The following is a 101,271-nucleotide window of genomic DNA, read 5'->3' as shown; positions in this document are numbered from 1 at the left end:
AACAGAGCCCAACACGGAGCGCGGCATCAAGCTGCATGCTGCAGATGGTGCGGTGAAGGTGCAAAGCCAGCAAGGCCCCAGCCAGATGGCAGCGCAGCAAAGCGTCACGCTTGCCAGCACAACGCAGGGAGCGAATGTGCTGGCGGCAAAGCATCTGCTGCTCACGGCAGGCGGAGGCTATATCCGGCTCGAAGGGGGCAACATCCAGATTCATGCGCCGGGTGCAGTCACCTTCAAAGCCGGGTCACACAACTTCGTGGGGCCGGGCAGCAGCAGTGTGTCCGCGCAATTGCCAAGCTCCTCAATACAAGCATGTCCATCGCAGTTGGCGAAAGCAGCAGCAACTGGCGAAAGTGCGATCTGAGTCCGATGGCAAACATGAAGCAGATTGACGTATTGAAGGCTAACTTGCGCGCTGGTGAGGCAATTTTTTTATTGATTGACCCAATCATGGGTGAGCCTATCGTTTCTCATGGCATGGACATGCAAGGTGATTTCTCCGACATCCAAGTGCAGCGCGAAAGTAGTTGGGGACGCCCTATCCATGCCATAAAGCTTGATGAAAACATCATGCTTCCGGCTGCGTTGCAGCCTTATCTGGTGGAACTTAACAATAAAGAAGACCACTGGCTTGAAGCAAGTCTAAAACTGGCTCAGGAGGAGTCCTGCACTGCTTCTTTGCTTGATAGTTCGGCTTTGACGTATGTGGGCGGAAAGCACTGTATTGGTGGCTGGCTGCAATCGGCGCATTGGCCTGAAAAAGTGACGATGGCATTGGCATCTGTAATGACTTTGCATGCACAGCAAAGCAGCGCTGGTGCTAAGAAACACTATTTGCGTCTTGCTGATAGGCGAGTTTTCTCCTGGGTGGGGCACACCTTGGGCGAACAGCGATTGCAAGCAGCGCTGTATCCAATAACCCGGTGGCTGTATTTAAATGTGACCGCTCAGGTGAACAGTGTTGCAGTGCACGGTCAGCGCACGGATTTGACAGCCTTGTACTTTGCTGCAGACGAGTGGAAGAGGATGGAGTCTGCTTCTGCACATCATGCAGTGCTTACCTGCTGGCTTCATAGCTTTGTAAAACGTTCTGCTGACATGTTTGATCCATGGCAGCAGCACCAGAGCCGCTGCATGGAAAAAGTATCCATGGCCTTGGAGCAGGCTAAACACAACGCACAGCAATGGCCGCAAGCACTTCAGGCTGAAAAAGACTTGGTGGTATATGCAAGCCTGAGTCTTTTGTATAGCGAGCATGCTTTACAGCAGAGTTTGCGACTCTTGATGTCGGATGACCTTGGACAGCAAGGCTTGGGCTTGCACGCCATGCGCGAAGCCATAAGCGAAAAAATCAAGGAGGCCGAAAAATGAGCGGCAATGAAAAACAAACGCAAAGTGGTTGTGACCAGTGCAATCGCAGTGGACTGTCGCTGTTATTGCTGCGCCCCAGTCCAATTTCCCAGGACAATCGCGTAGCGCCTGCTGGTGCCGGACTGGTCAAGGTGGATGAAAATACTTTGCTGGCAGGGCTGATACCCACGGGCACCAAGGATGTACGTTATGGGCTGCGTTTGCTGAGGCCTGGGTATGTGCACATGTATATACCAAAGCCACCCGAAGGCGTGGCGCATTGGCACGTATACCGCATCTCGAATAATGCGGACCTCATTGCTCAGTCGGACCCTGTCTTTTCTCAGATGCCTAGGCCCGCGCCTTGCCAGCGGACTGGACACAATGCACTGGGTATGCGCCTGCTGCCAATACCCCAGGCACATCTCATCGATACAGTCTGGATTGCCTATAGTGCCAACCTGTGGAACGACAACCTTAAGGCGCAGAATCAGGCTAACCCCGAGGTTATGCAGGAAATCCATGTAAAGCAGGGTGTGGCCAATCCAGGCTCTTTCGTGCCCTCTGCTAATGCGTTGAAGGCACAAGTGCTTGAGTGTGCATTGCCAGTCCTGACCATCAACGGAAACCAACAACATGATTTTCCATTCTGCAGCCTGATGTCTCAGACAGAGCAGTTGGCACAGGAGATGGAGGAAGTCGCTGCGCTGCATCCACAAACTGCAGGCAAGCAATTGGCAATTGTGTTGCGTGATCCGGTTGGCATTGCTGCTGAGTTCAATGCCATGCGCTTACGGATGTCGGATTTATCGACCACACATTTGCTCAGGCCTGAGGTGCGCCAGCCACTTGAGGTGAACAAGCTTATTCAGACACTGAAACAAAGCGTGTTGCCTGATGTTGGTGCAGAGGAGGCGCTGACTGCAGTCTGCCCACTTAGAAAAAAATCAGCCTTTGATAGAAGTGCCAGCACGATGCCTACGGGCACAGAGTGGGAGGCGTTAACGCAAGATGAGTTGGCTGTGCTGAACGATAGGGCCAGCTCCGACTCACCCATTGCGCACGCGTTGTTGGCTCCCTATCGGAGTGCATTCACCCAAGAGCCACTGGGCCGTGTCATTTATCCAGACCATGAAGAGCGTGTCAGAAAATGGGCGCAAGAACAAGCAGATCAGGCATGGGAGCGTTTTGCGCAATATTACGACGATGAGCAACGCCGTAACTGGCTGCAAGGTCTGCAGCAAACTTTGCAAGCGCAATACCTCAATACCCTGAAGGTTTACGAAGATAACTGGAATCGTGCTTTGCGCAGCAATGCACTCGGAGACTACTTCGCGCAACATTTTGACGAGCAGGATACCAACCTCCAAGAGATGCACGCACGTACTGGGTGCAGTGCCGGCAGCATTTACATGGAGGAGGCAGCCCTGAGTTTTACGCCAGAACCATTCTGCGTTGATGGGGAGGCACAGAGATTTTTCGATTCTCAGCTTGATGCCGATATCGCCATGCCCAACGCCATCATGCTGCGGGCCATGGTAGGAAATCAGAAATCGCTGATTGACATATTGCTTGCAGACCCTGGAAATGGGCAGCGCGACAAAATCTACGATTTCATCAAAGGCCTGATTGGTGAATACACAGGAGCCAAGGCGCATCTTGGGCAGCCGCTCACACCTGCAATGGGCAAAGCTGTGTCTTGGTTGACCAACATTAATATGGGCTTTTCATTGGGAATGCTCGGAGCATTGGGGGCTGCTGCCACCAATTCGATGGCGAGCACGTTCGAAAGAATAATTGGTGCAGGTGGAGGTGTGCCAGCCGCTCCGGCGAGCATTAGCCCACAGATGCTTGCACGCCTGAATAAAGTTCAGGCCATGACATTGGTGCATCAGGCTAGTGAGGAGACCCTCAAGGCCGTTTTGAATCAAAAAGCAGTTGCGGTACCCGTGGTGGTGATGGCCAATCTGAGTCCCGGGCAACTGCGCCAGTTGATGATTGACCGTGGGGCTCCGATGTCACGACGACGCATACGCGCCTTAGGCAAGCATCAGGTGCGGGTTGCCATGGTCATCAACAGCAATACGCTTGCAGAATTGATGGAAGCTCCACCCAGCAATCTGCGAGGGAGCGTTGGCAGGAACGCAGATGAGGTGGTTTTTTCGGCGCATGCCTATCGTTACCAGAACATAGCGGCAGGTACCAATGGCCAAGTATTGACACTGCCAATAAGCAAACTCAGCGAGATTTACCTGGAGCACCAAGCCAAGCTCAGTCAGGCCCCTGCCCAGGTACGCCGATGGATGGCGGAGGTACAAAACGGCCCAAGTATTCAGGCCGGGCGTAAAACACTGCTGTCTCTGGACGGCCGCTTGGCCATTGGTGGTGTCATTTTGCAAATCACTGCATTGATGCATGGCCTGAAGGACTACCAAAGCGAAGCCGGCAAGTCTGCACCTGACGCGCGTAAATTGAATGACGCTTGGATAGGCATGACCAGCGCCATGGTGGGGGCCATGGGCGGTATGGCGGAGCTGTCTGCAACATATTGGGTATTCCGCACCGAGCGTGTGCAAGCCGTCTCTTCCAGTGTTGCAAACCGAAGCACTTCTGTTTTGCTGCTCCGAGGCACAGGCGCGCTACTTGGGACTGTGGGCAGCTTTATGACGGCCTGGAGTACTTTGCGTGCAGCGGATGACTTAGGAAGAAGTGGCCGAATGGATTTGGTATGGCCTATGCGAATAAGTGCTTTTCTTTTTGGGATTTCAGGAGTGCCGTTAGCGATTGTTTCTGTTGATTATTTTTTGCAAGCGGCAATAAGAGCCGGATTGATTAGATCTGGCAATGTAGCTGCCCGCCAAGCATCTAGAGTGGCAGGGGCGCGCGTAGGAGCAGGCATTGCTGCTCGTCTGGGCGTAGCGGCTGCAGGGCTTAGCGTTCCGGGTGTGGGCTGGGCCTTGACGGCAGTGGCGCTTGGTGAGCTGGTTTATGTTCTGATCAATACCCATGACCCATTGCAGACCTGGTTTGCCAGCTCTTATTTTGGCAAAACAAGCTGGTATCAGAGTAGCTTAGCAAAGCGCGGGAGCTGGGAGGAAGAGCTGAATGCCTTCAATCGGATTGACTGGGGTACATCCAATTAGAAACCTGCTTCAGAAAGCAAGCTAAATCAATGAGCCAAGATAAAGAAAATAATCCACCCATTAGCGATATTCCCCCAATTGATCCGCAAATAGATCCGGATCTGATTGATCTGCCCACCGGTGGTATTGTTACGCAGGGAAGCTGCATTTTTTTGAATGTGGTCGATACCTCTACCATGGAGCCCAACCCTGATACCCTGAATGGGTTGGCAGACCGCTTTTCCAAGCGCAGGCGGGCGCATGATAAAACCAGTACTTTTGATAATTTGAGTGCGGTTTATCAAGAAGCAATAGCAGTAGGGCGCGTTGGAGCTGATGCTCGAGTGCGTGGTGCAGGATTATTATTTCCGATTATTGGTTTGGCTCCATTTTTTGTATTTGGAGGCGAGTATATAAAATGGACAGTTGAAGCTTTTCAAGAGTTGTATTGGCATGCAATAATAATGTTAAGTATCGGTTGGGGTGTATTTTTATGGTTTTTGCCGATATTATGGTCTTATATGCAAACGGACCTGTGTGGTATGGAAGATACGCCCATTGTTTTTGACCGTAAGCGGCGGCGTGTTTATCGGCTGGTTCCATTGCTTGATGGCAGTACCGAACGTGGCTGGCGGCGCCTGTTCGGGCCGGTCAGGCTGCAGGCACTGGAATATCACTGGGACAATATCTCGGTTGATCATTGGGTGCAGGTGAGTGGCACACGGCATTCGGTTTCCCGCATTCACCAGTTGCTGATGACGGTGCGTGGCCCGCTCAAGCTGGGAGAGGCGCAAATGCGGCTGCTGGTGCAAAAGGGGCTGGATGTGAATCACCAGATTCTGGATCAGTTCACGGTGGGCAGCCCTGCGGCTATGGGGGTGGCCACCATTCCCATGTGGTGGGAATATCTGCGCCGCTATATGGATGGAACAGGCCCGGCATTGCCCCAGGGCGAACAACTAGAGGGCATTCCCCGCCCGCGCAGTCTGTGGCAAAGCATGGGGGCCGTTGGGCCGTTTGGTCCACGATTCATGTGGTGGTGGCGCAGCTCCGGGGCGACACGCTTTGTTCTGATATTTTTTATTGTGCTGTTTCCCATCATGCTGCCATTCAATATCGCATGGGGTATTTGCAACCGTATCAGCTATCTGACCATGCGCAAAGTGATCTGGCCCGAAGAACTGCGGGCACAACTCGGAGAGCCACTGCATAAATTACCGGATTGATGAGTCCTGAAGGCAAGGGGGAGATATATTTTATTTGGTCGAGGTGGGCGGGTATCCGTTCGGCTTAGCAACGCGGGGGAGCTGGGAGGAAGAGCTGAATACGTTCAATCGGATTGACTGGGGTGCATCCAATTAGAAACCTGCTTCAGAAAGCAAGCTAAATCAATGAGCCAAGATAAAGAAAGTAATCCACCCATTAGCGATATTCCCCCAATTGATCCGCAAATAGATCCGGATCTGATTGATCTGCCCACCGGTGGTATTGTCACGCAGGGAAGCTGCATTTTTTTGAATGTGGTCGATACCTCTAACATGGAGCCCCACCCTGATACCCTGAATGGTTTGGCAGACCGCTTTTCCAAGCGCAGGCGGGCGCATGAAAAGACCAGTACTTTTGATAATTTGAGTGCGGTTTATCAAGATGCAATTGCTGTGGGTAGACCTGGCGCTGCTGCAAATGTGCGAGGTGCAGGCCTTTTATTTCCATTAATATGGATGATTCCAGCTATATTAACATTTCCTTACTGGGGAGGTTTTTTTGGGGAAGTAATTCAAGATGGAGAATGGTTTGGGATTATTAAAGTATTTCTATCTGTTATCTTGATAATTTGGTTCCTAAAGCTTTCTTGGGGGTATATGCAAACAGACCTATGTGGTATGGAAGATACGCCAATTGTTTTTGATCGCAAACGGCGCCGTGTTTATCGGCTGGTTCCATTGCTTGATGGCAGTACCGAACGTGGATGGCAGCGCCTGTTCGGGCCAGTCAGGCTGCAGGCACTGGAATATCACTGGGACAATATCTCGGTTGATCATTGGGTGCAGGTGAGTGGCACACAGCATTCGGTTTCCCGCATTCACCAGTTGCTGATGACGGTGCGTGGCCCGCTCAAGCTGGGAGAGGCGCAAATGCGGCTGCTGGTGCAAAAGGGGCTGGATGTGAATCACCAGATTCTGGATCAGTTCACGGTGGGCAGCCCTGCGGCCATGGGGGTGGCCACCATTCCCATGTGGTGGGAATATCTGCGCCGCTATATGGATGGAACAGGCCCGGCATTGCCCCAGGGCGAACAACTAGAGGGCATTCCCCGCCCGCGCAGTCTGTGGCAAAGCATGGGGGCCGTTGGGCCGTTTGGTCCACGATTCATGTGGTGGTGGCGCAGCTCCGGGGCGACACGCTTTGTTCTGATATTTTTTATTGTGCTGTTTCCCATCATGCTGCCATTCAATATCGCATGGGGTATTTGCAACCGTATCAGCTATCTGACCATGCGCAAAGTGATCTGGCCCGAAGAACTGCGGGCACAACTCGGAGAGCCACTGCATAAATTACCGGATTGATGAGTCCTGAAGGCAAGGGGGAGATATATTTTATTTGGTCGAGGTGGGCGGGTATCCGTTCGGCTTAGCAACGCGGGGGAGCTGGGAGGAAGAGCTGAATGCCTTCAATCGGTGTGAAAGAAAATATTCTGCCTGCTTGATAAAAAGAGAGATTTTATGTTTACCAGAGAGAATGATTATGTGCGGGCCAAAAGAAAATCTATAGAAAGTGCTCGTAGCCTGCTAAAACTGGAAGCGCAAAAGCAGTGGCCTGTCAATCGCTCTGGTGCGCGGGGTGTCTGGCTCCCGGAGGCAGGGATTTACGCCCAAAACGAAAATTATCTTGAACTAAGCAATGCAGGTTGGGACAAGCAGTGGGTGGCAGGATTAATGGTTTTGTTTGGAATTTTGCCATTTCTGATGGTTATTTGGGCTTGGTATTGTTTTGCTGTTCACCCATTGTTTTTTGAAGAGGTACTGTTTTTGTGGCCAACAGCGACAATTCCGTATGCAGAGGAAGAAGAGATTTTTGTATGGTTTGGTTGGCTGCTGCTTTTTCCACTGGCCTTGGCTAGTGTCGCAATGATTTATGGCATGCTTTACCCCATGGGGTGGCATACCTGTTTTTTTACCTATCTCAGAGGGCGCGTTCGCTTTAATCGCGTGACCCGCAAGGTCTATGTGCTCAGGCCAGCTAATTGTGGCGGCAATCAAGTCTATGAATGGGATCGTCTGCTGGCCTTGCATGAAAGCGATGGCGATAACCCGAGTTTGGAAGTCAAACCCCTGGCCTTATATCACCCGCCTTTTGATCCTGATGATCCGCAGGCAAAGGGTGAAGACTGCATTTATGTGGGTTCGGCCAATGGCACAGAAGAAGCTGCACACTTATGGGAATATATCCGCCAATATATGGAAGTGGGCCCCAGCGTAGATCGCATTCCCAAAGACGCACCCGCCCATTACAAAGGCATTGCCCGCTATCTGCATCCCGATTATTTCACCTACTGCGGCAAACCCAGCGCGGCGCAACTGCGCTTGGAGCTGGGCCTGGATCTGGTGAATACCTTTTTTCACATGCTGAGTCAGATGACTTGCTCGTGGCCTCGCTTTCCCAAGGAGTGGGAGAGTGACAGCGGCCTGGGCGAGCCTGAAGACCGCCCGGTGCAAACCGGCGCAGTGATGACTGCCCTGGTCTACCGGGCTGAAGGCAAGTTGAGCAAGGCCGATGAGATCGAGTTTTTAACGCACTGGGGCACCGAAGAAGCGCTGGCAGAAGCCAAAGCGCGTTGAGGGGTGGGAGAAGAAGCTACATCACTCTCATATGGCCTAACTCCAAAGAATAATCATTATTATGTTTTCAAGAGAAAATGAATATTCTTACACCAAAAAGAAATCCATTGAAGAATCAAGAGTGTTGATTCGGCTGAATGAGCAAAAGCAATGGCCCACTCATCGATCTGGGGCTCGGTGCGTTTGGCTACCAGATTATGAGATTTTTGCGCAGAATGATAATTATCTGGATCTAAGCAACGCGGGCTGGAATAAGCAGTGGATGGCAGGGGCTACAATTTTTTTTGGATTTATACCTGCTCTTTTTATTATTTGGGTATGGTATTGTTTTGGTGTACATCCATTATTTTTTGATGAATTTATATTATTCATTCCAACAATGAGAGGTGATTATGTTGAAAAGGCATGGCCAGTACTTCTTGTTTCTTGGATAATTGTTTTTCCTCTATCTCTAGCTAGTGTAGCCTTGATTTATGGCATGCTTTATCCGATGGGGTGGCGCACCTGTTATTTCACCTACCTCAGAGGGCGTGTTCGCTTTAACCGCTTGACCCGCAAGGTCTATGTGCTCAGGCCTGGCTATTGTGGTGGTAATAAAGTCTATGAATGGGAGCGCCTGCTGGCCTTGTATGACAGTGGCGGGCCAAACCCTGTTGGAGAAATCAAGCCGCTTGCCTTATATCACCCGCCTTTTGATCCTGATGATCCGCAGGCAAAGGGCGAAGACTGCATTTATGTTGGCTCAGCCAATGGCTCGCAAGAGGCCGCGCATCTATGGGAATATATCCGCCAATATATGGAAGTGGGCCCCAGCGTAGATCGCATTCCCAAAGACGCGCCAGCCCATTACAAAGGCATTGCCCGCTATCTGCATCCCGATTATTTCACCTACTGTGGCAAACCCAGCGCGGCGCAACTGCGCTTGGAGTTGGGCCTGGATCTGGTGAATACCTCTTTTCACATGCTGAGCCAGATGACCTGTTCATGGTCTCGCTTTCCCAAAGAGTGGGAGAGTGACAGCGGCCTGGGCGAGCCTGAAGACCGGCCGGTGCAAACCGGTGCAGTGATGACCGCCCTGGTCTACCGGGCCGAAGGCAAGCTGAGCAAGGCCGATGAGATTGAGTTTTTAACGCACTGGGGCACCGAAGAAGCGCTGGCAGAAGCCAAAGCGCGTTGAGGGGTGGGAGAAGAAGTTACATCACTCCCATATGGCCTAACTCCAAAGAATAATCATTATTATGTTTTCAAGAGAAAATGAATATTCTTACACCAAAAATAAATCTATCGAAGAATCGAGAGTATTGATTCGGCTGAATGAGCAAAAACAATGGCCCACTCATCGATCAGGGTCTCGGCGTGTTTGGCTGCCAGATTATGAGATTTTTGCTCAAAATGATAATTATCTGGAGCTTAGTAATGCGGGTTGGGATAAGCAGTGGATGGCGGGAGCTACGATTTTTTTTGGTTTTATCCCATTTTTGATTGTAATGTGGGCCTGGTATGGTACTGCAATACATCCTTTAATTACGGACCAAATAATGCTTTTCTGGGTTATTGATGATTATAGACCGTCTGACTCATTATTTGTTTGGGCTGGTTGGATAATTGCATTTCCGTTGGCTATAGCTAGTGTAGCCTTGATTTATGGCATTCTTTACCCCTTGGGGTGGCGCACCTGTTATTTCACTTACCTCAGAGGGCGCATTCGCTTTAACCGTCAGACCCGCAAGGTCTATGTGCTCAGGCCTGGTTATTGTGGTGGTAATCAAGTTTATGAATGGGATCGTCTGCTGGCCTTGCATGACAGTGGTGGGCCAAACCCTGTTGGAGAAATCCAGCCGCTTGCCTTATATCACCCGCCTTTTGATCCTGATGATCCACAGGCTAAGGGCGAAGACTGTATCTATGTGGGCTCTGCCAATGGCTCGCAAGAAGCTGCGCACTTGTGGGAATATATCCGCCAATATATGGAGGTGGGCCCCTGCGTAGATCGCATTCCCAAGGATGCGCCCGCCCATTACAAAGGCATTGCCCGCTATCTGCATCCCGATTATTTCACCTATTGTGGCAAGCCCAGCGCGGCGCAACTGCGCTTGGAGTTGGGCCTGGATCTGGTGAATACCTCTTTTCACATGCTGAGCCAGATGACCTGTTCATGGCCTCGCTTTCCCAAGGAGTGGGAGAGTGACAGCGGCCTGGGCGAGCCTGAAGACCGCCCCGTGCAAACCGGCGCAGTGATGACCGCCCTAGTCTACCGGGCCGAAGGCAAGCTGAGCAAGGCCGATGAGATCGAGTTTTTAACGCACTGGGGCACCGAAGAAGCGCTGGCAGAAGCCAAAGCGCGATGAGGGGTGGTGGCAAAAAACTTCTTAACCAAAGAGCCTGATCAAAATATTTATTAATATGTTTACCCGAGAAAATGATTATGTGCGGGCCAAAAGAAAATCTGTAGAAAGTGCTCGTAGCCTGCTAAAGCTGGAAGCGCAAAAGCAATGGCCCTTCAATCGTTCTGGTGCACGAGGTGTCTGGCTGCCTGAGAGAGAGGTTTTTGCCAAAAATGAAAATTATTTGGAGTTAAGTAATCCTGGTTGGAATAAGCAGTGGGTTGCTGGTATTACAGTTTCTTTTGGAGTTATACCATTTTTGCTTGTTATTTGGTGTTGGTATTGCTTTGGTGTACATCCACTATTGTTTAATGAGTTTATATTGTTTATACCAACAATGAGAGGTAATTATGTGCCAGATGCATGGCCAGTGTTACTTGTCGGTTGGTTGATTATTTTTCCGTTAGCTTTAGCAAGTGCTGCTATGATTTATGGCATGCTTTACCCCATGGGGTGGCATACTTGTTTTTTTACCTATCTCAGAGGGCGCATTCGTTTTAATAGGCAGACCCGTAAGGTCTATGTGCTCAGGCCAGCTAATTGTGGCGGCAATCAAGTCTATAAATGGGAGCGCCTGCTGGCCTTGCATGACAGTGATGGCGATAACCCGAGTTTGGAAGTCAAACCCCTGGCCTTATATCACCCGCCTTTTGATCCTGATGATCCGCAGGCTAAGGGCGAAGACTGTATCTATGTGGGCTCAGCCAATGGCTCGCAAGAGGCCGCGCACTTGTGGGAATATATCCGCCAATATATGGAAGTGGGCCCCAGCGTAGATCGTATTCCCAAAGACGCGCCTGCCCATTACAAAGGCATTGCCCGCTATCTGCATCCCGATTATTTCACCTATTGTGGCAAGCCCAGCGCGGCGCAACTGCGCTTGGAGTTGGGCCTGGATCTGGTGAATACCTTTTTTCATTTGATCAGCCAGATGACCTGTTCGTGGCCTCGCTTTCCCAAGGAGTGGGAGAGTGACAGCGGCCTGGGCGAGCCTGAAGACCGCCCGGTGCAAACCGGCGCAGTGATGACTGCCCTGGTCTACCGGGCTGAAGGCAAACTGAGCAAGGCCGATGAGATCGAGTTTTTAACGCACTGGGGCACCGAAGAAGCGCTGGCAGAAGCCAAAGCGCGATGAGGGGTGGGAGAAGAAGTTACATCACTCTCATATGACCTAACTCCAAAGAATAATCATTATTATGTTTTCAAGAGAAAATGAATACTCCTATACAAAAAAGAAATCCATTGAAGAATCAAGAGTATTGATTCGGCTAAATGAGCAAAAGCAATGGCCCACTCATCGATCTGGGGCTCGACGTGTTTGGCTGCCAGATTATGCGATTTTTGCCCAGAATGAGAGTTATCTGGAGCTAAGCAATGCGGGGTGGGATAAACAGTGGATGGCAGGGGCTACAATTTTTTTTGGCTTTATACCAGCTTTTTTTATTATTTGGGCTTGGTATTGTTTTGCTGTTCACCCATTGATTTTTGAAGAGATAATGTTTTTCTTGCCAAATTTAATAGATGAACTTACAGAGGAAAGAGAAATTTATATATGGTTTGGTTGGCTGTTGATTTTCCCGTTGGCTTTGGCTAGTGCAGCCTTGATTTATGGCATTCTTTACCCCTTGGGGTGGCGCACCTGTTATTTCACTTACCTCAGAGGGCGGGTTCGCTTTAATCGCATGACCCGCAAGGTCTATGTGCTCAGGCCTGGCTATTGTGGTGGTAATCAAGTCTATGAATGGGAACGCCTGCTGGCCTTGTATGACAGTGGCGGGCCAAACCCTGTAGGAGAAATCAAGCCGCTTGCCTTATATCACCCGCCTTTTGATTCTGATGATCCGCAGGCTCAGGGCGAAGACTGCATTTATGTGGGCTCAGCCAATGGCTCGCAAGAGGCCGCACACTTGTGGGAATATATCCGCCAATATATGGAAGTGGGCCCCAGCGTAGATCGTATTCCCAAAGACGCGCCCGCCCATTACAAAGGCATTGCCCGCTATCTGCATCCAGACTATTTCACCTACTGTGGCAAACCCAGCGCGGCGCAACTGCGCTTGGAGCTGGGCCTGGATCTGGTGAATACCTTTTTTCACATGCTGAGCCAGATGACTTGCTCGTGGCCTCGCTTTCCCAAGGAGTGGGAGAGTGACAGCGGCCTGGGCGAGCCTGAAGACCGCCCGGTGCAAACCGGCGCAGTGATGACCGCCCTGGTCTACCGGGCCGAAGGCAAACTGAGCAAGGTCGATGAGATCGAGTTTTTAACGCACTGGGGCACCGAAGAAGCGCTGGCAGAAGCCAAAGCGCGTTGAGGGGTGGGAGAGGGCGCTGCTGCATAAATTGCTGCGCAGCCAGTTGTAGGCTTGCTGCATGAGTTTGCGCTGTAAGCCCCTCTTCCGCAGGAGCAGCTTTAAGCACTGCAACGCCGTGCTTAAAGCTCGTGGGGCGTTACTCATTTGCTTGGGCAAGCCCATGTCTTTGTTTACCGCTTGCAGCGCCAAAGTCGGGCACGAACCTGTGCAGCCAAATTGTTCACGTGGCTCGTGCTTTGTGTGATGCCTTGCACTGCTCTCAGCTTGTTGTCTGGTATAGGACTTTGCTGGACTGGCTCATACCGCCAGCCTATAGACAAGAAGACGTTCGTTCGTGCAACAACGTCGCTCCAGCAATGCCTGAGGCACCGACCTCAGCCACAACTGCAAATATTCGATTTGCTGGCTGTGCTGGTGGCTCCAAGTCTCAACAGCCCCTAGTCTCAATAGACGATGGTTGCTCCCGGATTTGTTTTTACGCTTGTCTCCAAAGATCAATCAACTACAGGAGATAGCTGTGCGTTTAAATGGAAAGATTGCGGTAGTGACGGGGGCAGGCCAAGGAATGGGACGCGCAATTGCTCGTCAATTTGCCAGCGAAGGAGCCACCGTGGTGGCGGTGGATTTGAATGAAGCTGCGGCAAAGGAAACCCTGGAGGGGGCTGCTACTGGACGTCATGTGGCACGTTCCGTCAATGTGGCGGACAGCGCGGCTGTAGCGCAACTGTTTGCCGATATTCAGCGTGATCTGGGTGCTGTGGATGTGCTGGTGAACAACGCGGGTGTGGGCTCGGTAGATCAGTTTGCAGACATTCCGGACGAGACCTGGAACCGCGTGATTGGCGTGAACCTGAATGGCGCGTTTTTCTGTGCCCGTGAAGCCGTTAAATCCATGCAGGCCAGTGGCAAGGGCGGGGCGATTGTGAACATTTCCAGCACTTCTGCAGTCAGCGGTGATGGCCCTGCGCACTACTGCGCATCCAAGGCTGCACTGATGGGGCTGACCCGTGGCATGGCCAAGGAGCTGGCTCCCAAAGGGATTCGCGTGAACACCCTGGTACCTGGCCCTACCAACACGCCCATGATGCAGGGCATTCCCAAAGAGTGGTCAGACGCCATCATTGCCGGCGTGCCCATGGGGCGCATGGCAGAGCCTGAAGACATTGCCAAGGTGGCTGTGTTCCTGGCCAGTGACGACAGCGGTTTTGTCACCGGCCAGAACGTGGCTGTCAACGGTGGCAGTGCATTCCTGTAAACGCCAAGGCGTTTCCCATTCCCATTGAGAACAAAGAAAGAGACATCATGACCCAGCGTTTGGAAGGCAAAGTGGCATTTGTGACGGGGGGCGGCTCAGGCATTGGCGCAGCCACAGCAGAGCGGTTGGCACAGGAAGGTGCCACGGTGGTGATTTGTGGCCGCCGCCAGGGCCCTTTGGATGAGGTGGTGGCGAAGATCAAGTCGGCAGGCGGCAAGGCTTCGGCCGTGGTGGCAGACGTGAGCAACGAATCCCAGATTGTGGGCGCTTTGGAGCAGGCTGCCAAGGAGCACGGAGGGCTGGATATTGTGGTGAACAACGCCATGGCATTCACCTGGGGCAGCATTGACAGCATGTCCACCAGCGACTGGCACGCCAACTTTGGCACCTCGGTGGATGGCACCTTCTGGGGAACACGTACCGCGCTGCGCTTGATGAAAGAGCGCGGGGGCTCGATTGTGAATATCAGCTCCATCTGCGGCACGCTGGGCACACCTTATATGTCGGGCTATTCGGCAGCCAAGGCCGCGGTGATCAACTTCTCGCGTGCCGCTGCGGCAGAGGGTGCGGCAGCCGGTATTCGTGTGAACGTGGTGGTGCCCGCTGTGGTGGAAACACCAGCCACAGCAGGCATGCTGGCAGACGAAGCATCGCGCCAAAATACCGAAAAGCTGATCCCGATGGGTCGTGTGGGGCAGCCGCATGAACTGGCCAATGCGGTGCTGTTTCTGGCAAGCGATGAGTCCAGCTACATCACGGGTGCAACCTTGCCCGTGGATGGCGGTCGCTCCGCGGTTCTGGTCACTGCGCTGTAAGGAGTGGCAATGAGCCAATGGCCACAGACCCTGGAAGAGCGCATTGACCGTCTGGAATCGCTGGACAGCATTCGTCAGCTGGTGGGCAAGTACTCCCTGTCGCTGGATATGCGTGACATGGATGCGCATGTGAATCTGTTTGCGCCAGACATTCGTGTGGGGCGCGACAAGGTGGGCCGCGCGCATTTCAAAGCGTGGCAGGATTCCACGCTGCGTGATCAGTTCACAGGCACATCCCACCACGTAGGCCAGCACATCATCGAGTTTGTGGATGCCGATCACGCCACGGGCGTGGTCTATTCCAAGAATGAGCATGAGTGCGGAGCCGAGTGGGTCATCATGCAGATGCTGTATTGGGACGACTATGAGCGCATTGACGGGCAGTGGCTGTTCCGCCGTCGCCTGCCTTGCTACTGGTATGCCACAGACTTGAACAAGCCACCGATTGGCGACATGAAGATGCGTTGGCCGGGCCGTGAGCCTTACCACGGCGCTTTTCATGATTTGTTCCCAAGCTGGAAGGCTTTCTGGGCTGAGCGCCCAGGCAAGGACGCATTGCCCCAGGTGGCTGCGCCTGCGCCGCTGGAGCAGTTTTTGACAACCATGCGTGCGGGTGCGCCCGATCCACGTATTCGCGTGCGCTAAGGAGCTGTGATGGATTCGCTGTTGTTTACACCGATCAAGCTGGGGGCGCTGGAGTTGCGCAACCGCGTGGTCATGGCTCCGATGACGCGCAACCGTGCGACCAATGACGGTGTGCCCACGCCCAGCATGGCGCAACACTATGCCCAACGTGCTTCTGCAGGCTTGATTGTGGCCGAAGGTGCCTGGCCGACCGCAGAAGGCCAAGCCTATAACCGCCAGCCGGGGATTGCCACGGCGGCGCAGGTGAAGGGTTGGCAGCAGGTGACGGATGCGGTGCATGCCAACGGTGGCCGCATTGTGTTGCAGATCATGCATGCAGGGCGTATTGGCAGCCGCTGGATCAAGCCTGAAGGTGTGCGCAGCGTGTCTGCATCCCACCTGCAGGCCAAGGGGCAGATCTGGACTGACAGCCAGGGCATGCAGGACTTTGATGTGCCCCATGCGCTGACTACCGAGGAGGTGCGCCAGGCGGTCAAAGACCATGCCGATGCGGCCAAACGCGCCATGGATGCAGGTTTTGACGGGGTGGAATTGCACGGCACCAGCGGGTATCTGTGCCTGCAGTTTTTGCACTCCAGCACCAACCAGCGCAGCGATGCGTATGGCGGTGATGTGGAGCAGCGTGCCCGCTTTGCGACGGAATGCCTGCAAGCCATGGCGCAAGCGATTGGTGCGCAGCGGGTGGGTTTGCGTCTGAATCCAGGCAACACCTTCAATGACACGTCGGACGAAGACTCTGCTGCAGCGCACGCTGCCTTGATGCGTCAGGCCTCCAGGGTTGGCATTGCCTATCTGCACATCATGCGTGCGGTATTTGATCCGCGCATTGATGCCTTTGCACTGGCGCGCGAGCACTTCGGGCGCAACCTGATCCTCAACGATGGCTTTGATGCACTGAGCGCAGAACAGGCCTTGCAAGCCGGACAAGGTGAGGCGGTGTCTTTTGCACGGCATTACATTGCCAACCCTGATCTGGTGGAGCGTATGCGTCATGGCTTGCCTCTTGCCAAATTTGACCGCAATACCTTGTACACACCGGGTGACGAGGGCTACACAGACTATCCCGCTGCTGCGTTGCAAACGGCGTAGAGCACACCTTTTGCAACGTTGACCGCCTTGCCCAGCAAGGCGGTTTTTTTATGCCTGCCATGCGAGGGAATCAGCGCTTCGGGTTTGCCGCAATGGAACATGGTGCAAATGAGTTAGCACCTTTGAATGTCTTTCCATATCAACAGGTGGCGCTCACTTTTTTGATTTATTAAATACGTTTTTGTTAGTCTCAACGGACGATGTTTGGAACGTCTTGCATGCCCAGAATCACTGCATCACGACAACCCTTGGGTAGGAGACCCCGACATCATGATGAAGATTGCTGGACTGTCATACGTGGTTGCCGAGAGCACCGATGTGGGGCGCTGGGAGCAATACGCCCACGATGTGCTTGGCATGATGAGCACGCGCACTCCGGATGGCAATGTGCTGATCAAGATGGATGAGCGCCAGTACCGCTTTCAGGTGCAGCCTGGCGGCCAGGACCGCTATCTGGCATCTGGTTGGGAGGTGCAGAACCAGCAAGCGTTTGAAGAGGCGCTGCAAGTCATGCAGCAGGCCGGTGTGACCTATGAGATGGGAAGCCCCGAGCTGTGCAAGCAACGCGGTGTCCAGCAGCTGGCCGTGGTGCTTGATCCTTCTGGCAACCGCCATGAGATTGGCTGGGGTTTCAAGTCGGACTTCGGACACTTTGCCTCGCCTCAGGGGGTTTCGCGCTTTGTGACGGGCAACCAGGGCATGGGCCATACCGTGTTGCCGGCCCCCGATTTTGACAAGACGGTGAGCTTTGTGCGCGAGGTGCTGGGTTTTGAACTCTCAGACATCTACAACATGCGCCCCGCCGGTGATGACGGCCCGCTGATTCGCATTCATTTCTTCCACTGCCAGAACGGGCGCCATCACAGCCTGGCGCTGGCGGAGTTCCCTTCGCCTACGGGCTGTGTGCACGTGATGGTGGAAGTGGAGAACATGCCCGAAGTCGGGCGTGCCATGGATCGCATGCAGGCCAACAACGTGAAGCTGTCGGCCACGCTCGGTCAGCACACCAATGACCGAATGATTTCTTTCTATATGAAAACGCCATCCAACTTCGATATCGAGTTTGGCTATGGCGGGGCAGTTATCGACTGGGAAGAGCACATTACCCACGAATTCACCAAGGTCAGCCTCTGGGGTCACGACTTCAGCGTAGGCCGTCCTGCCGAGTAACAAGAGGAGTTTGAAGCAATGGCCAATAAATTGATGAGTGCTGCCGACGTCATCGCCAATCTGAAAGATGGCATGACCATTGGTATTGGTGGCTGGGGGCCTCGCCGCAAGCCTATGGCACTGGTGCGCGAGCTGCTGCGCAGCCCTGTGAAAGATCTGACCGTGGTTGCCTATGGCGGCGCGGATGTAGGCATGCTGTGCGCTGCAGGCAAGGTCAAGAAGCTGGTGTTTGCCTTTGTCTCTCTGGACTTCATTCCACTGGAGCCTTATTTCCGCAAGGCTCGCCAGAGCGGTGCGCTGGAGGTGATGGAGATTGATGAAGGCCATATGGTGCTGGGCCTGAAGGCTGCGGCGATGCGTGTGCCCTACATTCCCACGCGCATTGGTCTGGGCACGGATGTGCTCAAGCACAACCCCAGCATTCAGCAGGTGATCTCACCCTATGACGGCAAAGCCTGGGTGGCCATGCCAGCGCTGCCTCTGGATGCAGCCCTGCTGCACGTTGACCGTGCCGATGCACGAGGCGTGTGCCAGATCAGTGGCCCCGATGTTTACATGGATGACTTGTTCGCCCGTGCCGCCAAGCAGACCTTTGTGAGCTGCGATGAGCTGGTGGACAGCAGCCACTTCGCCAGCGAGCAGGATGCGCGCCTGGTGTTCTGGGAGCGCTCGGAAACCACCGGTGTCGTGCATCTGCCCGGTGGTGCGCACCCCACTTCTTGCGCGCCGCTGTATGGCTTTGATGTCAAACACTTCAAGGAGTACACCGCCAGCGCCAAGGAAGAGGGTGGCTGGAGCCAGTACGCCGAGAAGTACCTGCAATGCAGCGAGCAGGAATACCAGGAAAAAGTGGGTGGCATGCAGGCCATCCAGCGTTTGCCCTTGCCTGTTTTCTAAGGAGAAGCACCATGACAGATCAAGCCGTAATGGAGCGCAGCAAGGCTGCAGCCAACACCGAAATTGCATTGGTGGACCGTGTCATCTGCGCCGCTGCCCGCGCCTGGGAGCACGATGGAGAGGTGCTGGCTACCGGCATTGGACTGGTTCCGCGCCTGGCTGCCTCCTTGTGCATGAAGTCGATCAATACCGACTTGATGATGACCGATTCCGAGGCCTGGCTTCTTAGCGAGCCCGCGCCGGTAGGCCCTCGTGGGGATTACCAGATACAGCGCGAAACCTGGATGGGTTTTTCCCGGATTTTTGACAATGTCTGGGGTGGCAAGCGCCATGCCATGGTGGGGCCGGTCCAGGTGGATCGCTTTGGTCAGGGCAATATCTCCATGGTGGGCAGCGATTACGCCAAGCCCAAGTCCATGATGCTGGGTGTGCGCGGCTTTCCGGGCAACTCCATCAATCACGCCAACTCTTTCTTTGTGCCCAACCACAGCCGCAAGGTGTTTGTGGAAGGTGAGGTGGACATGGTGGGCTCGGTGGGTTACAACCCCGCGCGTCTGGCGCAAGGCTGGACGCTGGAAGAGACCACGGACATTCGCTACATCTTCACCAATCTGTGTGTGATGGATTTCGGGGGGCCGAATCATCAGGCGCGCTTGCTGGCACTGATGCCTGGCGTCACCGTCGAGCAGGTGCAGGAGGCAACGGGCTTCCCGGTGCACATTCCAGCCGAAGTAGGCGTGGTGCCCGATCCAACGCCTGAGCAGCTGGCCCTGTTGCAGCAGCTGGACCCCCACGGCCTGCGTGCCACAGCGATGGGAGCTTGAGCATGGATGCAACTGTTGCAAGCACCGAATTCGTGGTTCGTGAAGACAAGGCGGTGTACGAGACGGACACCCCCGTGCTCTACAGCGTGGACAGCGGCATTGCCACGGTGACCATGAACCGTCCTGCACTGAACAATGTGCAGAACTCGCAGATGACCTATGCGCTGGATGCGGCATTCCGCTGCGCGGTGGACGATGACAGCGTGAAGGTCATTGTGCTTCGCGGCAGCGGCAAGCACTTCAGCGCAGGCCATGACATTGGCTCCCCTGGGCGTGATATCAACAAGCCTTTCGAGCGCGTGCACCTGTGGTGGGACCATACCAACAAGCCCGGTGGGGAGCAGTTGTTCGCGCGTGAACAAGAGGTCTATCTGGGCATGTGCCGCCGCTGGCGTGACATTCCCAAGCCCATGATTGCCATGGTGCAAGGCGCCTGCGTGGCTGGTGGTCTGATGCTGGCCTGGGTGTGCGATCTGATCATTGCCAGCGATGATGCCTTCTTCCAGGACCCGGTGGTACGCATGGGCATTCCAGGTGTGGAGTATTTCGCCCATGCCCATGAACTCAATCCGCGCATTGCCAAAGAGTTCCTGTTGCTGGGTGAGCGCATGGGCGCTGAGCGTGCCTACCAGATGGGCATGGTCAACCGCATCTTCAGCCGTGAGGAGCTGGAAGCCAAGACCTACGAAATTGCCAACCGCCTGGCGGCCCAGCCGCGCATGGGCATGGCGCTGACGAAGATGGTGGTCAACAAGGCGCAGGACATGCAAGGCCTGCGCGACACCATGGACCTGGCGTTTGGCTATCACCATTTTGCGCACGCTCACAGCCAGACCTTGGGCATGGGGCAACTGGGCGGGCAGGACGCCAAGTCCATGGTACAGGCCAACAAAAAGGAGGCCGCGCAATGAGCACGGCAGCTTTGCGTACGCCTTTGTGCGATTTGCTCGGGTGTGAATACCCCATCATCCAGACTGCCATGGGCTGGGTGGCGGGCGCTGATCTGGTGGCTGGCACCACCAATGCCGGAGGGTTTGGTTTTCTGGCAGGCGCCACCATCGCTGCTGACAAGATCGAGGCTGAAATCCTCAAGGTCAAGCGGCTGACGGATGACCGTCCTTTTGGACTGAACTTCCACATGTTCCAGCCCAATGCCCAGCAGTTGCTGGATCTGGCCGTGAAATACCGCTTGCGTGCCGTCAGCTATGGCCGTGGCCCTGACAAGGCCGTGATTGGCCGACTGCGTGATGCAGGCATTGTTTGCATGCCGACCGTAGGTGCGCTCAAACATGCGCAAAAAGCCATCGAGATGGGGGCCAATGTCATCACCGTGCAAGGCGGTGAGGGCGGTGGGCACACGGGCAGCGTGCCGACCACCGTGCTGCTGCCCCAAGTGGTGGATGCGGTCAACGTGCCTGTGGTGGCCGCTGGCGGCTTCTACGACGGGCGTGGACTGTTGGCAGCGCTGGCCTACGGTGCGCAAGGCATTGCCATGGGGACGCGATTTCTGATGACCAGCGACTCCAAAGTGCCGGAAGCCACCTTGCAGCGCTATGTGCAGACCAGAGATGCGGAAAAGATCGCCATCTCTTATCTCGTGGACGGCATGCCCCAGCGCATGATTCCCAACGAATACATGCAGATGCTGGAAAAAGCCAGTCCCTTCAAGCGCTTGCGCATCGCACTGAGTCTGGCCATGCAGTGGAAATCCATGACGGGCATGACCACCGGGCAGGCAGCCAGCACTTTCCTGAAGGCGTTGCGCGAGGACTCATCCTCGGTGGCGCAGACCGTGATGGCGGCCAATGCCCCCATGCTGCTGCAGCGCTCCATGGTGGAAGGCAAGCCTGCAGAAGGCGTGATGTCAGCTGGCCAGGTGGCTGCGCTGATCGGCAGGCTCGACAGCTGCGAAGACGTGATTCAGGGCATGGTGCGCCAAGCCATGGAACGCAGCCATGCCCTGAGTGCCATGACGCAGCAATGTGAGCCCGTACCCGCTTAACCCTTTGAAGATCGCTTATGTCGAATTCGCAATTTTTCTCTCAGGTGCATGACAACGGAGTAGCCGAACTGGTGATTGACCGTGCGCCTGTCAATGCCCTGAACGCCGAAGGCTGGAATACCCTGGCCCGGGAAATCCAGCATTTGGGTGAGCGTGATGACGTGCGTGTCATCGTGATTCGCGCTGAAAACCGTGGTTTCTGCGCGGGTGTGGATATCAAGGAACTGGCTGCCAACGACAAGCTGATCGTCAGCGTGAATGCGGGCAACTACGCCACGTTCAAGGCGGTACACCTGAACAGGGTGCCGGTCATCGCAGCTGTGCATGGCTTTGTGCTGGGCGGTGGTATCGGTATCTGCGGTGCATCGGACATCGTGATTGCCGCGGAAGACGCCACGTTTGGTTTGCCTGAAGTGGATCGCGGCGCCATGGGCGGTGCGGCCCATTTGCAGCGCATGTTTGGCGTGCAGAAAACCCGTTATCTGTTCTTTACGGGCGAAATGATTGGCGCGCAGGAAGCGTTTCGTCTGGGCGCCGTAGAGCGTGTGGTGCCGCGCGATCAGCTGCGTGCCACCGCGATGGAGATCGCCGCAAAGATTGCAGCCAAGAGCCCCGCCATGATCCGCATCGCCAAAGAAGCGTTGACAGGCATTGAGGACGGCAACCTGGAAGACAAATACCGCTGGGAGCAGGGCTTCACCTTGCAAGCCTATATGAGCCCGGATTCCGCTGAAACCCGCAGTGCGTTCGTTGAAAAGCGCGACGCAAAATTCTAAGTACCTGCTGCGCGACCCAAGGAGACAACAGCATGGATTTGACCTATACCCCTGCGCAACAGGCCTTTCGCGCACAAGTGCGCGCCTGGCTGAAAGACAACGTGCCCAAGCATCGCTTGAAGAGCTACGACACCCGCGAAGGCTTCGAGCAGCATCGTGAGTGGGAGGCCAAGCTGGCCGAAGCAGGCTACAGCGCCGTGATGTGGCCCAAAGAGCTGGGCGGCTGTGGCTGCGACCTGACCGAATGGCTGATTTTCGAGGAAGAATACTGGGCTGCCGACGCGCCTCAGCGTGTCAACCAGAACGGAATTTTGCTGCTGGGCTCCACCTTGATGGAGTTTGGCACGCCGGAGCAAAAAGCACGCTTTCTGCCGCGCATGGCGCGTTGCGATGACATGTGGGCCCAGGGATGGTCCGAGCCCAATGCAGGCTCTGACATGGCGGCCATCAGCAGCCGTGCCACGCGCAAGGGCGATACCTATGTGCTTAACGGCCAGAAAATCTGGTCCACACGCGCCATTTTTGCCGACTGGCTGTTTGGCTTGTTCCGCAGCGACCCTGCCTCCAGCCGTCACCATGGTCTGAGCTACATCCTGGTGCCGCTGAATACCCCGGGCATCACGGTGCGCCCGATCAAGGCGCTCAACGGCCAGGATGCATTTGCGGAAATCTTCTTTGACGATGCCGTGGTGCCTGCCGAGAACCTGATCGGTGCTGAAGGCAAGGGCTGGAATGTGGCCATGGCCACAGCTGGCTTTGAGCGTGGCCTGGTGCTGCGCTCTCCTGCACGTTATCAGCGAACTGCCCAGAAATTGCTGGATCTGTACCTGCGCAACCAGGCGCAGGCAGACCGTGATCCCTCAATTCGCGATGCGGTGCTGCGTGCGTGGATGGGGGCTGAAGCCTATACCCAGTCTTCCTACCATACCGTTGGCCGTCTGAGCAAAGGTGCGCATATTGGCGCGGAAGCCAGTACCAACAAGATTGTCTGGTCTGAGCTGGATATTGACATGCACCAGACCGCCATGCGCATCCTGGGCAATCGCGCGGAGCTGTGTGACGACGATGAAGCCACTGAGTGGAGAGAGGGTTTCCTGTTCTCTCAGGCCGGGCCGATTTACGCCGGCAGCAATGAGATTCAGCGCAACATCATTGCTCAGCGCATGCTGGGCTTGCCCAAGTCTTGAAACGGGGAGTACCAATCATGGATTTCACTTTTTCTGAAGACCAGATCGCCTTTCGTGACACCGTGAGCCGCTTCCTGATGACAGAAGCAGCCCCTGAGTTGCTGCGCGAAATCTGGGAAACCGAAACAGGCCGCAGCACAGATCTGTGGAACAAGATTGCCGAGCAGGGCTTGATGGGGCTTTCCGTGCCTGAGGCTGAAGGCGGCATGGGCCTGCGAGATGTCGACTGGGCCTTGTTGCTGCAGGAAATTGGTTACTACGGCTTGTCCGATGTGGTGGCAGATACGGCTTATGTGGCTGTCGGTATGCTGGCTGCATTGCCAGAGGGCCATCCGGCGCGCAGCACTTGGCTGCCACGCATTGCGGAGGGGAAAGCTCGTGTGGCGGTGGGCCATCCGCTGAACCTCTATGTGGCAGATGCAGCGCAGGCGGACGTGCTGTTGCTGCCTCACGCCAGCGAAGACGGACTGGAGCTGCATCTGGTGTTGCCTGGCCAGTGCCAGATTGAAGCCAAACCCAGTTACGACACTTCACGCCGCCTCAGTCATGTGGTGTGGACACCCGCTGAGAGCACGCGCATTGCAGATGCCCAGCAAGGGAAGGCCATCTGGGCACAAGCAGGAGAGCGTGGTGCACTGGCTGCTGCGGCGCAAATGCTGGGGCTGTCTCAGCGGATGCTCGACCTGTCAGTGGACTATGTGGCGCAACGCAGGCAGTTTGACAAGGTGATTGGCAGCTTCCAGGCAGTGCAGCACCATCTGGCAGACATTGTGACCAAGATCGAGTTTGCCAAGCCTGTGCTCTATCGCTCTTTTTACGCGCTGCAAGAAGGTGATGCAGATCTGGCTGTGCGTGTCTCGCACGCCAAGTTGCAATGCAGCGAGGCCAGCGCATTGGCTGCTCGCAACAGCCTGCAGGTGCATGGTGCCATGGGCTATACGTGGGAAGTGGATTTGCAGATGTTCATGAAGCACGCCTGGGTGCTCGAGGCTGCATGGGGTGATGAGTCTTTTCACAAAGACCGGCTGACCACGGGCTTGCTGCGTAGCTGCAATCCACCCGCTGGACCGGGTGCAACTTTCGACCGCCCTTCAGTGCTGATCCAGACTGGCAATGCCCAGATAGTTGCAAAAAATGAAGTTGTTGAAGAGGTGGCTGCATGAGTGCGCAAGCTTATATCGTGGATGCCTTGCGCTCGCCCACCGGCAAGCGCAAGGGCTCATTGGCCAGCGTTCATGGTGCAGACCTGGGCGCACATGTGATCAAGGCCATTGTGGAGCGCAATGCCATCCCGGCGGATGAGTATGACGACGTCATCTTCGGCTGTGTGGACACGATTGGTGCGCTGGCCGGAGACATCGCCCGTACTTCCTGGTTGGCCGCAGGCCAGCCTTTGTGTGTGCCTGGCACGACGGTGGATCGCCAGTGCGGCTCTTCCCAGCAAGCCATCCACTTTGCTGCCCAGGCGGTAATGAGTGGTACGCAAGATGTGGTGCTTGCCGGTGGTGTGCAAACCATGAGCGCCATTCCGATCTCTTCGGCCATGTTGGCGGGACAGGCCCTGGGCTTCACCACACCGTTCGCAGAGAGCAAGGGCTGGCAGGCGCGCTTTGGTGATGCGCCTGTCAACCAGTTCTACGCGGCGCAGCGCATAGCGGAACACTGGGGTGTCAGCAGAGCGGACATGGAGGTGTTTGCCAAGGAAAGTCACGACCGCGCTCTGCGGGCGATAGCAGAGGGCCGTTTTGATCGCGAAATTGTCCCCTTCGGCGATTTCAAGATGGATGAGACCGCTCGCCAGTCCACGCTGGAGAAGATGGCCACGCTGGAGCCTGTGGATCCCACATACCCAGCCATCACGGCTGCTGTGTCCAGCTCCACCTGTGACGCTTCGGCCGCCGTGCTGGTGGTTTCGGAAGCTGCGCTCAAACGCTACAACCTGACGCCACGTGCACGCATCCATCACATCAGCGTGCGCGCCGATGACCCGATCTGGCACCTGACCGCACCGATTCCCGCAACGGAATATGCGCTCAAGAAAGCCGGGATGAAGATGAGCGATATCGATCTGGTCGAAATCAACGAAGCCTTTGCCTCGGTGGTCATGGCCTGGCTCAAGGAAACCGGCTATGACCACGCGAAGACCAATGTCAACGGCGGAGCGATTGCACTGGGCCACCCGCTGGGGGCATCGGGTGCCAAGCTGATGACCACATTGCTGCATGAGTTGGAGCGCACGGGCGGTCGTTACGGCCTGCAAACCATGTGTGAAGGTGGCGGTCAGGCCAATGTGACCATCATCGAGCGCCTCTGAGCGCTTGCCAGTTGCCCCCACCCCGAAGCAACCGACACGCAACCGAGGAGAGATAGCGGTGCATTCCGAATATGACCAAGAGCGTCGAGTTTTTCTGAAAACTGCTGCTGCAGCCACTGCGGTAGCGGCAGCTCCAGCCGTTGCGAAGCCGGGAATACCCGCAAGGGGGGAACCTGACTGGGATGGCATGGCCTGGGCCGAGCACATTCGCAAAGGTGATGTGACGCCCAAAGAGGCTCTGGAAGCCGCCATTTCCCGTACTGAAGCGCTGCCCAAGCTCAATGCGGTGGTGATTCAAGACTATGAAATGGCACGTGCCAAGGCCAAGGCCATGTCGGCTTTGGGGCGTGAGGCACGCGCCCAGGCGACAGCCCAGGCTCCCATGTGGGGAGTCCCGTTTCTGATCAAAGACCTTAACCAGTACGTCAAGGGATCGGTGACGACCAATGGATGCCGCTTTTATGCGGGTGCAGTGGCCGACTATGACAGCACACTGGTGGAGCGCTACAAGGCAGCGGGGCTGAATATTTTTGGCAAAACGGCTTCCCCCGAGTTCGGTCAGACAGCCACCACGGAGTCGACCTTGTTTGGGGCAACCCCCAATCCTTGGAATCCCAGGCACTCGGCCGGAGGCTCTTCTGGTGGTGCGGGCGCAGTGGTGGCTGCTGGCATCTTGCCAGTAGCGCATGGCAGCGATGGTGGGGGCTCCATCCGCATTCCTGCTGCGCATTGCGGGCTGGTCGGCCTCAAGCCCAGCCGTGGCCGAGTCCCGACGGGCCCGGTAAATATGGAGGGCTGGATGGGCTTGTCGCTCAACCACGTGGTGTGCCGTACCGTGCGTGACTCTGCCCATTTGCTGGATTTGACCGCTGGTCCCGAAGCCGGCAGCCGTGTGATGCCCCCCAAGGATGTCAGTGGCACCTATTTGCAAGCATTGCAGCAGCCTGAGCGCAAGCTGCGGATAGCGGTATGGCGCCAAAACTATTTCGGCATTCCGGTGCACCCCGATTGCGTTGCAGCGCAAGACCATGCAGCCAAGACTTGTGCCGCACTGGGCCATATCGTGGAAGAAGTGGCGTTGCCTGGGCTGGATGTGCTTGCACTGTTTACCAGCCTGGGGGTGATGACCTCTGTGGGCATGCGATACACCATTGCGCAACGGGAAAAGCTCTTGGGGCGCAAAGTGCGTGAAGACGAGCTGGAGCCGTTGAACTGGCGCTATATGCAGGTGTCTGAGGGCTATACCGCAGAGCAGCTCTATGCCGCGCGGGCACAGTTTGATCAGGCAGGCCGTGTCATCGACCAGTACTTGCATGACTATGACCTGATCCTGACGCCCACCACTGGTGAGCCTGCTCCGCTGCTGGGCAAGCTGGCGCTGACGCAGTCGTATGAAGACTTTGCGCGGCAGGCGATGAAAACGTCAGTCTATACAGCCTTGTTCAACATGAGCGGTCACCCCGCTATTTCGCTGCCCATGCACTGGACCGCGGACAACGTGCCGGTAGGCGCGCAGTTTGTCGCCCCCTTTGGCGGGGAGGGGCGTTTGCTGCGCCTGGCGGCACAACTGGAGCAGGCGGTGCCATGGGCGCAGCGCCGCCCCGATTTATCCGTATTTCAAGCGTAAGACTGGTGATTGCCGACTTACGTAGAACTTAGCCATTGAAGACACAAGAACAGGAGACAGCATGGGTGTTTGCAATCAACGTACCGTAGTGATTACCGGAGCCGGTGGCGGCTTGGGCCGCGCTTACGCACTGGCGTTTGCTCAGGAGGGCGCGAATGTCGTGGTCAACGATATTCGTGCTGAAGCGGCGCAGGCGGTGGTGGATGAAGTCAAGCAGGCAGGTGGACAGGCCTTGGCCAACAGCGGAGACATCACCACCATGGCGGGCGCACAGTCGATTCTGGATGCTGCAGTGGCTGCCTTTGGCGATGTGCATGTGCTGGTGAACAACGCTGGCGTGCTGCGCGACCGCATGTTCCTGAGCCTGAGCGAGGAAGACTGGGACACTGTCATGCGCGTGCATTTGCGTGGTCACTTCTGCATGGGCAGCACCTTCGGGCGTTATTGGCGCGACCAGAAAAAGGCGGGCAAGGCTGTGGATGCGCGCATCATCAACACCAGCTCTGGGGCAGGTCTGCAGGGTTCGATTGGCCAGAGCAACTATGTGGCGGCCAAAGGTGGCATTGCATCGCTGACTCTGGTGCAGGCGGCCGAGCTGGCGCGTTATGGCATCACTGTCAACAGTCTGGCCCCGGCAGCGCGCACTTCCATGACCGAAGGTGCCATGCCCGAGATGGTCAAAAAACCGGAGTCCGGTTTTGACGTCTGGGATCCGATGAACGTGGCTTCCATCGTGGTGTGGCTGGGCAGCCCGCTGTCGCAACATGTCACGGGTCGCTGCTTTGAAGCCAAGGGCGGTGAGATTTCAGTAGCCGATGGCTGGTTCACTGGAAAGATCAAGGACAAGCAGGCACGCTGGGAGCCCAGCGAGCTGACCGAGGTGGTGAATGCGCTGGTGGCCGAAGGGCGCACGCCGCAAAAGGTGTACGGCACCTGAAGAAAAAGATGCGGGCCGGGCGACGCCGAAACGGCGGCCACCTTCACGGTGGCTGTGTTGGAGCAGCCCCTCACCGCTCTGGATGAAACACAGACCTAGGCGAGGCTTCATGGATTTACGTTTGAATGATGAGCAAAAGATGATTGCCGAGAGTGCAGACGTCTTTTTGCAGGAAAAAAGTACTTCGGCGCAGGTACGCAAAGTGTCGGAGGAAGGCGGTGGCATCGACCGTGCGCTGTGGCAGGAAGCTGCAGACATGGGCTGGTTGGGCGTGGCTTTGCCTGAGCGTGCTGGTGGTATGGGGCTGGGCTGGATGGAACTGGTGCTGCTGCAGGAAAAAATGGGTTACTACCTGGCATGCATTCCATTTTTTGATGCAGCTGTTGCCCTGACTCCTTTGTGGCAACAGCTGCCGGCCAGCGATGCCGGGCTTGAGACCGTGGAGCGCCTGGCGCAGTCCGGGCAGGTGTGTGTGCTGGGCATGACGGTGCACGGGGGATTGCAGGCCGATGCCAAGGCAGTGCAGGACGGCGATGCGTTGCTGCTGAGCGGGCAGTGGCAGCAGGTGGGTTCTGGCAGCCATGCGGATGTCTTCATTTTGCCGGCCAAGCTGCCCTGCGGCAGTGTGGCATTGCTGGAAGTACCAGGCACCAGCGCCGGTCTGCAGGTACAGCCTTTGCAAACCGTGGACGCCACGCGCAGCAGCGCCAATGTGCACGCCCAGGCGGTGCGCTTGTCACCAGCGAATGTGTTGATCCAGGGCGATGCCTTGCAGTCGCTGTGGCCCCGTTTGCGCAGTCTGGCTGCAATAGGGCTGGCAGCGGAGCAAGTGGGGGTGGCAGAGCGTGCGCTTGACCTGACGGTCAACTACACCAAGGAACGCCATCAGTTTGGCAAGGCCGTGGCAACGTTTCAGGGCCTCAAGCATCGTGTGGCTCAGATGCTGGTCAAAGTGGAAACAGCACGTTCCGCCGTGTATGGCGCAGCTTTCATGGCAGATACAGGGGTTGACGACAACGAGTTGCTGATGTTTGCGGCACAGGCGCGCACGGAAGCAACAGAAGCAGCACTGTTCGCCACCCGTGAAAGCATTCAGCTGCATGGTGGAGTGGGCTTTACCTGGGAATTTGATCCGCATCTGTATTTCCGCCGTGCACAGGCCAGCAGCCAGCGTCTGGGACCAGTGTCTCAGTGGCGGGAGGCTGTGGCCCAGCAGTTGCTCGATGCACCGCAGGAGGAGCTTGTATGAATATGCACGACGCAGATGTCAAAGAGGCATTCCGGGCCGAAGTCCGGACATGGATGGCAGAACACCTGAGCGGTGCATTCACACCGCTCAAACATGCCACAGGGCTGGGTTCACCGGGTTATGACGCTGAACTTGCGAAGGCCTGGGAACAGGAGCTGGCACGCGGTGGCTGGACAGGGCTGGGCTGGCCTGCGGAGCTGGGTGGGCGCAACCTGCCGCTGGAGCTGCAGGTCATTTTCCATGAGGAGTATGTGCGCTGTGGCGGGCCTGGCCGTATCGGCCATATTGGTGAGACGCTGCTGGCTCCCACACTGATGGCCTATGGAACGCCAGAACAGAAAGAACGCTTTTTGCCAGGGATTCTTGCCGGGCGTGATTATTGGGCACAAGGCTACTCGGAACCAGGTGCTGGTTCTGACCTTGCAGCCATCCGAACCAAGGCACGCCAGGATGCGCAAACCGGTGAATGGGTGATTGATGGTCAGAAAGTCTGGACCTCCTGGGCCCATGAATCGGAGTGGATTTTTGTGCTGGCACGCACCGAGGATGTGCCCGCCGGTGGTGCACGCCATGCAGGTATGACCTTGTTGCTGGTGCCGCTGCGCCAGCCTGGCGTGGAGGTGCGTCCGATTCGTCAGATCACGGGCAGTTGTGAATTCAACGAGGTGTTCTTCGACGGCGCTCGCACCGAGGCCAGCCTGCACCTGGGGCCTGTGGGCGATGGCTGGAAGGTGGCGATGTATCTGCTCGGTTGCGAGCGCGGTGCGTCCACGCTTGGGCAGCAGGCGCATTTCCGCTACGAGCTGGACCTGCTGATTGCGCTGGCCAAACGCAATGGCGCCTCCAGAGACCCATTGATTCGCCAGCGTATCGCGCAAGCTGCACTGGGTTTGCAGACGCTGCGCAGCCATGCCTTGCGTGCCTCTGCAGACGACACACCACAGCGTGTGGCCTCGGTCTCCAAATACGCATGGTCCAACTGGCACCGTGACCTGGGTGAGCTGGCCATGGATGTGCTGGGTGCCGAGGGTGAGCTGCAATTGAGCGACGACGATACCGCCAAGCTCCAGCAGCTATGGCTGGTCAGCCGTGCCGACACGATTTATGCGGGCACCAATGAGATACAGATGAATCTCATGGCCGAGCGCAGCCTCGGCATGCCACGCTAGCTTGTAAAAATATGAAAAAGGAAGCATTCAGCGCTGTATGCAAGCATGTTCATGGACATGGCAGTTGGATCATGACTTGCATGCGGCACCAAGCATTCCTATCCATCTAGCTTCTGGCAGAGGCTTTGTTTGTGGAGGCTGTGACCTGTTGAGCAGGGCACAGCCTTTTTTCTTTCAAGGGCTCAGATGTTTGCTAGGGAAGTCGCAATCAGGGTTGACCTAGGGATAGCGTGATCGTCCGGGTGGACGATGCCTGGGGGGGTATTGCTGGGGAAGATACGGTACGCATTGTTATTACCTTTTGGTTTCCCCTTATGACTCAGGTTCCCGCATACGTAGCCCCGCATGGGCTGCTCAAAGATAAAACCGTTTTGGTCACTGCTGCCGCTGGTGCCGGCATTGGTTTTGCTGTGGCCAAGCGCTGTGCTGAAGAAGGCTGCAAGGCTTTATATATCTCGGATGTGCATGAGCGTCGCTTGCAAGAAGCGGTGTCTGCCATCAAGGAAGCTACGGGCCTGCAGGCGGTTTACGGTCAGCTGTGTGACGTCAGCCAGGAGGCGCAGGTTCAGGCGCTTGTATCTGATGCACACGCCAAGCTCGGCGGCATAGATGTTCTGATCAATAACGCGGGTTTGGGCACCAGTTGCAAAGTGGTGGATATGAGCGATGAGGAGTGGGCCAGGGTCATCGACATCACGCTGACTGGCACCTTCCGCATGACACGCGCAGCCTTGCGTGTCATGCAGCCACGCGGTCAGGGTGTGATTGTCAACAATGCCTCTGTGCTTGGCTGGCGTGCCCAGACCGAGCAGGCCCATTACGCAGCGGCCAAAGCCGGAGTGATGGCATTCACCCGCTGCAGCGCGCTGGAGGCCGCAGAGCATGGCATTCGTATCAATGCCGTGGCTCCATCCATTGCCATCCATGCCTTCCTCAAAAAATCTGCTTCCGAAGAGCTGCTGAACAAGCTGTCAGAGAAAGAAGCCTTTGGACGTGGCGCAGAACCTTGGGAGGTTGCCAATGTGATGGTGTTCCTGGCCAGTGACTATTCCTCGTACATGACGGGTGAAGTTGTATCTGTCAGCTCGCAAAGGGCATGAGCACCATGAGTGAGACAGCAAACATCACTGTATTTGACTCGGTGGAGTCGGTGCTGGCAGCCGTTGGCACACAGTTGGGTGAAACCCCTTGGGAGCCGATTTCACAGTCACGCATCCAGCAGTTTGCCGATGCCACAGGGGATCACCAGTGGATTCATGTGGATCCGGAGCGAGCAAAGAATGGGCCGTTTGGCGCCTGCGTGGCGCATGGCTACCTGACGTTGGCATTGGCCAATCTGTTCCTGCCCCAGCTGGTGCGCTATGAGAACTTGCAGATGGGCATCAACTACGGCTGCGAGAAGGTGCGCTTTCCGGCTCCCGTGCTGGTGGATGCGCTGGTGCGTGGACAAGGTGAGGTGGTTGCTGCAACGCCGCTGCCCAACGAAGGAGTGCAGGTGCATGTGCGTATCACGGTGCAGGTACAAGGTCAGGATAAACCCGGGTGTGTGGTGGAAACCATAAGCCGCCTGTACTTCTCAGCGGAAAAATGATCGATTAAATTGTCGTGCTTTTTGACAAAAGTTGACATTTTTGAGAAGTGCCTTCAATGGCACCTCATAAGAAAAAGGGGTGTTCTCACCCCAGAGATTGTGGAGACAACAAAATGAAAAATGCAGTCATCGTATCGACCGCGCGTACCCCAATTGGCAAAGCCTACCGTGGAGCCTTCAATGACACCGAGGCCCCTGTTCTGGGTGGGCACGTTATTCGTGCGGCCATCGACAAGGCTGGCGTTGCAGGGGCAGATGTCGATGACGTCATTTTGGGCATCGCGGCGCAGCAAGGCACGCAGGGCTACAACCTGGGCCGCTTGTGTGCCTATACCGCAGGCTTGCCCACCGAAGTGGGTGGGATGGTGATTGATCGCATGTGCGCCTCAGGTCTCATGAGCATTGCGACTGCTGCCAAGGGCATCATGACTGGCGAGATGCAGGTGGCGGTTGCTGGAGGGCTGGAGTCCATCACTCTGGTGCAAAACAAGCACAAGAACAGCTATCGGGCACAGTCCAAGGCTGTGCTGGCGGCAGAGCCTACGGCCTACATACAGATGATTGAAACTGCGGAGATCGTCAGCCAGCGCTATGGCATCAGCCGTGCTGCTCAGGACGAATACGCCTTGCGCAGCCAAGAGCGTGTTGCTGCAGCGCAGGCAGCAGGTCTGTTTGATGAGGAAATCGTACCTTTGACCACCAGCAAGCAGCTCTTTGACAAAGAGGGCAATGTCATTGGCAACGAGACGGTGACATTGGCGCGTGACGAAGGCAACCGTGCTGACACGACACTGGAGAGCCTGTCCAAGCTCAAGCCAGTGTGGAAGAACGGTCAGTGGGTGCCAGAGGGGCAGTTCATTACGGCGGGCAATGCTTCGCAGCTGTCGGATGGCGCCAGCGCCTGCGTGGTCATGAGTGAGGAACAGGCACGGGAGCGCGGCTTGAGCCCGCTGGGCATTTACCGTGGTGTGGCAGTTGCGGGCTGCCGGGCCGATGAAATGGGTATTGGACCGGTGTTTGCCATCCCGAAGCTGCTCCAGCAGCATGGGTTGACGGTCAAAGACATTGATCTGTGGGAGATCAATGAAGCATTTGCCTGCCAGGTGCTGCATTGCCGTGACACGCTGGGAATTCCCGATGAGCGATTGAATGTGAACGGTGGTGCGATTGCCATTGGGCATCCCTTTGGCATGTCGGGTTCACGCCTGGTGGGGCATGCCTTGCTGGAAGGGCGTCGACGCGGCGCACGCTACGCGGTGGTGAGCATGTGTATCGGTGGAGGCATGGGAGCGGCTGGCTTATTTGAGTTGAACTGAGTTTGCCTGCATCAAACGCTTCTCTAGCAAGGGGTTCATCATGATGGAAAGTGCATTCGCCCATATGGGATTTTCGGGCTACACGCCAAGCAAAATGGCCTGTGTTCTGAAGGATATTCCTGTATTAAATACGAAGGCTGCCACCCGAGCCGCCAGTCCGACTCAGATTTCCGTTGAGAAATTTAGCGAGATCACTCATCTGCTGTATGACGCGGCCTCCGAGCCCGAAGCCTGGACACCGTGTCTCGAAGCCATCCGGCAGCAGATGAAAGCCAACTTTGCCTCGTTGATCATTCGCCACAACAGCAGTAACAGCGAGGGGCTGATTCTGTCCGCAAGCGACGACATCCGCGGCTTGGCACATTACGACTCTTTCTGTCACGAAAGTCCATTCCACGGAATCCCCACGGACCATTTCGTGACGATCACGGACATGATGACGGAGTCGGATTGGCGTGCCAACAAGTACTACAACCAGTGGTGCAAGATCTACGATGTCTATCACGTGCTGGCCGTGGATATTGTCACCAAGGACGGCAGTGTGTATGGCCTGCGGATCACCCGACCTGAAACTGCCGCAGCTTTTGGGCAGGCAGAAAAAGAGCTGGGCCGCATGTTGCTCCCGCATTTGAAGCGGGCGCTGAATATGCATCTGGAGCTCAATCGTGATCGGCAGGTCATCTCCACCTATAGCAAGGCGACGGCGCAGCTCATGGTGGGAGTGGTGATCCTGGATCAAAATGGTGTGGTCATTGAGATCAATCCAGCTGCCGCAGCCATCTTGGATATGGGGGATGGCATCAAGGTAAGCAATCACTATCTGGAGGCTACCTATGCCAATGACAACCGGAAGCTGCAGCGCCTGATCAAGGATGCCTTGGCGCACTCTCAAACCTTAGGCATGTGCATGACCGAAGCCATGTCTGTCAATCGTCCATCGGGTCAGCTGAACTGGGGTGTGGTGGTTCAGAGCATTTCTGCGGATGAGTGGACAGAAGGCAAGCAGCGCCCGAGTGCTGCGGTGTTCATGCGAGACACGGATGGCAAAGCCGATCCTTCGGTGCGCCTTGCCCAGCAGCTGTTCCAGCTGACACCGGCTGAAACCTCGCTGGCTATCCGGCTGGCCAATGGTCTGTCGCTGGAAGAAGCGGCGGAGGTGCTCAACATCCGCCGCAACACGGCGCGTGCGCACCTGCGCTCCATCTTCTCAAAGACAGGGGTGCGCCGCCAAACCGAGCTGGTGCGCATTTTCCTCAACAGTGTGGCGTGGCTGGGTAGCAAATAGACGCGCGCACAGACCTCCTGTAAAGGGCTCCCCATCACGGAGCCCTTTTTTGTTGCCTTGGCGGCCACGGCTGCGCGTTTGTCCCTAGTCTGACTTGGGGAGGCTGGTTTGCATCGGCGCTGGCAGGCTGGCAAGCCTTGTAACTTCAGGGCAACCACCTCAAGGCGAATATGCAGGAATCATTTGATTACATCGTGATTGGTGCCGGCTCCGCAGGCGGTGTTCTTGCTGCGCGCTTATCGGAAGACAAGAGCCAGCAGGTACTGCTTCTGGAAGGAGGAGGCACGCACAAGGATTTGCTGGTGGAGATGCCCGCAGGTTGGGGGCAGATGGTGCACAGCCCCAAATACTCCTGGGGGCACAAGACCGAGCCCGAGCGCTATGCCGGGGGCCGATGCATAGATTTACCCAGAGGCAAGCGTCTGGGAGGCTCCTCATCCATCAACGGCATGATGTATGTGCGCGGAGACAAAGAGGATTTTGACAGTTGGTCCCGTCTGGGCGCAAAAGGCTGGAGTTATGACGAGCTCTTGCCTTATTTCGTGCGCACGGAAAACCAGCAAAGTGATGCGGCGGTGTTCAAGCAGCCCTGGCACGGGCGTTCAGGGGTTTTGACGGCCAGCGATCTGCCCAATGCGCACCCCATTTCACGCTGCATGGTTGAGGCAGCGTTGCAAGCGGGCCTGCCAGCCTGCACAGATTTCAACAACGGCCATCCCTGTGGTGCAGGGCTGTTTCAGGTGAATGTGAAGAATGGCAAGCGATCATCGATTGCCGTCAATGCGCTGGAGCCAGCCATGCACCGCAAGAATCTGCTGGTACGCACGCAGATGCAGGTCACACGCATTGAGCTGCAAGCAGGCCGGGCGCACAAGGTGCATTGGCAGGACGCACGCGGTGGGCAGCATTGTGCCTTGGTGAACAAGGAAGTGCTGCTGTGTGCAGGGGCGCTGCAGTCCCCGCAGTTGCTGATGCTCTCGGGTATGGGGCCTGCTGCGCATTTGCAGGAGATGGGCATTCCCGTGCAACTTGATTTGCCGGGGGTGGGGGCCAACTTGCAAGATCATGCCATTGTGCCGATGTCCTGGCGCATGAAGGCAGGAACACCAAGTTTGAACAAGTCTTTGCGAGGCTGGGGAATGCTGGCATCGGTGATGCAATATTGGCTGACCCGCAAGGGTCCCATGGTCATGCCGGCTTCGGAGTTTGCCGCGTGGCTGAGCAGTGATTCCTGCTTGCCCTATCAGGACATCCAGATTCACGGACTGCCTGTGACAGGTGATATTGAGGCCTATATGCGCGATGGCAAGACCTACCGCACCGAAGCCTGGCCCGGCATGACCATGGCGCCGTACCAGACGCGCCCTTTTTCACGCGGAAAGCTCACATTGCGCAGTGCCCACCCGATGGAGCTGGCGCGTGTCCAGATGAACTACCTGCATGACGAGCGGGATCGTAAAGCCTTGCTGTTTGGAATTCGCAAGACTCTGGAGATTGCGCGGCAGCCCGCATTGGCTGCGTGGATCCAGCAGCAAACGCGTCCACCTGCGGATGTACGCACCGATGACCAATTGCTGGACTGGCTGTCCATGTACCTGGGCTCTGGACACCATGCTTGCGGCAGCTGTCGCATGGGGGCGAGCGAGGATCCCATGGCCGTGGTGACGCCTGACTTGCGCGTGCGTGGCGTACAAGGCTTGCGGGTCGTGGATGCATCGGTCATGCCCCATGTTGTTTGTGGCAACACCAATGCTGCCTCTGTTGTCATAGGAGACAAAGGGGCCGATCTGGTGCTGGGCAAAGCGCCGCTGCCTGTACATACGCCGATCACGCACAGACAGGCGCAGGCCGCAGGATAAGCACAGAGGTGCAACTACATGTGCACATGGTCTGTTGGGACGATGTTGGCGCAGCCGCTTGCGATCACGATGTGCTGACTCTCATCGCATGCAGCGGGCATGCAGGAGGGCTCAACAATAGAAATACCAATGACCCACACCTCTGACGCGCAGGCATCACGCCGCTATGTGCTGATCGTGCTGACGGCCTTGTCTGCCATCACTTTCATGGATAGGCAGGTTTTGGCCGTATTGCTGGAACCCATCAAGCATGAGTTCGGGTTTTCAGATCTGCAAATCGGTCTCATCACAGGGCTGGGTTTTGCACTCACGTTCGGTATTTTGGGCTTGCCCATGGGGCGGCTGGCAGATCGTTACGAACGACGCCGCCTGATCGCCTGGTCCAGGGGCATTGGTGGGTGCATCGCCATCTCGGGAGCATGGGCTACAGGCAGCCTGGGTCTGATGGTTTCCCGCGCGGGCGCGGCTTTGTCGGATGCAGGTGGAGGCGCTGCCTCTATGTCGATCCTGGCGGACCTGTATGCACCGTCTGAGCGCTCGCGTGTGATGAGCGTGTTTGGCGTGGGCGCAACCATGGGGGCGCTTTTGGCTTTGGTGCTGGCGCCACTGTTTGCCAGTTGGTGGGGATGGCGGGCAACCTTGGCCATCATCGGAGGCACTTTGCTGCTGCTATCGCTGGTGCTGCGCTTTTCTATCCAGGAGCCTGTGCGGACAATGGCGCCAGCCAGTGCGCACAAAGACAGTCCGGCCAGTGCTGCTGCCTCGCAATCTGCAGCGGCTTTGATCTGGGCAGCGCCGGTAACGCGCTGGCTGATTGTGGGGGCGGCCTGCGCATTGCTCGCAGGGCTGTCGATTGGTGCCTGGAATGTGGCGCTGCTGGTGCGACGCTTTGATCTGGGGCTCAAAGAGGCGGGTGGCCTGTCGGCGCTGGCAGCGTTGCTGTCGGTTCTTGGCAGCCTTTTTTCCGGCTGGTTGACGGACCGCTGCGCGCAGCGGGATGTGCGCTGGCAAATTCGCATTCCATTGATTGGTGTGGGCGTGGCGCTGGTTGCTGGTCTGGCGTATCTGTGTCTGAGCAATGACTGGATATGGGCAGCTCTTGCCTGCATGCTGGTGTATGCATTTTTCACGGCTTGGTGGGCACCTGCGACGTATGCCGCGCTAAGTCTGGTGGTACCCGCGCAGCGCAGGGCGACAGCCAGTGCCATGGTGCTGATGGCGGGAGCGCTGCTGGGCAATGGAGTAGGGCCGATTGCGGCAGGCTGGTTGAGCGATGTTCTGAACCCATTGACGCAGGGCCAGGGGCTGCGAGGCGCCTTGGTGCTCATGATGTGCATGATGCTGCCCAGCTTTTTGGCCTTCGGCCGCGCCTTGGCGCATTACCCCGAGGCACATAGGCAGATCCATGGCACCCCGCCAGCAGCGGCAGCCCTTTGAGGATGGAATGTATGCAGCACAACCCTGTCTGGAAAATGATCTACTTGGCGCGTCGCAACCCGAAGTTGGCGGCACAGGAGTTTGCGCAGGCTTGGCGTGAGCACTCGGCACTGGGCCGGCAATGCCGCAATGTAGGTCAGAGGGTGCATGCAGTTGCGCAGTGTTCGCGTGTATTGCATGCCAAGGCGCCGCTGCTGTCTGAGAGCCACGATGGCGTGAATCTGATGGTGCTGGCCGATCAGGCATCTGGCACGCTGATCTGGGATGACCCGGAGACATTGCGCATCATGCGGCCCGATGAACCCCGGGTGTTTGCAGACTATGTACGCAACTGTGCCTTGGTATGCCAGGAGCATGTATTACACACAGAGCGGATGGGCGGGGTTCGACCACAGAATGGGCAAGTGATTCTGCTGGGGTTTCTCCAGCGCAGCAGCGCTTGGACTGCTGCGGCGCAGGCTCCGCAGTCATTGCCTCAAGCCTGGAGTGCAGATGCTTTAGCGCACGCTTGTCGTGTGGTCTGCAATACCGTGCAGGAACCAGGTCCGGCAGAGCATGGTTTTCTCTTTGTGGTGGAGTGGTGGTTCGAAGGCCTGAAGCAGGCCCGGGCTGCGGCCCAGTGCCTGGCTGCAATCCCTTTGGATGGTGAACATGGCCGCGGTGATGCGATTTTTGTTTTGACACAGGTAACACACAGCCGTTCATGACATAGCTGATTCAGAGGCGCTGCCCCAATAAAAAAGGCTCGTTCAACGAGCCTTTTTTATTGTCGCCAAGATGGCATCGGATCATCAAGCCGTTGCTGGCTCCTGGTCGTCGGCAGTGTAGGGCACCATACCGCGAGGCACGTATTTGCCTTCGCACTGATCCAGATAGTCCTGCGTCTTGGCACGAGGGTTGTAGAACTGCTTGTACCAGATGCGGGCTTTCAGGAAAGCACCATCACTGGGGATGAACAAGGGGTTGAGGCAGGGCGCTTTTTGCGACCAGACTTCAAAGTCCTGCTCAAATGCCAAACGGCTGGCTTCCTGGAACTGTTTGGCCGCGATCTCGTCGGCCTTGGTCGGTTTGCCGCGGTGTGAGGTTTGTACCAGCAGGTTGTGCCATACCTTGATCTTGCCGTCATCCACAGGGGTGTGCATGATCATCATGAACGCATTGAACATGCCGGTGGTCTTGGCCACCAGAATGGCAGGGCCGTGATACCAGGTGTCGGTGTGCAGCTCGCTGCTGGCACCGCCTTCGCCCACCAGCGTACGGTGACCACCGCATTGGCGCTGGATGGCATTGTGGCCCTGGAATACGTTTTCAAAGCGCATCACGGTCGAGCCATGAATGGGGCTGAGGTGACCGTAGTCGGCAATATTGTCGACCACCTCCTGCGGATGCTGGTTGAGCTCGCCCAGGTAATCCCAGCTGCCGTTGACAAAGGTCTCGTCGTCCCAGTCTGCAAAGTGCGGCAGTTCATAGTCGGGTTCACCGCCTTCAGGGTCATACCAGACCCAGACAGCACCGTAGCGTTCTTGAACTTTCCAGCTCTTGACGGCCGCCGCAGCGGGAATGGGGCCATCATGGTAGGGAATGTCGTTGCATTTGCCATCTGCACCAAAGCGCCAGCCATGGTAGGGGCAGCGAATTCCGTCGCCATCCACATTGCTGCCACCGCCGTCAATCACCACATAGCTGGTGCTGTTGGGGGCGCCGAGATGGGTCTTCATGTGGGGGCAGTAGGCATCAAGCAACACAACCTTGCCGCTTTCACGGCCACGGTAGAGCGCAAAATCCTGGCCAAAAAAACGCACGGCCACGGGCTTGTGTGTGTCGAGCGCCTTGGTTTCAGAAATCATGAACCAGCCGCGGGGGAAGGTGTATTCGCCAATGCGATAGTCCTTGGTAGTTGCCATGGCGTGGAGTCTCCAGATCTTGTTGTGGATGAAGCATCTTCCAAGAGGCGCAGCTTGTATGCATACTCTGTTTGGACGAGTTGCAGGCAAGGTTTGATATTGCGCAAATCCTGCGCCTGGGTGGTTCAGACTGCAGCGGCTAATCGCTCTTTGTACAGTGTCTGCAGATCAATCATGGACGGAGATTTGGCCAAAGGCAGGGCCGCTTGTTCCGTCGCGAGCCAGAAGAGCGTGGCCGCAATCTCCTGGGGGGTGGAGGCGCCGTAACGCTGCGCCAATACTCCGTCGTCACCCAAGGTGGCCTTGACGGCTTCAGTGGTGACCACGCCCGGGTTTACGCTGAAAGACCTGATGTCGTGCGCTTTGTATTCCGTGTTGATGCATCCAGCCAGCCGTGCAATAGCGGCTTTGGATGCACCATAGGCAAAGCCCCAACCCCCCTGATCTGCAGGCACGGGCGGGTTGTACTGTCCAGCACCCGAGCACACATTGATGATGCGACCGCTGCCTTGCTGGACCATGAAGGGCAAAACGCGTTGAGCCAGGTGGAATGGCGCCATCACGTTGCCTTGCATGGCGCGTTGCAGGGAGTTAATGGTCAGTGCAGGCAGCAGGTCGTTGACCTCACGGTTCTGATAAACAGCGTTATTGATCAGGATATCGATGCGCCCGTAGTGCTCCATGACAGCGTCAACGGCTGCATCCAGAGATGGCATGTCCATCAGGTCCATGGTGTGCGCGAACACCTGTCCCCCCTGCGCTTCAATGGCTGCCGCAGTGGACGTCAGGCTGCCAGACAGCAGCTGCCCATTGGGCAGGCGCAGTTGGTTGTCGAGCTGGGCCCCTTCGGTGAGCGTGCGCGCCGTAATGGCCACACGCCATCCTTGCTGGGCAAAGTGAATGGCAGTCGCAGCGCCGATGCCTCGGCTTGCGCCAGTAATTAAAACAACAGCTTGAGTCATTGTGGATATTCCCAGGTCAGTATTCAGGCCTGCCGTAACTGCAGCAGGCGTTGTTTGTAAGGGTTGATGGCCAGCGCAAACAGCACCACGGTGAAGCTCAGCAAAGTGACCACGGCAATCAGCGCGTAGCGCAGCCCGTCTGAGCCATTGATGGCGGTGAAGTGGTCACTCAGGGCGCCTGTGATCAGTGGGCCCAGGCCCACGCCCAGCAGTGTCATGAACAAGTTGAGCAAGGCTGCTGCCACGCTGCGCTCGGAAGCCATCACCATCTGGCTGATCGCGCTGTACGACAAGGTGGCAAACCAGCTGGCAAAGAAACCAAACACCAGGGCAAAGCCCATGGCATGGGGCACTTTAATGCTGCCAAGCATCCAGAAGTCACTCGCAGGCCATGAGAACAGGGCAATGCCTGCCGGTACGGCGCAGGCAGTGCCAAGCGCTGCCAGGCCCAGCTGCCAGCGGGCGTCGCGTTGGGTGAGTCTGTCGGAGAGCCAGCCGCAGAACATGGCGCCAAAGACTGCGCCCAAACCGCTGGACAGACCAAACACCAAGCCTGCTTCGGCAATCGACATCTGGTGGGTGCGAATGAAAAAGCTGGGTGCCCAGACTCCGTAGCCATAGCCTGCAATGCCTGCAATGCCACCGGCCAGACACACATTGCGCAGGGGCTTCATGGCCAGTAGACGCAGTACCTGACGGAACATGGATTCCTTGGGGATCACGGGAGTGCTGGTTGAGCTGGCGGGAGATTTCTCAGGCTCAAATCCACCACGTACAGGCTCTTTGACCACGAAGTAAACAATCACGCTGAGGATGACGCCCGGGATACCGAAGAACAGAAAGACTGCCCGCCAGCCGAAATATTGGGCAACCACGCCTCCGAGCACGAGGCCGAGCAGGGTGCCCAGGTTGGGGCCCATCATGAACAGGCTGATGGCGAAAGAGCGCATTTTGGGCGGGTACAAGTCCGAGACGGCGGAGATGGAAGGGGCCATGCCGCCCGCTTCACCGATGGCCACACTCATGCGAGCGACCAGCATGTGCCAGTATTGCGTGGCAAAGCCGCATGCCATGGTGGCCAGACTCCAGATGCCGCAGCAAATAGCCACAATGTTGCGGCGGTTGTACTTATCGGCCAAACGGCCTACGGGAATACCCAGAACTGCATAAAGAAGGCCGAATGCAAGGCCGGACAGCAGCCCCATCTCGGTGTCTGTGGCCCCGAACTCTTGCTTGATGGGTTCCATCAAAATGGAAAGAACCTGCCGATCAATGAACGAAAAGATATAGACCAGAGCCAGCAAGGCAAGGCTTAGATGCGTGCGCCAGTTGACCTGGGGGGGTGACGTGGTTGGTGTATGCATGAATGCATCGTGCGGCGACGATGCATGCGCGCCATCGTCTCTTTGGACGAAGCCCGGGTAATCCTGAGGCACGAGCATGGGGGCTTAAGACATAAAACAGCCCTTAAAGGAGACAAAAATGACGCAAAGTGCCCCGGTATTGCCAATAGCCCAAGTGCTGCAGGCGCAAAAAAGTGCTTTTGTGCAAGAAGGTCGAGTCAGTGCCGAAGTGCGTGTGCAACGCTTGCAGCAGCTGATTGATTTGCTGGTTGAGCACCAGAATGCTTTGTGTCAAGCCATGGAGGAGGATTTTGGGGGGCGCCATCCTGTTTTCTCTTTGAGCAATGACGTGCTGGGCTCACTGGCCTCACTCAAGCATGCCCGTGATCATGTGAAGCAGTGGATGGATGACTCAGAGCGCCCCAGCGTCAAGCCATTTGACATGTTTGGTGCAACTGCCTGGGTGAAATACCAGCCCAAGGGGGTGATAGGCATCATAGGGACATGGAATGCGCCCGTCTTCACACTGCTGTCACCGCTGGCCTGTGCGTTCGCTGCCGGCAATCGTGCGGTGCTCAAACCTTCCGAAATTGCGCCACGCACGGCACAGGTGCTGGCGCAGGCGATTGCGCAAAGCTTTGATCCGCAGGTGCTGACAGTGGTGCAGGGAGGCGTGGATGTGGCCCAGGCCTTTGCCCAGCAGCCCTGGGATCATCTGGTGTTCACGGGTTCAACGGCTGTAGGCCGGTCCATCATGGCGGCTGCCGCTCAAAATCTGGTTCCAGTGACGCTGGAGCTTGGTGGAAAGTCGCCCGCGCTGGTCAGCGAGACTGCAGACATCGCCAATGCAGCAGAGCGCATTGCAGTGGGCAAGGCGCTGAACTCTGGCCAGCTGTGTGTCTCCCCTGATACCGTCTGGGTGCACGAAACGCAGCTTGAAGCCTTGATGGAGCAGCTGGTGCAGCACTACCGGCAGATGTACCCGAGCATTGCCGGCAATCCGGATGTCACCCCCGTGGTCAATGCGCGCCACCTGGAGCGGCTTCAAAGCTATGTGCAGGATGCTCAGCAGCGCGGAGTGCGTGTGGTGGAAACAGCTCGCAGTGATGGGGAAGATCGTCGCTTGCCCCTGTCTCTGGTTGTCAACCCACCGCAGGAGGCACTGATTTCGCAGCACGAAATTTTTGGTCCAGCCATGGTGCTGCGCACGTTCTCGCAGATGGCCGATGCCGTGGCCGAGATCAACGCAGGTGAGCGACCACTTGCACTGTACTACTTTGGCAGCGATGAGGCCGAGCTGAACTGGGTGCTGGACCACACCCTGTCGGGGGGGGTGTCCGTCAATGACGTGGTCATGCATCCGGCCTTGGAGGATGCGCCTTTTGGTGGCATCGGGGCTTCCGGAATGGGCCATTACCATGGGCACGAGGGTTTTCTGGAGTTCAGCCATGCACGATCGGTCTATCGCGCTGGCAACCATGATCCACGCCGGGAATGGGGGATGCTTCCACCCTATGGCGAGCATTTGCTACCCACTTTGCGTGCTGCAGTCACGCCCTGAATGGGCCTCTTTTTGCCCGATGCTGCCCGATGCTGGCCCAGGCCTGCGGCTGTATGGGAAGAAACCATTGAGTGTGCCTGCTACAGGCTGGGCACGGTCACTATGACGATCCGAAGCTGCGCCAGTAGAGCGCGGCATTCATGAGGGGTGTCTGAATGCAGAATGTTTTCCGTCAGTTTTCACTTGAAGGCAAGGTCGCTGTGGTGACCGGGGCTGGAAAAGGCATTGGTCGAGCCTGCGCGCTGATGCTGGCGCAAGCAGGGGCCGATGTGGCCTTGTTTGCGCGTACCGCCCAGGATTTGGCCTTGGTGCAGGCAGAGATTGAAGCGCTGGGGCGGCAGGCCATTGCAGTGCAAGGCGATGTGTGCCAGGAGCAGGATCTGGAGCAGCTCATTGTCCAGACAGTGGCGCAGCTGGGGGCAGTGCACATCGTGGTTAACAATGTGGGAGGTGGTGGGCCCAATGATCCGCGCACGGTCAATGGTGCGGCGCTGGGCGATGTTCTGGCCTTCAACGTGGTGCCCGCGTATACCCTGGTGCAAAAAGCGGCACCTGCCATGCAGGCAGCAGGTGGTGGCGCAGTGGTCAACATTTCATCCACGGCTGCGCGTTATGCGCAAAAAAACTTCAGTGCCTACGGGGCTGCAAAGGCAGCACTCAACCAGTTGACACGTTGTCTGGCGCAGGACTATGGCCCGAACATACGTGTGAATGCAGTGGAGCCGGGCACCATCATGACGGATGCGCTGGCGCCATTTTTGACACCAGAGCGCACAACGCGCATGGAAAAAACCACACCGCTCGCACGTCTTGGCAGGCCTGAAGATGTGGCTGCTGCTGTGCTGTATCTGGCATCCTCAGCCGCAAGCTGGGTGACAGGCAAGGTGCTGGGCGTGGATGGCGGGGTGGAAGCGCCGAACTTTTGACAGGAGTTCTGTTTATTCCAAACGAGCCTTGAAGCATATTGGGCTGGCCATGCTAAAGGGCTCAACACTGCCCAGCGTTGGATGAACAGGCGCTAACGGCAGCGTTGCTATGTCTGTGTATGCCTCAGGTTGCGTTTGAATAAACGGCTTTTAGAGGGTGCGCCCCGCACGGTGGCCCGAGTGTATGGCTCCTTCGATATAGCCCAGGTTGTCGCAGTCGCCCAGCGTGCGCACAGGCACCGTGGTGAGCTGCTGCAACGTCTGTTGCACGCTGTGGTCGGCTTCGGCGCCCAGCGCCAGTACCACGGAGTCGGCGGCCAATGTCTGGCTGTTGCCGTCCTTGTCACGCCACACCACGTGCTTGCGCTCGATGCGGTTGACCTGCGCTTGCAGGTGCAGGGTGCCGTGGGCCTTGACCGCATCAAACACACGCCAGCGGCGAACAATGGCCAGTTCGGTGCCGGGGTGGGCGCCGGGTTCCAGCACGGTGACTTCGCGCCCACGTTCGAGCAGGAACTCAGCCAGTTCCATGCCGACAAGGCCTCCGCCCACAATCGCAACCCGCTTGCCCAGGGGCATCCAGAGCTTGGACAGCCCTTGAATGGCAGCCATGCTGTCGGTCACGCCCAGCATGCCACTGGCTTTGAACATGGCGCGCTCTGCCAGGCTCAGCTTGGCTTTGGCCACCTCGTCAGCACGGTCACCAGTCATCAGGCGACGCAACTCGTCACCACTCCAGACATGGTCTTGATCGGCACCTTCAATGGCCGGGGCAGCACGCTTGGCCCCAGTTGCTACCCAGATTTCATCGGGTCTCAGACTGTCGATCAGCTGGCGGTCTGCAGTGGTGTTCAGGCGCACCTCAATCATGGGATGCTGCATCTGCTGAACCAGATAGTCCAGCAGGCGGCCATTTTCAGGGTAGGCCAGTGCGGCAAAGAACAAGGTGCCGCCCAGGCGATTGCTGCGCTCAATCAGCGTCACGCGGTGCCCCCGCAGTGCCGCGACGCGGGCCGCTTCCATGCCTGACGGGCCTCCACCCACAATCAGCACATGCCTACTGGCCTGAGCGCGCACGATGGACGCTTCAATTTCGTGGCCGGTCTGGGCGTTCACGGCGCATTTGATTCCGCGATTCACAAAAATCTCACTCACGCAGGCATAGCAGTATATGCAGGGGCGCACACTGCTGGCCTGGTTGGCTTGCAGCTTGTTGGGCAGGTCAGGGTCAGCCAGCAACTTGCGGCCCATGGCCACAAAGTCGATTTCATGATTTCTGAGCGCGGCAGCTGCATCGTCCAGCTCCCAGCGGCCTGCAGAAATGATGGGGATGCGCACAGCCTGCTTGAACTGCTTGGCAAATGCACGGTAGGCCGCGGGCTTTTGCGGAATAGGGGCATCGGTGAAGGCTGATCCTGTGGGCATGCGTGCGTAGGCCGAAACATTGATCGCATCAACGCCCAGTGCTTCGCACAACCTGGCGGTTTGCAGGGCTTCATCCATGGTGATGCCACCAGGGGTGTGCATTTCTTCGGCATCCAGACGCACCCACACGGGGAAGCCAGGGCCTACGCGCTCGCGCACGGCAGTGAGCACTTCGCGCAGCAGACGGCTGCGGTTTTCGTAGCTACCGCCGTATTCATCCGTACGGCTGTTGAAAAACGGTGACAGGAAGTTGGCCAGCATGTAATTGTGCGCTGCGTGCACCTCAACAGCGTCAAAGTTGGCCTGCTTGGCACGCAAGGCGGCTGCGGCGAACCACTCGATCATTTGCGCGATATCGGCCTTGTCCATCACACGGTAGCGGTCGGGATACGGACCTACGCCAACAAAGGTTGAAAACTCTTTGGGCGTGATGGTGCGCATGGCCTCCGGGACAGGGGCTTCGGGGGGCAGAGAAGAAACCCACATCTCACGACCATTGGCACGGTCGTGTGCAGCCACCTTGCCACTGTGGTTGATCTGGATGGCGATCTTGCTGCCGTGCGCATGGGCTCGGCGTGTGACTTCGGACAGTCCTGGAATGAAGTAGTCCTCCGAGATACCGAGCTGGTGCGGCTCACTTGTGCCTGTGGGCCACGAGATGGCGGCTGTGCCCATGATGATCAGCCCTGCCCCACCTTGCGCACGCGCTTCGTAGTAGGCCTGGGTGCGCTCGCCGCAGATGCCATCCTTGCCACCGAAATTCTCACCCATGGGGGCCATGACAATGCGGTTGCGCAAAGCCATGTTGCCGATCATGCCCGGCGCAAGCAGGGGCTCGTGGGGGTTGCTCATTGTGGTTGTCTCCTGTTTTTGCGTGCCTTCTTTGGCCTGTTTTATGTTTGCTCTGCGCAGTGGACTGCGCTCTTGCCTCGCCAGATGTGGCAATTGCACCATGTCCATGCGGTCAGCCACATTAGTTTTGAAGCTGTGGCGCCGGCATCGTCCGTTTGCATGTGGTGATGCCCAGTTCCTTCGGTTTTGATGCGAACGGAACCCATACCTAGATTGAAAGGAGCAAACATGTCCACCATCGTGATGAGCGGTTGTGCCACGGGCATTGGTGCAGCCACCCGAGAGCTGCTGGAGTCTGCTGGTCACCAAGTCATTGGCATTGATATTCGGGATGCAGAGATCATTGCGGACTTGTCCACTGCGCAGGGACGCGGTCAAGCGCTCGGCGCAGTGCGTGCGCAATGTGGCGAAAGACTGGACGGTCTGGTGTTGTGCGCGGGGCTGGGCGCGCAGACAGCAGCAGTGGGCAAAGTGGTGTCGGTGAATTACTTTGGTGCGCTGGATCTGTTGGATGGCTTGCTGCCGCTGCTGCAAAAGGGGCAGTCCCCATCGGCGGTGGTGATTTCGTCGGTGGCCTCTGCACAGCTGAGCTGGGAGAAAAATCCGCTGGCGGCTGCGCTGGAAGCCGGAGATGAGGCTGGGGCCCGTGCCATCGTGGAGCAGGCAGGCGAGCACGGTGGAAATCTGGCTTATGCCGCCACCAAGAACGCTTTGACTGTGGCCGTGCGCAAGCGCTCACAACAATGGGGACAAAGCGGGGTGCGTCTGAACACTGTGGCTCCTGGAGCCACCGAAACGCCTTTGTTGCAGGCGGGCCTGCAGGATCCGCGCTACAGCGAATCCATTGCCAAGTTCCTGCCTCCCATGGGCCGACGCGCTGCGCCTGCAGAGATGGCCTCGGTGGTGGCATTTTTGCTCAGCGATGCTGCAAGCTATGTGCACGCTTCCCAGTTGTATGTGGATGGTGGCATAGATGCAGTGATGCGGCCCACCCAGTTTTGAGGAGCGTTCATGAATTCTCCCGAGCACATGACGCTGGTGGTGCAGCGCTATATTGATGCACTGAATGCCGGTGATCTGGATGGCATCGTGGCACTGTATGCCGAGGATGCCACGGTCGAAGATCCTGTTGGCAGTGCGGTGCAACATGGCCTGCCTGCCATACGCGCCTTCTACGCCACGTCGTTACAGCTGAAGTTGAAAGTCGCGCTGGAAGGGCAGGTGAGGGCTGTGTGCAATGAAGCCGTGTTCGCCTTCAAAGTGAGTTTTGAGCACCAGGGTGTTGCCACCACCATTGCTCCGATTGACCACTTCCGCTTTGACGATAAGGGACGGATTGTCAGCATGCGTGCGTTTTTTGGGGAGCAAAATATCAGCTCACAGTGACTGCACCAGCGTGCTTATGTGCTCCGGTACGTCCGAGTTCTTTTAGCATGCGTAATTTTGAAAAAGCAGGCCAAGGCCTGCTTTTTTGTTTTTTGTGGATGCGTGCCTTGGTGTGAGGAATAGGCAATCATCTGCAGGTTCTGGAGGCTGCTGTCTAGCGGCCTTGGAAGTCGGGTTTGCGTTTTTCAACGAAAGCGCGCATGCCTTCTTTCTGGTCGTGCGTAGCAAACAGCAATTGATTGGCCTTGCGCTCCAGCATCAAGGCAGTGGACAGTGAAGCATCCATGCCAGCAAGCACGACTTCCTTGATTTGCTGCACAGCCAGCGGCGGTAGCTGCGCAATATGTTGAGCCATTTGCAAAGCCTGAGCCTGCACCTCATCGTCTGGACAGACCAGGCTGACCAATCCCATGGCATAGGCTTCGTGTGCGCTGACCGGCTTGCCCGTGAGCAGGATGCGCATGGCGTGGAATTTGCCAACTGCCCGCACCAGACGCTGCGTGCCGCCGATGCCCGGCATGATGCCGATGCGCACTTCGGGCTGGGCAAAGCTGGCACTTTCCCCGGCAATGATGATGTCGCAATGCATGGCCAGCTCGGCGCCACCGCCAAAGGCATAGCCACAGACAGCCGCAATGATGGGCTTGGGGCATTGCTCGATCGGGGCCCACACGCGTTCGGTATGGCGCTTCAGAATGTCAATGGCACCGCAGTCTTCCATGCTTTTGATATCGCCCCCGGCAGCAAATACCCGATCACCGCCCGTGAGCACGATGCAGCGCACCGCATCGTTTTCCCCTAGTTCCTGGAACGTGCGTGACAGAGCCGCCTGCAATTCAAGGCTTAGCGCATTGGTGGCCTCGGGACGGTGCAGGCGCACCACAGCCACCTGATCCAAGTGTTGAACCTCCAGGACTGGCGCGGAGTTGGCGTGCTGTGCAAGGGGGGGAAGCGGTGTATTCATGGTGTGCTGGAGCTTTGATCTGCCAGGAATACTCTGGTCAGCAGGCTTTTTATTCATCGTCCTTTTGGACGTATCTGCAGGGGCTCGGGCTGCCTAAATTGGTGGCCATGAATACGGAAAAAACCCAAGAATTTCAATCGCGTGTGGTCTTGGTCACAGGCGGTACCAAGGGCATCGGCAAAGGCATTGCACAAGCCTTTTTGCAAGCGGGTGCAACGGTGGTGGTTTGCGGACGCCAAGCGCCGGATCAGTTGCCTTGTCATGGCGATCGGCAAGCTGAATTCATCGCTTGCGATGTGCGAGAGGCTGACGCCGTCAAAGCGCTGATCACCGAAGTGCAAACCCGCCATGCTCGCCTGGATGTATTGATCAACAACGCTGGTGGTGCGCCCCATGTGGATGCGGCCACGGTTTCACCGCGCTTTCACGAAAGCGTGCTGCGCCTGAACCTGTTCTCGACGCTGCACGCCTCGCAAGCGGCCAATGCCGTCATGCAGCAACAGCCTGAAGGTGGCGTGATTGTGTGCATTGGCTCGATCAGCGCGTTGCGTCCATCGCCCGGCACTGCCGCTTATGGCGCAGCGAAGGCTGCGGTGCTCAATCTGGTCAGCTCCCTCGCTGTGGAGTGGGCACCCAAGGTGCGGGTGGTTGCTGTCAGCCCCGGCCTGGTGCGCACGGAGCAATCACATCTGCACTTTGGCGATGAGGCGGGGATTGCTTCGGTCGCTCAGACGATTCCTGCGGGCCGACTGGCCGAGCCCGAAGACATCGCACAAGCATGCCTGTATGTGGCATCGCCTCGAGCGTCGTACATGAGCGGCACCAACTTGCTGCTGCACGGAGGGGGAGAGAGCCCTGCTTTCCTCAGTGCGGCCAACACCGACCAGGTGCACAAGAACTAAACAGGTTTTCAAAGGAGACAATCTTGGCTGAAGCAGAATGGATGAAAGAAGTCCGCGCTTACGTGGGCAAGCAATACGGGCGTGTGAATGCCTGGGACAAAGTCAACGCACCCATGATTCGTCAGTGGTGCGAGTTGATGAATGTGCAGGTGAAGACCAATGCGCAGGGCCAGGTGGTTGCTCCACCGGCCATGCTTCAGGTCTGGTGCATGGAAGGCCCGACGCTCAACAACTATCCACCGGGTTCCACCACAGAGAACCCGTACGAAGTGCTCAAGGTGATCGAGGCCAATGGCTTCGCCTCGACAGTGGCGGTCAACTCCGAGCTGACGTTTGACCGCGATGTGGTGGAGGGTGAAGACCTCTACTACACCACCCGCCTGGATGCGGTCAGCGAGCAAAAGACCACGGCGTTGGGCACGGGCTACTTCGTCACGCTGATCATGGACTACTTCTCGATTGGCGCCAGAGACGGCGCGGACGAGCATGTGGGCCAGCTGATGTTCCGCGTCTTCAAGTTCGCACCTGCTCAGGTGCATACGCCTGCTGCCGATGCAGGTGCGGGCGCTTCGGCCATTCCCAAGATCAAGCGTCCCAAACCTGGTGTCAGTGATGACTCACGTTTCTTCTGGGAAGGTGTCCAGCAGGGCAAGCTGCTGATCCAGCGTTGCAAGGGGTGCGGCGAACTGCACCACCCGCCAGGGCCGGTCTGCCCTCACTGCCATTCGTTCGAGTGGGACACGGTGCAGTCCAGTGGCAAAGGCGAGGTGTATTCCTTTGTTGTCATGCACTACCCCGAAGTGCCTCCGTTTGAGCATCCAAATCCGATTGGTCTGATCGAGCTGGATGAGGGCACGCGCCTGGTGGCGCAGCTGGTGGGCATCAAGCCGGCGGATGTGCAAATCGGCCAGAAGGTGCAGGTGGAGTTCAACAGTTTTGACGATGGTGAGCTGACGTTGCCTCAGTTTCGCCCCGTGTCTGCCTAAAGAGGTGGAGCATGGACTTTCAATTGACTGAAGACCAGCGCGCATTCGCCGACATGGCCCAGAGCCTGTTCGCCGACTTTGCGAACGACGACAGGCTGCGTGCCCATGACACCTCGGGCCAGTCCTATATGCAGGAGCTGTGGCAGCAATGTGTGGCTGCAGGGCTGCACAGCATTGTGGTGCCGGAAGCTGCAGGTGGGCTGGGGCTGGGCATGACCGAGCTGATGGCTGTGCTGGAGCAGCAAGGCCGCGCACTGGCCGCCGTGCCGCTGTGGCAGCAGCAGGTGGCAATCGCTGCCCTGGCACAGTTTGCTGGTGCTGCTGACGTCAGTGCCACCGTGCAGTCTGGAATGGACGGTGCGTTGATTGCGTTGTCACTGGAAAACCTGTTCAGCTCCCATGGTCCGCAGCTGCACCTGGATGGGCAGAGCGTGCGCGGTGTGCAACATGCTGTGCTGCTGGCCGATCAGGCCCAGGTGGCATTGCTGGCTGCCACCGACAGCCAGGGCGAGCACCGGCTGGTGCTGGTGGACTTGCAGGCTGCGCAGGTACAACGCGCCGCGGGCAAAAGCCAGCATTACTGGGGTGTGGCCGATCTGACGTTCAACAACGTGCCCGTGCTGGCAGTGCTGGAAAGCGCTGCGGTGCGCTGGGTTTATGAGCGTGCACTGGCAAGTGCGGCCAGCGTGCAGCAGGGCGTGACCCAGGAACAGCTTCGCCGCACCGTGGAGTATGTGAGCGAGCGCAAACAGTTTGACCGCCCGATTGGTTCCTTCCAGCTGGTGCAGGGGCAGATGGCGGATGGCTACATCCTGATGCAGGCGCAGCGCTCTGCGCTCTATCAGCTGCTGTGGCGCCTGGACACAGGCTTGCCATGCGCGCCACAGGCACACGGCCTGCGTGCGCAATCCAACGAGATGGGGTTGAAGGTGGGCCGTGTGGCGCAGCACGTGCACGGAGGCATGGGGGTGGATGTGACCTATCCCATGCACCGCTTTTTCCTCTGGTGCCGTGCTCTGGCTGTGGAGCTGGGTAGCGCGGACCATCACCTTGAAGCGCTTGGCCAATGGCTGGCAGACAACGACAACCTCGGCTGGAAGTACGACCTTCCGGAAGATCGCTAAACGGAATTTGAGACATGAGCATCCAAACACCTCGCTTTGCATCGGTTCAAGTCGGTGATGAGCTGCAACCGCAGACAGTGCCCGTGACCGTGCCTTTGGTCGCCGGCGGCGCCATTGCCACACGCGACTATTTTCCGGGCCACCACGATCGTGATGCGGCCCGTCAGCTGGGTTCCCCCCACATCTTTATGAACATCCTGACCACCAATGGTCTGGTGCAAAGCTTTGTCGAGCAGTGGGCTGGCCCCGAAGCACGCCTGATGGATCTGAAGATCCGTCTGGGTGTGCCGAACTACCCCGGCGACACCATGAAGTTCACAGGCGCAGTCACTGAGAAGAACGATGCTGCGCACAGCGTGACCATCACGCTCAAGGGCGTGAACTCCATGGGCTCGCACGTCAGCGGCACGGTACAGGTTGAGTTGCCTGCCTAAGGTGCGCCGCACAAGAACTACAAAGATTCAAAGGATTGCCTGTGACTGATATGAATATCTCCGGACGTGCTGCCATTGTGGGACTGGGTGCCACAGAATTCTCCAAGAACTCGGGACGCACCGAACTGCGCCTGGCCATGGAGGCCACGCTGACTGCGCTGGCTGATGCCGGCATCGACCCCAAAGAGGTGGACGGTTTCTCTTCCTACACCATGGACAAGGTGCCAGAGTACGAGATTGCCCGTCTGCTGGGTTCGCGCAAGGTGAACTTTTTCTCGCAGGTGCCGCACGGGGGCGGCGCCGCCTGCGCGCCCGTGCTGCATGCTGCCATGGCGGTGGCAACCGGAATTGCCAAGACCGTCGTGGTGTACCGGGCCATGAATGAGCGCAGCTGGTACCGCTTTGGCACGGGTGACTACAACTTTGGTGACAAGCCTTTCTTCGACAGCGTCAACTATGGCTGGTACATGCCTCATGGCTTTCACACGCCAGCGGCCTGGGTGGGTATGTTCGCCCGCCGCTACATGCATGCCTATGGTGCGACCAGCGAGGACTTTGGCCGTGTGGCAGTGGCAGTGCGTGACTTTGCGGCGACCAACCCTGCGGCTTTCTTCTACGGCAAGCCCATCACCCTGGATGACCACCAGAAGAGCAAGTGGATCTGCGAGCCTTTGCATTTGCTGGACTGCTGCCAGGAGTCGGATGGTGCAGTGGCCATGGTCATCACCAGCAGCGATCGCGCAAAGGACCTGAAGGCCAAGCCCGTATACATCAAGGGTGCTGCTCAAGGCATGAGCGAAGGCCAGCAGAGCATGACATCGTTTTACCGCAAGGACATCACCGATCTGCCCGAGATGGGCTGGGTGGCCCAGCAGCTGTGGCAGCAAAGCGGCCTGAGCCCCAGGGACATCCAGACAGCAGTGCTGTATGACCACTTCACTCCATTCGTGATGACACAGCTGGAAGAGTTCGGCTTCTGCGGTCGAGGTGAAGCGAAGGACTTTGTGCGCGCCGGCCAGCATGCTCGCGGTGGCTCTTTACCAATCAACACCCACGGCGGTCAGCTGGGCGAGGCCTACATCCACGGCATGAACGGCATTGCAGAGGGTGTGCGTCAGGTGCGTGGCAGTGCGGCCAATCAGGTGGACAAGGTGCACAACGTGGTGGTGACTGCCGGTACCGGCGTGCCCACCAGCGGCCTGATTCTGGGCGATCAAGCCTGAGCCGGAGGGAGAGCAAGCCATGTTTATTGACTTGACCCCGGAGCAGCATGCGCTGCGCCTGAAGTGCCGTGACTACTTCCAGACCCTGATGACCCCGGAGCTCAAAGCGCGCATGCGCGGAGCGGAAGGGGGCGAGGAATACCGCAGCATCATTCGTCAGATGGGCCGTGACGGCTGGCTGGCCATTGGCTGGCCCAAGGAATACGGTGGCCAGGGCCTGTCGGCCACAGAGCAGCTGATCTTTTTTGAGGAAGCCAATATTGCGGGTGCGCCGCTGCCGTTTGTGACCATCAGCACCGTGGGGCCTGCCCTGATGGAGCATGGCACGGAAGCGCAAAAGCAGGCGTTTCTGCCCGGCATGGCCACTGGCGACATCATTTTCGCCATTGGATATTCGGAGGCTGGCGCTGGCTCGGACCTGGCCATGCTCAAAACCGAAGCGCAGCTCGAAGGCGACCTCGAGAGCGGTCACTTCGTGGTCAACGGGCAAAAGCTGTGGACCTCGGGCATCGAGTCGGCCGACTATGTCTGGCTGGCAGCGCGCACCAGCAAGGAGCTGGCTCGTCACAAAGGTATCACGCTGATGGTGGTGGACACCAAGGCCAAGGGCTTTTCACACACGCTGATTGAGACGGTGGGCTCCTATACGGCGGCCACCTACTACGACAACGTGGAAGTGCCCGCCAGCCGCATGATCGGTCAGCTCCATGGGGGGTGGAAGCTCATCACTGCACAGCTCAATCACGAGCGTCTGGGGCTGGGTGCCTGGTCAGACAAGGTCTTTGCCCAATACACCAAGGTGTTGCAGTGGGCCAAGGCCAAAGACGAAAACGGGCGTCGTGCGGTCGATCTGCCCTGGGTGCGCCGCAGTCTGGCTGAGTGTTATGCGCGCATGGAAGCCATGCGCCTGATGAACTTCCGCATTGCTGCTGACCTGGAAGCGGGCGCCATGGACGTGGCGCTGGCCTCGACGACCAAGGTCTATGGATCCGAAGGTGTGGTGGAAATCTTGCACCGTCTCATGGACATCGTTGGCAGCAGCGCCCTGGTGCGTGGCAATTGCGCGGCATCGTTCCTGATGGGGGAGCTGGAGTTTGAAGTGCGTGCGGCGCCCATTAACACTTTTGGCGGCGGCACCAATGAGATCCAGCGTGAGCTGATTGCGCAGTTCGGCCTCGGCATGCCCAGACCTCAGCGTTGACCGGCGCGCACTGACTGCCGCGCCCATTCTCACTACATGCCAAATATATAAATTCAGGAGACAAGTGATGAGCGCAGAGACGATGGTCTGCCCCACGGTGCAGGCTTCTACCCCTGTGGTGCCACGTGATGTCACGCAGGCGAAAATGGACAAACGTTCTGAAATTGCCAGCCGCTTCAAGGCATCGGACCCGTACACGATTGCCGACAGGCTGGAAAGCTGCGCGGTGCAATGGGGAAATCGCATTTTCCTGTGCGAAGGTGATGCCCGCTTTACCTACAGTGATGTGAATGCCAAAGTCAACCAGGTGGCACGTGCTTTGCAAACTCTGGGGGTTCGCCGCGGAGACGTGGTGGCCATGTCCCTGGAAAACCGCGCAGCCTTCTTTTTCGTCTGGCTGGCTATTAACAAGCTGGGGGCGATTGCAGGTTTTTTGAACACACATGTCAGCGGCAAGCCACTGGTGCATGCGCTGGAAGTGACCCGAGCGCAGTTTGTAGTGGTTGGCGAAGAGTGTGTCCCGCGTTTTGCCGCAACGTCCGACTTGCCCTCAGGTGTCACCTGGCTGCATTGGCCAGATAGCGATCGTCCGTGTGATGCCCTGTTGCTCGCCCGTTTTGGCCGTGACCTCCAAGCGGCTGCAGCCTTGCAAACCGATAGCAGCAACGTGCCGCAAAGCTGGCGTGACGGCCTCACGGCAGGTGAAACTGCGCAATACATCTTTACCAGCGGTACCACGGGGTTGCCGAAAGCGGCCGTCATCAGCCATGCTCGCTGGCTGATGTCGGGGGATACGATGAGGGCGCTGTGGGAGATCACGTCAGAAGATGTGTTTTACTGCTTCCTGCCGATGTACCATGCCGCCGCCTCGATGTCTGCGACCAGCACTGCCATGAGTGCAGGAGCTAGTGTGGTGGTGCGTCGCAAATTCAGCCGCAGTGAGTTCTGGCACGATGTGCGCCGCTATGGCATCACGTTTTGCCAGTATGTGGGAGAGATCTGCCGCTTCTTGCTGAGCGCGCCCGCCCATGTACAGGACCAGGTGCATACATTGCGCAAAATGTCCGGCACGGGCATGACCAGCGAGCTGTGGCAGCAATGGAGTGCCCGTTTTGGGAACCACTTTCAGGTGTTTGAAGGCTGGGGGAGCACCGAGGCCAATGCAAGCACGGTGAATGTGGACAACCGCATTGGTGCCTGTGGTCGAGTCCCTTACTGGGAAAAAACGAATTTGCGCCTGGTGCGATATGACCAGGAAAAAGGGGACTACGTGCGCGATGCGCAGGGCTTCTTGCAGCTCGCTGCGGTCAACGAGCCAGGTGAGGCTCTGGGCATGCTGATGCAGTATCCAGACATCGTCGCAGGGCGTTTTGAAGGCTACACCAGCGCGGAGGCCACGGAGAAAAAAATCCTGCGCAATGTCTTCAAGGAGGGCGATGCGTGGTGGGCTTCCGGCGACTTGTTGCGCTGTGACGAAGACGGCTATGTCTGGTTTGTGGATCGCATTGGCGATACCTTCCGCTGGAAAAGCGAGAACGTCTCCACCATGGAGGTCAGCGATGCCTTGGGTGATTTCCCGGGGCTGGATGCCATCAACGTCTATGGTGTACATGTGCCGGGTCATGGAGGTCGCGCCGGGATGGCGGCATTGCTCATGCAGAAAGGTCGCAGCTTTGATCCGGAGGCGTTTTGCCAGTTTGCCCTGCAGCGCCTGCCGCGCTATGCAGCACCGCTTTTTGTACGGCTGGTTGATGCACCAGACATGACGGGTAACTACAAACTGCGCAAGGTGGACCTGCAAAAACAGGGCTATGACACGGCACAGGTCAGCGACCCATTGTTTGTGCGGGACGACCACCAGGGACGCTATGTGCCTGTCACTGCAGAGTCTGTCGAAAGGGCATTGCGTGCATAACTCCAGTCCCATGTCAGGCGTGCAGCTTAAAAAGGACTCACCGCTGCGCTACCCGTTTTCTCCACCGGCGGCAGATGGCAGCGTGGTGGAAGTTGCGGCAGGCGTGTTGTGGCTACGCATGCCCATGCCCATGTCGCTGGACCATATCAATGTGTATCTGTTGCGCGATGGCCCGGGCTGGGCCATTGTGGACACGGGACTGGGACTGCCAGCCACGCGTGCTTTGTGGGAGCAAATATTCACGACAGGCCAACTGGCCGGGCACAAGCCTACCAGGTTGATCTGTACCCATTGCCACTACGACCATGCAGGTGCTGCCGCCTGGTTGCAAGCGCATTTCAATATTCCCCTGCTCATGAGCTATGGCGAGTTCATGATGCTGCGCCTGCAAATGGGTCCACCGCCGGACCCATTGCCGCAGGCACATGCAGACTTCTATGCCTGTTCAGGCCTGGACGATGAGCAGGTGCAGCGCATGTTTGCGGTGCTGCGCAAAGATCCATTTAGGAATGTGCCTCCTGTGACCTATGAGCGACTGCGCCATGGTCAGGTGCTACACCTGGGGGACGATGCTTGGCAGGTGGTGGTTGGAGAAGGACATTCGCCCGAGCATGTATGTCTGTATGACGCACGCCGCAAGATTCTGGTGGCTGGTGACCAGTTGTTGCCAGGCATTACCTCGAATGTGATGGTCACGCCGTTCGAGCCCAACGGCAACCCTCTGCAAGGGTGGCTGGAGTCCATGCGTCGTTTGCGTGAGCTGGATGCGCAAACGCTGGTGCTGCCTTCTCACCAGGGTGTGTTCTACGGTGTCAGAGAACGAGCGGACCAGATGGTGGCTCACCATATGGATCAATTTTCCATGGTGCGCACTCACCTGCGGCAACATCCGCGGGCCAGTGCTGCAGACATCATGCATGTGCTTTTTCCCAGGCTGCGCAGCCCCATGGACCAGTTGCTGGCATTGGGCGAGACTTTTGCGCACCTCAACTGGATGCGGTGTCAGGGGGAGTTGCAACGCATCCGGGGTAACAACAAGATTGATTATTTCTCGCTTGTCGAGTAAGGAGGCAGCCAGATGACGGAGTTGGAGACTTTTCAGCAAGAAGTGGCGCAATGGTTGCAAGACAACTGCCCGCCCAGCATGCGTCGCCCGATTGTGGGTGAAGAGATGGTCTGGGCGAGCTCTCAGTTGCAGTTCATCAGCGAAGACCAGAAGCTGTGGTTTGAGCGCATGCGTGATCGCGGTTGGTTTGCGCCATCGTGGCCTGTGGAGTACGGCGGTGGTGGCTTGAGCCCCAAGCAGGCGCGCATTGTCGAAGTCGAAATGGCCAAGCTGGGTTGCCGCCAGCCTCAGTACAACCTGGGTGTGTGGATGTTGGGCCCTGTGCTTCTGGAGGCCGGTACCCATGAGCAAAAGCTGGAACATCTGGTTCCGATGATGCAGGGGGTACGTCGCTGGTGCCAGGGTTTTTCGGAGCCTAATGCGGGCTCCGACCTGGCAAGCCTGAAAACTTCGGCCAAGCGTGTGAACGATGCCGAGGGTGAGGCCTACATCATCAATGGAAGCAAGATCTGGACTTCGGACGGCGACAAAGGTGACTGGATGTACGCCTTGGTTCGCACCAGCAACGAAGGCAAGAAGCAGGATGGCATCAGCTTTGTGCTGATTGATATGAAATTGCCCGGGGTGACGGTCAAACCGATCGAGCTGATCAGCGGCAAGTCCAGCTTTTGTCAGGTGTTCTTTGACGATGTTCGCGTACCAGTGCGCCAGCTCGTAGGCAAAGAGGGTGAGGGCTGGAGCCTGGCCAAAAAGCTGCTCCAGCACGAGCGCGCCGCCATGTCCAAGTTCACCGAAGGTGGTGCGCCTTCGCACGATGCCCTGCAAACTGCATTGCCGTATTTGCTGCAGGGGCAGGATCTGCCGCAGCAAGCGGTACTGCGAGACCAGCTCGCTGGCGTGATGATGGATGCACAGGCATTTGCTCTGACTCACCGCCGCGTGACCGAGCAAGCACTGGCGCGACAGGATGTGTCGGGCCCTGCCAGCATTATGAAACTGGTTCAGACCGAGCAGGAAGTGAGCAAATACGAGCTGTTGCAACGCATCATGGGTTTGCGCGGGCTGGGCTGGGAGGGGCAGGACTTCAGCGCCGATGAGCTGGAAGTCTGCCGCGCGTGGCTGCGCTCCAAAACCTATACCTTGGGTGGTGGAAGCTCGGAGGTGCAGCTCAACATCATCGCCAAGCGTGTGCTGGGGTTGCCGTCCTGAGCTTGCGCCAGTTGTTCACGTGTCAGCCAATCAACCGCAGTTCGCGCATAAGCAGCAACGCGCTCAAAGCCGTGCCAGTCGTGTGCGAGTTGCCCATAAAAAAAGAGTGGTCAAGCTTGTGCTCCAAGCGGAAATCCTGCAAGCGCTGCTTCACCACTTGTTCAAGGAGACAAAACCATGTCAATGCTTTTGACTGAGGAACAGGCATTGTTGCGGGACAGTGCAGCAGATTTTCTTCAAACCCAGACGCCGGTAACCCTCATGCGCCAGCTGCGTGACCAGCAAGTCCTGCAGGGTTTCGACAGCAAGGTGTGGCAGCAAATGGTGGAAATGGGCTGGCCTGCTGCCGTGCTGCCGGAGGAGCATGGCGGTCTGGCTGTGGGCTATCTGGGCCTGGGCAGCGTGTTTGAACACATAGGCCGTCAACTGGCAGCCCAGCCCTTGCTGACGCAGGCGGTGATTGCGCCGGAGCTGCTGCTGCGTGCAGGCAATGCCCAGCAGCAAGCGCACTGGTTGCCGCTGCTGGTTGAAGGTAAGGCGCGAGTGGCATTGGCCCTGGATGAGGCCTCGGGCCACCACCTGCCGCAGTCTTTGCAGACACGAGCAGAGCAAACCACCACAGGTTGGAGTCTGAGTGGCAGCAAGTTCTTTGTGATAGATGGCGTGGGTGCCGATGCGTTTGTGGTGGCTGCTGCTGGCGCTGGAGCAGTGGGCCTGTGGCTGGTGCCCGCGAATTTGCAGGGAGTGCGTGTTCAGCGTCAGGTGCTCGCGGATAGCCGCAATGTTGCGCGTGTTGATTTTGAGCAGGTCGTCCTGAGTGCCGACATGGCCTTGACAGCCATGCCTGCGCGTGCTGCGCTGGATGCGGTGCTGGATCGTGCCCGAGCCTGCCTGGCGGCAGAATCGCTGGGGCTGTTACGTGAGGTGTTCGAGCGCACGGTGGCGTATCTCAAAGAACGTGTGCAGTTTGATGTCCCCATTGGCTCCTTTCAGGCACTGCAGCACCGCGCAGCACGTCTGTATACCGAGCTGGAATTGCTGCACAGCTGTGTACTGGGAGCGCTGGAGGCGATTGATTCCGGTAACGAGCATGCCATTGCCCTTCAATGCAGCCTTGCCAAGGCCAAAGCTTCGGACCTGTGCGAACGACTGTGCAATGAGGCGGTGCAACTGCACGGAGGGATTGGTGTGACAGACGAGCTGGATATTGGCCTGTTTCTCAAGCGGGCTCGGGTGCTTCAGCGCAGTCTGGGCGATGGCTTGTTCCATCGCAACCGTTACGCACAATTGAAAGGGTTTTGAGATGTTGCCGACTGAAACCGCAGCCCCGACATTGGGGGCCCAATTGCAAGCTATCCGCGTGCAACTGACATCGCCAGGTGCACCATTCGCTTTGGAGCAGGTGCAACTACCCAACGGTCAGCAAGTGGCTGCGTATCGCAATGCGTTCCAGACATTGCCGGATCTGCTCAATGCAGGGCGCGCGCATGGCAGTGCAGAGTTCATGGTGTATGGGCAAGACCGCTGGACGTTTGACCGTTTGTTTGCGGCCGCTGACGCGCTGGCCAGTCGTTGGCAAAAAGACTGGGGCGTTCAGGCAGGCATGCGTGTGGCCATTGCCATGCGCAATCGCCCGGAATGGGTGGTGGCGTTTGTGGCTGCCGGTTTGTTGGGGGCCGTGGTCGTTCCGATCAACAGTTTTGGTCTGACGCAGGAACTGGTGGCCAATTTGCAAGACACCAGCCCCACCTGGCTGGTGTGCGATGCCGAGCGTTTCGCGCGTGTGCAATCGCAGCTGCCAGTGCTGAGTATTCAGTGTCTGGTGGTGGACGGTGAAGGCGGTGCTGCGGAATGGGGCGCGATGATCGCAGAGGGGCACAGCGGTTGGGATGCTGCGACGCTCCAGCCTGACGAAACAGCCGTCATTTTGTTCACTTCAGGTGCGACCAGTCGCTCCAAAGGGGTGGCTTCTTCGCACCGTGCGGTATGTCAGGCGGTGTTCAATATCGACTGCATCAGCGCCATGGCAGCCATGGTTTCGCCCGATGCGATCGCCAAGATCATGGCGCGCAAGCTGCAGCCCACCACTTTGTCAGTCGTACCGTTGTTCCATGTCAGCGGTCTGCATGCGCAATTGCTGGTGGCGTTGCGCCATGGTCGTCGTCTGGTATTCATGTACCGATGGGATGCGGCGCAGGCGCTGGAGTTGATTCGTAGTGAAAACATCACCCAGTTCAATGGCGCACCCAGCATGGTGCAGCAAATGATGGCTTTGCCCCAGTTCCTGGATCCTGCCTACAGTGGCAATTTGTCCGGCGTGGGTTTTGGTGGCGGGGGCTTGCATGCACGATTGGTTGACGAGGTGCTCAACAATTTCAGTGGACGGATGTCGGGCATCGGATTTGGTCTGACCGAATCGAACGGGGTGTGCGCTGGTAGCTCGGGGCGCATGTTTGAAGCGCACCCACGCAGCGCAGGGGTGCTGTCTCCGATCATTGAAGTGCGCATTGCAGATGTCGATGGCTCGGCCCTGCCAGTGGACGAGGCAGGGGAAATCTGGCTCAAGGGCGTGACCATGATGCAAAGCTACTGGCAACAGCCTGAGGCTACCGCACAGGCCATGCACGATGGGTGGTTTCGCACCGGGGATATCGGGGTGATGAACAGCGAAGGATTTTTGACCATCGTGGATCGTATCAAGGACGTGATCAACCGCAATGGTGAAAAAATTGCCGCCGCAGAAGTCGAATCCTGCCTGCTGCAGCATGAAGCGCTCGATGAAGCCGCAGTGTTTTCCATGCCGCATGCAGATACGGGTGAACAGGTGGTGGCAGTAGTGGTTGCACCATCAGGTGTGGACGCCTTGCAGCTCAAGGCTTTTGTTTCGCAGCGCCTGGCCAGCTACAAGGTTCCCAACCAGATTGTGGTGAGCGCCGAGCCTTTGCCACGTAATCCGGCAGGCAAGGTGCTGAAGACCGCTATTCGAAAAGAATTTGCGCATCTGATCGAATCAAGCTGAGCGTTTGCTTGTGACCACTGACGACTGGACGAGCGCAGAGGTGGTCGGATCTGGAGGCTATGTCATGGCCACCGCCATGGGTTCTGGCAGGCCTGGTTCTTCAGGCCAGATCAGCCAATTTTGCTGCCTGCTTTAGCTCTCATAACAAGGCGCGCTTCTAAACTTCAACACTTACTAGGTCTTTTTGTTTTTGTCTGCCAAAAGACGCACAAAAACTTCTCCCTGTTTACCCTTATCCGACCCGTCTGTGATTGTTTGCAGATGGGTTTTTTCTTTGTGCATCAAGGTGTTGTGATTTTTAGGGAATCGATTTAGTCCCATCGGACGATGGGTAAAAAAGTCAACGCAGACAACATTGCCTGGCCAATTCGAAGTGCTTGTGCATGAAGTCAATTTCTAGCCCAAGTCTGAATATTTTCACAGAGGCAAAAAAGTAGTTCCAGAACTAAGGAGACACTAATGAAGTTTGTGATGACAAAGACCCCACTGGCTGTGGCCGCAGCTTTGCTGATGGCTACGTCGGTATGGGCCAAAGTGCCTGCATCGGAGGCTGACAAGCTGGGTAAGGAGCTGACGTGCGTGGGCGCAATCAAGGCGGGGAACAAGGAGGGAACGATTCCTGAGTTCACCGGCAAGTGGTTGAACGCACCCGAAAGTCTTGGGCATGTGAAGGCCAGCGGCAAACATCCCACAGACCTGTTTGCCGATGAGAAACCACTGTTCTCCATCACGGCAGAGAACATGGCGCAGTACGAAGACAAGCTCAGCCCTGGCCAAAAGGCCATGCTGCAAAAGTACAAGTCCTATCGCATTCCTGTGTATCCCGGTCACCGCGATTTCCGTTATCCCGACATCGTGTGTGAAACCGCCAAAAAGAATGCGCTGGAAGCGGAGCTGATGCCCGATGGTCTGGGCCGTACAGGCTATGCAGGCTCTATCGGGTTTCCTTTTCCCAAAGACGGCCTGGAAGCCATCTGGAACAATTTGCTGCCTTTCCGCGCGCACACAGAGGCCACCGTGCGCGATACGGCCAACGTGATGTCCACGGGCAACATCACCTGGGGACGCACCGATAACCGCAATCTGGATATGACCAGCAACCCTGAAAACCTGGGCAAGAAGCTGGAAGGTGTCATGGCCTACACCATGAACAAGGCATTGTTGCCTGACCGTGAAAAAGGTGGTGTGACCAACTCGGTAGAGCCCGTGAACTTTGGCAAGGACAAGCGCCTGGCATGGAACTATGACCCCGGTACACGCCGCGTTCGCCAGTTGCCCGAGTATGGTTTTGACCAGCCCATGGCCGGGACTGGCGGAAAAATGACCATTGACTCGGACCGCCTCTTCAACGGTTCGCCCGAGCGCTACAACTGGAAGTTGTTGGGCAAACGCGAGATGTTCATTCCCGCGAACACCTACAAGCTGCATTCCAACACCGTCAAGTACGACAGCCTGCTGACACCCAATCACCCCAATCCGGACTATATGCGCTATGAGCTGCGCCGAGTGTGGGTGATTGAAGGCACGCTCAAGGACAACTACCGCCACCTGTATGCAAAGCGTGTGCTGTTTGCGGACGAAGACACCGGCCAGGCCGTTGCCTCCGATATGTACGACGCACGTGGTCAGCTGTGGCAGCACGGGATTGTCAACACTTACTACTCGTTTGACATCAATGCATGGCACGCCGGCAGTTCCTTCTTCCACGACCTCAATGCAGGCTCTTACATGGCATATGGCTTGTTCCAAGAGCGCCCCAAGGGTCCTATCTTGAACAAGGGCGATCTGGTGCCTTCGATGTTCACTCCTGAAGCCGCTCGTAACGCAGGCAACTGATCTATCCATTCAAAGCGATGACCATGAAAAACAATATGAAAAAGCTCTCGCCAGTTGCCTTTGCCGCCTTGATGATGGGCATGGGGGCAGTTCAGGCTGGGGAGACCATCGATCTTGGCGATGGCCTGAACCTGGACTGGCGCTTGAATTTGAGCTATGGCCTGGGCGTGCGTGTGGCCAATCCATCGCCTATTCTGGCTTCGGACGGTAACCGCAACTTTGACAAAGGCTCTTTGACAGCGAACCGTCTGGGCGCGCTGTTTGAAAGCAAGCTGTCCAAGGGAAGCTCGGGTATTGTGTTGACTGGCAGTGTGTTCTACGACGATGTCTACCACCGTCGCAATGACAATGATGGCCCTATCAGCACACCTGGTCCGGCTGATCGTTTCACCTCCGAGGCCAAGCGTTACGGCGGCGGTTACGCCCGCTTGCTGGATACCTATGTCTACACCGGCTTCAATGTAGGCTCGTCGCGCGCCACGATTCGTCTGGGGCGCCAGGTGGTGAACTGGGGTGAGTCCATGTACTTCGCCAATATTGCGGCAGCCCAGGGCCCCAGCGATGCGGCCAAGGCGGCGTCTCCAGGTGCCGAAATCAAGGAAGTGTTGCTGCCAGAAGACCAGATTGCGGCTTCGATTGAGCTGACGCCCAATCTGTCATTGTTGGCGCACTACCAATTCGGTTTCCATGAAACGCTGTTGCCTGCCGTTGGCATGTATACCAGCACGACCAACTTGCTGGGCCATGGCGCCAGATGTGGCAACACCGGCCCTACATGCTATTTGCCGCGAATGGGTGATATTCGTCCCAGCGATTCCGGGCAATGGGGTATCGGTGGACGTTATCGCGTGACCAACGAGACCGAAGTTGGTCTGTACTACCTCGACTACAAGGATCGCTCACCCAGCATTGTCATGAGTGGAGGCGGCTACAGAGTCCGTTACTTCGATGACGTGCAAATGCTGGGCACGACGCTGAGCACCACGTTTGGCAAGTTCTCGTTGTTCAGTGAAGCCAGCTATCGCAAGGGTACGCCAGCGTTGATGGGCGCGTATGCCACGCCAGTGCGCTCGAATGTGGTGCAGGCCAACGTGGGCGGTATCTACAACATCGGTCGTACAGGGTTTGCGGATGATGTTTCGCTGGCTGCGGAAGTATCCGGCTCTCGCGTGATGAGTGTCGAGCAGGGCAATATCAATGACCTGAACTTCCAGACACGCAATTCCTTGGTCGCTGCAGCTACTTTGACACTGGGTTTCCCAGGCATCACCGAAGGCTGGGATCTGACCGTGCCTATCAGCTACCAGGCGCAGCTGCGTGGCCGAGCCATGGTGGGTACCTTTGGTGGCGGCCAAGGCGACAGCCGCTTCAGCATCGGCGCCACCTTTGTGCGTCACAGCAATTACTCGGTGAACGTGACTTACACGAATTACCTGGGTAGCCCTTCCAATGATCCATTGCGCAACCACGTCATGGCTGACCGTGACCAGGTGAGCATGACTATGAAGTACTCGTTCTAAAGCACCGAGCGCTATGCCCAAACAACGTGTTGCTTACGCGGTGTTTGGGCTTTGATTTTTAGGAAAGCAAGTATGCGAACTTGGAACACAAAGCTTAGGAGCATGGCTGCGCTGGTAGCTGCCCTGGCCTGGAGCAGCGCCGCGTCAGCATCGCCGTTGCTCAATGCATTTCCGCCTTTGCCCAAAGTTGTGCCAATGATGCCGCCGACCGTGTTGCACAGTGACACCCAAGGGGAAATTCGCTTCAAGTCCAGCAGTCCTTATGACCTGGATGTGCTGCTGAGCCAGTCCAACGTGGCTGAGGCATCGATGGGGATGGGGAGATTGTCTTTGCCCGCGAAAGCCAGCGAGACACATCCCGTACCTGCCGTGGTGATTTTGCCTGGTGGTGCAGGAGCCATACCCGGTCGTGAAAATGAAACCGCCAAGATGCTGACGGATAACGGTATTGCCGTTTTTGTGCTGGACAACCTGAAACCAAGAGGCATCAGCGAAGGGATGCCCGATGAATTGAAAATCATGGGGGTTTCCGAATTTGATGCCGTTGCGGATGCCTATGCCGCTTTGCGCACATTGAACAAGCACCTTGCCATTGATCCGCAGCGCATTGGCCTGCTGGGCTTCTCCAAGGGGGGTGTTGCTGCGCGAATGAGTCTGGACGAGCGTATTTATGAGAAGCTGGCGCCTGATGTGACTGCATTCGCTTTGCATGTGGACTTTTTTGGCCCTTGTTATGCAAAGATGCAGATTCGGCACACAACCGGTGCTCCTTTGGTAAGTTTCCGCGCAGAGCGGGAAGAGGGCACTCACTATCTGGCAACGTGTGCAGCCGAGGAAGCCTTGCTGCGTGAAGCCGGGTCTGCTGTCAGCTCGGTGGTGTATTCCAAGGCAGAACATGGCGTTAAGACCGAACAGCTTGCTGGCGCAAAGACAATGGCAAGCTCCAAGGTGCAGGAATGCATGATTGCCTTTGATGACAAGGACATACCGACATTCGAAGGCAAGGCGCTGATTCCTTCGGATGCGAAAACTGATCGTCAGACACGCTACCTTATTCGATCGCAAAACAGCAAAGCATTGGATGAGTGTGTCAAAGTGGGCTATGTCAGTGGTCGCAGTGAAACGGCGCGTAAATTGGCCAATCGGCAGCTATTGCAGTTTCTCAAGTTGAACTTCAGGTTGTCTTAACCCATCACCTTTGCGAATCATCTTCTGATTAGACGAGCCAGTGCCAAGCACTGGCTTTTTTGTGTGCCAAGGGTGCGCAGAGCAGGTCTGAAGCGGCTGGATAAAGCCCTGGGCTTTGGGATGACGCATTCGTCAATGGACGTAGGGCTGCAATGGGAGCTTGTTGCCCTCAAGCCAGCAAAGGCACATGGGTGTGCTTGCGATATCCATTCGACAGGAGGGTGAGTCGATTGGGCGCTGTTTTCCTGGTCAAGCGACGACATGCCTTGGCGACTTCCGCGGCCAGATGGCGCGCAAGGATTGTCCGTTCAACAAGCAAATGAAAAAGGACGCCAGTGGCGTCCTTCAGGTGCATTGCACACAGCTGTGCAAAGCGCTAATTACAGCTTTTTATGGATGGAAGCCTGAGGTTCCATCTTCAGATAGGCACCTCCTGCGTGGACCGCTGCAGGGTCCGTGGCACTGGACGTCGATGTTGACGAGGCTTGTCCGTCGGTTTTTGGAGCGTGGGCTTTTTGTTCAGCCTGCCCGACATTGAGCCAACAAGCCATGGCGGGCAGCAAGAACACCGCGCCCAGCATGTTCACCAGGAACATGAATGCCAGCAAAATGCCCATGTCAGCCTGGAACTTCAGGGCTGAGAACGCCCAGGTGCCAACGCCGATGGACATGGTCAGTGCGGTAAAGATAGCCGCGCTACCACGTTGGCGCATGGCTTCGTAGAACGACTCGCGCAAGGTGATGGCACGGGCACGCAGCTCATGTTGCATGCTTTCAAACAGGTAGATGCCATAGTCCACGCCGACACCCACGCCCAATGCAATGACGGGCAAGGTGGCAACCTTGAGGCCAATGCCCAGCAGCGACATCAGTGCATTGCACAGAATGGAAACCAGGGCCAGTGGAACAATGATGCACAGCACGGCGCGCCAGCTGCGGAAGGTGAGCCAGCACAGCAAGGTGATGGCGGCAAAAAGTGCACCGAGCATTTGCACTTCGGCTTGTTCGACGGCCTCGTTGGTGGCGTAGGCGACACCTGCGTTGCCACCAGCGAGTTTGAACTCGGCGTTGGGCACAGGGTTGTTGGCGATGAACTGCTGTACTTCCTTGACCACGTGGGTCAGGGTGGAGCCCTCATGGTCTTTCAGGAACACCTGCAGGTTGATCACGTGGCAGCCCTCGTTGTTCAGGCCCAGATCTGGCGAGAGTGCTTTGGCTCCCGAGCGCAATGCGGCCTCGCTGCGTTGCAGCGCTGCCCAGCGTGGGTTGCCTTCGTTGTTGCCAGAGGTCGCAATTTTTGCCATGCCCGCAACCGTGGATACCGACTGCACGCCATCCACACGGCTCATGCGTGCTTCAAAGCGCTCGACGGCATTCATCACCTCCCAGTTCAGGCACGCTTCTTCCAGGTTTTTGGTTTCCACGTAGACAGACAGAACATCCATGCCGATGGAGTAGTTGCGCAAAATGGTGTCGTTGTCCAGGTTGTAGCGCGAGTCGGCGCGCAACTCTGGAGCCCCCGTGCCGATATCGCCTGTTAGCAAGAAGCGGGACTGGTAAGTGCCAGCGGCAAGGAACACACCCGCGATGAGCAAAGAGATGAGCGCAGGGCGGCTTTCAGCCAGGGCGGACAGGTTCCACCACAGACGGCTGCGGCCGTTTTTCACCTCGTTGGAGGTGTGCATGGCACTCTTTTCCAGGCGGACATGTGCCAGCACCGCAGGCAAGAAGACTTTGTTGGTGATGATCATCAGCAGTACACCCAGGCAAGCAGTCACGCCCAGTTCGTGAACGATGGGGATGTCGATCATCATGATCACCATGAAGCCCAGGGCATTGGCCAGCAAGGCCAGGCTGCCAGGGATGGCAAGCTGACGGATGGCATTTTCAGCCGCCTGCTTGGCGGTCATGCCTGCGCGTACGTCGAATTTCCACGCACCAGTCATCTGCACGGCGTGGGAGACGCCGATTGAGAAGATCATGAATGGAACCAGAATCGACATGGGGTCAATCCCATAGCCAATCAGCGGCAAAATGCCCAGCAGCCAGATTACCGGCAGCAGCGCCACGAGCAAAGCCACCACCGTGAGATTCGTGGAGCGCGCATACATGCGCAGCATGATGGCGGTAATGACAAAGGCGACCGCGAAGAATGTCATCACGGTCATCAAGCCGTCCATGACGTCGCCCAGAACCTTGGAAAAACCAATGATCTGGATATCGATCTGCCCATTCTGAAATTTGCCGCGTATTTCTTCCAGGCGCTGTGCCACCTCGTGGTAGTCCAGTTTGTTGCCGGTTTCGGGGTTTACTTCCATCAGGTCGGCACGAACCATGGCCGAGCGCAGGTCGTTACTCACCAGGCTGCCAATCTGACCGGATTTGGCCACGTTGGAGCGTACCTGGGCCAGTCCTTGCGCATTGGCTTCGAAACGAGAAGGAATCAGCACCTCACCCACGTAGCCGGATTCGGTGATCTCGATGTATTTCACATTGGGTGTGAACAACGAGTACACCTGACCACGGTTGACGCCTGGGGTGAAGAACACTTCATCCGTGACGTTGCGCAGGGTTTCGAGGAATTCTTTGTTGTAGATATCGCCTTCACCCTTCCACTGCACGCTCACCAGAATGCGGTTGGCACCCGAGAAGGTGGCATTGTGCTTGAGGAAGGTTTCCATGTAGGCATGGCGCAACGGAATCAGCTTGTTGAATCCAGGGTCCAGATGTGTGCGCAGCGCTGAAATGCCTAACAAAGTGGTCACAACCAGAGTGATCAAGATGATGGTCTTGCTCCAGGAGATCAGCCAGCGTGCAGTGATGGCGATCATTTTGTGCAAGATGGATGTAGGTTCTGTCAACGTCACTTGGATGCTCCTTGGCGTGCAGCTGCTTCACCGGGAGCTGCTGTAGGCAGTGTTTGGATGCCGGAGGTGCTGGCAATCCAGGTTTTGCCATTGGGTGACTGCACCACATCGGTCAAGGTGGCACGGCCTGGCACTTTTTGTAGAGAGAAGCTTTGCCCGTTGTTGTTGCTCACACCGATGGTGGCGCCTTGGCCCACCAGGGTGATGTTGCCGTCTGCTTGCAGGGTATGGCTAAAGAAAGAGACGGGAGCACCCACAGTCGATTGCTGCCAGGCGGAATGTGCATCTGCCTTTCGGTAGACATTGCCTCGCATGCCATAAGTGAGCCAGCCCCCATTGGGCAATGCCATGGCGTTGTAGAAAGAGCCGTTGTAAAACGGGGGGACCGTGTGCCAGGTCTGGCCAAAATCCTTGGATTCCACCAAAAGACCCAACTCGCCAGCAATCAGCCAGTATTGACCATCGTCCGAATGGGCGATGCGATTCAAGTGTTTGTCCTGCACTTCTTCGGGCAGTGGCCAGGCTTGCCAGCTGTTGCCCCCATCCAGTGAATGCAGCGCACGGCCAAAGGCGCCAACAGCCACCCATTCACCAGAGGGTAGCTGGGCAATGGACATCAGGGGCTCGCCATTTTCTTTGTCAAATGCGACTTCTTCCCAGGTCTTGCCGCCATCTTGCGTGCGCAAGATCCAGCCCTCATGGCCTACGGCCATGCCCACTTTTTTGTCCTTGGAAAAGGCCATGCTCACCAGCAGAGCCTGGCGATCCTGCTTGACGTTGGCACGCTTCCATTCACCACCCTGGTTGTCGGTGTACAAAATCTCGCCCATGGCTCCGGCTGCCAAGAGACGTTCACCATTCATGGTCAGAGCGTTGAAGTGCAGGTGTTCCACACCCAGCGATGTGGGTGCAAGCGGTGGTGGCGTGCGATGTGCGAACGCGGCGACAGTGGCCAGTGCCATCAGTGCCGAAGCGCCCAAGCCTACGAGTGTTCTCACGGTTGTCTCCTTGTTGTGTCCATGCCAGAGGACTCATGGGGCATGACTTTGGTGATGTCATTTTTTGTTTTGCAGGCTTGGGGGCATCGTCCGAATGGACGTTCAGAACCATAACTACGGGTATTCACCGTGTTTCAGGCGCGTATTTCAGCGCTCAAGTCGATGAAGCTGAGCGCGTGGTGCTCAGTAGGGAGTGCAAGAGATCAGGCAGACGCTGCCTCGCCGGTATGTAGCGGGCCCGCTTGGGCCGGGCCGGCCTGCAGGCTGCGGGTTGTCGTATTGTCAACAGATCCTGCCCCTATCTATCGAGACTCTCCCTTAGTCTGCTTAGACGATTTAGTGCTGTAGGACGGTCAACACAATGAAATCGTACTTTTTTAAAAGGTGGGGTGTATGGGATTGCAAGGAAAAGCTGCGCTGGTGGGTGCAGCGCAGTACAAGCCAGAGAAATATGCGACAGCGCCTCGCATGTTCCATCTGGAGCAGGTGGCGGATCTGACGCTCAAGGCACTGGAAGATGCAGGGATGGAGCTGTCCGAAGTGGATGGACTGATCACCAGCGGCCCGCACTTTCACGAAGCGGGCAGTTTTGTGCCAGCCATGGCTGGAGAGTACCTGGGAGTGCGGCTGAACTTTGCCGAAGTTGTGGACTTGGGCGGAGCCAGTTCTGTGGCCATGGTATGGAGAGCCGCAGCAGCGATCGAGCTGGGACTGTGCAACACCGTGGTGTGTGTGATCCCGGCGCGCATGACGCCGATGTCTGAGCACGATGATCACTTCAAGGAGGTGATGAAAAGCAGCCGTTTTGGTGGACACAGCACACGATATGGTGCACCCGAGGCAGAAATGGATCTGCCTTATGGGCACATGGCGCAAAACACGGGTTACGCCATGATTGCTCAGCGCTATGGCGCAGTGCATGGCTACGATGCAGCAGCACTGGCACGCATCAGTGTGGACCAGCGTTTCAATGCCTGCCACAACCCCGACGCCATGTTCTACGGCCAGCCACTCACGGTTGACGATGTGCTGAACTCACGCATGGTGGCCGAGCCACTGCGGGTGCTGGAGATTGTCCTGCCTGCTGCGGGCGGAGGCGCCATGATTGTGACGCGCAGTGACCGTGCAAAGCGTACCAAGCACCGCCCGGTTGAGATCATTGGCTGTGGAGAGCATGTTTCGAGCAAGTCTCCCACCTATATGGAAGACATGCTGCATACGCCAATTGGACCGGCATCGCGCAAGGCATTTGAGATGTCGGGGCTCAGGCCCAGCGATATGCATATGGCGCAGATCTACGACTGCTACACCATCACCGTGATGCTGTCGCTGGAGGATGCTGGCTTTTGCGAAAAGGGCAAGGGCATGGACTTCTTGCGTAATAACGACTTTACTTTCAAGGGCAATTTTCCGATGAACACCCATGGTGGTCAGCTCAGCTTTGGTCAGTCGGGCAGTGCAGGGGGGATGTCCCAGGTGATTGAGGCGATTCACCAAATTCAGGGGCGTGCTGGTGCACGACAACTGACACGCCATGATCTGGCTTATGTTTCGGGCACAGGGGGCGTGATGAGTGAGCAGGGTGCTCTGGTGCTGCGAGGAGTGTAAAAAATGGCATGGAACAAACCACTTCCACACCCCACGGAAATTTCATCGCCGTATTGGGAGGGCTTGAAAGCCCACGAGGTGCGCATTCAGCGCTGCGACAAGGGGCACTGGCTGTTTTTTCCCCGGACACACTGCCCCCACTGTGGCTCGCGGGCCCTGAGCTGGCAGAAGGTATCGGGCAACGGCAGGCTCTATAGCTTTACCGTGGCGCGCATTGCCACCTTGCCAGAGTTCACGGATGAAATGCCCCAGTTGCTGGCGGTGGTGGAGCTCGACGAAGGGGTGCGCATCAACTCCACCATGGTGGGGGTTGAGCCTGAAGCACTCAAAGTCGATATGCCAGTGAGAGCCGTCTTTGATGACCGTCCTGGTGAGGTGACCTTGCTGCGATTTACGCCTGCAGACAGTGGCTTCCCGACGGTCATGGCTGCCGACGCTGCTGACAATGCGCAGCCAGCTGCTGCACAGTCTGCATCACCGGCCAAGCCACGGCGTGTGGTGTCGTGCAAGGATCTGGCGGCCATGCAGTCCTTGGTGAGTGAGGACTATACCGATTGGTCCAACGAGTTCACGGTCACGCAGGATGTGATCAATGCGTTTGCCCAACTGTCTGGAGATGACTACTGGATTCACACCGATCCGGTGCAGGCCAAGGAAAAAGGGCCTTTTGGCACCACCATTGCGCATGGCGCACTGGTGCAGGTGCTGGCCAGTCAATTGCATATTCCCTTGGATTTTGAAGTTACGGACTTCAGCAATATGGTCAATTACGGCTCTGATCGCTTGCGCTTTCCAACCCCCGTGCCTTCTGGCTGCAAGATTCGCGCGCGTTCGCGGATCAAGGCGGTGCAGCAGGTCAAGAGCGGTGTGCAGATGACCATGGAGCTCAATATCCATGTGGTGGGTCAGGATCGTCCATCGGTGATCAATGATCTGGTGATTCTCTATATGTAAAAAATCGACAAGGCAGCCATGCTGCCCTGCTACGGAAAGCTTTGAGGGTTGGGCGCAGCAATGGCTGCGCCTTTTTTTATGTACCTGCGGCACGAATGACGGCATATGCGAAGAGGCATGCTGACGCAGGTACAGATCGCGGGGGCTGCATAAAAAAAGGTTCAGCACTGCGCCGGCAGTGACTGAACCAAGGAAGGAAAGAAAAATTAAAACTTGCTGCGGCGCGTTAAGCGGCCAGGACCTGCTTCTGACGTGCGCGGGACATGGTCAAGGCGGTGTCTTCAATCATGTCTTCCTGACCACCCACCATGCCGCGGCGGCCCAATTCCAGCAGCAACTCGCGTGCGGGGATGCCGTACTTGGCTTCGGCACGCTTGGCAAACAGCAGGAAGCTGCCGTAGACGCCGGCATAACCCAGCGTCAGCGCATCGCGGTCAATGCGGATCGGGAAGTCCATCAGCGGCACAACCAGATCTTCGGCCACGTCCTGGATCTTGAACACATCCACACCCGTTTCAATGCCCATGCGCGCACATACGGCCACCAGCACTTCCATGGGGGTGTTGCCTGCACCTGCGCCTAGGCCTGCGGCGGCTGCATCGATGCGGTTGGCACCCACCTCCACGGCGGCAAGCGAGTTAGCAATGCCCATAGCCAGATTGTGGTGGCCGTGGAAACCCAGTTCGGTCTCTGGCCTCAGTGCCTGGCGCACAGCGCCCAGACGCTCTTTCACATCATCGGGCAGCATGTAGCCGGCAGAGTCGGTGATGTAGATGCAGTTGGCGCCATAGCTTTCCATCAGCTTGGCTTGCTTGACCAGACCTTCGGCGCTGTTCATGTGCGCCATCATCAGAAAGCCCACGGTGTCCATGCCCATCTTGCGCGCCTGGCTGATGTGCTGCTCGGAGACATCGGCCTCGGTGCAGTGTGTGGCCACACGGATGGTGGTCACGCCCAGGTCGTAGGCCATCTTCAGGTGGTCCACGGTGCCAATGCCGGGCAGCAGCAGCGCCGAGACCTTGGCCTGCTTCATCAGCGGAATCACGGTGCTCAGATATTCCTCGTCCGAATGGGCGGGGAAGCCGTAGTTGACCGAGCTGCCACCCAGACCGTCACCGTGGGTGACTTCGATCAGCGGAACGCCCGCAGCGTCCAGGCCGCAGGCAACCGATTTCATCTGTTCCAGCGTCATCTGGTGGCGCTTGGGGTGCATGCCGTCACGCAGCGTCATGTCGTGGACGGTGATTTTCTTACCTTTGAGGCTCATGGTGTGGGTCTCCTGCAGATCAGGCCGGGGTGGCTTCGGCGGGCTCAAAGCGGCCAGCCAGGATTTCTTGGGCAAACATCTCGGCGGTGCGCGCCGCAGCGGCCGTCATGATGTCCAGATTGCCTGCGTATTTGGGCAGATAGTCGCCCAGGCCCTCAACCTCCATGAAGATGGAAACGCGGTTGCCATCGATCACTGGGCCGTTGACCAGCTTGTAGCCCGGTACGTACTTCTGAACTTCCTTGATCATTGCGTCCACGGATGCCTCAATCTCGGCAACTTTGGGGGTGTCCACGGTCAGGCAGTGGATGGTGTCGCGCATGATCAGCGGAGGTTCTGCCGGGTTGATCACGATAATGGCCTTGCCCTTTTTCGCACCGCCAATCTTCTCCACGGCACCTGCTGTGGTGCGGGTGAACTCGTCAATGTTCTTGCGGGTGCCCGGGCCTACCGAGCGGCTGGAGACCGTGGCCACGATTTCACCGTAGCTGACTTCCTGCACGCGTGAAACTGCAGCCACCATGGGAATGGTGGCCTGGCCACCGCAGGTGACCATGTTCACGTTCATGGCCTTTTCATCCACCTTGGCTGCCAGGTTCACGCTGGGCACGCAGTACGGCCCGATGGCAGCGGGCGTCAGGTCAATCATCAGCACGCCCAGTTCATTGAGCTTGCGGCTGTTTTCAGCATGCACATAGGCGCTGGTGGCATCAAAGGCAATCTGGATGCCGTCTTCCTTGACGAAGGGCAGCAGGCCGTCCACACCGTCGGAGGTGGTTTTGATGCCCATTTCCCGGGCGCGCTTGAGACCGTCTGACTCTGGGTCGATGCCAACCATCCATACGGGTTCCAGAATATCGGAGCGCTGCAGCTTCATCAGCAAATCGGTGCCGATGTTGCCGGGACCAATCAGTGCGCACTTGATCTTTTTTTGCGTCATGTTGTCTCACTCAGTGAATTGAATAGAACAAGTCCCCATGCCTTCAATGACCAGGTCAAAGCGGTCACCGGTAGCAGCGGGCACCAAAGGAGCCAGGGAGCCAGAAAGAATGACTTCGCCTGCTTTGAAAGGAATGCCAAAAGCGCCCAGCGTGTTGGCCAGCCAGGCCACAGCTTCGGCAGGGTGGCCCTGCACGGCACTGCCGTAGCCTTCACCGGCAGGTTGACCGTTTTTCTGCATCTTCATGAAGGCTGCTGCCAGATCCAGCGAACGTGGATCCGTATGCTGCTTGCCAATGACGAAGACACCGCACGAAGCGTTGTCAGCCACTGTGTCCTGGATGCGAATCTTCCAGTCCGTAATACGGGAGTCGACAATCTCAAAGCACGGTGCCACCCATTCGGTCGCTGCCAGCACGTCTTCTTTGCTCACGCCTGGGCCTTGCAGGTCGTGCTTGAGCATGAAGGCAATCTCACCTTCGGCACGGGGCTGGATCAGTCCGGCAGCGCGCAGGGAAACGCTGGCACCGTCTTCAAACTCCATGCTGTCCGTCAAGAAGCCGAAGTCAGGCTGGTGCACGTTCAACATGTCTTGTACGGGCTTGGACGTCACGCCGATCTTTTTGCCGATCACGCGCTCGCCATCAGCTTCGCGCAGGCGCAGCATGTGCAAGGAGATGTGGTAGGCGTCTTCCACTGTCATCTCGGGGTGACTGTCGGTCAGTGGCGCTAGTGTTTGTGCGCTGCGCAGCGCCTCATACAGGCGTTGGCCCTGGTTTTCGATAAATTGCTTGTCGTGCATGGAGGTTCAGCCGTTCTTCAAAAAATCAATGCAGCTGCGGTTGAACATCTCGCGATGCTCGACCTGCACCCAGTGCCCGCATTGGTTGACCAGCACCACGCGGCAGCGCTGGATGCCCCTGGCCAGTTTGTCGGCCCCGCCTACAGGGTTGAAGGCATCTTGCATTCCCCAGAATCCCAGAACATTGCACTGCAGCTCAGGCAGGCGCTCCGTCATATTGGGAACCACCAGAACCGAGCGTGAAGCCTGGGTCTGTGTCTCGGCAATCGGGGCGCGTTCGTTGATGATTTCGTCCGTCAGCAATGACTGATCGACCAGTTGCATGGACATCACCGCACGCATGGCTTCCTTGCCAGTTTTGCCGGATTTGTAGATGGCAAACATATTGGCAATTCCGGGCATGTCCAGGTAGGTCTGCAGGTCCTCCACGCCTCCAGGCGCCATCAGGATCAGGTTCTTGACGTCTTGCGGATACTTCAGTGCATACCCAATCGCTACAGCGCCGCCGAGCGAGTTGCCGAGCAGGGTGATCTGCGACAGCCCCAGTTTGTTCACCAGACCCTTGACGCCTTCAATGAAGAAATCAAGGTCATATTGCGTAGGAATATCTGTCTTTGATGACAGACCGTAGCCCAGCAGGTCCGGAACAATGCAGCGAAAACCTGCATCGGCAAAAACAGGGTAGTTGCCTTTGAAATTGCTGTATCCACTGGCACCTGTGCCAGCGCCGTGCAGAAAAATGACGGGTTCACCGCTGCCTTGTTCGTGGTAGTGCACCCGTTGCGGTGCGCCACCCACTTCACCAATATCGACGTACTGGCCTTCAGGGATTGAGAAGGAACTCATGGGATTCTCTGGTTAGGGTTTGGGGGGCAGCCAGGCTGTGCTGCGCATTGGAGCAGCAGTCCACGTGGCCATCTCAAGAAAAACTACGCGGCCGCTTTGGCTTGCCATAGCTTGGGCAAGCCGGGATCGGTGGCGGCAATGGCTTTTTTCAGCAAGTTGCGCAAGGCCAAGGCTTCCATCTCGCCCAGTTCGTCAAAAAGTGCTGCCTCCGCAGACTTGGCAGCAGCCATCACGTGCAATATGGCGTCGTTGCCCTGGCGTGTCAGTTGCAGCTTGCCGCCTGCCACTGCTTCGATCAGGCCACGTTGCTGCAGTGCTTGCAAAGCTGCAATGCCGCCGTCATGCCCTGTGTAGGCCATGTGTGCGGAAATCTCTTCAGATGTCAGCGGCTGCTGCACGCTCAGCACGCTCAAGACATAAAAGTCGGTTTCGCTCAGACCTTGGGAGTCCATGGAGGGGCGCAGGCTGTTGAGCATCTGATGGTGGGCGCGCCCCATCAGATAGCCAATCAGGTTTTCTGTATAACTGCTGCCGCTCGTATCGGTCTGCGGCTCGGTAGAGATAGGCTGAGACAGGCGCGATGCCAGGGCATACCCTCCGGTGACGTACAACAGCGGAGGAAATGGATTGGTGTCATAGGCCGTGACTTCACCGACAAAAATGATGTGGTCGCCGCCATCGTATTGAAAGGCCGTCTTGCATTGAAAGCGCGCTGTGCAGTCTTGCAGCAAAGGTGCCTGTCCAGGCTGAGAGTCTAGGGATAGCGCGGAAAACTTGTCCTCACCTGCACGTGCAAAGCGGTTCGACAGCGCCTCCTGAGCGTTCGACAGAATATGCACATTCCAGGTGTCGCTTTGCTGGAAGGCGGGCAGGCTGCGCGCATTCTTGGCCAGACTCCACAGCACCATCGGCGGGTCCAGTGACACCGAGTTGAAGCTGTTGGCCGTGATGCCAATTTTCTCTCCTTCTGCGGTGCATGTGGTGACGATGGTCACACCCGTACCAAACATTCCAAGCGCGCGCCGAAAATCTTTGGGATCAAACGTTGGGGCTGTGTTTTGCATGGCTATTTGTCTCCTTGCTCACAAGCATGCAAGGCATTGCCAAAGTGCAAATCCTTCACACGGACTAGTCATGGCAGCAGCCTAGGTTTTGCCCGGAGACTGCATTTTTTTAGTCTGATCGGACGATGAGACTCGTCATGGCGGGTGAGAGCATTTGTTCCCAGAGGCAATACGCCTTGGCTACCGAGCAAACGCACCACTCAGGTGCTGCCATGGAGACAATGTATGAACGCAATGACAGAGGCTTACCACCTTTCCGACGACTACCTCACCCCAGAAGCCGTAGCCGTGATCGAGCGCGCCAAGGCACTCGCCCCCAAGCTGGCTGAACGCGCCCAGCAAGCAGACCGTGAGGGCTGCATTCCTGATATCACGATCCAGGAAATGGCTGAAGCAGGCTTGTTCCGGGTATTGCAGCCCAAACGCTGGGGTGGCTACGAAATGGATCCCCGCGTTTTTTACAGCGTGCAGATGGAACTGGCCAAAGGCTGTATGTCCACGGCATGGATTTACGGTGTGGTAGGTGTGCACCCATGGCAACTGGCGCTGTTCCCAGAACAAGCGCAGCAAGATGTATGGGGTCAGGACAACGGTGTGCGCATTGCCTCCACATACATGCCAACAGGCAAGGCGGTGCCTGTAGAAGGGGGCTTCCGTTTCAGTGGTCGCTGGGGTTTCTCCACGGGTTCCAAGCATTGCGACTGGCTCTTTCTGGGCAGTCTGCTGCCCAAGCGCGATGGCACGCCGGGCTTTGAGCATGTCACTTTCCTGGTTCCAAAGAGCGACTACCGTATCGAAGACAACTGGGACGTGCTGGGCCTGCGCGGCACGGGCAGCCATGACATCGTGGTGGAAGACGTTTTTGTGCCCGCACACCGCATTCAGTACACCAACGACCACAGTGATGCGGGCTGCCCCGGCCGTGTGCAAAACACCAGCTGGCTGTACCGTATTCCCTTCACCCACATCTTCCAGCGCGCGGTGTCCTCTGCGTGCCTGGGGGCACTGGATGGCGCCATTGAGGAGTTCACGCGCCGCGCGACGACCCATGTGGGCAAGCATGGCAACAAGATGGCCGAAGATGTGAATGCACAAACAGCCGTGACGGAAGCCACGATTGCTCTGGACCAGCTGCGCCTGGTGCTGTTCCGCAACTACGCGCGCATTGTCAACGCGGCCAAGACAGGTGTTCAGCTTTCCCTGGAAGAGCGCCTGCTACAGCGTGCTCAGGCGTCTTCCGTGCCCAAGCTGACGGGCTATCACGCCAATGAGCTGCTGCGCGCCTGCGCGGCCAGCGGTACCTACAAGAGCAATCTGCTGGAGCGCGTCTTCCGCGATATCCACCAGGGGCGCACCCACATCGCCAACAACACAGACGCCTACGTGCGTGCCTACGGCGCTCACACCCTGGGATTGCCGAATCAAGAACCTTTTGTCTAAGCCATTGCCGCGTTGCAAGGCACTGCCGCGGCGGCCTTCACGGGGGTGAGGGTGCATGCGGCAGCCACACAAAGAGAGGGCAAGCAGCTCTCCGATACAGAAAACGACAGGAGACAATGCGTGGCAGACCATGTTTACGATTTGGTGGTAGTAGGTTCGGGGGCAGGAGCCTTGCTGGCTGCAGTAAGAGCACAGCAACAGGGACTGAAAACACTTGTTGTTGAGAAGATGGATGTGTTCGGTGGCACATCTGCGCTTTCCGGCGGTGGGATCTGGATTCCTCAGAATCACGATATGCCCAATGTCGGGCTCAAAGATGATCTGAAAACAGCGTTTGAGTACACCCTTCGCTGCGTGCGTGGCATGGCAGCGCAAGACCGGGTGCTGGCCTATGTGGAAACTGCCCGCAAGATGGCCCAATACCTGGGGGAAATCGGCATTCCTTACCGGGCATTGCCCAAGTATGCGGATTACTACCCCCATATAGAGGGCTCCATGCCCGGTGGGCGGAGCATGGATCCTATGGATTTCGATGCCTCCAAACTGGGCATTGAAGCGCTGCAAACCATGCGTCCAGGCCCGCCTGGCAACTTGATCCTGGGCCGCATGAGCATGAACGCGCTGGAAGCCCATTCCATGTTGTCGCGCGAATTCAAATCGCGCTTTACGCTCATGCGCATCATTGCTAGGTATTTCCTGGACTTTGGCTGGCGCAAGAAAACCAAGCGAGATCGCCGGTTGACAGGCGGCCAAGCCTTGATCGCGGGGCTGCTGACAGCCGCCAATCGCGCCAAGGTGGAAATGTGGCGCAATGCGCCGATGCAGTCACTGGTGCAGAACGCAGCAGGCCAGATCACTGGCGTGATGGTGCAGCACGAAGGGAAAAGTGTGCTGGTGCAAGCCAGGCGAGGCGTGTTGCTGGGTGCGGGGGGGTTTGAGCGTAATCAGGCCATGCGTGATCAGTATCTGACCAAGCCAAGCAAGGCCGAATGGACGGCAACCCCTGTGGGCGCCAATACAGGGGATGCGCACCAGGCGGGGGTGGCGGTGGGCGCCAAGCTCGATCTGATGGGGTGGTCGTGGGGTGTGCCGTCGATGGACGTGCCTGGCGAGCCTGCATTCCGCGGTATTTTTGTTGAACGCTCCTTGCCTGGCTGCATGGTGGTCAATGACAAGGGCCAGCGCTTTGTTGATGAGTCCTGCCCCTATCCGGAATTTCAGCAGGCCATGCTGGCAGAGCATGCCAAAGGCCATGGCGCCGTACCTGCATGGATTGTTTTTGATGCTGATTTCCGTAGCAAAAATCCGATGGGGCCCTTGATGCCTTCATCTGCCATTCCGGACAATCGCCTGCGCAAGTCCTGGCTGAACAAGGTGTACTGGAAGGCAGACACTCTTGAGGAGCTGGCGCAGCAAATTGGTGTGGATGCCCAGGGCTTGCGAGACAGCGCTCAAAAAATGACTGCTTATGCCCAAACCGGAAAGGATCTGGACTTTGACCGTGGCGGAAATGTTTTCGACCGCTATTACGGTGATCCACGCTTGAAGAATCCCAACTTGGCCCCGATCGAGAAAGGCCCGTTCTATGCCATGCAACTGTGGCCTGGTGAGATAGGGACCAAAGGCGGTTTGCTGACCGACCGCGATGCACGGGTGCTCAATGACGAGGGCAGGGTGATTGAAGGTCTTTATTGCGTAGGCAACAACTCTGCCTCGGTGATGGGGCCTTCCTATCCAGGTGCTGGCGCCACCTTGGGCCCTTCGATGACGTTTGCATACCGTGCCGTGGAATGCATGCTGGGGCGACCCATGTCTTTGGAGCATCCTGAGTGGCTGAGTACCACGGTGTCGGTGCAACCCGAACGCGCAGCCAGCGCGGTCACTGCGTAAGGAACAATATGCAGTCTAGCAGCAGGAGTAATGACACGGCAGTGACCATCGAGGATGCGCTGTGCGTGGCCTCAGCCGATGAGGTGCAGTGGCATGACAGCGCGGATGTACTGGTGGTGGGCTGGGGCGCAGCAGGTGCTTGTGCCGCAATCGAAGCACGCACTGCAGGGGCAGATGTGCTGGTGATTGACCGCTTTGGCGGCGGCGGTGCGAGCGTGTTGTCTGGCGGTGTTGTGTATGCGGGCGGAGGTACGCGTTATCAAAAGCAAGCAGGCTTTCTTGATACGCCACAGACCATGGCAGAGTATTTGAGGCACGAAGTCAATGGTGTGGTGAGCGATGAAGTGGTGGAACGCTTTTGCCGTGACAGCGTGGCCAACCTGGAGTGGCTGGAGCAGCAAGGCGCACGTTTTGGAGCCTCCATGCCCAGCTATAAAACTTCGTATCCCCCGGATGGCTGCTATCTCTATTACTCCGGTAATGAGCTGGTTCCGGCCTATGGGACTTCTTTCCAGGGCAAGCCTGCGCCTCGTGGGCACCGCACGATAGCCGAGGGGCAGTCAGGGGCAACGCTGTATGGGGCGCTGCAGAAGTCCACGCTGCAGCATGGCGCTCGCACCCTGACGCAAGCCAGTGTGCGCAGGCTGGTCCGGGAGGAGCAGACCGGGCGAGTGCTGGGCGTGGAAGTTTGGGCTTTGCCCGCAGACCATCCCAAGACACAACGGCACAAAGAACTGGATGGTTTGGTTGCAGGATGGCGTTTATACCAGGCCGCCAAAGCACACCAAGGACGTCTGGAGTCTGCGCAGATTGAACGTGAAATTGGACAACGCCGCTTGATCCGTGCACGCCGGGGTGTGGTGCTGTCAACTGGCGGCTATGTGTTCAACCCGCAATTGTTGAAGCAACATGCGCCGGCCTATCACGGTGGATGGCCAATTGGTGGTGCGGGTTGCGATGGCTCTGGACTGCGCTTGGGCCAAAGTGTGGGTGCCAGCGCGCAAGATCTGGACAACATCAGTGCATGGCGTTTCATCACGCCCCCCGGTGATTGGCCCAAAGGGCTGGTAGTGAATACGCAAGGTGAGCGCTTTTGCAATGAACAGGTCTACGGCGCCAAGCTGGGCTATGAAATGGTGGAGAGACAGGGCGGTAAAGCGTGGCTGATTCTGGATGCATCCCTGCGCCGAAAGGCCACTTGGCAATGCTTGTTCGGGCGTCTGTGGGCGTTCCAGTCTTTGCCTGCCTTGATGCTGATGTACAAGACCGCCATCAAAGGCAAGAGTATTGCGGACTTGGCACAGCGTATACAGGTGGATCCTGGCGTGCTGCAACGGCAGTTTGACCGCGCCAATGCGGCGGCACGCGGGGAGCTCGAAGATCCCATGGGCAAGTCCATGGACATGCGCCATGAATTCAAAGCTGGCCCGTACTACGCGATTGATATCTCCATTACCCAAAAAATGTTCCCTCTTGCCATCCTGAGTCTCGGAGGGCTCAAGGTCAATGCGGATACGGGTGCTGTACAGGACAGGCGCGGTCATGACATCCCCGGGCTGTACGCCGCTGGGCGTACGGCAATCGGGGTGGCCTCTTCGCGCTACGTCAGTGGCTTGTCGCTGGCGGACTGTGTGTTCTCAGGGCGCCGTGCTGGCAAGGCAGCGGCACAAGCGCAAGAAGCTGCTGCGGTATGTGGAGCAGATGCCACTGAGTTGCAGCAGGCCTGATGGCGCAACCTTGAAGTATGGACCGTGACATTCAAGACATCTGGGGGTAGGGCAGCGATGCACCTGTTGACACAGACATGGGCTTGAACATCAGCAATGGTGACAGGCAGAGAATTCTTAAGAAAGATGAGTGAGAGATGACGGAGACAGCCATCCCCCCAAATGTGGACGGTGCAGCGGCAGGACTTGCGGCGCGGTACCACCCGTTGAAAGTACGCGCGGTGATTGAGGAAACCCATGACACCAAATCTGTGGTGTTTGATGTGCCTGAAGAACTGGCAAGCCAGTTCCAGTACCGTCCCGGTCAGTTTTTGACCTTGCGCCTGCCGATCAATGGACGGCATGTTCCGCGTTGCTATTCCATGTCCAGCGCGCCGACTTTGGATGAGGGGCTTCGCGTCACCGTCAAACGCGTGCATCAGGGCCGTGGGTCCAACTGGGTTTGCGACAGGTTGCGCGTTGGCGATCAGGTGGAGTTGATGCCTCCATCCGGTCTGTTTTCACCCAAGGATCTTTCAGGCAACTTCCTGCTCATGGCAGGAGGCAGCGGCGTGACCCCCGTGTTTTCCATTTTGCGCACGGTGTTGCAGGATCACAGCGGTTATGTGGTGCTGTTTTACGCCAATCGCGATGAGCGCTCAGTCATTTTCAAAGCTGAACTGCAACGCTTGGCTTCCCAGTATCCGGATCGGCTTCAAGTGGTGCATTGGCTGGATTCAGTGCAAGGGGCGCCGTCGCAAGCGCAGTTGCAGGCCTGGGCCAAGCCCTGGGTAGCAAGCATGCAGCAAGCGTTCATTTGTGGTCCAGGCCCGTTCATGGATGCAGCCCAAGCTGCCGTGACTGCGGCTGGCATGCCTGAAGAGTCTGTGCATGTGGAGCGGTTTGTCTCCTTGCCTGACGAGGAAACCCAGCAAGCCATGGCGCAGGAAGCCGCGGCTGCCCCTGTCTCTGTGGATGAAGCCCAGGTGCAGGTACGGCTGGACGGGCAAGATTATGCATTCACCTGTGGTGGCAGCGAAACCCTGTTGGAAGCCGCTACACGTGCAGGTGTGAACTTTCCGTTCTCCTGTCAGGCAGGCATGTGTGCTTCATGCATGTGTCAGATCCAGGAGGGCTCCGTGCATATGCGTCATAACGATGTGCTGGATAGCAAAGACCTGGCCAAGCACTGGATTCTGTCGTGCCAGTCAGTGCCCACCAGCCCCACTTTACGTTTGAAATTCCCGGAGTAAGTATGTCTGAGATGTCTACTTTTGAAGCCGCACAGGCCGCAGCGCCCCGGACACTGCCTGCCATGTTGGCAGCTGCTGCAGCACGTTATGGCGATCGGCCTGCGGTGGTTGAGGCAGGGCGCACAATGTCGTATGCGCAGCTCAGAGCACTCAGTTGTCAGCTTGCGCGCGCGTTCATGAGTCTGGGTGTGGAGTTTGGTGACCGTGTGGCCATTTGGGCGCCCAACCAGAGCGAGTGGGTGATTGCCGCTAGCGGTGTGCATGCGGCTGGTGCCGTGCTGGTGCCACTCAATACCCGCATGAAAGGTGCCGAGGCGGCAGATATTCTGGAACGCAGCAAAGCCAAGGTACTGGTGACCGTGGGTGATTTTCTGGGCAGTTACTACCCGGATCTGCTGGGTCAACTGCGTCCAGCTTCGTTGCACAAAGTGGTGGTGCTGGGGGACAAGCTGGGTGCCAGTGCCGATATGACCTGGGCACAGTTGCTGGCGCAAGCGCAGCATACCTCGGCACAGGAGCAAGCAGCCCGTGAGCAGCAACTGCAGCCCACCGATACCGCTGACCTCATGTTCACCTCCGGCACCACAGGCAGGCCCAAAGGCGTGATGTGTGCTCATGAGCCGACAATCCTTGCGTTCAAGGCATGGTCTGAGGTGGTTGGCCTCGGCGAAGGTGACCGTTACCTTATCGTCAATCCTTTCTTCCATACCTTCGGCTACAAAGCCGGTTGGGTTGCCGCGCTGTTGCAAGGCGCTACCGTCTATCCCGAACAGGTGTTCGAGGCTGAGTCCATCTTGCGGCGCATTCAGGACGACCGGATCAGTTTTCTTCCTGGCCCACCAACCTTGTTCCTGTCCATGCTCAGTCATCCCAGGCTGGCGGAGTTTGACCTGAGTTCACTGCGTTCCTCAGTCACTGGCGCCGCCACGGTGCCTCCCATTCTGATTCGCCGCATGCGCGAAGAGCTTGGTATTGCGAATGTGACCACAGCCTACGGACTGACGGAGTGCGGAGGCTGTGCGACGTGCTGTCACCCTTCCGATGATGTCGACACCGTGGCATCAACGTGTGGCAAAGCGCTTCCGGGAACAGTAGTCAAGTGCGTGGATGAGCATGGTCAGGCCGTACCCGCAGGCCAGCCCGGTGAGGTGCTGCTTCGCGGCTATCACATCATGAAGGGCTACTTTGAAGATGCGAAGGCCACCTCGGAAACCATTGACGCTGATGGCTGGCTGCATACGGGGGACGTAGGTGTTTTGGACGGGCGTGGCTATCTGCGCATCACGGACCGTCTCAAGGATATGTTCATCGTGGGCGGATTTAACTGCTATCCCGCAGAAATTGAACGCATGCTCAGTGAGCATCCCGCAGTGGCGCAAGTAGCCGTAATCGGCATACCGGATGAGCGTATGGGTGAGGTCGGTTGTGCATGCGTGGTCACTCGCGCAGGTCAGACACTGGATAAGGATGCCTTCGTTGCTTGGTGTCGTGCCAATATGGCCAATTACAAAGTGCCGCGTTTTGTGGTGCAGCTGGACACGCTGCCTGTGAATGCATCAAACAAGGTGCAAAAACGTGATTTGCTGGATATTGTTCAGCAATTACTACCTGTGACTGTTTAAAAATTAAATAGACGATGAGACTGATGCACGTAATGGATTTTAGCTGTTACGTGCAAATCTCCAACTATCCTTTTTTGCATAAAACGAAAGATTTAGTCTTTGTGCTGCTGGGATGAAGTAGATCTTCCATTCAAACTACATCACACTGAGCTTGAAGAGATACACTGAATCGATCAAAGCACGAGAATTTCTGGCTAGAACGTATATTGCGGAATAAGTCCAAATATTTTAATTGCTTATTTTGCTTTAACAAAAACAAGCATATAAGTCTGTTTCAATTTTCGATATTCCTAGATGTTGTTTGTTGTGAATGAATTTGGAGTCAGTCTTCAAATTCAAAGCTGTGGCTATCTATATTGCCACCATCATCTATCCAGCTGTAATCTATGGTTTTTATGTTTTCAAATTCCTCTTCGTGAAGAGGAGGTGTTTGTATAACACCAAACGGTGGTATTAATATTGAATTGATGATGTTTTTATTGGTTTGGTTTGGCTTTGCGCCAGTGATTGTTATATAAAAAGGTGTGGGGTTTTCTATTTTTATAGACTTTGAATTGTTGGTCTGAAATTTTCTAAAAACAATTTTTCTGGGAGCATGTTCTGCATCTTCTTTAAGATCTTTCGGACGGTACAGAAGCTTTAGTTGGGTTCTTAAGGTGACAGTTATCTTTGCTTGGTTAGAGTCAATTTTCTGATTGTTCTTTGGGGGTATTTCGTATATATTGAACCAATAAAGAGATTCTCGATCGCTTGGCGTGGGTTGACCTGTTTTAATTAAGCGAATGGTCCGTTGCTCCCCAGGAAATAATCTAAATATTGGGGGTAATGGTAGTACTGGTCCACGTGAATTTGTGGGGTCTGGATAAATTTCTCCATCATCAACCCATACCTGCGTTAATACAGGATAGGGGTTTTGATTGACAAGTAAAACGGATCCTTCGCGGTCGTTTTCATCAAAGATGATTCTCGTGCGCTCAGCTGTGACGCCCGCAAATGCAGGCAACACAAAACATAGTATTAAATGCAGTCCTGCTGCAGACCATAAGTATTTACTGTACACGGATCACCACTTCAGCGGTTGCCTCTACTTTTCCGGCAGTCACAGGTGGCTGGGTGCCAGTTCGAAGCTTTTCTAAGCGAGCACTGAATAGTTCTCTGTATTGTGCAATTCCATCAGAGCTGCTGATCAAATCAGAGGATGGTCCTATGACAGGGTACCAGCCCATTTCATTTGCACTGGCGCTCCCCAGTCCCGAGTTTTCATTGGCAAGCAAGTTGATCTGTTGGCCATTACGGAGTATTACTATACCAACACCATTTGCAAAGCCACTAGTTCCATAACGGTCGGAAACCAAATAACTTAATCCACCATTGGCATTGATTAAGCCAAGGCTGGCCGCAGCGCTTTGTGAACCTGCCGAAGCTTTCACACCCAATGCAGTACCATTGGAAGCGACACTGGAAGTTGCTCCTGTCTGGCATTTGAAGGCAACTTCAAACGTAGCCTCTCGAGAATCTCCATTGTTTATTTCGCCCACAGAAATGGATGGGAAAAATATATGAGGCGTCACGTTGGTTACGGCACAAGTTGGGTATCGTTTAAGCGTTACATTGTTGTACAAGCCAATTGTACCTGGCCAGTAAGATGCCCACCCAGTATAATCCACAGCATGTGAATTACCTGTAGTAGGAGAGGAAATTCCAGGCCCTTTTATCGCAATATATCCTGCTGGTTGAGTGTAGCTATAAAGCTGAGATGGGGTAGAGGGTGAGTAGTATCGCGTACTTTCTAATGGAGCACTAAAAAGTTCAGCTTTAATCGCGCTTAAATTTTTGGCTTTGACTAGTTGAAACCCTCTTGAATCTATATCTAGTCCAGTAAGCAAGCGCTCATGCCATATATCTGTAAAAAATTGACCCGTTTCTACGTGCGTCAACCGAAGTAGGACGTTAGGCCAAGCTGTTCTATATGCGGATTCCAAACCGATTGATATACCAACACTGTCACCACCATTATACCAACCGCTGTACAGATTGTCGGCATTTGTCGAGAATTGCTCATAAACTGCATCTTCTGGGGCGCATCTATAAAAAACTCGCTCTGGATCATAGCCACCTCTATCTCCATATAATATAAATGGAACGACAGAACTTGCAATTAAGGTTGGATAAGGTTGAAAGCTAGGGTCAGTGACGTTAATTACTGTTGGTAAACTCAGAGAGCCGTTGCAAGTATCGCAAGCACTAAATGATGCGGCACTCCCTTCCCCTGGGCGAATTTGAGTGTTGCTCGTCGTTGTTGCACTTCCTACACTCGTGACCCTGTAACAGGTGGCTAACGTGGGCATGCTGAATGTTAGTGCAGTAAATATGAAGAAAAAATTTCGTGAAAATAGTTTAAGCATTTTTAATTACCCATCAATTCTTGCTTTGATGAAGCATGCAAATCGCATCAAACCGCAAGATTCCGTAGTTTTGAGTTTTACCCTTGATGTCGTATGCTAGAACACATTGTTCATCCTCAGAGTTTCCCCATTTCACTTTGAGTGTGCTTTTGTCCACGTCAGTCCGAATATAGATTTGCCCTCCTTGGCCAACGATGCCAATATTTGAACCATTTTTGTCAAATACATCGGCTCCTAAAGGTATTGGAGAGCCTTCGGGCATGCGTGTATTGATGAGTAAAGCTTTTCCGAAAACAGTTTTAAACTTTACATGAACCGTTGCTCCAGCATATGGAGCAATCTTTCTTTCAGTTTCAACCATCTCAGCATTTTCATTGATTCCTTTTGAATCAATACTGATTGGGTTGTAGCGATAGGGCGTCAGTGAAGGCGCAAGAGCAAAGCCTGCGGAATTAAATTTTGCACCCTGCCCCCCTCGAATTGCAGCTCCTTGAGCACCTTTGGCCTCAACCAACGCAAAGGTCTCTCCTACATATGGACCAAATGTCAGGCCGTATCTGTGTGCGACGAGAGCACCGCGGACGCTAGCATTGACTTGTTGATAATTTTTACCGTCTGCATATCCCGCCCCAAAAGTTGCAAAACGCGAGCGCTGTTGTACATTTCCATTCCAGTTGCTGCCGACCCCGTTGTTTTCGTGGCTAGCATTAATTCCATAACTGAAATTGCGATCCTTTCCTAAGGTTCCGCTGATACCTGTCTGGTACTGCGTAGCAGAACTCTCCCCCGAACTTTTTGCTGCAGTAGTATGAAACGATGGAGCCATACTTCCACTTCCAAGAGGGAAGGTCAATGTTATTGCCAACACGTTGTTACTGCGGCCATGGCTGCTAAAATTATTCTGAATATTTTCTGGTCGGAGTGGGTCGTAATCTAGTTGACTGTACTGCGTAGTTCGTTGCTTGGTATAAGAAATACTATAGTTTATATTTCTATAAAAATTAGAATATCCAAACTGAATTTGGCGATTGTGCTTTTTCCCTCCATAATAAGAGCTTGTGGAGCCGGAGAAATAAAGACTTCCATAATCACCAAGTTTTTGATTTATTAGTAAGCTAAGATGGTCGCGTTGCTTGTGACTGGCAGAGTCCCAAACTTTTTCATCATGAGAATATTTTCTTACTCCGAGAACATCACTGAGCTCACGGTAGCCTTCAGTTGAATATCGATATCCGGCCAAAGTCAGTGTTGTGTCAGTACTGGAGAAAGTTCGGCTGTAATTGACTCCTGTTCGCCAGCCTTGCTTACGCTCATTGTTTTCTACACGTGCATTTGAAAATGTAGTATTAAAACCAAACGCACCATATTTTGTAGCAAAAACAGCCCCCCCAAGTAAAGCCAAGTAGTCGTCAGCTACTTGTGCTCCTGCGTTTATTGTCAGCTGATTCGTTAGTCCACGCTGTAAAGTTATATTTGAAAATATATCATTGTCAGTACCGCGTCCACGAGCACTTCCCAAAGAAAAGCTATATCGAGTAAGGCCAGGGCGCATCGACTCAGGAACAGAAGAAAAAGGCACAGTGAAAGAGTTGATACTTCCATCAGTCTCTATAACCTGAACATCTAAATCACCTGCGTAGTTGGTTCCATATAAATCATTAATAATAAATGGCCCAGGCGCTACGGTAGTTTCATAAATTTTCTTTGTATTCTGACTGATGACAACTCTTGCATTTGATCTGGCAACCCCTTTAATGATTGGGGCATAGCTCCTGTGTGATGCTGGTAGCATTCGATCATCGGAAGAAATTCTTAGTCCTCGATATCCCAAACTTCCAAATAATTGACCATCCGTGAAACTGTCTCCTAGTGTAAGTTCGCTACGCAAACTTGGTAGCGCCCGTTGCACGTAAGTGCGAATTGAATTCCATCTGTTGTATGAATAATTTCCAAAATTGGAGTGATTAAAACTAGATTGTTGTCTTAGGCGCCAAAGACCGAAGTTTATTCCGCTGTTTAGGCCTATATATCCGTAATTTGAATTTGTAGATGAGAGTCCATTGAACTCAGACCTGTATATGCTGGCATCGTAGTTGGCGAAGATCATGGTTTCTCCAGGAGCCCAGTCTCCTGGATCAACATACCCGCTTGGACGAATGTTCAATTCTGACTGTGGAATTGTGAGTTCTAGTCTCTGCGATGTCTGATCATAGCTAAATGTTGCACCTGGAAGGCGCTCGTAGGGCTCCAGGCAGGATATTGAGTCTGATTCAATCTTTCGCTTGGCTCCAATTTTTTGAGAATAGAAATTCTCATCAAAGCATGGTGCCAATTCTCCATTTTCAATGCCTTTTTTGAAAAAAATACTATCTGTTGAGATGAATTTTCCATTCGCGTAAACATCTACGTGATATCTGCCTTCATCCAATGCATCATCTTGATTAAACCGAGAGATGCTGCCTTTTCCTAGGTTTGAACCCATTAATAAGGTGTCATCGAACTGATAATCAGAGTTATTGAATGTTCCGGCCTCCGCCTTGGAAATGTAGGCGGCTATTGATAGGGTGGAAATAAAAATAAATTGAATCTTGGTGGAGTAAAATGACATGCCCTTGTTAATAACCTTAATGATCTAATTTTTGTGATAAATCTATTCTTGCCCCATAGTCATTAATGAGTTGGGTACGTATGCTTATAGGTCCTTCTGGTTTTTTAAATGGAGTATCAAATTCCCAGGTCTTTTTTGAGTACGGAGCTACCATGCTATGTTTTAAGGTGGCTCTACCCTCTTGATATTCAACTTCCGCATTGCCGAATGAAGCAAAATAGCCTGATTTGTTTTCTACGTCAATACTCCAGATATTATTGTTATGATTTAGTTTGAAAATAATATTTTTTGATAAGTCTGAAGGATTGCCTGAAATGCCTTTGGGTCTATAAAATAACTTTAGACGATTTTTTAGCATCAGAAGCATTTGATTTTTATTGGATTTTTTAATGTCGCGTGGCGGAATTTGCAAGACGTTGAGATGGAATAGTGACTCTCTGTCCTCAGGTAGTGATTCGCTGCCAGTGAATATTATTCTAAGATTTTGCCCGCTGTTTGCGTCCATCCTGAAAATTGCTGGGCTCAAGAAAAATGGAGCTTTGGAATTTTCTGGAGATGACTCTTCATCTCCAACGTCTATCCATGCTTGAACTACATTGGGAAATACATCTTTATTATTCAATTGAATAGTTTTTGCACTGTCTTCAGAATTATATATTAAGCGTGTTCCAGATATTACTACACTAGCGTTGGAAACGCTGGTGAAAGAGAAGAGTAAAAAACAAAAAAATGAAAAAACTTTAATTTTATTTAATATGATGTAAAACATTTTATTTCTCTTCGACTTTTCATGAGGGCAACACCCTGCATAAGCAAGATATTGCCTCAGAGAATAATAAAAATTACTCGTAACGAAGGGTGTACGTTACTGTCCCGACTACTGGACCTGTTGTGACAACTGCATCTTCGGATACATACTGAACAGCATAGTCATAGGAAGTGGCTGTCTCTCCTGCGCGTAGGACAATATTTCCTGCAGGAGAAGCTGTGCCACCAGCTAGTGAAATTACATTACCCGCTGGAGCATCCAGAAGTTGCAACGCAACACCTTGTGCGCCATTTGCGGCGGTGTTAACCAGATTACCCGCAGCAGTGGCGTTGGTTGACTGGAACAGTACGGAGAAAGTTTCGTCTGCAACTGGTGCTAGGCAGCCTGTTAGACGAAGTGTAAAAGGTGTTTCGCCCGCTACTTTGCCAACTTGTCCAGTCAAATCTCCAACTGGGACGCTGTCAAGCACCACAGTTGGTTCGGTCGTGCCGTCAATGACAGCTTCGCAAGTTTGGTCAGTCACTTCACCATTGAAGGTAATTGTGTTGGCTGCAAATGCGAGGCTAGATGTGACTAGCACACTTAATGTGGCAGCTATTGTTGAAATGGTTTTGAATTTGAGAGTAGTATGCAACTTGTGATTCCTTTAAATTTTTAATAACATATAATTTTTTATCGTGGGTACTCAAATAATATTAATAATCTCTATACTCTCCTTTCGTTTCTTGCATTATTTTTGCTAAATAATGTTTAAGTTTAAAAAAATATAACTTTTATCCAGGAAGTTTTAGGTTGATAACTTTACTTTCTTCAGAAGGCCGTGCTATACCGTAGCCTTGTAGTCCATCAAAGCCAATTTCTTCCGCAATACTCAGCTCGGCTGGCCCTTCAATGCCCTCTGCAATAACCGTTTTTGAGAGTGAAGAGGCAAGATCCTTGAAACACTTCAACTCGTTTAAGAGATTTCTATCGGCCGCTGCTGATTGGATTAACTTTCCACTAACTTTGATTAAATCGGGCTTGACTGCACGTACAAAATCCAATCGTGTATGCCCACAACCAAAATCATCAATAGCGATGTGGCAGCCCAGTTGTCTCAGCTTCTTTAAGAAGGACAAAGCAAGATTTAAATCAGATATCGGTGCTGTCTCGGTTATTTCCAGCGTTAGTCTGCATGCCACTGAAGGATGGCTTTGCAGTTTCTCAAAAACGTTATTCCACCAACTAGCTTTTGGAATAAGGCTTAGCGATGATAGGTTGCATCCGATGTGCAGAGTCAGGTCATTGCGCAGGTGTTCTATTGCTGACGACAATACGACCAGGTCAAGCCATTGAATAAGGCCTAAGCGTTCCAATGCGGGAATCAGTGTGCCAGCGTTGATGGGCGGATTTTCAGTAGTCTGTTCAAACCGCACCAACGCTTCGTAATAAATCCATGCGTTGTCATCATTACAGTAAATTGAATGTGTGTTTCTCGAAATTTTAGTATGTGTCGAGGGAGCTATTGGCTGTAGCACGAGCTTTGCTTGCTGCTTTGCTAAAGACTCAATGAAAAAGAGTGCCAACTTCATGTCGGCTTGGTAATTGGACTGCCAAATGAGTCCGTATTGACATGGTGCAGGGTGGGAGGGGGGGGCGTCTAAGCCACGAAGTTCGTGTATTTCTGGGTTCAAGGCTGTAGCTTCATTCCATCTATCCAAAGCAACACGTTCAATGCTGACGACGAGCAAAGCTTGTGTGTCTTTGTAATCGAAAGGAGTTGTGGCAAACGCCAGTTCCAGATTTGAAATTACGTTGCTTCCACTTTTTGAAACAGATTTGACGAATTTTGTCAATAAAAAATCTGTATCCAAATCAACAAAGAAGCGTCTGTTTGTAAGGTTGTAAACCTTGCCTCCAAAGGCGTTTAGACGCAACAGCATTTCTGTCAGGGCTGCACGTGCGAAAGCAGTACCGTAGGCAACCTCCAAATGGTCATGGTTGCGCAGTTCAACCAGGACTAAAAGTTGTTGCTTGGACGTAACGTTTATGACCTTTTCGCTGGTGTGACAAATGTTTGCTTTCGTATTTGACGTCCACCTCCATCGTCGGGTTAATAAATTTGTCATGTACATAATGGATCGACTGTGTCAGAGTAGATCCACCAAGTGAGTGAGTTATTTGTACTAAGTCATTTACTAGTGGCGGTAATGCTGGTAGGGAAAGGATCCATTTTGTCAATTTCTCAGCATTGAGGTAACGCTTTGTGACACCTGTATGTTGGTGTTTACATACGTTTTCACTCGGCGTTACAGAAACTTAGCTGATAACTTTTGGAATCGTCTTGAAAATGATGATCGGTTACGCACGTGTTTCTACCGAAGAGCAAAGTCTTACCCTCCAGCTGCAGGCGCTGGAGAGTCTTGGTTGTGACAAGATTTATAGTGACCACGGCATTTCTGGCGGGGTTGCATCGCGGCCCGGCCTTGAGAAGGCACTTTCTCGCTTGAAGCCTGGAGATACGCTTGTTGTCTGGAGGCTTGATCGCCTCGGCAGGTCATTGTTCAACCTTGTCAAATTGCTTGAAAGCCTTGGGCGGCGTGGAATAGCCTTTTATTCTCTTACCGAGCATATAAATACGGACTCTTCTGGCGGACGATTGGTTTTTCACATGATGGCCGCACTTGCGGAGTTTGAAAGGTCGCTAATAAGTGAGCGCACCCGAGCGGGTATGGCTGCCGCCAAGGCCAATGGGAAGCGACTTGGCAGACAGCCCCGACTGACTTCCTCTCAACTTGATGAAGTAAACCGTAGGTTGAGCAGTGAACAGGCATCTATCAACGAAATTGCGGCAGACCTGCAGGTTCATCCACGAACCATAATGAGAGGCCTGAAGCGTATGGCCGTGCTGGAGCACCAGGAAAGCGCTCTCGAGACCTACGATTAGTCCGCAGGACACTCAGAATAAGAAGGCCGATTGCCTAGCAAAAGGCTGTCACAGGAATTGAAAAGTGAGGAGGTGCGCTATGACTCGGCGGAAATTATTTCCTAGTAAATAAATAAGATATCGGTACTATCAGCTTTCTAATGGTTGGGGCTTTGCGTGCTTGGGTTATGGAGGGTAAAGGGTCGATAAAGTTCTAGCAATAATTTGATTTATATCAATGCTTGACTGAATTTGAACCATCGCCTCCAAAATACCATCTCAGCATGCTTTAAATGCATGCTGTTTACTAAGGATTTAAGGTGTGCTTTCTTCCAATGTAAGAAAATGCTGGTATTTGAAGTGTCTACCTTCCAATATGCACTCTCATTTCTTGGCACAAGATCTAGCTGGGAGATTTCTGCGACTCCACAAAAGCAGATTTTTTTTGAATCCCCCCGATGCAGAATTTGTGAAGGACAGTGGATTTTGCTGAAGAACTGGCTTGTATGCGCAGGTGGGCTTTAACGCCGTTTAATCACGGGTTTTCTGGGTTAATGAACCTGGGTGATTGACTATCACTGTTTATCGAATTTGCGCACAGGGTATTACGCGCTTGTATCTAGCGTAAATGCTGGGTCACGCCCTTGAGCCAATCCAGCAAATGTCTCACAGCAGGACGCATGCCTTTGCGGCCCAGATGCACGGCGTGGATGGTGCTTGTCGGAGGGATCAGATCAAGAGCGACCTCGATCATGCGTCCCTGGGCAATATCTTCGCGCACATAGACTTGCGGAATCATGCCGATGCCTATGCCTTGCAAAACTGCATCGCGCAAAGTCTCTAGATCGTTGACCATCAGGCGTGGGTGAATTTGTACATCTACTGCCATGCCGTCTTGGGCAATCAATTGCCATGAACTATGTGCGCCAGAGGTTTTCCAGGCAACGGTAGGAACATGTTCCAGCGTTTCTCTCAAGGTTGACTTGAAAGCCTTGACCCATGAAGGATGGACCACCAGGCTGAGCTTCATGCGCCCAAGTACTACGGGTACAAAATGTTGTGGATAGTCCATTTGTGATCGTGCTCGAATCACAAAGTCCACATCTTCGTTCTGGATGTCCACCTGCCGATTTGATACTTCCAGTTCAACGCGGACTTGGCGATAGGTCTGCATATAGCGCAGGATCTCATTGCCTAGATGCAAGTGCATGAGCGAGGGGGGGGTTGCAGCGCGAACGACACCACTGGGCTCGCGTTGCAGGTTTTCAACCATGGCGATGGCATCGTCCACCTGGGCAAAGATATCCTGGCTGCGTTCGTAAAGAATGTGGCCCTGTTCAGTCAGCTTGAAGCTGCGTGTGCTGCGTTCAATAAGGCGCGCGCCCAAAGCTGTTTCCAATTCAGTGATGTGGCGGCTAAGTGTTGCACGTGACTGGCCTGTCTTACGGTGTGCTGCTGTGTAGCCGCCCGCACTCACGACATCTAAGAAAATCTTCAGGCTGTTTAGATCATGCATGGTCGATATCTATGTTGGCTCGTCTTCTGAAAAGGCGTCAAGCAATGCTTGTTTGTATAAAAAATGAAACAGTGGCGGCCAATTTTGGCGCATTTTGGGGTTTTAGTGCTGCTTAACATGCAGGTCATTCATTGTTTTTGTACCAACAGGAGACGTTATGCAAAGCACTATCTTGATGGCCAAGTCCTACGGACAGGCAGAGGTTCTTGAGTTCGCGCAGGTTGAACTGCCGCAGTTAACGGCAGGTGTGGCGCGCATCAGGGTCAAGGTCGCTGGCATCAATCCGATCGATGCCAGGCGCATGACTGGAGAGTTCCGCCACGCTCCCATGCCACAAACTTTTGGTACAGAGTTCGCTGGAGAGATTGTTGCAATCAATGCTCCTGGTATCAGCTCATGGAAAGTCGGAGATGAGGTCTTGGGCTCGGGTGGCTCATTTACGCACGCAACCATCATTGATGTGCCCGTCGCTAATTTGATTGCCAAGCCCGAGGCTATGTCTTGGGAGGTTGCAGGCACCTTGGCGGGAGCAGCGCAAACTGCGATGACCATCCTGGATGAAATTGGCGATGTTCGCTCTCTGCTGATCCATGGCGCTTCTGGTGGAGTTGGTTCCATCACAGTCCAGTTGGCCAAAGAGCGTGGCATTGATGTGGTGGCCACGGCTTCGGCTGCCAATCAAGATTACTTGCGTTCGCTGGGCGCAAAGCCGGTTGTTTATGGTCCTGGTCTGGTGGAACGTCTGAAATCCGTGCATCCCGAGCCATTTGATGCATCCATTGATATGGCAGGTACTGAAGAGGCGGCACAGGCCTCGTTGGCAACAGTGGCAGAACAAGGCTTTATGGGAACCATCGCGGGGAGAAGGCTCTCTTCTGCGCAGATCAAGCCGGTATGGGTGCAGCGTAATCCAGCCAATCTTCAGCATGTTGTGGATGGGGTTGCGCAAGGGCGTTTGGGCTGGGCTGTCAGCAAAACTTATCCTTTCGCGCAAGCACATGAAGCGTTTGGTGCCATCTTGCAAGGCCATAACAGAGGGAAAACTGCGCTGACGTTTTAACCCCATGGGCATGCGCATGAACGATTTCCATCTGAATTATGTGCGGTGGCCGTGATGATGAAGACTGAGAGCTTGCGTCGGGTGGTTGATGCAAAGCGAGCTGCCTGAAACTCTTAGGGTTCTTGTGAAGCATGCGCAAGCCAGTCAAGATGGATGCTGTGAAAGCTGCGCGGTGAGATTTGTAGACCTGCTGCCAGCGAGGCTGATGTGAAGTGACGGGGTCAGACGGGCTTGGTGTTGATGACCAAATGGCATTAGCTCGCGGCGCTGGGTATGCCGCTATCCATCAGTATTCGTAACCTACCTAGGGCCTGGAGAATGATTGATCCGATTGGCGACAACCCCATTCTGGAATGCATTGAACTTACGCAACCCTGGCAGGGGGTGGATCCATTTCTGGTCTGCGCCCATCATATTGAGCACTATCCTGCCGGTGATGACGCATATGCTGTGCCTCAAAGCCTGCGTGTGGGGCATCCGGCGGGGCGTGATTATGCAAATCCTGATGGTTACAGCCTCTATGCTGGCGCGGATGGTATGCCTGGCTTTCCGAATCATCCCCACAGAGGGATGGAGACGGTTTCCATCTTGCAAAAAGGCTTTGTCGATCACGCAGACTCCCTGGGCAATAGTGGTCGCTATGGCCCTGGTGATGTGCAGTGGATGACGGCTGGAGAAGGTATTCAGCACGCAGAAATTTTTCCTCTGCTGTACCAGGAGCAGCCCAATGAATTCGAGCTTTTCCAAGTCTGGCTCAATATGCCTGGGCGAAAGAAGTTGGTGCACCCTGAGTACAAGATGCTGTGGAAGGAGCAAATTCCACAGTACACGCATGCTGGCGCGGAAGTAAAAATTATTGCCGGACACTATCGCCCTCATGAGCACGAAGACGGCGCTGTCATAAAGGCGCTTTCACCCACGGAGAATACCTGGGCGGCTGATCCGCATTCGGAGCTTGCCATCTGGATGATTACGCTGGCTCCCGGTGCACGGCTGGTCTTGCCTGCTGCGCAGCTCACGCAGACCCAGCGCACATTGTTTGTGTATGAAGGGGGGAGCTTGCAGGTGGATGGTCAGCCCGTAGGCGGCAATCGACGTGTGCGCGTAGTTGCGCAGACCAGTCTGCCGCTCAACAACCCCGGTTCTGGCGTGGTGCGCATGATGCTCATGCAAGGTGTGCCACTGAATGAGCCCGTTGTTCGTTCCACGGTGTATGTCACCAACACGATTGAAGAGTTGCAACAGGCCAAACGCGATTTTCAGCGCACACAGTTTGGTGGTTGGCCCTGGGACTCGCGCCAGCCCATGCACGGCCCAGGCTTTGAGCGATTTGCACGCTATGCAGGGCAGGCAGAACTTGAAAAGCCTGCCAACAAGTGAAGCTGAGCTTTATCCTTGATTGACTGCGAGGTGTTTGTTCTTTAACTTCAAAAACAAAGATGCCCGCTAAAAAGCGGGCATCTTTGTTTGCAGGCATTGGTGAATGCTTGCGATGTCTGGTAGGCGCGATTGGATTCGAACCAACGACCCCCACCATGTCAAGGTGGTGCTCTAACCAACTGAGCTACGCGCCTGTGTTTGTTCGAAGCCGCAACTATAGCGGCAATTTACGTGCCAAAAATGAAAAACGGGAATTTTTAAAGAAAATTCCCGTTGCTTGTGCATGCCTGGGTGAGGCCCAGCTTAGCTCAGACTCACCACAGTTTCCACCACGGGCTTTTCTTGGCTGGCGTAGCGGTGGCGTCAGGCGCATCGGCAAAGTTCCCCTCTCGCACGCGTTTGGCATCATCGCGCAGATCGTTCATGCCCAGTTTGTCGTATGAGTTGATCAGGATGTCCAGGGCCTCTTGCGAAGCTGGAACGCCCTGGTAGTCAGCCAGCGCGGTTTGCGCGCGCGCAATGGCGGCGACATAGGCGCCACGTTTGTAGTAGTAACGTGCAACGTGGACTTCGTACTGCGCCAGCGAGTTGACGATATAGGTCATGCGCTGGCGTGCATCGGGTGCATAGCGAGATTGTGGAAAGCGTGAGACCAGTTCGTTAAAGGATTCGTACGAATCTTTGGCTGCTTTCTGGTCGCGCTCGGACAAGTCCTGGCGCGACAGCCAGGAGAACATGCCCAGGTTGTCATTGAAGTTCACCAAGCCCTTGAGGTATAGCGCATAGTCCAGTGCTGGGCTGGCGGGGTGTAAGCGGATGAAACGATCCAGTGTTGCATGCGCTTGTTCCTTTTCACCAGCCTTGTATTGGGCGTAGGCCTTTTCAATTTGGGCTTGCTGAGCCAAAGGCGTACCGGCAGCCCGGCCTTCCAGTTTTTCAAACAGAGGCACGGCCTTGTCAAAGCCGCCAGCCTGAACCTCGTCACGTGCTTCTGTGTAGATACGGTCAGGTGTCCAGTTTGCAGTTGGGTCTTCTTTGGTCGAGGAGCAGCCAGCCATCAGGGCAGCCGTAAAAACAACAGCAAGAACAGGACTTGAAATACGCGGCATGTCGAACAGCTTTCGAGCAGAGGTTGTCATAAGTTCCAGTATGGAGACTGCATCAAACTAGCTTGGCGCAGTCTGCAATGCGTGGTGCATTGTATAGGGCGAAATATTTGATTCGCCAGGGATTGTGCGGCCTGAAATTGATACGGACTTGTAAAGAAGTTGGGGCACAAGGGGCAGGGTGTTCCTACAATGGCGCGTATGTTTGTTCACCTGCGCCTGCACTCTGAGTTTTCCGTCATTGATGGAACTTGTCGTATCAATGATGTCGTTAGCGCTGCCTCGTCAGATGGGCAGCCAGCATTGGCTTTGACCGATCTGAACAATATGTTCGGCAGCCTGAAATTCTACAAAGCTTGTCGTGGCAAAGGCGTGAAGCCGCTTTTGGGTGCCGAGCTCAACATGGAAGGCTTCGGGCCGGATGCGGCGACCAGCCGGGTGCTGGTTTTGGTGCAAACCCAGCAGGGTTATCACAATTTGTCGGAAATCCTGGCGCGTGGCTGGACCGGCAATGTCTCCAAAGTGCAGGCGCAACCTTTTTTTAAGTGGGACTGGTTGCGCGAATTGGGCGATGGCCTGATCTTGCTTTCAGGAGCCAATGCTGGCCCTGTGGGGCAGGCATTGCTGCGCGGTGATAGCCAGGGTGCGGCTGACGTTGCGCTACAGCTGGTCAACATGTTTCCGCATCGGTTCTACCTGGAGTTGCAGCGTGCCGGGCGGGCGGAGGATGAGCGACTGTTAGCACAAACAGTACAACTGGCTGCCCGTATGAACTTGCCAGTTGTGGCGACGCATCCTATTCAGTTTTCAAAGCCGGATGACTTCGAGTCCCATGAAACGCGCGTTTGCATTGCTGAGGGCGAAGTGCT

At 55.8% G+C, this 101,271-nt stretch carries 84 protein-coding genes and 1 tRNA gene (1 of these 85 running past the window's edge); 63 read left to right on the top strand and 22 right to left on the bottom strand.

The genetic code is table 11. The features are described from left to right. From QEP11_RS16590 to QEP11_RS16575, 4 genes are all read left to right on the top strand, one after another. The coding region (locus QEP11_RS16590) for a DUF2345 domain-containing protein (protein ID WP_284337753.1) at positions 1-364 on the top strand (364 nt) is incomplete at its 5' end. Between the two features lie 14 nt (positions 365-378). Next, positions 379-1,371 carry a hypothetical protein gene (locus QEP11_RS16585; protein ID WP_284337752.1) on the top strand — a complete coding sequence of 331 codons (993 nt, stop codon included), beginning with the start codon at positions 379-381 and terminating at the stop codon, positions 1,369-1,371. Then, on the top strand, positions 1,368-4,493 hold the full coding sequence (locus QEP11_RS16580) for a T6SS effector BTH_I2691 family protein (RefSeq protein ID WP_284337751.1): 3,126 nt from the start codon (positions 1,368-1,370) through the stop codon (positions 4,491-4,493). Before QEP11_RS16585 ends, QEP11_RS16580 begins: the two co-directional genes overlap by 4 nt. 29 nt (positions 4,494-4,522) lie before the next feature. Next, entirely contained in the window at positions 4,523-5,698 is a 1,176-nt protein-coding gene (locus tag QEP11_RS16575; protein ID WP_284337750.1) for a DUF6708 domain-containing protein, read from the top strand. A 162-nt stretch (positions 5,699-5,860) separates the two neighbouring features. Here QEP11_RS16575 and QEP11_RS16570 read toward each other — a convergent pair whose 3' ends face one another. Continuing rightward, the gene (locus QEP11_RS16570) at positions 5,861-6,118 is read right to left on the bottom strand and encodes a hypothetical protein (RefSeq protein ID WP_284337749.1); all 258 of its coding nucleotides are present in this window, start codon (positions 6,116-6,118) and stop codon (positions 5,861-5,863) included. Here QEP11_RS16570 and QEP11_RS16565 point away from each other — a divergent pair. The 30 genes from QEP11_RS16565 to QEP11_RS16420 all read left to right on the top strand — a co-directional run bounded on the left by QEP11_RS16565 (position 6,011) and on the right by QEP11_RS16420 (position 39,158). Beyond that, positions 6,011-7,039, top strand: a complete 1,029-nt coding sequence (locus QEP11_RS16565) for a DUF6708 domain-containing protein (protein WP_349816785.1) — start codon at positions 6,011-6,013, stop codon at positions 7,037-7,039. The genes QEP11_RS16570 and QEP11_RS16565 overlap by 108 nt on opposite strands. Before the next feature lie 573 nt (positions 7,040-7,612). Continuing rightward, complete coding sequence (locus QEP11_RS16560; protein WP_284337747.1) at positions 7,613-8,311, top strand: hypothetical protein; 699 nt, start codon at positions 7,613-7,615, stop codon at positions 8,309-8,311. A 61-nt stretch (positions 8,312-8,372) separates the two neighbouring features. Then, positions 8,373-9,488 carry a hypothetical protein gene (locus QEP11_RS16555; protein ID WP_284337746.1) on the top strand — a complete coding sequence of 372 codons (1,116 nt, stop codon included), beginning with the start codon at positions 8,373-8,375 and terminating at the stop codon, positions 9,486-9,488. Between the two features lie 61 nt (positions 9,489-9,549). Continuing rightward, positions 9,550-10,659, top strand: coding sequence for a hypothetical protein (locus QEP11_RS16550; RefSeq protein ID WP_284337745.1), 1,110 nt, complete (start codon positions 9,550-9,552; stop codon positions 10,657-10,659). 55 nt (positions 10,660-10,714) lie between these two features. After that, positions 10,715-11,830 (top strand): hypothetical protein, encoded by a 1,116-nt coding sequence (locus QEP11_RS16545; protein WP_284337744.1) that lies wholly within the window; start codon positions 10,715-10,717, stop codon positions 11,828-11,830. A 61-nt stretch (positions 11,831-11,891) separates the two neighbouring features. Beyond that, positions 11,892-13,007: a hypothetical protein gene (locus QEP11_RS16540; protein WP_284337743.1), complete on the top strand. Its 1,116-nt coding sequence runs from the start codon at positions 11,892-11,894 to the stop codon at positions 13,005-13,007. A gap of 517 nt (positions 13,008-13,524) precedes the next feature. Next, positions 13,525-14,262 carry an SDR family NAD(P)-dependent oxidoreductase gene (locus QEP11_RS16535; protein WP_284337742.1) on the top strand — a complete coding sequence of 246 codons (738 nt, stop codon included), beginning with the start codon at positions 13,525-13,527 and terminating at the stop codon, positions 14,260-14,262. Between the two features lie 47 nt (positions 14,263-14,309). Continuing rightward, on the top strand, positions 14,310-15,077 hold the full coding sequence (locus QEP11_RS16530; protein WP_284337741.1) for an SDR family NAD(P)-dependent oxidoreductase: 768 nt from the start codon (positions 14,310-14,312) through the stop codon (positions 15,075-15,077). Between the two features lie 9 nt (positions 15,078-15,086). Further along, on the top strand, positions 15,087-15,722 hold the full coding sequence (locus QEP11_RS16525; protein WP_284337740.1) for a nuclear transport factor 2 family protein: 636 nt from the start codon (positions 15,087-15,089) through the stop codon (positions 15,720-15,722). Between the two features lie 9 nt (positions 15,723-15,731). Then, positions 15,732-16,811, top strand: a complete 1,080-nt coding sequence (locus tag QEP11_RS16520) for an alkene reductase (RefSeq protein WP_284337739.1) — start codon at positions 15,732-15,734, stop codon at positions 16,809-16,811. A 270-nt stretch (positions 16,812-17,081) separates the two neighbouring features. Next, positions 17,082-17,981: a VOC family protein gene (locus QEP11_RS16515; RefSeq protein WP_284337738.1), complete on the top strand. Its 900-nt coding sequence runs from the start codon at positions 17,082-17,084 to the stop codon at positions 17,979-17,981. A gap of 18 nt (positions 17,982-17,999) precedes the next feature. Continuing rightward, entirely contained in the window at positions 18,000-18,878 is an 879-nt protein-coding gene (locus QEP11_RS16510; protein ID WP_284337737.1) for a CoA transferase subunit A, read from the top strand. Positions 18,879-18,889: 11 nt separating this feature from the next. Then, the gene (locus tag QEP11_RS16505; RefSeq protein ID WP_284337736.1) at positions 18,890-19,702 is read left to right on the top strand and encodes a CoA-transferase subunit beta; all 813 of its coding nucleotides are present in this window, start codon (positions 18,890-18,892) and stop codon (positions 19,700-19,702) included. Positions 19,703-19,704: 2 nt separating this feature from the next. Beyond that, positions 19,705-20,613, top strand: coding sequence for an enoyl-CoA hydratase (locus QEP11_RS16500; RefSeq protein ID WP_284337735.1), 909 nt, complete (start codon positions 19,705-19,707; stop codon positions 20,611-20,613). Continuing rightward, entirely contained in the window at positions 20,610-21,704 is a 1,095-nt protein-coding gene (locus tag QEP11_RS16495; RefSeq protein WP_284337734.1) for an NAD(P)H-dependent flavin oxidoreductase, read from the top strand. Before QEP11_RS16500 ends, QEP11_RS16495 begins: the two co-directional genes overlap by 4 nt. A 17-nt stretch (positions 21,705-21,721) precedes the next feature. Continuing rightward, a complete protein-coding gene (locus QEP11_RS16490) occupies positions 21,722-22,480 on the top strand; it encodes an enoyl-CoA hydratase family protein (RefSeq protein ID WP_284337733.1) in 759 nt (252 codons plus the stop codon). Positions 22,481-22,512: 32 nt separating this feature from the next. After that, on the top strand, positions 22,513-23,667 hold the full coding sequence (locus QEP11_RS16485) for an acyl-CoA dehydrogenase family protein (RefSeq protein WP_284337732.1): 1,155 nt from the start codon (positions 22,513-22,515) through the stop codon (positions 23,665-23,667). A gap of 17 nt (positions 23,668-23,684) precedes the next feature. Then, the gene (locus tag QEP11_RS16480; RefSeq protein WP_284337731.1) at positions 23,685-24,830 is read left to right on the top strand and encodes an acyl-CoA dehydrogenase family protein; all 1,146 of its coding nucleotides are present in this window, start codon (positions 23,685-23,687) and stop codon (positions 24,828-24,830) included. After that, the gene (locus QEP11_RS16475) at positions 24,827-25,981 is read left to right on the top strand and encodes an acetyl-CoA C-acetyltransferase (protein WP_284337730.1); all 1,155 of its coding nucleotides are present in this window, start codon (positions 24,827-24,829) and stop codon (positions 25,979-25,981) included. The genes QEP11_RS16480 and QEP11_RS16475 overlap by 4 nt, the downstream gene beginning before the upstream one ends. A 58-nt stretch (positions 25,982-26,039) precedes the next feature. After that, positions 26,040-27,608, top strand: a complete 1,569-nt coding sequence (locus QEP11_RS16470) for an amidase (protein WP_284337729.1) — start codon at positions 26,040-26,042, stop codon at positions 27,606-27,608. Between the two features lie 61 nt (positions 27,609-27,669). Continuing rightward, positions 27,670-28,545, top strand: coding sequence for an SDR family oxidoreductase (locus QEP11_RS16465; protein WP_284337728.1), 876 nt, complete (start codon positions 27,670-27,672; stop codon positions 28,543-28,545). Positions 28,546-28,654: 109 nt separating this feature from the next. After that, positions 28,655-29,794 (top strand): acyl-CoA dehydrogenase family protein, encoded by a 1,140-nt coding sequence (locus QEP11_RS16460; protein ID WP_284337727.1) that lies wholly within the window; start codon positions 28,655-28,657, stop codon positions 29,792-29,794. Positions 29,795-29,796: 2 nt separating this feature from the next. Next, positions 29,797-30,963: an acyl-CoA dehydrogenase family protein gene (locus QEP11_RS16455; RefSeq protein ID WP_413788745.1), complete on the top strand. Its 1,167-nt coding sequence runs from the start codon at positions 29,797-29,799 to the stop codon at positions 30,961-30,963. 314 nt (positions 30,964-31,277) lie between these two features. Further along, positions 31,278-32,063, top strand: coding sequence for an SDR family oxidoreductase (locus tag QEP11_RS16450; protein ID WP_284337725.1), 786 nt, complete (start codon positions 31,278-31,280; stop codon positions 32,061-32,063). A gap of 5 nt (positions 32,064-32,068) precedes the next feature. Next, entirely contained in the window at positions 32,069-32,554 is a 486-nt protein-coding gene (locus QEP11_RS16445; protein ID WP_284337724.1) for a MaoC family dehydratase, read from the top strand. Between the two features lie 113 nt (positions 32,555-32,667). Then, entirely contained in the window at positions 32,668-33,870 is a 1,203-nt protein-coding gene (locus tag QEP11_RS16440; protein WP_284337723.1) for an acetyl-CoA C-acyltransferase, read from the top strand. 40 nt (positions 33,871-33,910) lie between these two features. Further along, positions 33,911-35,155, top strand: coding sequence for a helix-turn-helix transcriptional regulator (locus QEP11_RS16435; protein ID WP_284337722.1), 1,245 nt, complete (start codon positions 33,911-33,913; stop codon positions 35,153-35,155). Between the two features lie 170 nt (positions 35,156-35,325). Beyond that, positions 35,326-37,014 (top strand): GMC family oxidoreductase, encoded by a 1,689-nt coding sequence (locus QEP11_RS16430; RefSeq protein ID WP_284337721.1) that lies wholly within the window; start codon positions 35,326-35,328, stop codon positions 37,012-37,014. Between the two features lie 129 nt (positions 37,015-37,143). After that, complete coding sequence (locus QEP11_RS16425; RefSeq protein ID WP_284337720.1) at positions 37,144-38,451, top strand: MFS transporter; 1,308 nt, start codon at positions 37,144-37,146, stop codon at positions 38,449-38,451. A gap of 11 nt (positions 38,452-38,462) precedes the next feature. Continuing rightward, a complete protein-coding gene (locus QEP11_RS16420) occupies positions 38,463-39,158 on the top strand; it encodes an EthD domain-containing protein (RefSeq protein ID WP_284337719.1) in 696 nt (231 codons plus the stop codon). An 84-nt stretch (positions 39,159-39,242) separates the two neighbouring features. On the opposite strand, the gene QEP11_RS16415 is transcribed toward QEP11_RS16420, so the two are convergent. From QEP11_RS16415 to QEP11_RS16405, 3 genes are all read right to left on the bottom strand, one after another. Beyond that, a complete protein-coding gene (locus tag QEP11_RS16415; RefSeq protein ID WP_284337718.1) occupies positions 39,243-40,355 on the bottom strand; it encodes a Rieske 2Fe-2S domain-containing protein in 1,113 nt (370 codons plus the stop codon). A gap of 125 nt (positions 40,356-40,480) precedes the next feature. After that, positions 40,481-41,317 carry an SDR family NAD(P)-dependent oxidoreductase gene (locus QEP11_RS16410; RefSeq protein WP_284337717.1) on the bottom strand — a complete coding sequence of 279 codons (837 nt, stop codon included), beginning with the start codon at positions 41,315-41,317 and terminating at the stop codon, positions 40,481-40,483. A 23-nt stretch (positions 41,318-41,340) separates the two neighbouring features. Then, on the bottom strand, positions 41,341-42,681 hold the full coding sequence (locus tag QEP11_RS16405) for a spinster family MFS transporter (protein WP_284337716.1): 1,341 nt from the start codon (positions 42,679-42,681) through the stop codon (positions 41,341-41,343). Between the two features lie 118 nt (positions 42,682-42,799). On the opposite strand from QEP11_RS16405, the gene QEP11_RS16400 reads away from it, so the two are divergent. Both QEP11_RS16400 and QEP11_RS16395 read left to right on the top strand, forming a co-directional pair. After that, the gene (locus QEP11_RS16400) at positions 42,800-44,221 is read left to right on the top strand and encodes a coniferyl aldehyde dehydrogenase (RefSeq protein ID WP_284337715.1); all 1,422 of its coding nucleotides are present in this window, start codon (positions 42,800-42,802) and stop codon (positions 44,219-44,221) included. 155 nt (positions 44,222-44,376) lie between these two features. Continuing rightward, on the top strand, positions 44,377-45,147 hold the full coding sequence (locus tag QEP11_RS16395) for an SDR family NAD(P)-dependent oxidoreductase (protein ID WP_284337714.1): 771 nt from the start codon (positions 44,377-44,379) through the stop codon (positions 45,145-45,147). A 150-nt stretch (positions 45,148-45,297) separates the two neighbouring features. Here QEP11_RS16395 and QEP11_RS16390 read toward each other — a convergent pair whose 3' ends face one another. Beyond that, a complete protein-coding gene (locus QEP11_RS16390; RefSeq protein ID WP_284337713.1) occupies positions 45,298-47,424 on the bottom strand; it encodes an oxidoreductase in 2,127 nt (708 codons plus the stop codon). 228 nt (positions 47,425-47,652) lie between these two features. On the opposite strand from QEP11_RS16390, the gene QEP11_RS16385 reads away from it, so the two are divergent. Both QEP11_RS16385 and QEP11_RS16380 read left to right on the top strand, forming a co-directional pair. Next, complete coding sequence (locus QEP11_RS16385; protein ID WP_284337712.1) at positions 47,653-48,426, top strand: SDR family oxidoreductase; 774 nt, start codon at positions 47,653-47,655, stop codon at positions 48,424-48,426. Between the two features lie 9 nt (positions 48,427-48,435). After that, on the top strand, positions 48,436-48,810 hold the full coding sequence (locus QEP11_RS16380) for a steroid Delta-isomerase (RefSeq protein WP_284337711.1): 375 nt from the start codon (positions 48,436-48,438) through the stop codon (positions 48,808-48,810). Between the two features lie 154 nt (positions 48,811-48,964). Here the strand turns inward: QEP11_RS16380 and QEP11_RS16375 are convergent, their stop codons facing one another. Next, positions 48,965-49,774: an enoyl-CoA hydratase gene (locus tag QEP11_RS16375; RefSeq protein ID WP_284337710.1), complete on the bottom strand. Its 810-nt coding sequence runs from the start codon at positions 49,772-49,774 to the stop codon at positions 48,965-48,967. 107 nt (positions 49,775-49,881) lie between these two features. Here QEP11_RS16375 and QEP11_RS16370 point away from each other — a divergent pair, with 107 nt between their 5' ends. From QEP11_RS16370 to QEP11_RS16305, 14 genes are all read left to right on the top strand, one after another. Then, entirely contained in the window at positions 49,882-50,676 is a 795-nt protein-coding gene (locus QEP11_RS16370; protein ID WP_284337709.1) for an SDR family oxidoreductase, read from the top strand. A 23-nt stretch (positions 50,677-50,699) separates the two neighbouring features. After that, complete coding sequence (locus tag QEP11_RS16365) at positions 50,700-51,662, top strand: Zn-ribbon domain-containing OB-fold protein (RefSeq protein ID WP_284337708.1); 963 nt, start codon at positions 50,700-50,702, stop codon at positions 51,660-51,662. Positions 51,663-51,673: 11 nt separating this feature from the next. Then, positions 51,674-52,786 carry an acyl-CoA dehydrogenase family protein gene (locus QEP11_RS16360; protein ID WP_284337707.1) on the top strand — a complete coding sequence of 371 codons (1,113 nt, stop codon included), beginning with the start codon at positions 51,674-51,676 and terminating at the stop codon, positions 52,784-52,786. A 14-nt stretch (positions 52,787-52,800) separates the two neighbouring features. Continuing rightward, positions 52,801-53,220 carry a MaoC family dehydratase gene (locus QEP11_RS16355; protein ID WP_284337706.1) on the top strand — a complete coding sequence of 140 codons (420 nt, stop codon included), beginning with the start codon at positions 52,801-52,803 and terminating at the stop codon, positions 53,218-53,220. A gap of 50 nt (positions 53,221-53,270) precedes the next feature. Further along, positions 53,271-54,443 (top strand): lipid-transfer protein, encoded by a 1,173-nt coding sequence (locus QEP11_RS16350; protein ID WP_284337760.1) that lies wholly within the window; start codon positions 53,271-53,273, stop codon positions 54,441-54,443. A 19-nt stretch (positions 54,444-54,462) separates the two neighbouring features. Further along, positions 54,463-55,644, top strand: a complete 1,182-nt coding sequence (locus QEP11_RS16345) for an acyl-CoA dehydrogenase family protein (protein WP_284337705.1) — start codon at positions 54,463-54,465, stop codon at positions 55,642-55,644. Positions 55,645-55,711: 67 nt separating this feature from the next. Then, positions 55,712-57,559, top strand: coding sequence for a long-chain-acyl-CoA synthetase (locus QEP11_RS16340; RefSeq protein WP_284337704.1), 1,848 nt, complete (start codon positions 55,712-55,714; stop codon positions 57,557-57,559). Further along, positions 57,552-58,625 (top strand): MBL fold metallo-hydrolase, encoded by a 1,074-nt coding sequence (locus QEP11_RS16335; protein WP_284337703.1) that lies wholly within the window; start codon positions 57,552-57,554, stop codon positions 58,623-58,625. The genes QEP11_RS16340 and QEP11_RS16335 overlap by 8 nt, the downstream gene beginning before the upstream one ends. 12 nt (positions 58,626-58,637) lie before the next feature. Then, the gene (locus QEP11_RS16330) at positions 58,638-59,834 is read left to right on the top strand and encodes an acyl-CoA dehydrogenase family protein (protein WP_284337702.1); all 1,197 of its coding nucleotides are present in this window, start codon (positions 58,638-58,640) and stop codon (positions 59,832-59,834) included. Between the two features lie 177 nt (positions 59,835-60,011). Continuing rightward, a complete protein-coding gene (locus QEP11_RS16325; protein WP_284337701.1) occupies positions 60,012-61,136 on the top strand; it encodes an acyl-CoA dehydrogenase family protein in 1,125 nt (374 codons plus the stop codon). 1 nt (position 61,137) lies between these two features. After that, on the top strand, positions 61,138-62,853 hold the full coding sequence (locus tag QEP11_RS16320; protein WP_284337700.1) for a class I adenylate-forming enzyme family protein: 1,716 nt from the start codon (positions 61,138-61,140) through the stop codon (positions 62,851-62,853). Between the two features lie 459 nt (positions 62,854-63,312). Continuing rightward, entirely contained in the window at positions 63,313-64,689 is a 1,377-nt protein-coding gene (locus QEP11_RS16315) for a DUF1329 domain-containing protein (protein ID WP_284337699.1), read from the top strand. Between the two features lie 23 nt (positions 64,690-64,712). Further along, complete coding sequence (locus QEP11_RS16310) at positions 64,713-66,209, top strand: DUF1302 domain-containing protein (RefSeq protein ID WP_284337698.1); 1,497 nt, start codon at positions 64,713-64,715, stop codon at positions 66,207-66,209. A 102-nt stretch (positions 66,210-66,311) separates the two neighbouring features. Further along, entirely contained in the window at positions 66,312-67,397 is a 1,086-nt protein-coding gene (locus tag QEP11_RS16305) for a dienelactone hydrolase family protein (RefSeq protein WP_284337697.1), read from the top strand. 380 nt (positions 67,398-67,777) lie between these two features. On the opposite strand, the gene QEP11_RS16300 is transcribed toward QEP11_RS16305, so the two are convergent. Then, positions 67,778-70,264 carry an efflux RND transporter permease subunit gene (locus QEP11_RS16300; RefSeq protein WP_284337696.1) on the bottom strand — a complete coding sequence of 829 codons (2,487 nt, stop codon included), beginning with the start codon at positions 70,262-70,264 and terminating at the stop codon, positions 67,778-67,780. Then, entirely contained in the window at positions 70,261-71,262 is a 1,002-nt protein-coding gene (locus QEP11_RS16295) for a WD40/YVTN/BNR-like repeat-containing protein (RefSeq protein WP_284337695.1), read from the bottom strand. The genes QEP11_RS16300 and QEP11_RS16295 overlap by 4 nt, the downstream gene beginning before the upstream one ends. Positions 71,263-71,655: 393 nt before the next feature. Here QEP11_RS16295 and QEP11_RS16290 point away from each other — a divergent pair, with 393 nt between their 5' ends. After that, the gene (locus QEP11_RS16290; RefSeq protein ID WP_284337694.1) at positions 71,656-72,870 is read left to right on the top strand and encodes a thiolase family protein; all 1,215 of its coding nucleotides are present in this window, start codon (positions 71,656-71,658) and stop codon (positions 72,868-72,870) included. A gap of 3 nt (positions 72,871-72,873) precedes the next feature. Beyond that, positions 72,874-73,824 carry a bifunctional OB-fold nucleic acid binding domain-containing protein/MaoC family dehydratase gene (locus tag QEP11_RS16285; protein ID WP_284337693.1) on the top strand — a complete coding sequence of 317 codons (951 nt, stop codon included), beginning with the start codon at positions 72,874-72,876 and terminating at the stop codon, positions 73,822-73,824. 226 nt (positions 73,825-74,050) lie between these two features. On the opposite strand, the gene tesG is transcribed toward QEP11_RS16285, so the two are convergent. The 5 genes from tesG to QEP11_RS16260 all read right to left on the bottom strand — a co-directional run bounded on the left by tesG (position 74,051) and on the right by QEP11_RS16260 (position 78,742). Then, entirely contained in the window at positions 74,051-75,091 is a 1,041-nt protein-coding gene (gene tesG / locus QEP11_RS16280; RefSeq protein WP_284337692.1) for a 4-hydroxy-2-oxovalerate aldolase TesG, read from the bottom strand. A 19-nt stretch (positions 75,092-75,110) separates the two neighbouring features. Then, on the bottom strand, positions 75,111-76,031 hold the full coding sequence (gene tesF, locus QEP11_RS16275; RefSeq protein WP_284337691.1) for an acetaldehyde dehydrogenase TesF: 921 nt from the start codon (positions 76,029-76,031) through the stop codon (positions 75,111-75,113). A gap of 6 nt (positions 76,032-76,037) precedes the next feature. Further along, positions 76,038-76,832 (bottom strand): fumarylacetoacetate hydrolase family protein, encoded by a 795-nt coding sequence (locus tag QEP11_RS16270; protein ID WP_284337690.1) that lies wholly within the window; start codon positions 76,830-76,832, stop codon positions 76,038-76,040. A gap of 6 nt (positions 76,833-76,838) precedes the next feature. After that, positions 76,839-77,678, bottom strand: coding sequence for an alpha/beta fold hydrolase (locus tag QEP11_RS16265; RefSeq protein ID WP_284337689.1), 840 nt, complete (start codon positions 77,676-77,678; stop codon positions 76,839-76,841). 83 nt (positions 77,679-77,761) lie between these two features. Continuing rightward, complete coding sequence (locus tag QEP11_RS16260) at positions 77,762-78,742, bottom strand: flavin reductase (RefSeq protein WP_284337688.1); 981 nt, start codon at positions 78,740-78,742, stop codon at positions 77,762-77,764. Positions 78,743-78,967: 225 nt separating this feature from the next. Between QEP11_RS16260 and QEP11_RS16255 the strand changes: the two genes are divergently transcribed. From QEP11_RS16255 to QEP11_RS16235, 5 genes are all read left to right on the top strand, one after another. Continuing rightward, a complete protein-coding gene (locus QEP11_RS16255) occupies positions 78,968-80,182 on the top strand; it encodes an acyl-CoA dehydrogenase family protein (RefSeq protein WP_413788742.1) in 1,215 nt (404 codons plus the stop codon). 120 nt (positions 80,183-80,302) lie between these two features. Beyond that, positions 80,303-82,072 (top strand): FAD-binding protein, encoded by a 1,770-nt coding sequence (locus QEP11_RS16250; RefSeq protein WP_284337687.1) that lies wholly within the window; start codon positions 80,303-80,305, stop codon positions 82,070-82,072. 8 nt (positions 82,073-82,080) lie between these two features. Further along, complete coding sequence (locus tag QEP11_RS16245) at positions 82,081-83,799, top strand: FAD-binding protein (protein ID WP_284337686.1); 1,719 nt, start codon at positions 82,081-82,083, stop codon at positions 83,797-83,799. A 137-nt stretch (positions 83,800-83,936) separates the two neighbouring features. Further along, positions 83,937-85,031, top strand: a complete 1,095-nt coding sequence (locus tag QEP11_RS16240; protein WP_284337685.1) for a ferredoxin--NADP reductase — start codon at positions 83,937-83,939, stop codon at positions 85,029-85,031. A gap of 11 nt (positions 85,032-85,042) precedes the next feature. After that, a complete protein-coding gene (locus QEP11_RS16235) occupies positions 85,043-86,653 on the top strand; it encodes a FadD3 family acyl-CoA ligase (protein ID WP_413788744.1) in 1,611 nt (536 codons plus the stop codon). Positions 86,654-86,975: 322 nt separating this feature from the next. On the opposite strand, the gene QEP11_RS16230 is transcribed toward QEP11_RS16235, so the two are convergent. The 6 genes from QEP11_RS16230 to QEP11_RS16205 all read right to left on the bottom strand — a co-directional run bounded on the left by QEP11_RS16230 (position 86,976) and on the right by QEP11_RS16205 (position 94,543). Then, on the bottom strand, positions 86,976-87,713 hold the full coding sequence (locus tag QEP11_RS16230; protein WP_284337683.1) for a fimbrial biogenesis chaperone: 738 nt from the start codon (positions 87,711-87,713) through the stop codon (positions 86,976-86,978). Next, positions 87,703-89,058, bottom strand: coding sequence for a fimbrial protein (locus QEP11_RS16225; RefSeq protein ID WP_284337682.1), 1,356 nt, complete (start codon positions 89,056-89,058; stop codon positions 87,703-87,705). Before QEP11_RS16225 ends, QEP11_RS16230 begins: the two co-directional genes overlap by 11 nt. A gap of 13 nt (positions 89,059-89,071) precedes the next feature. Further along, complete coding sequence (locus QEP11_RS16220; RefSeq protein WP_284337681.1) at positions 89,072-91,666, bottom strand: fimbria/pilus outer membrane usher protein; 2,595 nt, start codon at positions 91,664-91,666, stop codon at positions 89,072-89,074. 16 nt (positions 91,667-91,682) lie between these two features. Continuing rightward, positions 91,683-92,435, bottom strand: coding sequence for a fimbrial biogenesis chaperone (locus QEP11_RS16215; RefSeq protein ID WP_284337680.1), 753 nt, complete (start codon positions 92,433-92,435; stop codon positions 91,683-91,685). Positions 92,436-92,508: 73 nt separating this feature from the next. Then, complete coding sequence (locus QEP11_RS16210; RefSeq protein ID WP_284337679.1) at positions 92,509-93,069, bottom strand: fimbrial protein; 561 nt, start codon at positions 93,067-93,069, stop codon at positions 92,509-92,511. A gap of 139 nt (positions 93,070-93,208) precedes the next feature. Further along, entirely contained in the window at positions 93,209-94,543 is a 1,335-nt protein-coding gene (locus QEP11_RS16205; protein ID WP_284337678.1) for an EAL domain-containing protein, read from the bottom strand. Between the two features lie 221 nt (positions 94,544-94,764). Here QEP11_RS16205 and QEP11_RS16200 point away from each other — a divergent pair, with 221 nt between their 5' ends. Beyond that, a complete protein-coding gene (locus QEP11_RS16200) occupies positions 94,765-95,361 on the top strand; it encodes a recombinase family protein (RefSeq protein ID WP_284337758.1) in 597 nt (198 codons plus the stop codon). Between the two features lie 598 nt (positions 95,362-95,959). On the opposite strand, the gene QEP11_RS16195 is transcribed toward QEP11_RS16200, so the two are convergent. Further along, complete coding sequence (locus tag QEP11_RS16195) at positions 95,960-96,856, bottom strand: LysR substrate-binding domain-containing protein (RefSeq protein ID WP_284337677.1); 897 nt, start codon at positions 96,854-96,856, stop codon at positions 95,960-95,962. Between the two features lie 157 nt (positions 96,857-97,013). Here QEP11_RS16195 and QEP11_RS16190 point away from each other — a divergent pair, with 157 nt between their 5' ends. Further along, positions 97,014-97,916, top strand: coding sequence for an NADP-dependent oxidoreductase (locus tag QEP11_RS16190; RefSeq protein WP_284337676.1), 903 nt, complete (start codon positions 97,014-97,016; stop codon positions 97,914-97,916). A 318-nt stretch (positions 97,917-98,234) separates the two neighbouring features. Then, a complete protein-coding gene (locus QEP11_RS16185; RefSeq protein ID WP_284337675.1) occupies positions 98,235-99,296 on the top strand; it encodes a pirin family protein in 1,062 nt (353 codons plus the stop codon). 117 nt (positions 99,297-99,413) lie between these two features. Here the strand turns inward: QEP11_RS16185 and QEP11_RS16180 are convergent. Both QEP11_RS16180 and QEP11_RS16175 read right to left on the bottom strand, forming a co-directional pair. Beyond that, positions 99,414-99,490, bottom strand: a tRNA-Val gene (locus QEP11_RS16180). Positions 99,491-99,610: 120 nt separating this feature from the next. After that, positions 99,611-100,405 carry an outer membrane protein assembly factor BamD gene (locus tag QEP11_RS16175; RefSeq protein WP_284337757.1) on the bottom strand — a complete coding sequence of 265 codons (795 nt, stop codon included), beginning with the start codon at positions 100,403-100,405 and terminating at the stop codon, positions 99,611-99,613. 198 nt (positions 100,406-100,603) lie between these two features. Here QEP11_RS16175 and dnaE point away from each other — a divergent pair, with 198 nt between their 5' ends. Then, positions 100,604-101,271, top strand: the 5' portion of a protein-coding gene (gene dnaE / locus QEP11_RS16170; protein WP_284337674.1) for a DNA polymerase III subunit alpha. 2,881 nt of this gene lie beyond the right edge of the window; the window shows 668 of its 3,549 coding nt (coding positions 1-668); the start codon lies at positions 100,604-100,606; the stop codon falls past the right edge of the window.

The organism is Comamonas halotolerans, assembly GCF_030162935.1.
Lineage (GTDB): Bacteria > Pseudomonadota > Gammaproteobacteria > Burkholderiales > Burkholderiaceae_C > Comamonas > Comamonas halotolerans.
Note: the sequence above shows the minus strand (reverse complement) of the source record. Positions and strands in the feature narration are given on the sequence as shown.

Bases quoted from the DNA above. Each gene is read 5' to 3' on its own strand.
- QEP11_RS16585 (WP_284337752.1), top strand. From the start codon at position 379: ATGAAGCAGATTGACGTATTGAAGGCTAACTTGCGCGCTGGTGAGGCA.
- QEP11_RS16580 (WP_284337751.1), top strand. From the start codon at position 1,368: ATGAGCGGCAATGAAAAACAAACGCAAAGTGGTTGTGACCAGTGCAAT.
- QEP11_RS16575 (WP_284337750.1), top strand. From the start codon at position 4,523: ATGAGCCAAGATAAAGAAAATAATCCACCCATTAGCGATATTCCCCCA.
- QEP11_RS16565 (WP_349816785.1), top strand. From the start codon at position 6,011: ATGGAGCCCCACCCTGATACCCTGAATGGTTTGGCAGACCGCTTTTCC.
- QEP11_RS16560 (WP_284337747.1), top strand. From the start codon at position 7,613: ATGCTTTACCCCATGGGGTGGCATACCTGTTTTTTTACCTATCTCAGA.
- QEP11_RS16555 (WP_284337746.1), top strand. From the start codon at position 8,373: ATGTTTTCAAGAGAAAATGAATATTCTTACACCAAAAAGAAATCCATT.
- QEP11_RS16550 (WP_284337745.1), top strand. From the start codon at position 9,550: ATGTTTTCAAGAGAAAATGAATATTCTTACACCAAAAATAAATCTATC.
- QEP11_RS16545 (WP_284337744.1), top strand. From the start codon at position 10,715: ATGTTTACCCGAGAAAATGATTATGTGCGGGCCAAAAGAAAATCTGTA.
- QEP11_RS16540 (WP_284337743.1), top strand. From the start codon at position 11,892: ATGTTTTCAAGAGAAAATGAATACTCCTATACAAAAAAGAAATCCATT.
- QEP11_RS16530 (WP_284337741.1), top strand. From the start codon at position 14,310: ATGACCCAGCGTTTGGAAGGCAAAGTGGCATTTGTGACGGGGGGCGGC.
- QEP11_RS16525 (WP_284337740.1), top strand. From the start codon at position 15,087: ATGAGCCAATGGCCACAGACCCTGGAAGAGCGCATTGACCGTCTGGAA.
- QEP11_RS16520 (WP_284337739.1), top strand. From the start codon at position 15,732: ATGGATTCGCTGTTGTTTACACCGATCAAGCTGGGGGCGCTGGAGTTG.
- QEP11_RS16515 (WP_284337738.1), top strand. From the start codon at position 17,082: ATGATGAAGATTGCTGGACTGTCATACGTGGTTGCCGAGAGCACCGAT.
- QEP11_RS16510 (WP_284337737.1), top strand. From the start codon at position 18,000: ATGGCCAATAAATTGATGAGTGCTGCCGACGTCATCGCCAATCTGAAA.
- QEP11_RS16505 (WP_284337736.1), top strand. From the start codon at position 18,890: ATGACAGATCAAGCCGTAATGGAGCGCAGCAAGGCTGCAGCCAACACC.
- QEP11_RS16500 (WP_284337735.1), top strand. From the start codon at position 19,705: ATGGATGCAACTGTTGCAAGCACCGAATTCGTGGTTCGTGAAGACAAG.
- QEP11_RS16495 (WP_284337734.1), top strand. From the start codon at position 20,610: ATGAGCACGGCAGCTTTGCGTACGCCTTTGTGCGATTTGCTCGGGTGT.
- QEP11_RS16490 (WP_284337733.1), top strand. From the start codon at position 21,722: ATGTCGAATTCGCAATTTTTCTCTCAGGTGCATGACAACGGAGTAGCC.
- QEP11_RS16485 (WP_284337732.1), top strand. From the start codon at position 22,513: ATGGATTTGACCTATACCCCTGCGCAACAGGCCTTTCGCGCACAAGTG.
- QEP11_RS16480 (WP_284337731.1), top strand. From the start codon at position 23,685: ATGGATTTCACTTTTTCTGAAGACCAGATCGCCTTTCGTGACACCGTG.
- QEP11_RS16475 (WP_284337730.1), top strand. From the start codon at position 24,827: ATGAGTGCGCAAGCTTATATCGTGGATGCCTTGCGCTCGCCCACCGGC.
- QEP11_RS16465 (WP_284337728.1), top strand. From the start codon at position 27,670: ATGGGTGTTTGCAATCAACGTACCGTAGTGATTACCGGAGCCGGTGGC.
- QEP11_RS16460 (WP_284337727.1), top strand. From the start codon at position 28,655: ATGGATTTACGTTTGAATGATGAGCAAAAGATGATTGCCGAGAGTGCA.
- QEP11_RS16455 (WP_413788745.1), top strand. From the start codon at position 29,797: ATGCACGACGCAGATGTCAAAGAGGCATTCCGGGCCGAAGTCCGGACA.
- QEP11_RS16450 (WP_284337725.1), top strand. From the start codon at position 31,278: ATGACTCAGGTTCCCGCATACGTAGCCCCGCATGGGCTGCTCAAAGAT.
- QEP11_RS16445 (WP_284337724.1), top strand. From the start codon at position 32,069: ATGAGTGAGACAGCAAACATCACTGTATTTGACTCGGTGGAGTCGGTG.
- QEP11_RS16440 (WP_284337723.1), top strand. From the start codon at position 32,668: ATGAAAAATGCAGTCATCGTATCGACCGCGCGTACCCCAATTGGCAAA.
- QEP11_RS16435 (WP_284337722.1), top strand. From the start codon at position 33,911: ATGATGGAAAGTGCATTCGCCCATATGGGATTTTCGGGCTACACGCCA.
- QEP11_RS16430 (WP_284337721.1), top strand. From the start codon at position 35,326: ATGCAGGAATCATTTGATTACATCGTGATTGGTGCCGGCTCCGCAGGC.
- QEP11_RS16425 (WP_284337720.1), top strand. From the start codon at position 37,144: ATGACCCACACCTCTGACGCGCAGGCATCACGCCGCTATGTGCTGATC.
- QEP11_RS16420 (WP_284337719.1), top strand. From the start codon at position 38,463: ATGCAGCACAACCCTGTCTGGAAAATGATCTACTTGGCGCGTCGCAAC.
- QEP11_RS16415 (WP_284337718.1), bottom strand. From the start codon at position 40,355: ATGGCAACTACCAAGGACTATCGCATTGGCGAATACACCTTCCCCCGC.
- QEP11_RS16410 (WP_284337717.1), bottom strand. From the start codon at position 41,317: ATGACTCAAGCTGTTGTTTTAATTACTGGCGCAAGCCGAGGCATCGGC.
- QEP11_RS16405 (WP_284337716.1), bottom strand. From the start codon at position 42,681: ATGCATACACCAACCACGTCACCCCCCCAGGTCAACTGGCGCACGCAT.
- QEP11_RS16400 (WP_284337715.1), top strand. From the start codon at position 42,800: ATGACGCAAAGTGCCCCGGTATTGCCAATAGCCCAAGTGCTGCAGGCG.
- QEP11_RS16395 (WP_284337714.1), top strand. From the start codon at position 44,377: ATGCAGAATGTTTTCCGTCAGTTTTCACTTGAAGGCAAGGTCGCTGTG.
- QEP11_RS16390 (WP_284337713.1), bottom strand. From the start codon at position 47,424: ATGAGCAACCCCCACGAGCCCCTGCTTGCGCCGGGCATGATCGGCAAC.
- QEP11_RS16385 (WP_284337712.1), top strand. From the start codon at position 47,653: ATGTCCACCATCGTGATGAGCGGTTGTGCCACGGGCATTGGTGCAGCC.
- QEP11_RS16380 (WP_284337711.1), top strand. From the start codon at position 48,436: ATGAATTCTCCCGAGCACATGACGCTGGTGGTGCAGCGCTATATTGAT.
- QEP11_RS16375 (WP_284337710.1), bottom strand. From the start codon at position 49,774: ATGAATACACCGCTTCCCCCCCTTGCACAGCACGCCAACTCCGCGCCA.
- QEP11_RS16370 (WP_284337709.1), top strand. From the start codon at position 49,882: ATGAATACGGAAAAAACCCAAGAATTTCAATCGCGTGTGGTCTTGGTC.
- QEP11_RS16360 (WP_284337707.1), top strand. From the start codon at position 51,674: ATGGACTTTCAATTGACTGAAGACCAGCGCGCATTCGCCGACATGGCC.
- QEP11_RS16355 (WP_284337706.1), top strand. From the start codon at position 52,801: ATGAGCATCCAAACACCTCGCTTTGCATCGGTTCAAGTCGGTGATGAG.
- QEP11_RS16350 (WP_284337760.1), top strand. From the start codon at position 53,271: ATGAATATCTCCGGACGTGCTGCCATTGTGGGACTGGGTGCCACAGAA.
- QEP11_RS16345 (WP_284337705.1), top strand. From the start codon at position 54,463: ATGTTTATTGACTTGACCCCGGAGCAGCATGCGCTGCGCCTGAAGTGC.
- QEP11_RS16340 (WP_284337704.1), top strand. From the start codon at position 55,712: ATGAGCGCAGAGACGATGGTCTGCCCCACGGTGCAGGCTTCTACCCCT.
- QEP11_RS16330 (WP_284337702.1), top strand. From the start codon at position 58,638: ATGACGGAGTTGGAGACTTTTCAGCAAGAAGTGGCGCAATGGTTGCAA.
- QEP11_RS16325 (WP_284337701.1), top strand. From the start codon at position 60,012: ATGTCAATGCTTTTGACTGAGGAACAGGCATTGTTGCGGGACAGTGCA.
- QEP11_RS16320 (WP_284337700.1), top strand. From the start codon at position 61,138: ATGTTGCCGACTGAAACCGCAGCCCCGACATTGGGGGCCCAATTGCAA.
- QEP11_RS16315 (WP_284337699.1), top strand. From the start codon at position 63,313: ATGAAGTTTGTGATGACAAAGACCCCACTGGCTGTGGCCGCAGCTTTG.
- QEP11_RS16310 (WP_284337698.1), top strand. From the start codon at position 64,713: ATGAAAAACAATATGAAAAAGCTCTCGCCAGTTGCCTTTGCCGCCTTG.
- QEP11_RS16305 (WP_284337697.1), top strand. From the start codon at position 66,312: ATGGCTGCGCTGGTAGCTGCCCTGGCCTGGAGCAGCGCCGCGTCAGCA.
- QEP11_RS16290 (WP_284337694.1), top strand. From the start codon at position 71,656: ATGGGATTGCAAGGAAAAGCTGCGCTGGTGGGTGCAGCGCAGTACAAG.
- QEP11_RS16285 (WP_284337693.1), top strand. From the start codon at position 72,874: ATGGCATGGAACAAACCACTTCCACACCCCACGGAAATTTCATCGCCG.
- tesG (WP_284337692.1), bottom strand. From the start codon at position 75,091: ATGAGCCTCAAAGGTAAGAAAATCACCGTCCACGACATGACGCTGCGT.
- tesF (WP_284337691.1), bottom strand. From the start codon at position 76,031: ATGACGCAAAAAAAGATCAAGTGCGCACTGATTGGTCCCGGCAACATC.
- QEP11_RS16270 (WP_284337690.1), bottom strand. From the start codon at position 76,832: ATGCACGACAAGCAATTTATCGAAAACCAGGGCCAACGCCTGTATGAG.
- QEP11_RS16265 (WP_284337689.1), bottom strand. From the start codon at position 77,678: ATGAGTTCCTTCTCAATCCCTGAAGGCCAGTACGTCGATATTGGTGAA.
- QEP11_RS16260 (WP_284337688.1), bottom strand. From the start codon at position 78,742: ATGCAAAACACAGCCCCAACGTTTGATCCCAAAGATTTTCGGCGCGCG.
- QEP11_RS16255 (WP_413788742.1), top strand. From the start codon at position 78,968: ATGAACGCAATGACAGAGGCTTACCACCTTTCCGACGACTACCTCACC.
- QEP11_RS16245 (WP_284337686.1), top strand. From the start codon at position 82,081: ATGCAGTCTAGCAGCAGGAGTAATGACACGGCAGTGACCATCGAGGAT.
- QEP11_RS16240 (WP_284337685.1), top strand. From the start codon at position 83,937: ATGACGGAGACAGCCATCCCCCCAAATGTGGACGGTGCAGCGGCAGGA.
- QEP11_RS16235 (WP_413788744.1), top strand. From the start codon at position 85,043: ATGTCTACTTTTGAAGCCGCACAGGCCGCAGCGCCCCGGACACTGCCT.
- QEP11_RS16225 (WP_284337682.1), bottom strand. From the start codon at position 89,058: ATGCTTAAACTATTTTCACGAAATTTTTTCTTCATATTTACTGCACTA.
- QEP11_RS16220 (WP_284337681.1), bottom strand. From the start codon at position 91,666: ATGTCATTTTACTCCACCAAGATTCAATTTATTTTTATTTCCACCCTA.
- QEP11_RS16215 (WP_284337680.1), bottom strand. From the start codon at position 92,435: ATGTTTTACATCATATTAAATAAAATTAAAGTTTTTTCATTTTTTTGT.
- QEP11_RS16205 (WP_284337678.1), bottom strand. From the start codon at position 94,543: ATGACAAATTTATTAACCCGACGATGGAGGTGGACGTCAAATACGAAA.
- QEP11_RS16200 (WP_284337758.1), top strand. From the start codon at position 94,765: ATGATGATCGGTTACGCACGTGTTTCTACCGAAGAGCAAAGTCTTACC.
- QEP11_RS16195 (WP_284337677.1), bottom strand. From the start codon at position 96,856: ATGCATGATCTAAACAGCCTGAAGATTTTCTTAGATGTCGTGAGTGCG.
- QEP11_RS16190 (WP_284337676.1), top strand. From the start codon at position 97,014: ATGCAAAGCACTATCTTGATGGCCAAGTCCTACGGACAGGCAGAGGTT.
- QEP11_RS16185 (WP_284337675.1), top strand. From the start codon at position 98,235: ATGATTGATCCGATTGGCGACAACCCCATTCTGGAATGCATTGAACTT.
- QEP11_RS16175 (WP_284337757.1), bottom strand. From the start codon at position 100,405: ATGCCGCGTATTTCAAGTCCTGTTCTTGCTGTTGTTTTTACGGCTGCC.